Raw genomic sequence first — 115,343 nt, forward strand, 5'->3', positions numbered from 1 at the left:
CCAGCGTTCGTCCTGAGCCAGGATCAAACTCTCCATAATAGAAAGATGACTTGCTCATTTGAAGCTAGCGAGATTTTGCAATCTCATTTATAGTCAATTACTCGACTGTGCTTACTCACTCGTTGTTCAGTTTTCAAAGATCAATTATTTCCTTTTTAATCCTTCGCCCCTCAAAGGCGACTTGATTAATATACCACATTGGCCTACTCAATTGCAAGAACTTTTTTTTAATTTCTTTCGTTCTTTTGTTCGGCCGCCGAAGTGACAAGGAGTAATATAACAAATCCCATATAGGATTGCAAGCTTTATTTTCAAATACGTTAAATAAATAAAAAAAGCCTCACTCTGCGCGAGTAAGGTTTCAATTCCCTTATTAAATATGGCCGATCACATCTTGAATAAATAGATTTCTTTCAACAGTTAGATTAATAATCGTACCATTCACATTAACCCATGGTCTTGTTGGATGGGAGCGATCCGAGAACACGATCTCACCTACACGATTGTCACTCAGCTTCACTAGTGTTCCATTACTAATTTGCGTGGATTTGTTCATGAAGATTTGGACAAATGTAGGATCTACTTTTCCGAAGGACTCAGTTAGTAGCTGTTCTAGTGCAACGTAAGGCGATAAAGCAGCCTTGTAATAGCGATCATTTGTCATAGAGTTAAATATATCGGCAATGGCTACGATTTTGGCATAGATATGTATCTTATCGGACTTCAAACCTAACGGATAGCCTGAGCCGTCCTCCCTTTCATGATGTTGAAGGGCTGTTAGTTTAACACCTTCGTTGATTCCAGATATATTCTTAAGGATCTGGTAACCTATCAACGTATGTTGCTTAATCTCATCCATTTCAGCTGCTGTTAATTTATTCTTTTTCTCCAGCAGTGTACTATCCACCTTACTGTTACCAATGTCGTGCAGTAAACCTGCCAAAGCGATTTGAAACAAATCCTTTTGTGGGAGGCCTACCCATTTCGCCAGTGAGTACGATGTTAAACTGACTAGTATACTTTTATGATAGATATACTCATGAAGATTCCGGTTTTTGGGAGCAAAGGTGAGCACCTTATAGGCATCAATATGACGAATAAGCGATTCGAGACCTGTACGAATTTCTAAAATGGGAAGCTGTTGTCCACCATTAGCTAGAAGGAAAACTCTTTTGAGCAGTTTCACCATATTATGATATTCCACATAAAACGGATGGACTGTCTCCACTTCTTTCACCTTAGTATCTTCAGCAACTTGCTCCACTTCATTACTGTTCTTTGCCTCAATATAAACAGAAGGAATGAGAAATGCTTTTAGAATTTCGAGTTCTCTTTCCTGAATGACTTTTCCTTTGAGAAAAAGTGTATTACCCATTTTGGTTATTACGTTATCGCCTAATCTTTCACCATATTTTAGTTGCGAAACGGCTACTGTCGGCACTGTCATTCACTCACCTTACTATTTCGTATACTCCATATTGTAAAGTAAAAGGGATGGGTTTGTAAGCCCCCATCCCTACTTTTTATCATATAATAATTTATAAGCTTTTGGTTATTAGGAAGAACAATTTCTTACTCTTCCGTCTCAGTTGCCTCAGATGTTTCTTCCCAGTCGCCGTCTTCATCAGACTCGTTCTGTTCTTCATTCTTCTGAACACGAGCTAATGTTCCAACTTCATCATCTTCACGTATGTTAATCAGACGAACACCCTGTGTATTACGTCCCATAACAGAAATGCCGTCCATACTTGTACGAATAACAGTACCCGATGCAGAAATAATCATCAGATCCTCGTCCTCTTGCACGACTTTAAGACCAACGATCGGGCCATTTTTCTCGGTGACATTCAACGTTTTGATACCTTTACCACCACGTGTTTGAATCCGATACTCAGAGACAGGCGTCCGTTTACCGAAGCCTTTGGAGGTTACGATGAGTACACTATTATCTTCGTGGACAACGTCCATATCGATGACAGCATCTTCATCATCCAAATGTATGCCTTTTACTCCCGTAGCCGATCTACCCATTGAACGAACATCGCTCTCAGGGAAGTGAATGGACATCCCAAGCTTGGTCCCCATAATAATACCTTGGTTACCGTCGGTTAGCTTAACCCCAATGAGATCATCATCTTCTCGTAAATTAATGGCGATTAAACCACCTTTACGAATGTTCGAGTAATCATCAATTGGCGTTTTCTTTACAACCCCTTGTTTCGTTGCAAAGAAGAGATACTGTTCTGTTTCAAAACTTTCCACAGGAATTACCGCATTGACGGTTTCCCCTTGTTCGATTTGAATCAGGTTAATGATCGGTGTCCCACGAGCTGTACGGCTCAAATCTGGAATCTCATAGGCTTTCAAGCGATAGACTTTACCCTTGTTAGTAAAGAACATCAGATAATGATGCGTATTCGTCACGAACAAATGTTCGACGAAGTCATTATCTTTCGTATCCATACCGACTACACCGCGGCCTCCACGCTTCTGGTTACGATACGTCGTAACTGGTAGGCGCTTAATGTAACCCGTGTGCGTAATGGTAATAACGACATCTTCACGTGGAATTAAGTCTTCGTCTTCAATGCTTTCTTCACCAACTGTAATCTCGGAACGTCGCTCATCGCCGAATTTTTCTTTAATTTCATTCAGCTCTTCGCTAATAATAGCTAGAATAAGCTTCTCATCAGCTAGAATCGCTTTAAGTTCAGCAATTCGCTTCATAAGTTCAGCATACTCAGCTTCAATCTTCTCACGTTCCAATCCAGTTAAACGTTGTAAACGCATATCGAGAATGGCTTGTGCTTGATCTAGACTCAGACTGAATGTTGACATGAGTCCTTCTCTCGCCTCATCCGTTGTACGAGAAGAACGAATTAATGCAATGACTTGATCAAGGTGATCAAGTGCAATACGTAAACCTTCTAAGATATGCGCTCTAGCTTCCGCTTTACGCAGATCATATTCGGTTCTACGGCGAATGACCTCTTGTTGATGCTTGAGGTAGTAATGAATCATCTCACGAAGATTCAAAACTCTTGGTTCTCCGTTAACAAGAGCGAGCATAATAATACCGAAATTCGATTGCATCGCTGTTTGTTTGAATAAGTTATTCAACACAACATTCGGGTTCACATCGCGTCTAAGTTCGATCACCACGCGCATACCATTACGATCGGATTCATCTCGCAAATCGGTAATACCATCAATCTTTTTCTCACGTACAAGTTCAGCGATTTTCTCTACTAATCTTGCTTTATTTACTTGATATGGCAGCTCATTGACGATGATTCTAGCTTTATTGTTGTTCTCTTCAATGACGGTTCTTGCACGCATCGTAACGGAGCCTCTCCCAGTGGAGTAGGCTTGTCTGATTCCTTCACGGCCAAGAATAAAGCCAGCCGTCGGGAAATCTGGACCTTTAATCGCTTGCATTAAGTCCATTGGGGTGACATCCGGATTTTCAATCATCATCTGGATACCCTCTATAACCTCTCTTAGGTTATGTGGGGGAATATTCGTCGCCATACCAACGGCAATCCCTGAACTACCGTTAACGAGCAAGTTAGGAAAACGAGAAGGGAGAACAACAGGTTCTTGTTCTTCCCCATCGTAGTTTGGCGCATAGTCGATCGTTTCTTTGTTAATATCACGAAGGAGCTCCATCGCGATCTTGGACAAACGTGCTTCCGTATAACGCATCGCCGCTGCCATATCACCATCGATGGATCCGAAGTTACCATGTCCATCAACAAGCATATAACGAAGCGAGAAATCCTGTGCCATCCGAACCATGGTTTCGTATACGGCCGTATCACCATGTGGATGATACTTACCGATAACTTCACCAACGATTCTCGCTGATTTCTTATGCGGCTTATCTGGAGACATGCCTAGTTCAGACATCGCAAACAAGATACGACGATGAACCGGCTTCAGACCGTCTCTAACATCTGGCAGTGCGCGACTGACAATGATACTCATCGCATAGTCTAAGAAGGATGTACGCATTTCGGTCGAAATGTCAATTTCTTTGACTTGCGAATGTAATTCTTCGCTCATGAATGTTCCTCCTGAAAGCTTACATCGTTTGCAACGTCTCGGACGACGTTAGATATCTAAATTTTTCACGTATTTCGCATGTTCCTCGATAAAATCACGTCTAGGCTCTACATTATCGCCCATCAATGAATCAAAGAGTGTATCTGCTTCTATCGCATCTTCGATTGTCACCTGCAGAAGTGTACGGCTTTCTGGATCCATGGTTGTTTCCCAAAGCTGCCCCGGATTCATCTCGCCAAGTCCTTTGTAACGTTGGACATTGACTTTCACGCCTTCACCAAACTCTTGCATAATGATTTCACGTTGTTTCTCGTTATACGCATATCGTATTGTTTTATTCCGCTCAAGCTTAAAGAGTGGTGGTTGTGCAATATACACATAGCCAGTCTCAATTAGTTTTTTCATGTAGCGGTATAAGAAGGTAAGCAGCAAGGTACGAATATGCGCACCATCCACGTCGGCATCCGTCATGAGGATAATTTTGTGATAACGGGCTTTAGTAATATCAAAATCATCGCTGATTCCTGTACCGAAAGCTGTAATCATGGCACGAATCTCCGTATTGGATAAAATACGATCCAAACGAGCTTTCTCAACATTCAAAATTTTACCGCGCAGAGGCAGAATGGCTTGGAAGTGACGATCACGTCCTTGCTTAGCTGAACCACCTGCAGAGTCACCTTCTACAATGTAAATCTCACTGATGGAAGCGTCTTTGGAAGAACAGTCTGCTAGTTTACCTGGCAGGGCACTAACTTCAAGAGCACTTTTGCGGCGAGTTAACTCTCTGGCTTTACGCGCAGCTTCCCTCGCTCTAGCAGCTTGAATCCCTTTCTCAAGGATCTTGCGGGCTACAGCTGGGTTTTCCTCAAGGAACTCTTGCAGCTTCTCTGCGAAAAGAGATTCCACAATACCACGAACTTCGCTGTTGCCAAGCTTTGTCTTGGTTTGACCTTCGAACTGTGGCTCTGGAATTTTTACAGAAATAATCGCAGCAAGACCCTCACGCACGTCATCCCCAGAAAGATTGGAGTCGCTTTCTTTGATGGAGTTATTCTTACGGGCATAGTCATTCAGAATACGCGTTAATGCGCTCTTAAATCCGGACTCATGCGTTCCACCTTCATGTGTATTGATATTATTGGCAAAAGAGTAAATGTTCTCGGTATAGCTATCGTTATACTGAAGAGCAATCTCAATCGAAATGTTATCCTTTGCACCTTCTACATAGATCGGGACTTCATTGACGACTTCACGGTTGCGATTCAAATGTTGCACAAAGGACACAATACCGCCCTCGTACATATGTGTTGCTACTGTATCTGTACGCTCATCAATCAAGTTAATCTCGATGCCTTTATTCAAGAAAGCAAGCTCTCGAATTCTGGATTGCAGTGTATCAAAGTCGTATTCAACCGTTTCTTTGAAAATCTCCGGATCTGGCTGGAACGTAACCGTAGTGCCCGTTTCTTCGGTTTCACCAACGACTTTCACATCATATTGCGGCGTTCCGCGGCGGTATTCTTGTTGATGAATTTGGCCTTTATTCTTTACTTGCACAGTTAAGTGCTCAGACAGGGCATTAACAACCGAAATACCTACCCCGTGTAGACCGCCTGATACTTTGTAACCGGAATCCTCACCACCGAATTTACCACCTGCGTGAAGCACGGTAAGTACAACTTCAAGTGTTGGTCTTTTCAGCTTGGCATTTTCTCCAACTGGAATTCCGCGTCCATTATCAACAACAGTAACACTGTTATTTTTATGGACGATTACATCAATTTTTGTACAAAATCCGGCCAAAGCCTCGTCAATACTATTATCTACAACTTCCCAAACGAGATGATGAAGTCCTCGGGCACTGGTTGAACCAATATACATACCCGGTCTTTTGCGAACGGCTTCTAAACCTTCCAGAACCTGAATCTGACTGTCATCGTACGCATTTTGATTCACAGACATGCTACTCTTCACCTGCTTTTTTATATTAAAAGAAGTTAATTCGTCAATAACTGGTTGGCTCTTTTCTTGAGCGTTGTTGATGAGATGGGGGAATAGTACACTTTGCTTTTGGTCACGACGAGTGACTTGCAATCTTCCTCGCCAATTTGCTCGGTTCGTTTATCTTTTAATGCTTGTTGGATGAATTGCTTCGAGATCTTGGATGATTTCTCAATCGAAATATCAAATATAGCAATTAATTCAGACGCTCTAATGATTTTCTCTCCACCCAAATGAATAAACATGCTCCTCAGCTCCTGCCGCTTACATTTCCTTTCAAAACATGAAACACGGAAGCATGATCCAGTTGGTCCAAATGAACACTCTCTAGACCCGTTGTCGTAATAAATGTTTGGACTTTCTGCTGAAACGTGCGAATTAACTGTGTCTGTCTATATTCATCCAACTCCGATAGGACATCATCAAGCAAAAGCAACGGGTATTCGCCCACTTCTTCATGAATGAGCTCAATTTCTGCTAGCTTGAGTGATAGCGCGGTTGTACGCTGCTGACCTTGGGAGCCGTACGTTTGGACTTCTTTGTCGTTTATGTAAAAGAGAAGATCGTCACGATGAGGGCCAACTAACGTAACGCCTCTTCGGAATTCCTGATCTTTCACCAAAGATAACTTTATCATAAATTGGTTTAATAAAACAGATTCATCTTCAAATGGCTCCATGTCAAAAGAAGGGGAGTAACGAATAACTAACGATTCACTATCGTTCGTTATCCCTCTGTGGATGTTCTCCGCCCATTTTTGAAGCTTCTTTATGAAGTTTTGACGCTTTTTCATAATTTTAACACCATACTGTGCTAATTGTTCGTTCCAGATGTCCAACATGGCATCAGGTGAGCTTTTCCCCGGGTAATTTTGCTTTAAATAGTTGTTCCGCTGCACCAAAATTTTCTGATACTGGGATAGGTCATGAATATATGAGGGTTGTACCTGGCCAATCTCCATATCCAAAAAGCGACGCCTGATGCCAGGTGTTCCTTTGACGATCTCTAAATCTTCTGGCGCAAACATGACAACGTTCAGTGCACCAATAAAATTACTGAGCTTTTTTTGCTCAAGGCCATTAATCTTCGCCTTTTTCCCCTTAGACGAGATGGAGAGATCCAACTTGCAGTTCCCATACAATTTCTGAATCTCTGCATGCAGCAATGTCTGCTCACCATTCCAGCCAATTAATTCTTTATCTTGATGTGTGCGGTGTGACTTGGTCATGGCCATCACATAAATGGATTCCAGCAAATTGGTTTTGCCTTGCGCATTAGGGCCAAGGAATATATTCACGTTATTCGATGTTGATAATTCAACATGATCGTAATTTCTATAATGACTGAGTACGAGTTTGTTCAGAAACATGGCCGATCATCCTCCTGGTTCATTCCATCAGGAGCTTATGACCTCGAATTGTCCAAAACCTTCTACCTTAACGATATCCTGCGGCACAAGTTTTCGACCTCTTCGATTTTCAGCTTGCCCGTTTACTTCAATTTTGGTTTCCACAACGAAAAATTTAGCTTGTCCACCTGTGGATATACAGTCCGATAATTTTAAAAACTGCCCAAGTGTAATGTATGCAGTGTTGATAACTACTTGTTTCATGGGAGCGCTCCTTAATTCGTTGTTCGATATGGCAGAATTAATTGCAAGATGTTCGTGGAATCCTGCGGTTTCATGATGATCGGCTGCATAGCTCCTGTAAATCCAATTTGGATAAACTCGGAGTCGAGCACTTTAAGTGCATCCAACATATATTTGGAGTTAAACGAAATCTTAAGTAAGTCGCCAACGATATGCTGAAGAGCAATTTGCTCCGTCACTTTCCCTAGCTCAGAGGAGCTGGAAGAGATTTCGATTGTTTTGTCTTCAAGCATCATCATTTTAACAATATTCGTTTTATCTTCTTTGGATAGAAGGTAAGCACGATCGATTGCTTCCGCCAATTCCTTCGTTGGTACAACCATTTCCGTTTGAAAAGATTGAGGAATAAGCTTAGATGTATCCGGGTAAGTCCCATCTAAAATACGCGAATAAAATAAAATGGATTGAATTTTGAATAAAACTTGGTTGTCCGAAATAACTATATCTATAAGGGTGTTTTGATCAGGTAAAATCTTGCTTAATTCATTCAGGGTTCGGCCTGAAATAACGATATTGGGTAGATTTTGCGCGTGCTCATTATCAACTGTTACTTCTCTACTTGCCAAACGATGACGATCGCAGGCAATAAATTTCAATTTATCTCCGGTAATGTTCCACAGAACCCCTGTAAGAATAGGCGTCGATTCATTGGTGGATACCGCATAAGATGTTTGTTTAATCATTGTTTTGAGCAAATCACTTGGTAGGCGAAGCATTTTACTTTCTTCAATTTCAGGAAGTAGCGGATATTCATCTGGATCTAGACCCATAATCTGAATTTCGGAAGATCCGGAACGAATAATCGTTTGGAAATTAGCTTTGACTTCAATTTCAATTAATTGAGCTGGCAGCTTACGAATGATTTCAACGAAAAATTTAGCGGGAAGTACAACACTCCCAGCTTGAATAAGTTCAATAATTTTAATTGTGCTGTTTTCACTGGCTGTAAAGCTTTGAATGGAGATGTCGGTATCACTAGCTGTTAGTGTTACACCGCTTAAGGTTGCATCTATTTTGATCCCTGTAAGAATGGGTATCGTAGTTCGAGAGGATATGGCTTTGGAAACGTGACCAATGGATTCGATTAAATGGTCTTTTAGGATAGTTAATTTCATGACTTCACTCCTGCAGTTCTTTTTTTACGGTGCGTTAGCATAATCATTATATAATAACATTTTTTATTAGTAATAGCAGTAGGGGCTCTGGATATGTGGATATGTGGATGAACCTGAGATAGAGCAAGCCTATCCACATGTGAATAGATTGTGCATAGGCTTATGAAAAATGTGATGTTATTAAGAGGGGTTTTTTATACGTTCCGTTAGGTTATGGACAATCTTATATAATTCTTGATCGACTTTTAGCTGCTGCACGATTTTCTCATGCGCATGTATGACCGTTGTATGATCGCGACCCCCAAAATTATCTCCGATTTTCGGCAATGAGAAGTCTGTGAGCTCCCGTGCAAGGTACATCGCTACCTGTCTTGGGAACGCCACGGCTTTTGTTCGTTTACGCGCTTTGAAATCCTCGAGCTTTAAACCATAGAATTCTCCAACTCGCTGTTGAATATCCTGTATCGTAATGACCCTTGGCCGGTTCGATGGGATGATATCTTTCAACGCTTCTGCTGTTAAATGTACGCTGATATCTTGATTAATAAGTGATGAATACGCCACTACACGTATTAAAGCACCTTCCAGCTCTCGAATATTCGTATCAATTTGGTTAGCGATATAGATCATAGCTTCATTTGGAATCTCTAGATTTTCGGCTTTTGCTTTTTTGCGCAAAATAGCGATACGTGTTTCTAAATCTGGTGGCTGAATATCCGTAATAAGTCCCCATTCAAATCGTGAACGCAACCGATCCTCTAAGGTAGGAATCTCTTTGGGCGGTCGGTCACTTGAAATAATAATCTGCTTTCCTTCTTCATGAAGCGCATTAAATGTGTGGAAAAACTCTTCTTGCGTTCCTTCTTTTCCAGCAAGGAATTGAATATCATCGATGAGTAGGACATCAATTGTACGGTACTTATTGCGAAATCCTTCTCCGCGGTTATCACGAACGGCGTTAATGAATTCATTCGTAAATTTTTCGGAGGATATATATAGAACCCGAGAACCAGGGTTATGTTCAAGTACATAGTGTCCGATAGCATGCATGAGATGAGTCTTACCTAATCCAACTCCCCCGTATAAAAAGAGCGGATTATACGCTTTTGCCGGTGCTTCAGCTACTGCAAGGGAAGCTGCGTGAGCAAAACGGTTACCAGATCCGATAACGAAGGTATCAAAGGTGTACCTGGCATTCATCATACTTGTGAAATTTTCTTCTCCAGCTACAATAGCTGGACCTTTAGGGGGAATGACAACTGGTTGAATGGATGTCAGCGATTGAGTCTTTTGCTCTTCGGTTTCAATGACGAACTTTACGGATACATGCTTACCCGTATAATCGTAGATCGTACCTTCGATTAGCTTTGTGTATCTGCTTTCAAGCCATTCTTGCGCAAAATTATTCGGCGCGCAAATGATGACTGTGGAATCGTTGAATACGGTTGCCTTAGTCGACTTGAGCCAGGTGTCAAAACTGGGTTTGCTGAGCTTTGTTTGAATAATCGTTAAAATTTGTTGCCAAAGGTCCGTAGAATGGCCTTCCACAGTACTTCACTCCTTTTGAATCAAACATGTGGCATAGGCCAGGTGAAACATGGTTATGATTTATGGATAAAACGTGAAACGAATAACTCACGTTGGAATCGTATAGTTTAGTTAGTTAGTATATAGTGTGCCCAAATTTCTACTAAAAGAATCTTATGTCTGGTGGGGTCAAAAAAGGATGACTTTTGTCGGTTTTATCCACATTGTTAAGGATCCGCAGAAATGACTTATTCTTATAGAGGATAGTTTGTGCACATTGTTATCCACAGGATGTTGATAACTCGGAGGTTTAGTGGTGTATATCCACAGCAGAAACATTACTATCTTAACAAAAGATACCCTGTTAATCAACGGATTGTTTCGCATTATCCACAATAACAACAAGTTGTGGGTAGAAATTGTTCACAACACAAGATATTGTTGATATTCTGTTGATTTTCGACAAAGTTTGTTCTTTCTCGTCAAAAGTTTATTCACAGCTTATTCTTTTGATCATCGTCCCGACATTCTGTCATTACCCTGTCACCTAAAAACTGCACACTTGGGTAGGTTGACTTTCTTCTGTGAAAATGATTTAATGAGTAGTAGAAATTTTGTAGGATGGATATCCTCAGTCAGGTAGGGAGGTGCTATAGATGGGTCCAACATTTAACCCGAATACGAGAAAGCGTAAGAAGAACCATGGTTTCCGTAAAAGAATGAGCACGAAGAACGGTCGTAAAGTTCTACAAGCTCGTCGTCTTAAAGGAAGAAAAGTTCTTAGCGCGTAAGAAGAGGCTCCGAAAGGGGCTTTTTTTTTTGCATTTTGTTGTATGGTTTACATCGAGCTGGTTTTGTTAAAACTAGATAAGATATGTAGTGTTCTTTCAATATAATGATTGTGATCTGTCTGGAGTGTACATGGCTGTGGAGAAACAGTATCGGTTAGCGAAAAGAGAAGATTTTAGCAAGGTGTATCGCTATGGTAAATCTATGGCCAATCAGCAATTCGTGCTCTATTATTTGCCGCAGCCCAAAGCAGAAGAATTTCGTTTTGGTGTGTCTGTTTCCAAGAAAATTGGCAATGCAGTTGTACGTAATCGTTTAAGACGAATGATGAAAGAAATTATTCGGTTAAAAAAAGAAAAAATGACGCCTCAATATGACTACATCCTGCTGGCCAGAAAACCGGTTGTTGATATGGCTTACGCGGACATGGAGAAGAGCATCTGGCATGTCATTCGTAAAGCTTCTTTATATAAAAAAAATGACACCACAAAAAAGTGAAGCAATATTTCCTTGCGGACTGAAGATGTGTTATAGTTTATCTTGGAAAAGACATTTAGGAGGATCTCATTTTGACTCGTCGAATTTATATGCTAGTAGCACTGTCTTCGGTGATTTTACTTTTGTCCGGATGTAGCCCGTCAAATGCAGCATCTGCGCCAATCGACCTGAACACGGCTAATTTCTTTACTAAGTACTTTACGTACCCGCTTTCACAAACGCTTGACTGGTTCGCCGATCATCTTTGGGGTCAATATGGATTATCCATCTTGGTTGTTACCTTGATTATTCGATTGATTATTTTGCCGCTTACGCTTAAGCAATACAAAAGCTCTAAACGGATGCAGGATCTGCAGCCTGAAATGAAGAAGCTTAAAGAGAAATATAAAGATGATGCGAAAAAGCAACAAGAAGAGACGATGAAACTATTTCAACAAAATGGTGTTAATCCGTTAGCCGGTTGTTTTCCTATCATCGTGCAAATGCCAATTCTAATTGCACTATACCAAGCGATCATGCGTAATCAAGAGATCCATGAGCACACGTTCCTGTGGTTGAACCTTGGTAAACCAGATCACTTGTACATTCTACCGTTGATTGCTGCGGCTACGACGTTCATTCAACAAATGTTCATGTCTTCCCAAATGAATCAACAAATGAAAAGCTTAATGTACATTTTCCCGGTCATGATTTTCGTTATGTCCATGAATTTTGCATCAGCGCTTCCGCTATACTGGATTTACGGTAACATTTTCACAATTGTTCAGTCTTATTTCATCTATGGTGCTCCTGGTTCACAAAAAAAGCCTGGATCTCAAAATAATAAGGGTGGCCTGTCGAAATGAAGAAAATCGTGGTGACTGGAAAGACAATTGAACTAGCCGTTAAATCTGGTCTAGATCAATGGCAAGTTTCGGAGGATCGTGTACATATTCATATTTTGGAACAGCCCTCACGAGGGTTGTTCGGGTTTATTGGATCCAGAGTTGCGAAGGTAGAGCTCGAATTGATACCCGATCCACTTGAGGAAGCGATAGCTTTCTTACAAGATATGTTCGAAGCGATGCAAATTTCCATCACCATAGATACGCATAAAGATCGTGAAGGCTATATCTTAAACATGAGTGGTTCGGAATTAGGTATTTTGATCGGTAAAAGAGGACAAACACTCGATGCCCTCCAATATTTAGTCAATATTGTTGGTAATCGGTATGCGAATTCTCATTTCCGCATTATTTTAGATGCTGAGAATTTCCGTGATCGCCGGAAGAAAACGCTGGAAGAGCTTGCGCTAAGATTGGCGAACCGCGTCATTAAGTCCAAAAAAGAAGTGATTCTGGAGCCTATGAATTCGCAGGAACGCAAAATTATTCATGCTGAATTGCAGGGGCATCCTGTTATCAAAACGTACAGTAAAGGCGAAGAACCGAATCGTCGGGTTGTCATCGCTGTTAAATAATTCAGATCGCAATGACTTGGTTCATATGTCATTGCTTTTTCTTTAAGATGAGGTAAATTCGAGGTGCAAATACTATGTTAAATGATACGATTGCTGCTATTTCTACTCCGCTCGGTGAGGGTGGGATAGCGGTTATTCGTGTGAGCGGCGAGGATTCTGTCACATACGTTGAACGTATTTTCCGCTCAAAAACGAAATTATCTGTTGCTGACACGCATACGGTACATTATGGATTCATTATAGAACCTGCTTCTGCCGAAAAGGTAGAGGAGGTTCTAGTTACGTTAATGAAAGCTCCGCGTTCTTTTACGATGGAGGATGTTGTTGAAATTAGCTGCCATGGCGGGATTGTATCGGTTAAGAAGGTGCTTGATTTACTCTTATTACAGGGTGTTCGATTAGCAGAGCCAGGTGAATTTACGAAACGTGCTTTCTTGAATGGCCGTATAGACTTAACGCAAGCAGAAGCAGTTATTGACCTGATTCGTGCCAAATCGGATAGTGCATTCAAGGTTGCGTTGAAGCAAGTTGAGGGTAATTTATCTAAGCAAATTAAACATTTGCGTTATATTCTTGTTGAGTTGATGGCGCATGTTGAGGTTAATATTGATTATCCGGAACATGATGTGGAGGAAATGACGAACACGTTCATCAAGACGAAGTGTGAGACGGTCATGTTTGATATTGATCGTTTATTGGTGACCGCGGAACAAGGTAAAATACTGCGTGAAGGCATTGAGACTGCGATTGTCGGCAAACCTAATGTTGGGAAGTCTTCTTTGTTAAATGAGTTAGCGCAAGAAAATCGAGCTATCGTTACTGATATTCCAGGAACTACGCGGGATGTCATTGAAGAGTTTGTTAATATTGGTGGTATTCCGTTGAAGCTGCTAGATACAGCGGGGATTCGAGAAACATCAGATATTGTCGAGCGAATTGGCGTGGAGCGTTCGAAGACAGCGTTAGCTGAGGCGGTTCTTATTTTACTGGTATTGAATAGTAATGATGAGCTCCAGCTTGATGAGATTGCACTTATGAAGCAGTTAGCTGATAAACAAACGATCGTTATTCTGAATAAGATTGATTTGGATCGCAAGCTAGATGTGGAACAAGTTCTTAGTTATTTCCCTAAAGAACGTATCGTAGAGCTATCTCTGATTGAGAATAAAGGTATTGAGGATTTGGAAAAAGCAATCGCTGCGATATTCTTCGAAGGTAAGTTAGAATCGAGTGATCTAACGTATGTGAGCAATGTTCGTCATATTTCATTGTTGAAGCAGGCTAAGCGTTCTCTGCAGGATGCACTGGATGCGAATGAACAATATGTTCCGATTGATATGATACAAATTGACATCCGAGCTGCATGGGAGCAGCTTGGCGAAATTATAGGAGATTCGGTAGGCGAGTCCCTGATAGATCAAATTTTTACACAATTCTGCTTAGGAAAATGAAAATCGACAGCATTTGCGTTTTCATAAAAGAGGGAGGGACGTTTCTATGGGATATCATGCAGGAGATTATGATGTTATTGTTATCGGTGCCGGTCATGCTGGTTGTGAAGCCGCGTTAGCTTCAGCTCGTATGGGGTGTAACACTTTGCTATTAACGATCAATTTAGACATGGTCGCTTTTATGCCTTGTAACCCATCTATCGGTGGACCAGCGAAGGGACACGTTGTTCGTGAGATCGACGCTCTTGGTGGCGAGATGGGTCGCAACATAGATAAGACATATATTCAACTACGTATGTTGAATACAGGCAAGGGGCCAGCGGTTCACGCACTTCGTGCTCAAGCTGACAAATTTTCGTATCAGCACAAAATGAAAGAAACAATTGAAGCCACACCTAACCTAACTTTACGTCAAGGAATGGCGGAGGAACTTATTGTTGAAGACGGCATTTGTAAAGGTCTGATCACGAAGACCGGCGCTGAATATTACGCGAAATCTGTCGTTTTGACCACTGGGACATATTTGCGCGGTAAAGTGATAATGGGCGAACTGATGTACGAGAGTGGTCCTAATAATCAGCAGCCATCTGTTAAATTATCCGAGTCCTTGCGCAAGCTTGGTTTCGATCTAGTTCGTTTCAAAACCGGTACGCCTCCGCGCGTTCATGGTGATACGATTGATTTTAGTAAAACAGAAATTCAGCCAGGTGATGAGCAACCGAAGTTTTTCTCTTTCGAAACGAAGTATGGCTCTAATCATAATCAACAACTGCCTTGCTGGTTAACGTACACGTCAGCCACGACGCATCAAATTATTAATGATAATTTGCATCGCGCTCCGATGTTCTCTGGTGCTATTGAAGGGACGGGACCGAGGTATTGTCCTTCTATTGAAGATAAAATTGTTCGTTTCGCGGATAAAGCCAAACATCAGATCTTCCTAGAACCAGAAGGTCACAGTACGTCTGAATACTACGTGCAAGGTTTGTCGACAAGTATGCCAGAAGACGTACAGCTGGGTATTCTACGTTCCATACCTGGTCTAGAAAAAGTAGAAATGATGCGTACTGGTTACGCGATTGAATATGATGCGGTTGTGCCTACGCAACTTAAACCTTCATTAGAGACTAAGTTGGTTAGTGGCCTGTTCACGGCTGGACAAATCAACGGAACGTCTGGCTATGAAGAGGCAGCTGGTCAAGGTGTAATGGCTGGTATTAATGCAGCGCGTAAAGTGCAAAACAAAGAAGCGATTGTTTTGGATCGTTCGGAAGGATATATCGGGGTTCTGATCGATGATCTGGTTACGAAAGGAACAAGTGAACCGTATCGTTTGCTTACTTCACGTGCTGAGTACCGTTTGCTACTTCGCCATGACAATGCAGACCTACGCTTGACGCCAATAGGTCATGAGATTGGGTTAATTTCGGAAGAGCGCTATGCGAAGTTTTTGAATAAGAAAACGTTAGTCGAGCAAGAAATTGAACGATTATCTGAGGTGAAGGTAAAACCAGAGCCTCACGTTCAAGAATTGCTTCGCAGCTTAGAAAGTGTTGAATTAACGAATTCGGTTCCAGCGATTTCATTACTGCGTCGTCCGGAAATTGAATATATGCATATAGAACAAATGACGATGTCTCCTTTTGACTTAGATGAAGATATGAAGGAGCAAGTAGGCATTCAAGTGAAGTATGCAGGGTATATTGAAAAACAAAGCAATCAAGTTGATCGTCTACGTAAAATGGAAAAGAAAAAGATTCCAGATGATATTGAGTACAGCGAAATTCATGGTATTGCCACGGAAGCTAAGCAGAAACTCGCGAAAATCCGCCCAATTTCAATCGGTCAAGCATCGCGGATTAGTGGCGTTACGCCATCGGATATTTCGATCTTGCTCGTATATCTCGAACATTACAATAGAGTCATAGCGGCTAGAGGTTAAGATATGGATGCTATACAGCAACAATTCACAGATTTATTAGCAAAAGAAAATATTACACTTTCTACACAACAGCTTGTTCAGTTCGAACAGTATTACAAGACACTTGTAGAGTGGAACGAAAAAATGAATTTGACTGGCATTACGGAGAGAGATCAAGTTTATCTCAAACATTTCTATGATTCTCTTTCCGTGGCTTTTAACTATGATATGGCGCAGGTTAAGTCTCTTGCTGATATCGGTTCAGGTGCTGGATTTCCAAGCATACCGCTTAAGATTGCCTTTCCTCATCTTCAAGTTACGATTGTTGATTCCTTGAATAAGCGGATTTTATTTCTTAAGGAAATCGTGGCTCAATTAGGTCTAACGAATATGGATTGCGTACACGGTAGGGCAGAGGATATTGCAAGATTACCTCGTTATCGAGATCACTTCGATCTCGTAACTGCTAGAGCAGTTGCAAAGATGCAGGTGCTGAATGAGTTCTGTTTACCGTTTGTTAAGAATGGTGGCACTTTCATTGCAATGAAAGGTTCTGAAATAGAGGAGGAGATTAAAGATTCTTCCTTTAGTTTAGTTGAGTTACGAGGCAAAGTTATCAAAACTCATCGAATGATTTTACCTGTTGAAGAATCTGTGAGACACTTTGTTGAAATTCGGAAGACGGCTGCGACTCCTGCTAAATACCCGCGTAAGGCAGGACTTCCGCTAAAGGAGCCACTTGCCAAATAATGAAATGTTTCACGTGAAACATTTCATAGCAATCTTGTTAAATAGAAGGATTATTGCCTTCAATGGAGAATACTTATATAAGGTGAAAGTCTGTCTCGTACTGGCTTCGCCTTAGATTTTATTTGTGCTGTTGTAGTTGGATATTCGCAATTGATAGATTAAATTTACTAGAATCAGACAGCATGAATGACATCGTCTCGGAACGGCGAATAGATCGTTTCACCTTGTACAGAACGGACAGAACCCTTTGATTATTAGCGGACGATGTAGCCGTTTATTGCAACTGTACTGATCGCTTAAACTACGGGAAGAGTTGGTGGTAAGTTTTCCTATGAAAGAACAAATATCGAAGCTATTTGGCCTTGCAGATCGTTCAACGACAGATGAGGTCAAAAACATACCCGTAAATAGTATTATTCCTAGTCCCTATCAGCCGAGAACATTATTCGATGATGATCGTATTGACGAACTGTGCCAAACCATTCGTACACATGGTATTATTCAACCCATTGTTGTTCGAGTCAAAAATAGTACTTTTGAATTGATTGCTGGCGAACGGCGTTTGCGAGCTGTGAAAAAGTTAGGGCTCGATACGATTCCAGCTATCGTTCGAGATTTTAATGATTCACAAGCAGCATCGATTGCGCTTATTGAGAATCTGCAGCGTGAAGGACTTACTGCGATAGAAGAGGCTGCTGCTTATCATCAATTGATCGAAATGCATGATCTTACGCAGGAGAGTCTCGCTCAAAGGCTTGGCAAAAGTCAATCAACGATTGCGAATAAGATTCGCCTTTTACAATTGAGTGAACCGGTTAAGATGGCTTTGATGGAACGTAAAATTACGGAACGCCATGCACGAGCTTTATTAGCTTTGGATGAAGAAGAGCAACAGGTTAAGTTGCTAGAAGAAATTATCACCAAAGAATTAAATGTGAAACAAACAGAAATCAAAATTAGCTTTCTAAAGGAAGCGGCGAAGATTAAGAAGTCGCGTCGTGTATCCTTTACAAAAGATGTTCGTCTTGCCCTCAATACGATTCGACAATCCGTTGAAATGGTTTCGAGTTCGGGCTTACATATTAATACATCAGAACAAGATCATGAAGATCATTACGAAATTATAATTAAGATTCCTAAGCGATAATTTAGGCATTCCTGCTACCTAAAACGGCGCAAGCCGTTTTTTTTGCATCTAATGGCACGCATCTATTAAATATTCATAAGGTAACTGAGAGTTAGATATGGTAAGATAGTACTACTGCTTGTTAAATAGCATTATGGAACATAAGCGATAGAGGTGAAATGGTTTTGTCTAAAATTATTGCAATAACGAATCAGAAGGGTGGCGTCGGCAAGACGACGACTTCTGTGAATCTAGGCGCTTCATTAGCTTCGCTTGGTAAACGCGTTCTTTTGGTCGATATTGACCCACAAGGGAACACAACAAGTGGTATTGGTATTAATAAAGCTGATGTTACAAATTGCATCTATGATGTTTTGATTAATGATGTGCATCCGAAAGATGCGACGTTTGATACGAATGTACCGAATCTTAAAATTGTTCCAGCTACAATTCAATTGGCTGGCGCAGAGATTGAATTAGTACCAACCATTTCAAGAGAAGTTCGATTAAAGAAGTCACTTCAACTTGTCAAACACTTATATGATTATATTTTGATAGATTGCCCTCCATCACTTGGCCTTTTAACGATCAACTCTTTAACTGCCGCGGATTCCGTAATCATCCCTATTCAATGTGAATACTACGCATTAGAAGGTTTAAGTCAACTTCTGAACACCGTGCGTTTGGTGCAAAAGCATTTAAATACAGGTCTTCAAATTGAAGGCGTGCTATTGACGATGTTTGATGCAAGAACAAACCTAGGTATCCAAGTTATTGAAGAAGTTAAAAAGTATTTTCAAACAAAGGTATATCAGACGATTATCCCTCGTAATGTACGCTTGAGTGAAGCGCCGAGTCATGGGCAATCCATTATTACGTACGATCCTAGATCAAAGGGCGCGGAAGTTTATTTAGAACTTGCTAAGGAAGTGATCTCAGTATGACCAAAGGCCTCTCTAAAGGTTTAGGTAAAGGATTAGACGCACTAATTACGTCCTTGCATATTGATGAGAGCGATAAAGTCATTCAAATTCCATTGGCTCAGCTAAGAGCTAACCCGTATCAACCAAGGAAACATTTCAATGAAGATAGCATCAAAGAGCTTTCTGAATCGATTAAAGAGCATGGCGTTATTCAGCCAATCATTGTTCGGAAAGTACTTAAAGGTTACGAAATCATTGCAGGTGAGCGTCGTTTCCGTGCATCACAAGTTGCAGGAACGCCAACGATTCCAGCTGTTGAACGCATTCTATCAGATCAACAGGTCATGGAAATTGCTTTGATTGAGAACGTTCAACGTGAGGATCTCAATGCACTGGAGATTGCTTTTGCTTACCAAGGTATCATTGATCAGTTCTCGTTAACGCAAGAAGAACTTTCAGCGAAGGTTGGGAAAAGTAGATCACACATTGCAAACTTTCTTCGTTTGCTTTCTCTACCGGAAGCGATTAAACAATATGTTTCACGTGGAACATTATCAATGGGACATGCGAGAGCTATTGTCGGTGTGAAGGACGATAAGATTAAGAAAGAACTTGCCGAGTCAACGATCTCTAAACAATGGAGTGTTAGGGAGCTTGAAGAAGCAATTAAAATGCTAGAAGAACAACCTGGTCCTGAAAAGGAAAAAACAAAACAAAAAGAAAAAAATAGAGATCCGTATATTAATCAAGCAGAAGAGCAATTGCGAGACATTTATCGGACATCCGTTAAAATTAAAACTCAGCAGGATAAAGGGAAGATCGAGCTGCTCTATTACTCAAAAGATGATCTCAACCGACTGCTAGAATTATTGCAAGGTAAAATCTCTTAAAAAATTGCTAGCGTACCTATGGAGGCTGTCAGTTCATTAACTGTGAACGGACTGTCTCCTATGTTTTTCTTTCGAGAAGAAGGAACAAACTAAGGTATGCTATATTTTTGACCACACATATATAGAATTGGTAATTAAAGAGCTCAAACGTGTACTTTCTATTGGCGATAGAACCTACTTTCCAATACAGACGTCTCCTTTTTATGGGCGAGTGTTGATGATGCAGGTAGAAATTTCTCAAAGGAGTTGGGAACATGAAGGGCGTTATGTATTTCGATCAAGCAGCATCCTCGTGGCCAAAGCCGCCTGCAGTGATGGATGCGATGATACAATGCATGCAAGAGTATGCAGCTAATCCAGGTAGGGGCAGCCACCAAATGGCGGTGAGGGCAAGTCGCGCGTTATTTGAGACTAGAAAGAATCTAGCAAAGTTGTTCGGTGTTAGAAACCCCAATGATATTTCGTTTGCATTAAATACAACACATGCTTTAAACCAGGCAATCAAAGGTTTCGTTAAGTCTGGCGATCATGTCATTTGTTCTAATGTTGAACACAATTCGGTGAGAAGACCGCTTGAATATTTGAAGGCAGCTGCAGGGGTTGAGCTTACCTATTTGCATCATGATGAACAAGGAAATATGGATTTAAATGAGCTGAAAGAAGCTCTTCGACCAAATACAACATTGGTTGTGGTGAATCATAGTTCTAACCTGCTTGGCACAATTATGCCGATTACCGAGATCGGCGAGATATGCAAAAGCCATGGTGCGAAGCTGCTTGTAGACGCGGCTCAGAGCGCCGGTGTACTGCCCATTCATGTCGCAGATATGAATATCGACATGCTTGCCTTCCCAGGCCACAAGGGGCTTCTGGGGCCTCAGGGGACGGGTGGGTTATATATCCATCCGGACATGCATTTGGAACCGTTACTACACGGTGGAACGGGCAGTCAATCTGAAGCGATCCATCAACCTACGGTGCGTCCTGATCGGTATGAAGCAGGGACACAGAACACACCTGGCATCGCAGGTTTAAATGAAGGTGTAAAGTTCGTCCTTAGTGAAACCGTGGACAAGATTCATGCGAGAGAGTGGGCACACTCGCAGCACTTAATGGAGGGGCTACTGGGAATTGAAGGAGTGACGATTCTAGGGCCGAAGCTTGGACAAAATAAAACAGGAATCGTTTCCTTTAACATTCAAGATGTGGATTCATCGGAAGTGGCTTTCATTCTCGATCAGTCATTCCAAATAGCCGTACGAGCTGGTTATCATTGTACACCACTTGCCCATGAAGTTGCGGGGACCCTAGCAAAGGGTGCAGTGCGTGCGAGTATCGGTTATTTTACAACGGATGAAGAAGTAGCTGCACTTATTGAAGCTGTCAAAGAGATTCAAACGCAATATGCGAAGTAGAAAGAGGGATTGGGCATGGGGGAACTGTTTGGCTTAAATGCAGAATACGTAATGTTAGTTTGTTTCGCATGTATTCTGGTGTTATTTATTACGATTATTATTATGTCATTTCGTTTGTCATCTTTGCGGAAACGTTATACGCGGATGATTAATGGTTCTAGTGCTGAGAATATGGAGCAGGTATTACTCGATATGCAGACCGCGTTGAATGAGCAAAAGGCCGAATCCCAAGAGGCTTCGACCCAAATTTCTAATATTCATCAAGCCATGAAGAAGATGACATCAAGCATAAAAATTCGTCGCTACAATGCTTTCAATGAAGGTGGTAGTGATCTCAGCTTTTCGTTGGCCATGCTGAATGAAGAACAAGATGGTGTGATTGTTACAGGAATACATAGTCGAGAGCAAATGTATGTATATGCAAAGCCAATCACCAAGGGGCAATCCAGTTACACATTAAGTCCAGAAGAGAAAGAAACCCTTACTCAAACTTTAAAGCAGTCGTAGCACTTGGGGCAAAAGATTGGGTACGTCTGATTGCAGCGTAAAGGGCATCGCCGATGACCGTCGCCATATTCATAACAAGGCTAAGCCGTGTATTTTGCAAAACGAAGTATTCCATGAATCCACCTACGTTCACGATCCCCGTGACATGAATGTCACCAACGGGAGGTAGATCTTTATTGACGCCGGCACCTGGCTTAAGCGGTCCATAAGCTACCTGAATACAGCCGACACTAGCAACTTGCCCTAAACAGGCATCAACCGCTACGATGAATGGATTTTGGAATTGCTTGTGAATGGTTTCAACCGTTTCGGCTAAATTCATCGCATGAACAGGCTCATCTAATGTGCCGAATAAATGAAGATTGCGGAGAGTCGTTGTACGATTTAGATGTGAGCCAACCAATGGACCGAGAGCATCCCCTGTAGAACGATCTGTCCCTACACAGATAACAACAATAGGTTGATAGGTTGGTAGTTTACTAAAAATGGCTTGCAAATGCTTTGCGAGAAGATAAGGTGTATTGGAATCGGTATGCTGAATTTTCAATGGTTCTTGCACTGGGGTTTTATCGCCGTCGAATCCAAAATGGAATTTCATGATATCCCTCCAAAGTAGGTAGTAATCTTTTTTTACTAGTATATGGAGAGAGAGGCACATTTATACGTAGAGAGGAGAGCTTTCTCTGGAATATTCGATTATGTTGATAGCTTTCGATTCTACCCAACAAGCATTAAGAGCAGAGATGCTGCTAGAGTATGCGGATATCGAGATCGATATCAGGCCCACACCGAAAGAGATTACAGCGGGATGTGCGCTATCTATTGAATTTCCAGGAGCGGATCTTGTGCAAGTTCAAGAAATCATAGAGAGCGAGAACGTTGAGATTCGGGGAATCTATTTTAAAAAAGAAGATGGATATGGTACCATAGTAGAAAAATAAGGAGGCTTACTAGTGTCTTTTGAAACACAATTTTTTGAAAATCTGATGCATTGGATTCGGGAGCATATTAGTAAACCTGAAATCATTGCCTCGATATTCTGGATTACGATTAAAATTGTACTTATCTATGTTATTGCTAGAATCATCATCAAAATTGCTGACAAAACAATCGCTCATATGGTCATTGCGAGAGAGAAGTCACCTCTCAAAATCGATAGACGCAGATCCAATACCATTTCAATTCTTGTACATAATCTTATCGCGTATACAGTAAATCTAGTTGCTATCATGTTAATTCTCGGTCAGGTAGGTTTGAACTTAGGTCCCTTACTTGCAGGTGCAGGTGTTCTCGGATTGGCAATAGGTTTCGGAGCACAGAGTTTGGTGAAGGATGTTATTACAGGATTCTTTATTATTTTCGAGGATCAGTTCGGAGTTGGCGATGTTATTCAAATTGATCAATTCAAAGGGACCGTTGAGGAAATTGGCATTCGTGTGACGCGTATCAAAAGCTGGACCGGTGAGGTTCACATTATCCCTAACGGAAATATTAAGCAGGTGACGAACTTCTCCACTTATAATTCAATTGCAATCGTTGATGTATCCATTGCGTATGACGCTGACATTGATCGTGCGATGGTCTTATTAAATGAAGTTGTCGTTGAAGTGCATGAGCGCACAGAAAGTATCGTTAAAGCGCCACAAGTACTCGGTGTGCAAATGATCGGGAATACGGACTTGAAGATCCGAGTGATTGCGGAATGCAAACCGAACAAACAAGGGGAAGTCAGCCGAATTTTAAATGCAGAGATTAAGAAGTATTTAGATACCCATGGCATTAAACAAGAAAAGGTGGAGGGGAACTAAGATGGAGAAGAAAGAATACCAACTTGGCGATGTTGTGCAGATGAAAAAGCCCCATCCATGCGGTACAAATGAAATGGAAATTATTCGAATGGGCATGGATATTCGGATTAAATGTGTAGGCTGCAAGCACAGTGTCCTAGTGCCAAGAACGAAGTTCGAAAGCAAGCTCAAAAAAATATTGCGCAGCAATGCCGCGACAGAAGAAGAGCCGAGCTAAACTTTTCACAAAAAATAGTAAAACACTTGCGAGAGACAGACTTTTTTGATACAATAAGTCCTGTTCTCATTTTCTTGGAAAGGTACCCAAGTGGTCCAAGGGGGCTGACTCGAAATCAGTTAGGCGTCGCGAGGCGTGCGTGGGTTCGACTCCCACTCTTTCCGTACTAGAACACACAAGATAAAACCGTTTATATCCTTCAAGGGTATAGGCGGTTTTTTTTCCTGTTTAGATATCGTGATAGTGGTTTATATGAAAGATAAGGGATAAAACCTAAGAACACGTAGCAAAATAAAAGTTAGGTTATGGAAAATAGCTTATAGGAGGACGATATACATGAAAAGATGGATGATAGCACTTGCGGTGGTTGCTGTAATGGCCTCAGGCTGCGCTAAGAAGGAAGATGCGACAACAGCTAGTCCAACACCGGGTGTGACGGTTCAGCCTTCAGTTGGGGCTTCAGCGACGCCTAGCGGGACGCCGAGTGGTGGGGCTGGAACAGCGTCTCCTACACCGAAAGCTACGACAGGCGGTGGAGCGGCAGAGTCACCTTCTCCGATAACCAAAGAACAAGTAGAGAAGATCACGATGACGAGCACATACGATGATATGGTGAAACAAACGGGATCGAAAGGTAAGTTAGTGAAAGAAGAGAATGGCAAACGCACGTATGAGTTTGTTATTACGAATCAACCAGGATACTACGCTCAAATTGTCTACTTTGCCGATGGGAAGATTTCGGAGAAGCGTGTTCTTCAGAAGTAATGAAATGGTAGAATAACGAACACCCCTCATTTATTATTAAGGTGAGGGGTGTTTGTTCATCGTATGAAGTTACATCCGCTTGCCGCCTTTTTTATGCCATTTGCGATTATGATTGCTTGTTGCTGGGAAGGTATCGCCTTTTCTCAAAGTAACTGTCTTGGGATTGTTAATCCCCATATGGAAGGCATTCTCGCCAACTTCCATATAATCACCATCGTTAGGAACATGATCGCCTTCATTAAAATGTGTCCATTCACCCACGATTGAATCACCTCTTTATCAGAATAACAATCATAGTTAGATTGCCCCAAGAGGGCGGAAGCATGTAGCGTATTACTTACCAGCTTCCACCTGTGCGAATCGTGGGATAAAAACTTGTAATTTGCCGCGTGATTTGCTATAGTATTCAGGTGCGAGTTTTGAATAAGAATCCTCGCTCCTTGCTCCATCGCTTGCCTAGCAAGTTTGAATAGGAGCCGCTTAGTCCAAAAGGAGGTGAAATACATGCGCAAATATGAAATGATGTACATCATTCGTACTGACGTTGAGCAAGAAGTTGTTCAATCTACGGTAGAAAAATTTCAAGGCATCATCACGAACGGTGGGGGAGAAATCTCCAAACATGACCTGATGGGTAAACGCCGTCTTGCGTATGAGATCAAGAAGTTCCGTGACGGGCACTACGTGCTTGTACACTTCAACGCAGAACCTGCTGTTGTAACTGAACTTGATCGCGTACTTAAGATTTCGGACGAAGTTATTCGTCACTTAATCGTAAACGACGTAGCTTAATCAATGCCAGTATTTTCGTCAGGAGGGTTATTCCATGTTGAACCGTGTCATTCTTATCGGTCGATTGACCAGAGATCCAGAACTTCGTTATACACCAGCTGGGGTAGCAGTTACCCAATTCACACTTGCTGTAGATCGTCCTTTCACGAGCGGTGGCTCGAAAGAACGTGAAGCGGACTTTATCAATATCGTCACGTGGAGGCAGCTTGCCGAAACATGCGCGAATTACTTGCGTAAAGGTCGTTTAACAGCAGTTGAAGGACGCATTCAAGTGCGTAACTACGACAACAATGAAGGAAAACGTGTTTACGTGACCGAAATTATTGCCGACAATGTTCGTTTCCTTGAATCTAGCGGCGGGAATCGCGAAGAGGGCGGATCCTCTAATGTAAACGCAGGCGGCGGCTATAGCGGCGGCGGAAGCAGCAATCGTGGCGGTGGATCGCGCGAGCAGCAGGATCCTTTCATAGATGACGGAAAACCGATCGATATTTCCGATGATGATTTGCCATTTTAAACGTAGAAAGGACTGAAGAGACACAATGGCTTTCCAAAAAAGAGACAACAATGGTGATGATCGTGCTGATCGCAAATTTGCTCCTCGTGGCAAAGGCGGTAAAGGCAAACGCCGTAAAGTTTGTTACTTCACAGTAAACAAAATCAAGCATATTGATTATAAAGATATCGAGACTCTTAAAAAGTTCATCAGTGAGCGCGGGAAGATTCTTCCTAGACGTGTAACTGGTACTTCCGCTAAGTACCAACGTGCTTTGACGATTGCGATCAAACGCTCCCGTACAATCGCGTTGCTTCCTTACACAACGGAATAGGTTTAATCATCAAAGGCAGCTGGTCAGACGGCTGTCTTTTTTGTTTTTGTCCAGAAAGAGAATGAATACTCGGGCAGAGGCTTTCTTTTCTAGTGCCTATTTGTGGTATAATTGATCAATATCGTTTCTGCTGAGATGAGGAGTGATGACGGTTGCTGAATAGGGAAAAAGAAGTTGACCTAGCCAGACGGGCCAAAGTCATTGAGTGGCTCAAAACAGAAGTCGTAGATCATGTAGCTCACCTGCTTAAAGGCATGTGGGAAGGCAGTCATGCAAAGATGATGGACGGATTGGCCAGTCTGATTTCGAGTGGCTATATTTTAGGCCGAAGACTGGGGATTTCTTATCACAGTTTGGACGAAGCTATTATTGAGAAAATGAAGAAGCACCGCCAAGAGGGCCATCAACTTGAGGACTGGTACGGCGACATTTCATCGCTCGAAGAACATTTACGTAAGAGGTGAGCCCGGTTGGGGAATCGAAGTTGGCAAAGTGTCATCTGGAGCGTAGTTATGATTATTTCATTGCTATCGTTGATGACGCCATTTATTATTTTCACATGTAGTTTTCTATTGGTTCCGGTTCTAATGTTATATGTCAAAACAAGTACAAAGCGTTTCGTCGTAAGTTATGTACTTAGCCTGCTCGTTATTTACATACTTACCCAGTGGATTGGCCTCTATTTAATAACAATTGCGTTGTTCATATTGCCACCTGTGTTAGTGATGGGGAATCTGTACAAACGTAAAGCGGCTGCAAGATCTGTGTTAACTGCAGGTATCGTTACCATTTTGGCTGAGTCATTAATAAGCTTGCTTCTAGGATTTGCATTAGGTCTTAATCCGGTTGCGAAATTCAAACAATTTATGATAGATAGTATTGCAACCATGCCGCAAAGCATTCAGGATATTTTACCGAAGGATCAAGACTGGTACGTTGGCTTCATTGTGCAAGTCATTCCGTTGTATTTGATCTTTGTGGCGTTGTTCATAACTTTTGTGACGCATGGCGTAACGCGATGGTTTTTGAACAAATCGGGTGAAAGTATCCCAGGTTTGCGACCAATGAGAGAGTGGAAGCTGCAGAGATCGCTAGTCTGGATTTATTTAGTGGCATTTGTCTTAGATTTATTCTCAAAACCCGATTCGAGCTCACTTATTTCGACGTTGCTGATGAATGCCATGCCGCTATTGATGCTTGCATTCGCTGTTCAAGCGATAGGCTTTCTGTTCTATGTGGCACATGCGAATAAATGGAAACCCATCCTGCCGATTGTGGCGATCATCGTATTGGTGTTCATGCCGCCACTATTTATTGTGTATAGCTTATTAGGGGTATTTGATGTTGCGTTTCCAATCCGTGAACGGTTCAAGAAAAATTTATAGGATTAGGAGCTAGTTCGAATGCCGAAGTTCCTTTTGAAGCGGTGGCACGGTCAGCATATTGTGTGGATGTTTGTTCTGCTCATCGCCTTGACGGCCATTATTTATATGTTCAAATGGTGGCTGGGCCTAACGGCTTTCTTACTCTGCGGGGCAATGGCGTATTTTACGCTGCAAGCGGAGACAGCTTTTCGTCGAGAATTGAATACGTACGTCGGAACGATAACTCATCGCGTGAAGAAAGCCGGCAATGAAGTGATGAGCGGGCTGCCCATCGGCATTATTTTATATAATGAAGAGAAACGTATCGAGTGGCACAACCCTTTTGTAGCGAAAATGCTAGGACAGGATTCCGTGATTGGTGAATCACTCTTTGATTATTTCCCAGATCTCAAAAACAAGAAAGACAAAAGTGATAAAATCGAGCTGACGGTTGGTCAATTTATTTATCAAGTGTGGACCAAACCGGAGGAGAGACTCCTGTATCTACGTGAAATTACGGAGCATGCTGTACTAGCGAAGAAGTACGAAGATAGTAAGACGGCGATTGGTATCGTGATGATGGATAATTTGGAAGAGGCTACCCAGGGACTGGATGATCAGGCGCGCAGCATTATGCTGGCCAAGGTGACCGGTGAGATTACGGAATGGGCTCAGAAGAATCAACTTTATCTACGTCGGACGTCCTCAGATCGCTTCTTGATTTTGATGGATCAGAAAGCATTGCGTCAATTAGAGCAAACCCGCTTTGAATTATTGGATGATGTTCGCGATCTGACGATTGAGAATAAGCTTCCTTTAACGCTTAGTATCGGGATCGCCGCTGGCTCGGAATCCTTAACAGAGCTAGGTCAGATGGCACAAATGGGACTGGACATGTCACTCGGCCGCGGCGGCGATCAAGTGACAGTGAAGGTCGGGCAGCGTCTGTCCTTTTACGGCGGAAGAACGAATGCGGTCGAGAAACGTACGCGGGTAAGAGCGCGAGTGATTTCTCATGCACTGCGTGATCTAATGAAGGACAGTGACAAGGTCATCATCATGGGGCATCGTTTTGCGGACATGGATTCGATTGGCGCGGCGATTGGTGTGCTCAAGGCGGTTCAAGTTGTCGGCAAAGAAGGCTACATCGTGCTGGAGGGTGTGAATCCTGCGATTCAGAAGGTGATGGAGACGATTTCGGCTGATGAGCGGCTGCATCGTTGGTTCATTACACCTGAGCAGGGGATGCAAATTACAACACAGCGTTCACTTGCAGTTGTCGTAGATACGCATAAAGCTTCTATGGTCGCCGAGCCCAAGCTCCTGCAGCTGACACACAGGGTCGTAGTGGTCGATCACCACCGTAGGAGTGAGGAGTTCATCCATGATGCTACGCTTGTCTATATGGAGCCTTACGCGTCCTCTACGTGTGAGTTAGTGACCGAGCTCTTGCAATATATCAATGAGAAGCTAAACATGGAAGTTTTGGAAGCTACGATGCTCCTAGCGGGTATTGTTGTGGATACGAAGAGCTTCAGTCTTCGGACAGGTGCGAGAACCTTTGAGGCAGCGTCCTACTTGCGTCGCAATGGAGCAGATTCTGCACTCATTCAGAAGCTTTTGAAGGAAGATTTGGATTCTTATATTGAGCGTTCTGAGGTTATTAAGCACACAGAAACGATCTATGATCATATTGCATTGGCAGTTGCTGAGCCGTCTCGCAAATATTCTCAGTTGATGATTGCGCAAGTAGCTGATACATTGTTAAATATGACGAATATTATGGCTTCCTTTGTAATTGCCGAACGACCGGACGGATTGATTGGGATTAGCGCGAGATCGCTAGGTCAAATGAACGTTCAAGTGGTCATGGAGCGTCTTGGCGGTGGTGGGCATCTAACCAATGCAGCCACACAGACGGACTGCACATTAGAGGAAGCAACGAATCGATTAAAACAAGTACTAGCCGATATACAGGAAGAGGAGGGACTTTTCGAATGAAAGTTATTCTACTGAAAGACGTAAAAGGCCAAGGTAAAAAGGGCGAAGTAAAAGAAGTATCCGAGGGATACGCGCAAAATTTCCTAATCGCACAAGGACTTGCTGCTCCAGCTACACAGGGCACGGTAAAAGTGTTGGATAATCAAAAGAAAGCCGAACAACGCCGTAAGGATCAGGAGAAGGCGGATGCGCAGGCACTTGGCGAGAAGCTTAGTGAAATGACGGTACAAATTAAGGCGAAATCTGGCGAGGGTGGACGTCTGTTCGGAGCTATTCCAAGTAAGCAAATCGCAGAAGTGTTGGAAAAACAATATAAAATCGTTATTGATAAGCGTAAAATCGTGCTGGAAGAGCCAATTCGTACACTAGGTGTAACGAAGGTTCCCGTTAAGCTGCATGCAGAAGTAACATCTAGCTTGAACGTTCAAGTTACGGAAGAGAAGTAAGCTTCTAGAGCATCGGATATGAAGATTCGCATAGAAAGAAGAGAACGAGAGTCCCAGTCTGGGGCTCTTCTCTCTTGTAGACATAAAACTAGTAAACTATTAAATAGTGAAAATGAAAGGCGGGCACAGTAGCATGAGCAATGGAGATAATATGTTTGTGGATCGTGTTCCGCCTCAAAATATAGAAGCAGAGCAGGCCGTCCTAGGGGCGATCCTGATTCATGGTGATGCGTTAATTACCGCGATGGAGCGGATCACGAGCGATGATTTCTATCGCGGCTCTCACCAACGCATCTTTGAGGCGATTGTTGAGCTCGCCGAAGCGCAAGAGCCGATCGATCTCATTACGCTAACGGCGCTCCTACAAAACAAGCAACAGTTGGAAGAGATCGGCGGTGTCACGTACTTATCCGATTTGGCGAACGCGGTACCAACCGCTGCCAACATTGACTATTACGCGGCAATTGTCGAGGAGAAATCGATGCTTCGCCGTTTGATCCGTACCGCGACACAGATCGTGTCCGATGGCTACGCCAATGAGGACAATGTCGGGATGATGCTCAGCGACGCGGAGAAGAAGATCCTCGAGATCTCGCAGCGCCGCAGTTCCACCGGATTCGTCGTCATTCGCGACGTGCTCATGGAAGTGTTCGAGAAGGTTGAAAGTCTCTACTCGAACAAAGGCGGATCAACGGGAATCCCATCGGGATTCATAGATTTGGACAAGATGACGTCAGGCTTCCAGCGCTCAGACTTAATCATTCTCGCGGCGCGTCCTTCCGTAGGAAAGACCGCCTTCGCGCTGAACGTAGCGCAGAATGTCGGCGTCCGCGCCAAAGAGACCGTCGCGATCTTCTCGCTCGAGATGGGCGCCGCACAGCTCGTACAACGTATGGTCTGCGCTGAGGCGAACGTCGATGCGAATCGGATGCGTACGGGTAATCTAGAAGGAGACGACTGGGAGAAGCTGACGATGGCGATCGGTGCTTTGTCCGAGGCGAATGTGTTCATCGACGATACGCCGACGATTACGGTTGCGGATATCCGCGCGAAGTGCCGCCGATTGCAGCAGGAGAAAGGGCTCGGTATGATCCTCATCGACTACTTGCAGCTCATTGCTGGGCGTGGCGGAAAAGGCGGCGACAATCGTCAGCAGGAGGTCTCCGAGATCTCTCGTACGCTGAAGCAAATTGCCCGTGAGCTGAATGTACCGGTCATCGCGCTCTCGCAGCTGAGCCGGGGCGTTGAGCAGCGGCAGGACAAGCGTCCGATGATGTCTGACCTTCGGGAATCCGGTTCCATTGAGCAAGATGCCGACATCGTAGCGTTCCTATACCGGGATGATTACTACGATAAGGAATCGGAGAAGAAGAACATTATCGAGATTATTATTGCTAAACAGCGGAATGGTCCCGTAGGAACCGTTGAGCTGGCTTTCCTTAAACAATTCAATAAGTTCGTGAATATGGATCGCAGTCATCAAGAAGCAGCAGCCGGGCAGTATTGACGGCTGCTTTTTTTCGAGTCGGGAGGGGTCGAGGCTGTGCCGAGCCAGCAATATTTGCCGTCTCGGAAGGAAAGTGATGTCGCTGAGTTGCTGAGCCTGCATTTTTCGACGTCTCAGGTGAAGCCTAGGTCAAGTAAGAATGTTGGACCGAGTATGTATGACTTTTTCCATGCAACAGACATAAAAATAGCCCCGAAGAGGAATCTTAGGGGTAACATAATCCATGCGAAAATGGCAAAGCTAGAGGTTTCCTTTCTTTAAGCGACAGCAACGAAAAAGTATGCGTAATTTCCGAACAATTATACATACACCCCTATAATCGTTCGTTTTTCATTGACTTTGACATGGGGGACTGCTAAACTAAAGACGGTGAAAAAACCTTGATCGATAAGCCGGCTTCAAGCAGGTAACTCGAAATAAGGTCGTTTTTTCATGCCGAAGGGTAGGTTTCCTTCCTGCAGATCACTGCCGAAAGAGACCAGATATTCCTTTGCGGTGAGTAAGTGAGAGTTAGCTCTCTTGTCTGTTGCCGCGCGTAGCAGTGAATAGAGGTAGTTGCATCACCAGAATCGCCAGAGGGAAAGTGCAATGGACGCTGAACGCTTTAGCGCTTTAATGAAGTCCAACTTTCATCTGTGGTCTTACAGCCATAACAGGCTCATTATGGGTGACTTGTCACCGTACGGAGGTAAGTGCATATGTCAACGGTTGTTGTTGTCGGTACGCAATGGGGAGATGAAGGGAAAGGTAAAATCACGGATTTCTTAGCGGAATCTGCTGAGGTTGTTGCGCGTTATCAAGGTGGTAACAATGCAGGCCACACGATCATTATTAGCGGGAAAAAGTACAAGCTAACGATGATTCCTTCCGGTATTTTTTACAAAGATAAAGCTTGTGTGATCGGGAATGGGATGGTTATTAATCCGGCTGCACTCATTGAAGAAATTAATTACATTCATGATAATGGTTTTACAACAACGAATTTGAACATCAGTGATCGCGCGCATGTCATTATGCCGTATCACTTGGTACTTGACGGTCTGGAAGAAGATCGTAAAGGCGATAGCAAAATTGGTACGACTCGCAAAGGGATCGGCCCTGCTTACATGGACAAAGCTGCTCGTAACGGTATTCGTATCGCGGATCTGATGGATGCGGAAGAGTTCGAATTGAAGCTTCGTCGTATTGTTGCTGAGAAAAATGTTTTGATCGAGCAAGTCTACGGTTCGACAGGTCTTGATGTGGAGCCAATTCTTAAAGAGTACCTCGCATACGCTGAAATCATTCGTCCATACGTGAAGGATACTTCGGTTATCCTGAATGAATATATTGACCAAGGCCGCAGAGTGTTGTTCGAAGGCGCGCAAGGCGTTATGTTGGATATCGACCAAGGCACATACCCGTATGTTACTTCTTCCAACCCAACAGCTGGTGGTGTGTGTATCGGTTCTGGTGTAGGTCCAACGAAGATTCACAACATCATCGGTGTGGCAAAAGCTTATACAACACGTGTCGGCGACGGCCCTTTCCCAACGGAATTGGACAATGAAATTGGCGCATGGATTCGTGAAAAAGGTTTCGAGTACGGTACGGTAACAGGTCGTCCTCGTCGTGTAGGCTGGTTCGACAGTGTAGTCGTACGTCACGCAAGACGTGTTAGCGGCATCACAGGCTTGTCCTTGAACTCCATCGACGTTCTGACAGGTCTAGAAACCGTCAAAATCTGCACAGGCTACATGTACCGCGGTGAGTTGATTGAGCACTACCCAGCGAGCTTGAAAGCCATCTCCGAGTGTGAAGCGGTGTATGAAGAGCTTCCAGGTTGGACAGAAGATGTTTCTGAGGCACGTACACTCAGCGATCTTCCTGAGAACGCAAGACACTATGTTGAGCGTGTTTCCCAGCTGACAGGTATCCCAATCGCGATCTTCTCCGTAGGTCGTAACCGTGAGCAAACAAATCTAGTTCGTCCTATCTACGCTTAAATCATAGATAACCTAAACAATCCTCTAGGCTGCTTTCGTAGCTTAGGGGATTTTTCTTTTGCCTATAGGGATATAATGGCAGGGTTTTCGTCCATACTGGGAAGAGAAGCTTATCTCTGTGTGAGCAATGTTAGGAGTGATATAAAGCATATGAAACTATTAACTTGGTTAAGTAAAATTGTCATAAGTACCGTCCTTATTACATCAATTACGATGTTTACAACGTGGTATGTAGTAAACATGTACGTGGAGGATATATTTCGACAGTATCAGCTACCCGCGATGGGTAAAAAGATTCAATTTGGTGAATTTGCGTCAAGATTGGCGGAAGAGCTGAATATAGTTAAGGGGAAAGACGAGGGGAAGAAGGCAGCAATAGGGGTAACTCCTACAACGAAGCCATCGCCTTCTCCTAATCCCAACCCGTCAGGGGCGTTTCCAAGCCCGAGTTCAAGTCCAAATCCGAATGATCAACAACCTGTCGGCGGTATTAGTTCGTCAAGCGGTGTAGACGCATCTACAACGAATCAGGACGATGCGATAGCCGTAATGGGAAGCGCTCGAACGGAGGAGAGCGAGAAGAAGGAGCTTGTCATGTCCACAGAGGATTTCGCGAAGAAGAAGGAAGCCCTCTCCAGTGATGATAAAATGAAAATATTTTCTCTTGTTGTCGCTAAGCTTCCACAGGCAGAGGTGCAGACTCTCTCCGGGATCCTGGAAAATGGGATTACAACGCAAGAGCTTGATGAAGTAAATGCGACACTTAAAAAATATTTGAACGATAAAGAGCTGGCGCAGTTAACTGACATTTTAAACAAATATTAGGTTTAGGTTAGGGGAGTTGCTGACCCATGGATCTCATCCGTAGCTTCCCTGCTAAGTTTCATGCCTTTTCGTCAATTGTTGTGAAATAAAGGCAAATGAAATTGGGAATTCGAACAAAAAACCAGACTTTTAGCGACTTCTTTTGGTGGTGGACACGAATCTATCACATGGTTATCGAGTATTTTGTTGAAATAGGCACAGAAAGTGTGTTAAATTTAACAAAAGAAAGATAGTCATAATGGATATTATGTCTAATCAAGGTTTATTTATGTATCCACAGAGTAACGATGTTACAGCACGGATGCAAAACCGTTCAAAGGGAGAAGATCATGACAGGTTTCAGGGGAATGCGTTTTGTCATGGATCTCATGAAGAGATTCACGCCTAAGCGAGAAAGCTTGACCGGAAATGAATCATTATCAGACAAGCAGCTAGAGACAGTTCAACCAGACGAAGTAACGACATCCAAGACACTAACGGTGATCAAACGACATAAATGGGCACTTTCATTAGGCGTAGGTGCTATAGCACTTACGGGAGCGATTACGTTCGCCGGACATCAATATGTAGAAGCGGGCATGGACAATGTGTATCATGTGATGCTTAACAACCAAGAAATAGGTATCGTAAGCGACAATACCATAATTGATGAATATAAAACGAACAAACCGTTAGATGTACAGAAGAATTTCCCAAGTGTTCATGTGGTGCTTAAAACAGATGGAATCACCTACACGTCTGAAAGGGCTTACAATAAGAAAACAGACGATTCTGCTGTTATTTCCACGTTGGATCAATTGCTCGTACCGCAACCAGTGGGTGTAGCCATGAAAGTGGATGGTAAGACGGTCGCGATTGTGAAAGATAAGGCTACTGCCGATCAAATTCTCAATCAAGTGAGTGAACCATTCACACCTAAAGGGAAAAATAACGAAAAAGTAGCTGCCTTATCTACCGGTCTAGGTGAGGATATATCTACTGCGCCATCCGAGCTTGAAAAGGTGGAATTCGTGCAAAAGGTCGATACAGCGGAAGTTCCCATCGATCCAACGGAGCTAGCAAAGCCTGAAGATGTCGTGAAGACATTGCAGACTGGCAATGTTGCACCAGCAAAGTATACCGTTGTTGAAGGGGATTGCGTTTCCTGTATTGCGAAGAAATTAGGGATTACCAAGCAATTCATTTATGATAATAATCCAGGTCTTCAAGATGATAAGCTTAAGCTGGGCAGTCAGTTAGACGTAACGGTACTGAAGCCAACTCTTTCTGTGAAAACGACGGAGAAAATCGTAAAGAATCAAGAGATTCAGTACGATACCGAGTATGTGAAGGATGATTCGATGCGCTTAGGTGTCGTCCAACCGATCTCCGCAGGTAAGAATGGACTGAAGAAAGTAACGATTCAAGTGACGAAAGTCGATGGTTTGTTGACTGAAGAGCAGGTTGTGAATGAGGACATCATTGATGAGCCTGTCACGGCCAAGGTGAAAAAAGGAACGAAAGTCATTAAAGGTGAAGGTACCGGGAAGTTCGCATGGCCTGTTATTTCACCAAGTATCTCAAGTACATTCGGTTATCGTTGGGGCAAGCTGCATAAAGGCGTCGACATCACAGGTAACAGAAATATTATGGCAGCAGATAATGGTAAAGTCGTTGAAACGGGCTATAAGTCAGATTACGGCAATTATATTATTATTAACCATCTGAATGGTTATGAAACACTTTATGGACATTTAAGCCAAATTACTACGAAGTCAGGCAGCATCGTCGAAAAGGGCGAAAAAATTGGCATTATGGGAAGCACAGGCGACTCTACTGGCGTGCATTTGCATTTTGAAGTTCACAGCAGTGGTAACTTGGAAAATCCTTTAAAATATTTAAATCGCTAAATAAAAATAGAGGCAAGGTCGAACCGGACAACTCGGGGGCCTTGTCTCTTTTTAGTTAAATGTATGTTAAAATAAAGAAGAGTATGTAGGAAATTACTGGCTGGAACAAGGGTCTAACTCTGACAGCTGTGCGCGCAATGAGGTGTGGCAGTGTCAGTTACTTTATAGTAGGCGGTGGTCACATGTTTGGAAAAATTCTCGTGGTGGATGACGAACAACCAATTGCAGATATTTTGAAATTCAACCTGGAGAAAGAGGGCTATCAGGTCATCTGTGCGTACGATGGTGGAAGCGCTGTAGAGCTGGCGTTCTCCGAACAGCCGGATCTCATTCTCCTTGACCTTATGCTGCCTGTAAAAGATGGCATGGATGTATGCCGTGAGGTGCGCTCTAAGCTCAATACACCGATTATTATGCTGACAGCGAAGGATACGGAGCTGGACAAGGTGTTGGGCTTAGAGATGGGCGCAGACGACTATGTGACGAAGCCTTTCGGCACGAGAGAGCTGCTAGCCCGTGTAAAGGCGCATCTGCGCAGACAGACGAAGGTGCAATCGACTACGAACGAGCCGGAAGCACAGCGGAACGGGATGCGCATTCATGCGTTGTTCATCGATAATGATATGTACATGGTCTACAAAGATGGAACCCCGCTGGATCTGACGCATCGGGAGTTCGAGCTTATTCAATATTTGGCCAAAAACTCAGGCAAAGTGATGACCCGTGAGCACCTGTTGCAAGCGGTGTGGGGTTTTGAATATTTCGGCGACGTACGGACTGTCGATGTGACAATTCGTCGTCTGCGCGAGAAGCTGGAGACAGATCCTAGCCGTCCGGAATACATTATGACGCGTAGGGGTCTCGGTTATTTGATGCGCAGTCCGAAAGCCGGAGGCTTCTAAACATGAAGGGCATCCGCTTCTTTCAATCGATTCAAGCGAAGCTAATTATTATTTATGTATTACTGATTCTGATCGCGATGCAGCTAATTGGCGTGTATTTCTATAAGACGGTAGAGACATATTTCAAAAATGACTTCTTAGCTTCCCGCAATAGTCAGGTTACGCTGCTTGCTGGCTTCGTTGAATCGTATTTGACGGGGGATCAGGAGAGCAAGAATGCGACAGAAGGTAAGAAGACGTATGCGGATTTAAATGAATTCGTTAGCAATCTATTCTCTATTAATAATGCAGAAATCCAAATCATTGATGCGAATGGGAACGTGATTAGCACGTCGGTTGCGAGCCATTTGAAGCAAAAAAATACACAGCCGGAAGTTATTCGGGCGTTGCAAGGGATTAAAGATAATCAGCGAATTTTCACGGATGAGGATGGCTATCGGAAGGTGATTATTGCCAAGCCGGTCGGCAGCGGGGTACGTGTCCTAGGAGCTGTGTACATTATCGCCTCGATGGAAGATGTGTACAAGACGATTCGCTCGATTAACCGGATCCTCATTTCTGGTACTTTGATTGCGTTGGGGCTGACAGCGATTCTGGGTGTCATTTTAACGAGTACCATTACCAATCCTATTAAAGAGATTACGAAGCAAGCAACGGCTGTAGCCGAGGGTAATTTTGATCAACAAGTCGTCATTCAAGGGACGGATGAGATCGGACAGCTGGGGCAAACCTTTAATTTTATGATGAATCGGTTGAAGGAAGCACTCTCGCTGAATGAAGAGGAGAAGGAGAAGCTCGCCTCGATTCTCACGAATATGAACGATGGCGTCATTGCTACAGACGATAGAGGACAAGTGATCGTGTTGAATCGTCGCGCGAAGCAGATCCTGCAAGTCGAAGAGGAAACAACGTTAGGTCGGGATATTGCTGAGGTTATCAGCATTCCAATCGATACGATTCGCGCTTTAGTTACTGGGCAAGTGAATACGACGCTGCTGGATATTCAGCTGCCAGACGACGAGGATGAGCAATTGTCGGTTCGGATTACGTTCACACCGATTCATAAACGTGGCGAAGGTCAGCACGGGATCATTGCGGTGCTGCAGGACGTAACGGATCAAGAGAAGCTGGAGCAAGCCAGACGAGAGTTCGTAGCGAACGTCTCTCACGAGCTGCGAACGCCGCTGACGACGATCAAGAGCTATCTCGAAGCGCTTGATGACGGTGCGATCGAGGAGCCGCAGCTCGCGTCACGGTTCATCAGCGTAACGCGCAGTGAAACGGAGCGGATGATCCGCTTAGTGACGGATTTGCTGCATTTATCACGACTGGATTCGAAGCAGTCGATGATGAGTAAGTCCTCAACACTTGTCAGCGAGATGCTGGAGGAGGTTGCGGACCGGTTTTCTTTTCAGCTGCAGCAACGAAAAATTCAAATAATGTTACACGTGGAACATGGCGTAACAAGCCTATTGCTTGATCGCGATAAAATTGATCAGGTCCTCGATAATTTGGTATCCAATGCGATTAAATATACAGGCGATGAAGGAACCATTCGGTTGGAAGCACGCAAAGTAGACAAAGACATGCTAGAAATATCGGTACAAGATAATGGCATGGGAATTCCGAAGAAGGATCTATCGCGTATCTTCGACCGATTCTATCGGGTAGATAAAGCACGCTCTCGCAACATGGGAGGCACAGGACTAGGTCTGTCCATTGCCCGGGAAATAGTGAAAGCCCACGGTGGAACGATTGCTTTGGAGTCCGAGCTTGGTCAAGGAACACGCGTCCTATTTACATTGCCAATTCGGCAAGAAGAGGAGGGGGAAGTATGATAGAGAGCTTGAAAACGATCTTTCTTGTGCTGTTGATCGGGACAAGCTTGTATCAGAGCTTTATCCTTGCTTCCTACAGCCCTCCGAAGATAGAACCGATTCAGCAAAGTAATTATGTTCAGACTGAGACTTTGGGCAAGCAATCAGAGCTGTCGGATATGCTATTTCCAGATCAGCTTATTATCCACTTAGGTAATCAGCAGCATTCTGTGCTATACCCGAACAACTATTACTACACCAGATTGCTAGATAATATTAAGCAGCGTAGCTTCAAAGGCTTTCGCAAAACGTCAATGTACCTCGTGAATGTGAACTGGGAAGATGTTCGAACGAAGCAGCTTGGCGTAGAGATTCGGTTCCGGGAAGGAATTCCCTTCACGATCCTGCAACAGCTATTCCGTATTGAAGGCGAAATTCCAGTTGAGAATGATAAAATTACAAAAATTTGGATTTACTCCAAGGGAACGAATGATGAGGTTCGTGCGTTCTTTTTCACAGATTCGCCGGGTGTTGGCTATGAGGTCATTGGGGCGGATTTCACGAGCAAGGACGTTGAGAATTTCGTTGCTTATGGCGAGCCAACGAACCTATACAAGACAACCAATAGCGGTGATTACTATTTGCCGTTGAAACCGCTGCACTTACCTAGCTTTACGTTCACATATACGCAGCTTACAGCGGAGCAGCTGAAGCAGAGCTTATTCGTGGACCCTGGGATTACGCGTTATTTGAAAGAGCGAGACGGGTCGGAGATATACACCGATAGCAAGCGAGGATTCCAGCTTAATCGAGATCAACGATGGATTACGTATTTCGATCCGGTAGCACCTGCGGCTAGTAAAACAGAGGTGTTGGAAGATTTGATGGCAGGTATCAAATTCATCAATCAGCACATTGGTTGGGATGGCAGATACATGGTCGCCCGTACGCCAGAGAAACAGTTGGATAACCAGACCTTCAGGTTCCGCCAGTACTATGAATCACTTCCGATCATAACCGCGCAGCCGGATGGCTTTGGTACGATGAGAATGGACGTGCAGAAGGGTGTCATTTCCGGATTCGAGCGATCCATGGTGATTCCTGACCTGAAGTCGGGGCAGCGGCGAGAGAATGAGTTGATGTCAGGCGAGGCTGTAGAGCAACGATTACAATACTACCAGCGTCGATCCAGTATCGTTTCTATTTTTCCAGCCTATCGTCCCGTCATTTCGGATAAGACATTAACCTTAACGAGTGCATGGGCACTGGAGCTGCGGGATGGCACGTATGATTTTATTGAATAGACAGAATTACAGGGGTGGGTTGGTGAGAGTATGAATTGGAGTAGGGCCAAGACAATTTTGATTGCTTCATTTTTACTGTTGAATATGATTCTCGGCTTCCAGCTGTGGTCCACCAATCGCTCCAATCAGGGGACTTCCTTAGACCCATCCAGTACGGTAGAGGATTTGAATCGTGCGCTCCGCAACAAAAATATTCGTCTGACAGACGAGCTGCCGACAGATTCGCCTAAGCTAAAGGTCATAACCGTGAAATATGATGACAGCATCAAGCTGGGTGAGGTGAAAAAGCTCAAATCTCCCATTTACATGAGCACGCTGCTCGGAAAAGGGGCAAGTAAAGAAGCGCAATCACTTTCGGAGATTCCGAACTTCGCTATGTATCAACTAGATTCTGTTATGAGTCAAAATGGGATCTATGTATTCTCCCAATTGTATGGCAAGGTTCCACTCTTTGATGTTACGGTCGAACTCAAAGAGAATAATGGAGAAATTACCAGTTACCGTCAAGCTTTTGTTGAAGTAGAATCAGAAGTAGAACAGACGGAGCAGAAGTTAATTTCGGCCCAATTAGCGGTCCGCAGTTTAGTGGACAATTACTTAAGCGATGGCTCGATTATTACAGAGGTTCGCTTAGGGTATCATGGACAACCTTATAATTCGCAAACACAACCGATGTTCCCACAGTGGCGGATTACGATTGATAATGGATATGTGTATTATGTGCAAGCATTCAATGGAGCAGTAGAGTCACTGCAAAAGGGCTCTGAGCCCGTACCATTTGAATCAGAAGGTGGAGTAGCTTCTCCATCTCCAGGCGATAAGAGTACGCCTAAGAAGTAGCAAGGATTAACGAATAGGCACACAGGTAGGCATAGAGGAGTAGGGAAGATGGGAATTCGATTTACGGTATTATCAAGTGGTTCTACGGGGAATGCAACGGTAGTCGATAACGGTGAGGTTAAGCTGTTGATCGACGTAGGATTCAGTGCGAAGAAAATGGAGCTGCTCATGAAAGAGCGGGAGCTCGCGGCGAGCAGTATTGATGGTATTTTGGTCACACACGAGCATTCTGATCATATTAAAGGGTTGGGTGCATTTGCTCGTAAGTATGATGTGCCGATTTATGCGAATGAGAAGACGTGGGTAGAGCTAGATCGCCAAATTGGCGTCATTGCTGAAGGGAACAAGCGCGTGATGGACACGGGCGGCGTAGAGGAGTTTGGAACGCTCAAAGTGGAATCCTTCGGGATTTCACATGATGCGGCGGAGCCGGTTGGTTACGTCTTTTATGAAGGAGAACAGAAGTTAAGTGTAGTGACGGACCTCGGCTATATGAGCGAAAAGGTGAAGGAAAAGATTTCAGATTCCGATGCCTTGGTCCTGGAAACCAATCATGATGTCGACATGCTGCGCGTGGGTCATTATCCATGGAGCATTAAACGACGCATTCTCGGAGACAAGGGACATTTATCCAACGAAGCCGCAGGGGAAGCACTCTGTGATATCATGACGAATAAGACGAAATCTGTCTATATGGCGCACCTTAGCCGAGATCATAACTTAATGGATTTGGCCAGGCTAACCGTGAATAATATAGTACAAGAGCGGGCGCCAGAGGCGAAACAGCTGCGGCTGATGGATACGTATTTTGACCGTTCTACGAAATGGGATGTATTGGATTCGGAGTAAGCGCTGCGTCAAGCTCCTGGGATTTGAGCTGAAGCTCTTGTGCGGTAATGAGACCTTTATCAATCAATACTTGAATGAGAGATGATAGAACGAGGGACTGGTGATAGTGGCTTTCCTTGAGGTCAGCTAGCTTACCGATCATGTTAATTTCTTCAAAATGAGAAGGAATACGGTTCATTTTGGCATTCTCCTTTAAATAAGGTCTAGTGAAATTTTTTTACACTCTAGTAATTCGGTAAGAGATTTGGTTTACTATTATTGTAGGCAAGAAGCGAGCGAAACATTCCTATTTTTTGCAAAAAAACAATCACAGGATGTCTTGAACGCGTCCACCGATTGAAATAAAGCAACGCGAGTGTTAAGTTGGCCCCGTCAGCGAGGAGGGATCCGAAATGAGTTTGTTTGATGATGATTTTTATTCGACCAAAAGATCCAGAAGGCGCGAGCCGGTTTGGCGTCCCAAAGGGACAGGGAATTTATCCAGTTTCACGAGTTTTGCTGGTCGAAGACGGTATGTTGCCCTCATCGCAGGGTTCATCGGGGCACTAGGCATGCTGATAGTTGTAGGGATCGTTCAAGCTATTGGGGGAAGTAGTTCGTCAGAGAACGCGCTTGCGATTCCTGTGGTAGCCAAAGCGGATGTCCATCCAATGAATAGCAATGACTCGGTTGTTGCGGCAACGGACAAAATAAAACCAGCCGTGGTCAGCGTCATCTCCTCGAAGAAAGATGAAGCGGGGCAAGAGTCGGGCATCGGCATTGGATCAGGGGTTATGTTTGCACGGAACGGGGATAAAGTTCGCATTGTGACGAATAGTCATGTCGTGGAGAACGGGAACCAGTTCGAAATCGTGAACTTCGAAGGTGAGCATCGCAAAGCTACGTTGGTTGGCCGCGATCGCATTACGGATCTTGCTGTGTTAGAGGCAGATGGCAAAGACATTAAAATTCTTGCTGAGTTCGGAGACTCTGACACGCTGCGTGCGGGTGAGATGGCGATTGCCGTGGGCAATCCGCTAGGACTGGGCTTCTCACCAACGGTGACGCAAGGCATCGTTTCATCGCCGAAACGGACGATACCTGTCTCATTGTCCCGGGAAGGCACCGATTATGACTGGGAAATGGATGTCATCCAAACGGATGCCGCGATTAACCAAGGCAACAGCGGGGGACCGCTGGTCAATATCGAGGGCAAGGTTATCGGCATCAATTCCATGAAGATATCGGATACGGGCGTGGAAGGCTTAGGTTTTGCAATTCCGATTAATAGTGTCAAACCGATTATTGATAGTCTTATCAAGGATCACAAGGTGAAACGGCCATTGATTGGGGTGTCGACACAGGAGTTGCAAGCTTTTAAGGGCACGGATGTATTAAAGCTGCCTGCAGATGTCAAAACTGGAGTTATCGTCTTCGACGTGTCAGGGCCTGCGAAGGAAGCGGGACTGAAAGCGCAAGACGTGATCGTACAGTTAGATGATCGCAAGATTGAGAGCACAATTGGGTTGAGAAAATACCTGTATAATGAAAAGAAAATCGGCGACAAGATCAACGTGGTGTACTATCGCGGCGGGAAGAAGCTGTCGACGGTGCTGACGCTGGTTGAGGCGACGGATAAGTAGTATAGGTTAAAAGATTAAAGAAATCTACAGAACCGCTATCGGATGAGAGGTACTAAACATGCATGTCGTTTGTAAAGATCATGTGGAAATAGCCATAGATGAATTTGTTGATGAGTACGAGGAAGCTCCAGACGTTGTGGATTTGCAGAAAACCCACTTTGCCCACTGGGCACCGCCTGAGCACTGCGAGCATTGCCAGTCATTATCACGTTTTCTAATCGTATGAGGGAGGCCTGAGGGCCTCTTTTTTCTTTGTATAAACAGGAATATGTTTGGGATTTGAGCTTTCTCACTCGAATTGATATCTTGAAATTAAATGGGGAGGAGAAAATATTATTGGGTTTCTTGCAGAAGCTCGATAAAATGCTGGGCTGCTTTGGATACATGGCGATCCTTCAACCATATTAATCCGGTTGCTAATTTGAGCTGACTGTCTGCGATTTCATTAGCTTGGAACGCATATTCCTTATGCCATTTAACAATGGACTCTGGCACAATCGTTGTTGCATCCCCAGAAGATACCCACCCCAATAATGTGACCATATCGGAACATTCCCCGATTACGTTAGGCTGCAAGCCGCGTACCGTGAATTGATCGATGATACTATGATACAACCCAAGACCCTCTGTACTAGGCAAAATGAGCGGATAACGTTGAATATCAGCGAAAGAGAATGCCTGTGATTCCGAAGCGAAAGACTTCGCTGTAACGAAATAAAAAGGTTCAGATTGCAGTTGGATGACTTCAAAATCACTTAGTTCCATGGGAAGTCGGATGATAGCAAGCTCGATGGCATGTTCCCGAATAAGGCGGAGCAACTGCGCGGATTCATTCTGTTGTATTTTATACGTAACCTCTGGATAGCGAGTTTTGAAAATACGCAGCAGTTGCGGCAGCTGAGCCGAGGACAGGGTGTTAACGCCTATTCGTAACTTGCCGCGCGTTCCCTTGCCAATCTCTTTGACATCATTCTCCGCTTCCTCCATAAGCTTCGTTAAGTGTAGGGCGTGCTTATATAAGGCCTGTCCGGCTTCGGTCAGTTCGATGACTTTACCTGTCCGTAGAATAAGGTCGACGCCGAGCTCTTGCTCGATGAGCTTCAATTGTTGTCCTAAAGGGGGTTGAGTCATGTGCAATCTTTGGGCGGCAGCTGTAATTTGCTTCTCTTCAGCGATTGCGATGAAATAGCGAAGTTGACGGATATCCATCGTAGTGAGGTTCCTTTCCAAACGATAAAAGTATGAAAACCAAAGGATATAGATATTATTCGTATGCTTATCGATATGATACCATAGAAGCCGATAGAAAAGGGGGAGCCTTTATGCTTCGAAAGTATCATTCCAATTCGTATTTACATGTTCTACAATGGTTTATTTTTATGATCGCTAGTTCCGTGGCACTTCCTATCGTAATTGGCGGTCTGTTTCATTTGTCTCAGGATGAGATTGCCTCGTTGATGCAGCGTACATTTTTCGTAGTGGGACTCAGTTCCATGCTGCAAGCAGTACTTGGGCATCGGTTTCCGATCGTGGATGGTCCAGCGGGTTCATGGGTAAGCGTGTTTGTCATGATGGCCGGTATTTCCGCAAACCAAGGTCACACTGCCAAAGAAGTGCTGCAGGTTCTAGAAGGCGGGCTGCTAATGGCCGGTGTGCTGTTGTTGTTACTGGGCATTACAGGTCTTTTTTATAAACTCCTCAACTTATTTACACCGCTTGTTACGAATTTATTCTTGTTCATCTTGTCTTTGCAGCTAAGTGGTGTATTTCTGAAAGGCATGTTCGGCTTGAAAGCAGGGCAAGGTGCCATAGATTATGGAACGATTCTGATCTCATTCGTGGTATTCAGTGGCGTAGTGTTCCTGAATGTAAAAGGGAAGGGATGGACGCGTAACTATGCCGTACTACTGGGAATTACCGGGGGTTGGGTGCTTCAAGCATTAGTCGTCGGAGGAGGCTCTAGTGCAGGTTCAGCCTCTGGTGCATGGATCAAACTTCCCGATATATGGGCATGGGGATTACCTCAGTTGAATCCAGGCATGGCTTTAACGGCTGCGCTATTTACGCTGATCCTTGTTTCAAATCTTGTTGCCGCTATTACAGCGGGCCAACAGGCCGTCCCGCGGAAGGAACTCCCTGGCAAGGATGTCTACAACCGGGGGAGCCTAATTGCAGGCGTATCTCATGGGCTTTCGGCTATATTTTCCGCTGTAGGTGTCGTTTCGCTTCCCGTTACGGCGAGTTTTATCAAAATGACGGGGCAAACGAGAAGAATGCCGTTCGTCATCGCCTGCTTGGCGCTCTCGGCAATTGCTCTTGTTCCTTCGATCGTTCATTTCCTTGCGCAGTTGCCTACGTCCGTAGCTAGTGCAGTCTCGTTAGCAACCTTCGTGCAGATGACCAGTAACTCATTCTCCTCCTTATCGCGCGTCGTTCAGACACAGCGCCAGCTGACGATTCTGGGAATGGGAATTCTCGTCGGTGCCGGCTTCACCATTATTGCGGCATCACCTATGCCTGAACTTCCTGTAGTGATGCAGTATGCGTTTGGTAACGGGCTATTAATTGCCACTGTCGTGGTCATGGCCCTTGAGCGGTTCTGGAAAACGGACCCGAAATTAATCGTTTCGAATTAAATGAGAATGAGTAGGGAGCCTGGGCCTGGAGTTGGTATAACTCTGGGCTTTTTTGGCGTTAACAGGTGCTATTGGTGCGTATATACTTCGAATGGTATGATGGGAGGAAATGAATAAAAAAAAAGAATGAACGATTATCTGAGAAAGAATGAATCGATAAATAAGAAAGAATGAATGGATAAAAGATTGAGATAAAAAAGGGGAACGAAACGTTATGCAGATACAGATACTGACCGTTGGTAAATTAAAAGAGCGCTATCTCGTGGACGGGATCGCGGAGTACGTAAAGCGTCTTGGCCCGTATGCCAAGATCAGCATTGTGGAGGTGCCGGATGAGAAGGCACCGGAGAACATGAGCCCTGCTGAGGAGCAGCAGGTTCGGGATCGTGAGGGCGCGCGGCTGCTGGCTGCGCTGCGCCAAGATGTGTACGTCGTGGCGCTGGCCATCGACGGCGAGATGTGGTCGAGCGAGCAGCTGGCGGGCTCGCTCGATAAGTTGGCCACCTACGGGCGGAGCCAGGTGGCTTTTGTTATAGGCGGCTCGCTGGGGCTGTCCAGCGAGCTGCTGCGCCGTGCGGATATGCGGCTGAGCTTCGGCCGCATGACGCTGCCGCACCAGCTGATGCGGCTGGTGCTAGTGGAGCAGATTTATCGCGCGATGCGGATAAATCGGGGGGAACCGTATCACAAATAAGGGCAAGTTAAAATTCCTGTAAAGCTAAAGCTCTACTGCTGGCTTGTTTTAGAGCATTCATTAACTGCAAGTATGGATGCGGACCATAGCTGATGCGAGCAACACCTAATGCGGCCAATCTTTGAAGAGATGGCGACTCCGGGGAGATCATCACGTTAACGGGAATTGGAGATTGTTGGCACAAGTGCTCGATGAGCTTTTCGTTGCACAGACCTGGGACAAAGAACCCGTGGGCGCCAGCTTCCGCATAGACGAGTGCCCTTTGGAGGGCAGCTTCTATATGTGCTTCATTGTGTTCACTTGCAGAGGTTTGGAAGAATATATCGGTGCGAGCGTTGATGAAAAGAGGAATCGACGTATGTTGGACGGCATCTCGCACAGCTGCGATACGCAAGGCGTGCTCTTCTGCGGAATAAAGTTGAGATCCATCAATCCACTGATCTTCGATATTGATACCTACTGCTCCGCACTCGATAATCTTTAACACGTTCTCCTTGACGATTTGTGGAGACCGACCATAACCGCCTTCTATATCAATCGTAATGGGCAGATCCACGTTATTATAAATCCGCTGAAGATTCGATAGAACAAGGTCGAAAGGGAGCGCCTCGCCGTCGTCGTACCCATGCGCAGCCGCTACTGACCAGCTACCGGTAGCAATGGCCTGAGCACCGGCTTGTTGAACGGTTCGTGCGCTTCCGGCATCCCATGCGTTGACGAGAATGAGCGGGCTGCCGCTTCTATGCAATTCGTGAAATTCTTTTGCTTGCTCAAGTTGATTTTTCATTTGTTCGAAACCCCTCTTTTCTCATGATTTAGAAACCATTCTTTGCGTGCGCTGCCTCCTCCATATCCACCGAGCGCACCGCTGGAGTTGATCACACGGTGACAGGGAATGACGATCGCCAATTGATTGGCGCCGTTCGCTTGCGCTACCGCGCGATAAGCAGTCGGTTTGCCAAGTGCCAGCGCGATGTCAGCGTAGGAACGTGTTTCCCCTGGCGGGATTTGTCTTAATTGATCCCACACGCTTTGCTGAAAAGGTGATCCTATCGGATGTAGTGGAGTCTTCCATTCGGTTAACGTACCTTCGAAATATTGAGTGAGTTCTCGTTCTATCGATTGAATAGCTACTGTCTGTCCGGGAATAATTGCCGCTTTCATTCTTTTCCTTAGCCGCGCAACTTCGCTTTCTAATCCTCTGCGGTCTACGAACTCCAAGAGATACAGCTCGCTTTCGTCCGCTATGGCTACCATAGGGCCAAGCATCGTGTCTAGCCACGCTGCTTTGAGAATTCGGCTATCGTCCAGACGTGTAGGAGGCGCGCCCATGATGCGAGAAAATGCGTCTCTGAATCCACTGCTGGAATCGTAACCTGAAGCTAATTGCGTGTTAATAATTTTTTCCCCCGATCGGATACTCTTCAAGGCTAGTCCCATTCGACGGGATCTGGCGTATTCAACGAATGTCATACCAAAGCGCTTCTTGAACTGACGGCGTGCAGTAGATTCGTCGATAGACAAAGCCCTGAAATCATGCCCCTTCCAGCGCTTCTCTGGGTTCTGCTCAACCGCCTCGACGAGGAATCGGACGATATCCGAGACTTGATTCGGATGTGACAAGGGGCGGCAACGCTGACAGGGACGGAAGGAAGCTAGAAGTGCCTGCTGTGCTGTCTCGTAGAATTCGCAGTTAGTGTACTTTGGTTTTCTAGCCGGACAAGTCGGTCGACAAAACACACCGGTGGACGTGACGCCTACATAGAAGACGCCTTCGTATTCAGATTTTTTCTCAACAAGTGCTTTATAATATTCCGCTTTACGTTCCTGGTTATCGATCATATTGACACCTACAAATTAAGAATAAGTTTATTATACCCTGCGCTTACGACTTCTGTAGCCGAAAATCAGGCATCTATTTTAGAGAAACGTGACAATATTCAAGGCTCGTAGGTATGCATCTTTAAAGAAAGGGCCCTCCACAATGATGTGAAGGGCTTTACTAAATAACGGGAAAGTCAATGCTTTTAAGAAGAAAGTCGGAATGTATAAAAACTTGCCGTTACAGTCAACGCGGTGAACCCTACCATAAATAACAGCGATTTTATAAATGAGCGCGAGGAACCCTAGACAGAAAATGATTTTTACCAATACCGTGGGTATCCCTATTCTGTAATTAGGTGTTCTACAGCGAAAAGTCGCGGTGCCTTTATGCCGTGCCTGCGAGCTTCCGATATAACTTCCTGTACGGCGTAACCAACCTTAAAGTGGTTATGCGCCAGAAGTGCATAAGGCATGCTTTTAGGTGAAAATATAACGCTCAAAAGAAATCCAACAACTCTCGGTGGTAGGGAGCCTACCACTCTTGTCATAACATCATGCTTGGAGCCTTTTGCCTTCAAAACAGGGATCATTTCTTTCATATTACGAGCAATTCCAATGAGTGCTTCGGGTGAAGAAACTACGTTTTTAAAACTTCCGCTTTTCAAAACTTCGACTTCCATTGCAACGTTGAATGCGAAGTGGTTCCAGAACCAGCTTCGAGGATCCTTTTGAACCATTATCTTGAAGCCTGTTTCAGCAAAAAGCTGGCGAACCTCTAAATCTCTTTGGCTAGGCTTAGATTCAAATGTTCCAAATTGAACTGTCTTGTAAACACCGCCGTAGAGATTGTTTCCTTCAAATCCACCGCCACCGCCGGGGAAGCCGAAAACAACTTGACTGAGCGGAATCGGATGAACAGCTGATTGAGGATCTTGCCAAAAGTTATTGAAAAACAGAACAGTTGCCTGTCCAACTCTTGGCGCAAGGTACGTTACCGCACTGGATACTTGCTCGGGGTTAACACTCAAGAAAATGAGGTCATATTCGTGATCTTCCTTTATTTCCTCGTGTGTTACAATAGGCCATTTTTCTTTGACTAGCCGTTCTTTTTTGCTCCGCCTTGCATCCCATAATTCTAAGTTTACATGTGAGCCATAGTGCGCCTTCCTACCTTCACGAACATAAAACTCAACGGTATGGCCAGCTTTTTCAAACGCCCAAGCGTATTGTGTTCCAACAGCACCACGACCGAAAAAGAGTATTTTCATAAATCTTCCTCCTTACTAAACGAATGTTGAATTTTCAACAAATGTTTGATACTTTTAGCGTATTGATTTGTGGAGGCAGTTGCAATAGTTACATTTGCTTCGACTGTTGAGAACTCAACACATTGCGCTAATTTGTTGAATAGCTGGAGGGGAATTCAGTGGATAGAAGAATACAAAAAACAAGACACTCAATTATGAATACTTTTATCGACCTATTGGCTGAAAAAGGATTTGAGAAAATAACGATCAACGACATTGCCGAACGTGCAAACATAAACCGAGGGACGGTTTATCTACATTACGTAGATAAATTCGACTTACTTGATAAGTGTATTGAAACATATGTGGAGTTGCTGTTACATCACTGTGCCAATAGTGCTGATACCATTCTAAGCGTAAGCGCATTTCAAAGCGTATTTGAATATTTGGAGAAAAATTTTACCATTTACAAGTTACTTCTTAGCTATGAGGGAGTTGGATTTTTTCGCAACCGCTTATATGCCATCATTGCGCAAACAGTAACCGAGGTTGTCGGCATAAAGTCAGGAAACAGCGCACTTTCAAATGATGTGACCACTCATTTTTTGACTTCCGGGTTTATTGGCGTATTGGAGTGGTGGATCCATAACTCGATGCCTTGCAGTGTGCAGGAAGCTGTTGAGCAACTTCTGTATGTACTAGAACCGTACACCAAGCACCTTGTATCACACCAATCGTAAGCGTTAATGCCGCAACTTAATCAAACAATGAACTTTGTCTTCTAAAATAGACAGAGGCCATCCTCAATAGGATGGCCTCAAAACTTGCCGCGCATAGCAATATGTGTCAGTTTAATACCGGCTAGGTTACATTACAACGGAACAGCGTAGGCAACAACGGGTTGATCAATACCCTTCAGGTTATAAGTATGGGGTTCCAAATGTGGATAATCGGCTTTGATGCAGTGATAGGCATCGTCTGATATTAAGATTTCCCCGTTTTGGGCTGCGCCTTGAATTCGGGAAGCTTTATTGACAACAGACCCAATAATCGTGAAATCCTTATAAGCTGTGCCAAATTCGCCTATTGAGGCCGTACCTGTATGAATGCCAATCCCGATCTTCACCGGGGCATCCACGCCTGATATAGCTGAAAATTCGGACTGCATATCTCTACATTTCCTTTGGATCTCTATGGCGGCCATGACAGCCTGATGGACGTGATCGTGCCGCTCCAAGGGGAAATTAAATATAGAAAGCACCGCGTCACCGATCATTTTATTAATAATACCATCTCTCTTCCAAATCGCCGGCGCGCATTCATCATAAAATTTCTCTAACAACCGTGCAATATCAGCTGGATCGGCATGTTCCGATAGACGGGTATAGCCCCTTAAGTCGGCAAACATGACGGTGGCCTGGATTTCGATCTGTTTGTTTTTCTTAACCCTTGTAAACATAGATTCACAAATCGTGCATAGATTTGGATGCATTCGGCTAGGTTTTATTCCCATAATGCGAAAAGGAATAGATATCGGGCTGCGAATAAAGATCGGCACCTTCATTTGTTGCCAGCATCCTTGGCAGTACACGCTCTTGAAATCACCCATATGTGCAACCTCTTCCAAAGAAGCGTTCAAGCTTCTTAAGATATTTACTTAAATATACAATATTTTCTACTTAGGCGCGATGGGTATGAAGCATCTTGATGGGCGCTTGACACCGAATTTTCACCTGTCTGTCATGCAGGTTATCCCACACCATCACTTTCTAACAAAGAGTAAAAATGATCACGGTCTTCATTATCGAATTTGCCAAGCGCCCGTACCCTAACAAATTCATGCCCGCCAAACATATCGATTTCCTCGCCGGAACTATTGTAGAGCGAGATCATATGGCCATCCCGATTCAGCTCCATATACCCGTAACAAGTAGCCTCAGGCGCTTTGCCATAAAGGAGCAAAAACTTAATTTTTTCCACGCTGTTCATGCAGATCTCCCTTCCTTATTCCTCATCGGTCTGAAGAATATTTTACGTGACACCGGATGAATTGGAAAAAGCGATAACACCCCGCATACCTGCAATATCATTCTTATTTAGAAAGCATAAGGGGGATCTCCCGCAATGTCGCACATTCGCACATTATCTCTTGACGAGACGCGATTTGGGGATTATGATAACGTGCCGGTTTATTGAACAATAGAAACAAGCTTACTAAACATCAAAACTTGCCGTTCATACGGAGATAAGCGGGTGGTTATCATGCCAATCCAAAAGTACGGAAGTGACAGAGAACCTATTTTAATCGAATTAATGAATATGATGGTGCCAGTAAAGGAAGGAACCGTTGAATTACGCGATTATGTTAATACGGATAAATGGGTAAGTTCTGATTACAAGTTATCGAATCCTGGAGGCCATAAAAAGGTTATTACAAGAACGGAGACGATTGAACTTTTCTATGTAATGAAGTATCCAGTAACACAGCAGTTGTATCATTTTGTAATGAACGAAGAAGAAATAGAATTAATTTCGAATAATCTACCAATTACCGGCGTTTCGTGGCTGGATGCGATTGTTTTTTGTAATGAATTGTCTAGAATGCTTGGGAAGACTGAATGCTACACCATCGCAAGTGAAAGTGTGAACACGATATATAACAAGTCAGCGAATGGCTTTCGATTACTATCAGATGCTGAATGGCAATATGCGTGCAAAGCGGGTACCGCGGGACATCGGTATGCAGGAATTGATCAAATTGCATGGTATCAAGGAAACGCTAATGGATCAGCTCAACAAGTGGGACAATTACTTCCTAATCCATGGGGGCTTTTCGATATGATTGGGAACGTCTGGGAGTGGTGCTGGGACCTATATGATACGCAACGATATGGGAACTATAGAGTCTTCCGCGGTGGCAGTTGGGCTGAGATCGAGAACAATTGTGGTTCTACGAGTAGAAGGAAAAGCATGCCCGATTTTAAAATAGATGATCTTGGTTTTAGAATAGCTCTTTCAACGAGATCATTCGGCCCTATTTGAAAAAAGTAGCATGGAAATTTGACCCCATTGAAGTTGGTTATAAACAGTGTTACTCTTACAACGGTATACTCAAAAACTATATGCTGAAATACATCTAAATAATAGTCACCATTTTAGTTAAAAAGAAAGGTAATACGATGATAAAAGTTGATAACTTATCCTTCTCATTTCCGCAAAAAGAATTATATACAAACGTTTCATTTACGCTTGAAGAGGCACAACATTGCGCTTTTATAGGTACAAGTGGCAGTGGGAAAAGTACATTAATTGATATACTGATGGATCCAGAAAGATATTTGTTCGAGGGCAAATTAGAAATAGACCCGACTTGTAATATTAGGCATGTTAGTCAATTTCCACAATTCGACAAAACGAAAGAAATAACTGTTTTTGAATATTTAGGGGAAGAATTTATTAAAATACAAGATGAAATAACAGCTATCTGTACGGAGATGGAAACATCATCGGATATGGATGCGTTATTAGAAAAGTATCAGTTGGCTTTAGACACATTTGATACCATCGGCGGGGCTGATTTTGAAAGTAACATTAATAAGAAACTAAATCTAGCCCACCTCATGAAGCTCAAAGATCTTAGGGTATCCGACCTGAGTGGCGGGGAAGTCAAACTGATTCAAGTGATGAAGGAAATGCTTAGTAGTCCTGACGTATTGATAATGGACGAACCCGATGTATTTTTAGACTTTGAAAATTTAAATGCACTTAAGAATCTGATTAATTCTCACAAAGGCATACTGCTAGTTGTTACGCACAACCGATATCTATTGAATCACTGTTTCAACAAAATTCTACACCTTGAAAATAAGGAAATCCAAGAGTTTGATGGGCGATATATCGAATACAACTTCTCATTACTTCAGACAAAAATTGAGCTGCAAGAAATCGCAGTCGCTGAACAAGAAGAAATTGAGAGATACGATAACATTATTGATAATCTTAGAGCTATCGCAACTTATAATTCAGAAGCCTCTAGAGGTAGAGCGTTAAAAGCTAGAGTTAGGTTTCAAGAGAGATTGGAAGCGCGTAGAATTAAAGCGCCTTTTGTTGATATTAAGCAACCCCAAATTAGCTTTGACATTGAAAATGAACTGGAAGACACCATCGTTGTAACTGTCAATAATTACAGTGTTACGTTTGATGAGTTGCTTTTAGACAAGGTTAACTTTGAAATAAAATCCACAGATAAAGTAGCCATTATAGGTCCAAATGGTACCGGAAAAACGACTTTACTCCGAGATATTTTTAATAATAACCATGCTTCAATTGAAATAAACGCTGATGTTAAAGTGGCTTATTTATCTCAGAATCAAGGTGAAGTACTCAAAGATTCGAATACAATCCTAGAAGAATTCATCGATGCCGGGTTTCAAACGTATGATGAGGTAAGATCGTATCTTTTAAACTATGGCTTTGAAGGAGAAATCGTTGATCAAAAGATAGCATCTTTATCTGGTGGAGAAAAAAATATACTTCAATTGGCTAAAGTTTCTGCTAGTAAAGCAAATCTGCTGCTACTTGATGAACCGACAAGCCATTTAGATACTTACACACAAGTAGCTCTGGAGAAAGCCATTACGGACTATAAAGGTGCGATTCTCATGATTTCTCATGATTTCTATTCTGTCGTTAATGGGATGGATTATGTGTTAATCATTGATGATAAGACGATTAGAAAGATGAGTATGCGCAAATTTAGACAGATGATTTATGCGAGCCATTTTGATAGAGACTATCTAGAAAAAGAACAAAATAAAAAAGCAGTTGAAATGAAAATCGAACTGGCTTTAAAAGATACTAATTTTGAACTGGCAAAAGTATTGGTGGAAGAGTTAGAAGAGCTGATTAAATTGCTGTAGTTATGACGGAAGGGGCGTCCAATAGGGCGCCCTTTTGCGTTTAATTTTGCTTCACAGCAAGCTTGGACAGCTTAGCCCCATGCAGCATGCCTACTCCCTGAGGGATTAAGAAAAATGCAGCAATAATAATCGAATCGTTACGAACATTTTGAAATAGTGGTAAAGCGGAGAGTGGGGATAACAGTTGTTAAATAAATCTGTACACTGAGTTAATAATCTCTTGTTTGATCATCTCCATGCAATATTATAATGTTTGTGATATTGGAATGGCTGTGCCTACCACGAATTCTTCTTGGAAGAAGAATTTGAAGAGATTTATGATGACCTATCTTAGATAACGAAGAGGTGTATGTTTTGTTACGCTGGTTCAAACGAAAAAGTCTCCTGTTCAGCAGCTCACTGATTCTGTCTCTCGTTTTTTTACTTATCATCGGGATCATGGCTTTTCTCCTCTACAACACGCAGAAGAACGCCGCGTATGACGAGTTTATCGACCTCGGAAGCAAGCTCAGCGCTCAAGCACAAGCTAATCTTAACCATATTGGACTGCTCACACAAGCTGTCAATACCAAGGGGCCCACGCCGGATAACGATGTGCAAACCTTACAGTTCATGCTCGATAGCATGACGGATAAGGATATCATGACCAATGCTTATTTATTATCAACCGTCTCCATAGCTAAAGCTGACGGCACTTACGTGCCCAACGTGCTGGCCAGTAAGGAGCTCGCCGTCGCAGGCGTAAACATCGGCAGTGAAGTTCGCCCTCCAGACGTGTTGCTGGATGCGATCAAACAAGCGGTTAAAGGACAAGCTTCCCTTTCGGCTACGTACAAAGATGCATATGGCACCTGGATTTCTTACGTGTCGCCGATCGTCGACGCGAAAGGCGAAACAATCGCCGTGATCGGGCTGGACTACGATTATGGGAAAGTGCAGAATCGAATACATCTCATTCTGGCCAAAGCCATTGGTATCGGCTTGCTCGTCACTCTGCTAGCTATTGCGCTTGTTCTGGTGCTCGTCCGCCTTGTCGTCCGGCCGCTCCGCTTGCTCGCGCAAACGGCTGCAATTGCCGCTCAAGGCAACCTAACTGTCACGGTGCCCGCATTCGGAGAGAATGAAATCGGTCAGGCGGCAAGCTCATTCAACGAAATGATCGGCAGCCTGCGCACCTTGACGGTCCATATTAAACAAACCGCCGGCGAAGTCGCCTCTTCTTCCGGCAATCTGAAAGAAACCGCTGGCCAAACGGCTATGGCCACCAACGAAATCACGCTGGCTATCCAACAGGTGGCGGAAGGCGCTTCCACGCAGTTGGTAAGCATGGACGAATGCCTGCGGGCAATGACTGAGATGGCCGTCGGCATTCAACGCATCGCGGAATCATCGTCGTCGGTCTCGGACTTGGCTATGGAGACGACGGAGCAAGCCGTAAATGGCGAACAGGTTATCAACCGCACCGTGGATCAGATGCAGACGATCGAGGATCAAGTCGTTCAAGCGGCGGCAACAATGGAGGAGCTCAATGCGTCCAACAGTAAAATCGGCGACATTCTTAATCACATTGCCGATGTCGCCAACCAGACGAATCTGCTTGCCTTGAACGCTTCCATTGAAGCGGCCAGAGCCGGCGAGCATGGTAAAGGCTTCGCTGTCGTCGCTCAAGAAATTCGCAAGCTGGCCGAGCGCTCCAAAGAGTCCTCGGAGGAAATCGCCGCTATTCTGCATGCCATTAGCTCCCAGGCCGGCGAAGTCAGCGAGGCCTTGTCCACATCCGCCAGACAGGCGCGCATCGGCACGGAGCTTGCCGGAACATCCGGTAAATCGTTCCGCGCCATTCTGGAATCGGTGAAGCAAGTATCGGAGCAGGTGCAGGAAGTATCCGCCGCTTCCGAGCAAATGTCCGCTTGCAGCGAGCAGATTGCCGCTTCACTTGAGGAATCAGGACGCAACGCTGAAGCAGCTTCCAGCCACTCACAGCAAGTGGCCGCGGCGTCAGAGGAGCAGCTTGCCTCCGTCGAAGAAGTCGCCAGAGCCGCTCGTCAGCTCCGTTCACTCGCTGGCGAGCTAGATGATGGCGTGAGCCGGTTTCAGGTGTAGTACAATATGTACGCCTATGTTCATTGCTTGGAGCTTGAGTAAAACAGGAAAAGAACCAGCGATGGCTTCGGTTCCTTTCCTGTGTAACTATGAGGGCACCTGGATTTGTTGAATGATGGCGAATTTGAAATTTATTTGTCTACAAATGGAAAACAATGGTACAAAAGATCTAGTTCCATGGTATTATGAAAAGGAAGGATATCCTAAATTTTGAAGGGTTGTGTTGTCATGTCCACGGATGCATTGAGAGTGAAGATTATTCAGAAAGCTTGGGAAGACGCCGATTTCAAGGCGCGCTTGTTGGCAGATCCACGTAGTGCGTTGAAGCAGGACTTCGGCATTGAAGTTCCTGAAGATATTGAGCTAAGTGTACTGGCAGAAACACCTGCTCATTATGCGTTGGTCATTCCCCCGCAACCAGAGGAAATGGATCAATTGAAATCTACTGGGGCAGAAGTGAAGTTTTCTTGGAACTAGGGTTGGAAACGAGAGGGAATCGGACGATGGCTTCGGTTCCTTTTCCTTTTTCACTGTAGAATTCTAAGGTGCCCTCCATGACTTCGATGATACGAAAGGTAACCATCAGGCCAAGGCCGGTTCCTTTGGATTTCGTTGAGAAGTAAGGTTCTCCTAGTTTCGCGATCTGCTCCGGCTCCATGCCTTCGCCATTGTCTACAATGCGGATGACTGCGATTCCCTCCTCGGCCCAAGCGTTGATGGTAATGTGGCCATTTTCTTGAATGGCCTCGATACTATTCTTGATGATGTTGATCAATGCTTGTTTGAACTTGGAGGAGTTGCCCAGAATGATTTGAGGTTCGGGCACGTGGACCTCCATCTCACCATTGTTCAGCAAGATCAGCGGCGTCATCATGGTTTCGATCTGTGCGAGTTCATGCTGCAAATTCAGCTCTACCAGGGTATCCAGCTCCGGTTTCGCAAAGGTCAGGAAGTCCGTTATGATGCTTGACGCTCGATCCAGCTCCTGAATGGCTAAGCTAAAGTAGGACTTGTCGTGATCCACTGATTTTCCAGAGAGTAGCTGTAAAAAGCCTCTTGTGACCTGAAGCGGGTTGCGCACCTCATGAGCAATGGATGCGGCCAGTTCGCTGATGATCTCCATTTTCTCCGTCCGTTGCAGTTGGTGGTTGTAAAGCTCTAGCTCCTTGGAGTAGGATAGGAGCCGGGCATAGTCAGATGCAATGCGGCGGTTCAGGATTATCACCAGGGAACCGATCAGAATGATGATGCCAAGCTTCCAAAAACTGAATATACGAAGTGTATCTATCGCGTACATCAGCGAGAGATCTGCCACACTACAAAGGGTAAAGCTCAGAATACCCAGGGAGAGGATCCGGGAAAGCGGATTCCGCATGGCGTTCCGAAAGGCGAGGACGCTGACGAGAATTAATTGTCCGATAATGAGCGGTGCACCCAGCCAGAAGGTCAGAAACCCGTAAAGAGAATACAAGGGAGTTCCGATGATTTTGTACAATACCATTATGCAGAAGCTAATCAAATAATAAACGACGAGCCAGCGGAACACCCGCTTAAACCATGGGTACCGACCTTCAAATATATGGATGACGAAGTACAGCAGAGCAGGAAACAAAATATAAATAGACGTATCAAATAGAAATACGAAAACGTGTCCAAGCTCAGGAAAATAGTAGTAAGGCATAGCCGAGTAGGTCATGATTAGGATGCCGCTGCACATGACGAATAGGGTCAACGCCAAGGCGGTGCTGCGTTGGGACCGGTTTAGGTACCAGGAGCAGAGAAGCATCAAGAATGACAGGAAAACGAATCCTCCCCCCAGCAACAAGTTAGGCAGTTCCTTGCGGACAGCTTGCCGGGAGTTTTCGGGAAGCTCACCAAGCTGGACAGCACTGCTGATGCCTGCCCGTTCCTTTGCCGTGAGCCGTAGATAGAGATCGCTAGTTATCTCAGTATGATCAAGCGGCAGTTGGAGAAGGGTGCGCTCGAAGTCAAAGTTGTGATTGACCTGATAGACGGGCCTGCCTTTCTCATAAACCATTACGTTCATGGCGTATAGACGTTCAATATACAACCCGGGTTTGGAAAGGTTGGACGTCGGGGGAACCGTCAGGTGAATCCATGCCCCGACATTCCCTTCGGGAATGGCATCGAACGGGTGCTCAGCCGTGGCAGACAGCCACTCTCCGCCTATGTCAGGTAGGGCCTCTTCTGGAGCTCCCACAGGAATCCATTGCACTTCCCAGGTGCTTATTGGAGTATTGGTGGAATTCTCCGATGAGCTTAAATTGGGATACAAGAGCAATGCCAAGAAGGCAGCTCCGCCTAATGTGAGTAGTAATAAGATTAATTGAAAACGCTTCATATGCGCACCTCTTGGGGGAATAACCCAAAATTTTCATGTATACCTATAGATTCGACAAAATTATGCATACATCCTTTCGTTGCCGACAAATTTTTACAAATCCCTTTATGCGCCAAAAGACCCACTTCATAACCGTATACGAACGGATAGAAGAGGGTCTGCATTTAGATTATGGCATTTTTACGTATTCCCCAAAAGAACCAATCTTTCCCGTAAACCTTCCATAATCTCTTTAGGCATTTCCCTAATCGTGATATCTTCACCTAAGAAAAGCAGCCAATTTGTGATATCGGCCAATTCATCGGAGTGATGAACATGGATGAAAGTTTTTATAATACCCGTAGACTGATAAGGATTCGTGTATGCAATTGACATGTTTAACGGATGGTATTTTTTGAACTGAGCAATCGCATTTGGACCAAGTTCAAGGATGAGGTTGAAGACTTTTTCCTGTTTGCTCAGTTGTTCTAGAATTTTCTTCTTGGTTATTCTCTTTTTCCCAGTGTAAGGTGTAACATCGGTGAGATTGTCGACTGGAATAACCCGCCGCTTCTCTTCCTCTAGGTCAAAGCCTTCAATTTGCCAAGAACTTTTTTCACGATATAAGTGCAAGAGATAAATGGGATAAGTCTTTATTTCATTTGCTATTTCGACGGAAACTATGAAGTAGCTTTCCATAATAATGATTTGGATAAGCTGTTCTAGCATAGGATGGGGCAGATCTGACAGATCAAGCAGGTCGGGATTGTGAGGGTTGGTTCCCTCAAATAGCAAGATTTGATTTAACAGAACAAGATCATCTTGCTGGTTTTCGGAGATGAGTCCGAGTAATTTTTCGGCTAAAGAGTGGCGACTCTTGAGATAGGGGAGTTGTTGATTTCTAGTGGCCATGAAGGCAATAAACAAGGCTTTTATCTCATTATCGGTGAAACGGACAGTTGGTAGGACGGAATTTTTCATGACAAAATAACCCCCGTCTCTCCCGACTTCAGCGACAAGCGGCATTCCCATCGACTCAATTTCTCTGATGTCTCTAATGGCTGTTGAACGAGAGATAAGAAATTCCTGCATAATCTCAGAGATGGTAAAGTGGGCTCGGTTGTTGATATACCGCATGATGATGTTAATTCGCTCTACTTTTTTCATCGGGTCCTCTAAACAGTATCATATTTTGACATGGTTTATCGTTATTATAAACCTATCAAGTAGAAAAACAAATCATCCATTTGAAAAGAGGAGAGTTCATTATGACAATGTATACCCTTGAGGAAAAAGACAGCTTTATCGTTCTAGGTATTGGTACGGAGCTGAAGAGCAATTACACAGATTATGTTGGTATCAACAAGGAGAAAGAGAACTTTTGGCGGGCCGTAGAGCAAGACGGAAGGCTTAACACTTTAAAATCGATTGCTACAAACGACTACATTTTTGCAGTAAATGAAGCGGTAAATCACAAGATGATGTATTATGCCGGGGTCATGACAGGAGCAACGGTTCCAGAAGAACACAGGATGATTCAATTCCCTAGGGGACAATACCTCGTTGTTAAAGGCGAAGGAAAGACAGCGGAAGAGTTGAGTAATAGACTTACTGGTATTGCCTTTGGTCAAGTTTTGCCAGAAGCCCAAGATTTCGCCTATGTTGGCGGGCCCAATGCAACGGTTGAGATGGGTCAGCAAGACGGACTCGTCTATGGTGAAGTTTGGGTTCCTGTTGTTGGTAAATAAGCGAGGTCATGGGAGGGATGAACATGTCACAGATCGTTGATTTTAAAAATGTGTCTACAGTTGGTTTAGAGTCATCACCTGTAGTTGAAGCGCTTGCTGGTTTACGCGCGAATGAAGCCCGTTATTTTATGAACAAATATAAGCATGAATTTACAGTTGTACCGGCTAGGGAGAGTCAGGAGGCTCTGGAGTATGCAAACCGAATTCTGAAAGAAGAACGTGGCATTGAGTTTGCGGCCAAGCCGTTAGAAACGTCTCGTTTTCAAGTGGAAAACATCCAATTTACGTATGTCTTTTATGAGGATGGTCTGGGGATCAATGTCATGTATACGGTTGATGACCCTAAGAAGCGGGCTGTTGGTTTTAAGCTTTCTGAGGGGATGGAAGTACCTAAGGAATTGGAAGAGAAGAAGTTTAAATTTGCTAGACAAAAGTCCAAACTTGCGGGGACGATTCGAGGTTCATTCTTCGTGATTAAAGGACAATATTAAGGTTTCAAGTGTGATAAGATATGGGGACGACAAATTGTGGTTTTGAATAAATATTACCGTGTAAAGGACTGCCGAGAGCAGTCCTTTTGTACTTTTATTGGAACTATCACATGTTTGGGAACTAATCCGCAAGTAATTTGTTATAAATAATTTCCGCAATCATGCATATGTATAAAGTAAATTCCCCTAATATGAGGGGAAATATTATTTGGGTATATAGATTTCTTCTTATGTTAAGACTAATAATACTTTTTATATAGAGGTGTTAATGATGAAGGTTGTATGTCCATCGTGCAAGAGAGATGTGAAAGTTAAGATGAATGGGAATGGACGTTGTATTTGTGGTGCAAATATAAAAGTATTGGATTAATTGTATCTAATAAGTAGAATCTAAGTGTAAAAATATAAATAATTTTATACATAGAACTAGACAACACCGATTTAGTGTGTAAAAATTACTTGTAAATAGTAAATCGGCGGTGAATAGATGAGACATATACATAAGATCTTCCATGAAACTAGCGCTAGTGGATTTAATAAAATTTATGAGGAGAGATTTAACTATCATTCTAACGTGAGGTTTGGAATGCATATCAAACCTATGGATCAGTCTACTTTTTTATGAATTATATTATGTACCGACAAACAAAATGATTAGGATGATTAGTGACCTTTGCATAATTTCGAGAGAGTTTAACAATACCTTTGGAAATCTGCCGAAAGTAGCACAGAAACAATTTATTATCGAGTGTATCTCGGAGGAATTGTATAATACAAACCAGTTAGAGGGAATAAGAAGTAGTAGAGAACAAATTGTTAGAAGCACTAAGGACGTAATGTTTAATAAAAAGTCAAAGAAGAGATTCGAGAGTATGATAAAATCATACTTCCGTCTGCTCGATGATTTTGAGTTTCCTCAAACCTCAAAAGATATTAGAAAAATATATGATGATATTACACAAGGTGAAATTGACTCGCAGGAACTTCCTGATGGGGAGATTTTTAGAAAAGAAACTACTTATATTTTTATGAAAAAATCAGGTAGTGGTAAGGTTGTTCATCAAGGGATTACACCAGAATCAGAAATAATTAGTCTTACCGAGAGATTACTAAACTTCATAAATAATGATTCTGACATACCTAATTTAATAAAAGTGGCAGTTAGCCATTATTATTTTGGTTACATACATCCTTTTTATGACGGAAACGGAAGAACTTCTAGATTTATTAGTAGTATGTACTTGTCAAAGGATCTAGGAAATATCTCTACATTATCTTTATCTAGAGGATGTAATAAGTATAAAACTAAATACCTTGAGGCTTTTGAAATTTCCAATAGTATTAGAAGCAGAGGGGAAATGAATAGTTTTATTGAAACGTTTCTAGAAATCATTATTGAAGCACTTAAGCAGATGAATACAGAATTGAAAGAAAAAAGTCTGTTGCTAAATATGGCATTGAAGAAGTTAGACGATGAGCCAAAGTTGCAGGGTTTAACGAAAAATCATAAAGATATTATGTTTGTTTTGGCCCAAAATCATTTCTTTGATTCTAGTAGTGGCCTGACTGTGAGTGACTTAGCTGAAATGTTTGAAAAGTCGGCAGTAACAATAAGGAAAATAGTTAAAGAGTTACTCGACTTCTCACTAGTGGAACAAGAAGGAGAAAGGCCGGCATATTTCTGTATTAGACATAAATACTTTGAGGAATGAACAGCTGCTTACTGAATGCAGGGCTATCAAATGGCGTACGATCTCAGAAACGAGATTGTACGCCATTTTCTTTTTACTGCTTCGCAGCAACCTTGGAAGCATTAAAAATAGGGAAGGAACGATCATGATGACCATGAGGATGCTCGCTGTTAAGAAACCGGCTTGATAGGCAGATGCCAAATGGGAAACATCCGGAGTCGTAACTTTCAACTGATTGACTATCATCCAATAACTCGTATGTTGATCAAACCAAGTAAAAGGAATTGTCCCGACTAAAGAAATTACGATCGAGATGATGACAACAATTTTGGCACCGATACGGTCAATCATTTTCCCGATTAGGGGCCTTACAAGCAACATGCCAACCCCCTGAGGGATTAAAGATAAGGAAGCGACGATGATGGAATCATTGCGCACAGAAGGATGCGCTAAAGCTTCTAAACTTAAATAAGTTTAAGGGCATGAAGACTGTTTTCTCATTCCGAAGTGGTTTTGGTATTGGTAAAACCCGTCATCTCCGCAGGCGCAGTGATACCGTAGATAAAAATGCTTCACACTTTTATCGATTATGACGAATTGTTTGGCTGGATTAAGATTTCATCATCATCCCAAAACGAAGTCATTTTGAAGTAAGCCTCTACCCGATAAGATGAGAATAACGGCGGTGGAGGGAGGGAAGTGGAACGGCTGACGACCAAGTTCAGCGCGTAACGGGTATAACTAGCGCAGGTGTAACGGAGCAAGTGATTTGCCAATAGGAGAGGAGACGATTGACAATGAGAAACCCTTTTTCATTCCGAATGTCCAAGCTTACAGCCACGATGATGACAGCTATTCTGCTTTCCGCCTGCTTCAATTTTTCTTCGTCCGTACAGGCAACCTCCACCTACGACACGGCTGTACTAGCTGACAACCCCGTTGGATATTGGCCTTTATCCACCACGGTAACGACCGATCAATCCGGTAACGGTATGAACGGCACCTTTACCGGAAGCCCAACGAACACGACGATGCCGAATGGGGACGCAGCACCGGTATTCAACGGGACGAATCAATATTTTACAATTCCGGATAACGACTATCTGGAGGTTACGCGCACAGGCATCTTGACCGTAGAAGCTTGGATGCGGCCGGATACGCTGCAATTTACGAATTATGAGAGCAGCGGCTATGTGCATTGGATGGGGAAAGGGACGTCTGGACAGCATTCTTGGGTGGCTAGAATGTACAATCAGACAAACACCGAAAACCGTCCAAACCGCATCAGCGGGTATTCATTTAATTTGAGCGGGGGCCTAGGCGCAGGCTCCTACTTCCAGGATACGGTGACCACCGGTCAATGGATTCACTACACTTTGGTGATAAATACCGTAAATACCAACTCCACGTACACAACAGGCTATACCAAAGTGTTCAAAAATGGCGTCCTGCGCGACCAAGATAAGCTGTCGGATTACAGCATCGTGCCTGGAAACGGCACAGCTCCAATGCGAATCGCCACGCGAGATCTCGCGTCGTACTTCCAAGGCGCAATCGGCAAAGTCGCCGTGTACGATTATGAGCTAACGCCGACCAAGCTGGCTGCGCATTACAGCGCGATGACGAACTAAGCTGCATCGCAGCTTAGGTAGAGAAAAGGACGATCCGCCGAAGCGATTCGGTGGGGATCGTCCTTTTTCATTGAAATCGAGCTCGCCTGAACTCGCTCGGTGTAATGCCTGTATGCTTTTTAAACATGCGGTTAAAGGAAGCAATTGTGTAATAGCCGACAAGCGTGGAGACGTCTTGGATCTTGAGGTCGGTCTTCTCCAGCAGCTCCATCGCTTTATTCATACGAACCGTATTCACATAATCGCTAAAGTTAGTGTCTGTTTTTTCTTTGAAATAGGTGGATAAGTAAGCCCCTGTAATGTTCAACTTATCAGCTAGTAAGTCCAGCGATAGATCGCTGCCGAAATGCTCATTAACGTAATTCGTTACAAAACTGGTAATGTGGTCGGTCGCTTCTTTCTTCTGACGAATATCCGAGGCGGACTGCGTTAGGATTTCTTTGAAAAATTGCTGAAATTGCTCAAGTGTGCGGCAATTCTTGAGAATATCCGCCGGACTCCGCTTGTCATCGAGCAAGGAGATCGGATTATGGCTGGAATAGAGCGTTTTAATAATTAAGTTGACGATTTCCTTGGCAAGGTCATGGATTTGCGCGTAGGAAGCGCCTCGTTTGACGGCGAGCTCTAACGTTTTTGAAACGATAGGAATCGTGATGGATGGGTTACCCGAAGTCAAATTCGCGGTAAATTCTTTCATATTAGCCGTTGTGAACCAGAGATCCGGAGGCAGTGTTTCCTTTTCCCGAATGATTTGGACACCTTCCCCAAGCTTCCGTTGTTTGGCTAACAGCAGCGTGTTTTCGAAAGCTTCGTTGAAAATAAAAGCATTGTCATGGACAGGGCTCACGGCAATGGTGACGGAACAATAGGAAGCATCTAGCTCAAATATTTTTTTGATATCAATTAATAGATTATCTAATACGGAAAGCTCGGAATCGTTGGTAAAAATAATCGTCAGAATTTGATCTTTCTCAATTTGGAAGGTCAAGGCGTCTTTATAGGCCTGAATAAACTGCGATTGAACGAATTCCTTAATGTAATACGAAGCACGATTAGGATCCATGTCCATGGCGGCTAGCTGGTTGTCGATGTACATCAGCTGGTAGAGAACGATGACGTAGGGCTTATCGGAGTCAATGGATATTTTTGCGTCCTCAATATCGGTGTGAATCATTTTCACCTTATTTAAGTAGGCGTAATGCTTGAGCAAGGAATTTTTACTTAGTAAGTCGCGGTTAATCGTTTCATTGGTTAGAAACAAATCATGCAGCTTCTGGCTAATGACATTGAACTCGCGAATTGGACTGACAAAGGGAGCACTTTGGTGACGATCCATTTGTTGAATGGAACTGATGATGGTGGTGAGCGGGTTGTTAAACCGCTTGGCAAAGAGAATGGACATGCCGACTCCGATGATAATGGAAAGGAATATCAGTCCAACCATAAACACATTTAGCTTAAAGAACTGTTCGGAAATCGTAGCGAAAGGCACGATCAACACATAGGTGTTCCCGGTCACTGACCCCTGCTTGTAGAAATAATAATTGGTGCCTTCCAAATAATAACCGGAACTACCGGTATGCGGCTTTAAATGCAGTGGATCCTTGCGACTGGATACAGCATACGTTGTGCCTCCAGCGTCATCTAAAATGTAGAAGTCGGAATCGGCTTGAAAATGGCTGAAGGCCTCAAACATTTGATCGCTGTCTAGCAAGGCTATGATGGATAAGTTGTCTGTTGCGGCGCTTTTGAAAAGAACGGGATTAAAACTCCCAAAACTTCTCGTAGAGAAGCTTGTACGTTCTTGGAATTCCGCAGAAGGGTACACCCGGAAGGAGAGCGAGGATTTGCCGGTTTCCGTTGCCCAGAACTGCTCAGGATAAGTGGGGGACGTATAGAATTTGCTGAACATCATTTGCGCATCACGGGATCCATCTTTATCAATAACGAAGTCACGGTTCGGAAAGTAGTAAATGATGTTATACAAAGAAAGCTGATTGTTCGCTAACACATTTTGCAGCTCGCGTTGCACCTGACTTGAAATAATAAAGTCGAGCTTCTCGGGGTTATTTTTGAGCGCTTCGGTATGGGTGTTGAAGTATAGGCTGACTAGAAGGCTTTTAATTAACGAAATGTTTTTCTCATAGCTGGCTACAGTCGTATCGAGATTCAGAGAGCTGTTCTTAATGATTTCTTCCCGAATGCTGCTTCGGAAGAAGGTAAAGGAGGCTACATTAAAGGATACGAGCAGCAAAATGATGATAATGAAACTGATCAATAGTCGGTAGAACAAGGACGTGCTGTATCTTTTTCTAGGGACATAGGCGGTTTGCATAGTCGTCTCCTTTCGCTAGCCAGTAGTATGTGGAAATTATAGCATGGTGAAATTTCTGGTGTGAGAAAATATTTACAATTCCTTATATGAATTTTTACGATTCTTATTATTATTCTCGATTTTGAGAAATTTGCGAATGAGTCGATAAGGAAGTGGATAGTCGGCACGGCATTTTTCCGATACGATGGGCTTGTCGATACAGAGCCTCAATAACCAGAGGGCGCAACCCACATGGAGAAAAAGGAGAGATGACTATTGCGTACGAACCCATCGGCCGCCACGACACAGAAGACTGTTTCGCAAGCGAATCTCCGGTCGAAAAGAAGTACCTATCTGAAGCAGTGGAAACGAGGGAAATATTTATTTCTTCTCTTTCTGCCTACCTTGCTGTTTTATTTACTTTTCAAGTACGTTCCTATGTTCGGCTTGGTCATTTCTTTTAAAAATTACAATTTGTTTAAAGGTGTCTGGGCAAGTGAATGGGTCGGATTGAAGTATTATAAGCTGTTTTGGGAGAATCCCGACTTTTTTAAGCTTATTTACAACACGTTCATGCTCGGGGTCTACCGGCTAATCTTCGGTTTTCTTGCACCGATTCTATTGGCGCTCCTGCTAAATGAAGCAAGGCACGCGTTCTTCAAACGATTCGTACAAACGGTCAGTTATTTGCCTCATTTTATATCCAATGTGGTGGCGGCGAGCATGGTACTTATGTTCCTTTCGCCTTCCAGCGGTATCGTTAACCACCTGATTCAAGTCTTTGGCTTTGAACCGATTAACTTCATGGTAATGCCAGATATGTTCCGCTCGGTCTATGTCATTTCGGAAATCTGGCAGCATGTCGGCTGGGAGACCATCATTTATCTAGCGGCCTTGACGTCAATTGATCCACAGCTGTATGAAGCGGCGGAAATGGATGGCGCAAACAGATGGAAGAAGATAACGAGTGTCACGCTCCCCGGAATTACGCCGGCTATTGTGATTGTCTTTATTCTGAATGTGGGGCACGTCCTCGATATCGGGTTTGAAAAAGTGTTTCTGCTCTATAATCCTGCCATCTATGAAACGGCTGATATTATTAGCACCTATGTGTACCGGACAGGGATTGGTCAGGGCAACTACAGCTATGCGACGGCCATTGATTTGTTTACAGGGATCGTCAGTTTAGTGTTCATATACTCCGCCAACTGGATCAGTCGAAAAACGGGCGAAACTAGCTTGTGGTAGAAGGGAGGTACGCTTATGAAAACGAAATTTGGTGTGACAGATATGCTGATCATCCTGGTGCTGCTTGGGGTGGTCGCCGCAACGCTGTACCCCTTTGTGTATATGTTGGCCGTCTCGTTTAGCGATAGTGCTTCTATTCTAAAAGGTGAGGTTACGCTTTGGCCTAAAGGATTCAACGTGGAGATGTACAAAATCGTCTTACACGATCCGCGTATTTCCTCCGCTTATATTAATACCATTCAATATGTGCTAGTCGGCACCTTGGTATCACTCATTATGACAGCCATGGGCGCGTTCGCGATTTCTAAAAAGGAGTTGCCGCATCACAAGCTGTTTACTCTGCTTATTGTGTTTACGATGTTTTTCAGCGGAGGCATGATTCCTACCTTTCTCGTGGTCAAAAGCTACGGATTAGTAGATAGCTTATGGTCCATGGTGCTGCCTACGGCCGTCAGTACATGGAATCTCATCGTGATGCGAACTTTTTTCTCTGCAATGCCCAAAGAGTTGGAAGAATCGGGTAAAATGGACGGATTAACCGATCTCGGTATTTTCTTTCGGCTCGTGCTGCCGCTTTCCAAAGCGGTGCTTGCGACCATCGGACTTTTCTATGCCGTCGGTATCTGGAATAACTTTTATTCTGCCTTACTCTACCTGCGGAATCAGGATATGTTCCCACTCCAAGTTGTTCTACGCAATATCGTCTTGCAGGGGCAAATCAACTCAGCTAACGTATCCAGCGTAGGCGGCGATAATTTGGTCGTTGATGATGCCTTGAAATTTACAACGATCCTTGTTTCCACCGTACCAATCCTCCTTGTGTATCCGTTTCTGCAAAAATACTTCGTCAAGGGGGTGATGATTGGTTCGGTGAAAGGTTAGTTCATATTCAGTGATAAAAAGGCAGTGGGTCTAAACAAATGAAAAGGGAGATGGGTTCTATGAATAAAACAATAAAAGGGATTTCTATTTGTTTAGCTTTGGGACTATCTATGACGGCAATCGCCGGTTGTTCGACGAGTACGAACGAGACTTCGACGGCAGCGCCTGCTGCTAGTGCGGGTTCAACGGCTGCAGCTCCTGCGCAAGTGGTTAAACAAACCTTTACTGCGCTCAATTATTCAAATCCAAGCTGGCCTTACAATAAAGATAATATTGCCTGGAAATTAATCGAAGAGAGAACGGGCGTTTCCCTAAATGTGCAGCTGCCGTCCGGGAAGCTGGATGACGCGCTTAGCGTAACCATTGCTTCGGGTAATTTGCCCGATTTGATGATGACGCAGGACAAAAAGCTAGCGGATAAGTACGGACAGCAAGGTGCGCTGGTTAATATTTTGGATTATGTAAATGACATGCCGAATTTAAAGAAATGGATGGAAAAGTATCCGGTGGATACGCAAAACACGATTTCGTCGGATGGCAAAATGTATATGTTCCCGAATGCAGGAATCGGGGAAACGAATCGCATGATTTGGATGTATCGCGATGATATATTTAAGAAGCTGGGGCTCTCTGAGCCGAAAACGTGGGATGAACTATACACAGCACTTAAAAAAATAAAAGAAGCTTATCCGAAGAGCTATCCGCTTTCTTTCCGGAACGGCTTGCAGCGTCTCTTGAATTTTGCTCCAGCCTTTGGCACAGGTTCGGATGTGTACTATGATTTTGATAAAAAAGAATGGCGCTATGGTCCGTTAGAAGATAATTACAAGCAGATGATTGTGTATTTGAATAAATTTTATAAAGAAGGACTTATTCCTCCTGATTTCTTATCAGCAGATACGAAGCTTTGGCAGGACCTGATGTCGACAGAGCGAGGATTTGTCACAGTCGATTACATTGGACGAATTGATTTCTTCAATTCAGCTTTGCGCAAGGATAAAGCGGACTTTAATCTGGCTTTCATGGGAGCGCCGACCGGATTTGCAGGTGCCCCTGCCAAAAATGCGTACACGCAATATTTAGACGAAGGCTTCATGATCGCGACATCTTCCAAAAAAATCAAAGAGATTATGAAGTTCATGGATTTCTTCTATAGTGAAGAAGGTAAAACCTTGGCTAGCTGGGGGAAAGAAGGCGTCACGTATAAAACGGAAAATGGCAAGAAGCAGTTCATTGAGAAATTCACAGATGTAGCGGATATGAGAAAGAAAACCGGTATTTCTACGGATGGTACTTATGCGTGGATCGATTATGATGCTCATCTGTCTCTCTCATCGCCTGAACTGCAGAAGGCATATCAGGAAGCGCCAAAATATGATAGTCAGCAGCAGCCTCGTCCCGCGTTCACAAGCGCTGAGATGGAAACCCTCTCTCTAAGCGGGGATACGATTATGAAGAAGCGCGATGAGAACATTTCCAAATTTATCGTTGGCGAGCGTAGTCTTGATGATTGGTCGAAATATGTGAGTGACATGAAGGCGTTAGGCGTTGATAAAATTGTGGACATTTACAAAAAAGCGTATGATCGGGCTTTGAAAAAATAAGTCGGAAGCTCCCCCAAATAGAATAAACGCAAAGAAACGCCGTTTCGTAAAAAGAACGGCGTTTCTTTGTGGACTTTGTAAGTGACTCTCACTCTTGTTTGTGGGGCTTCTGCACGAGGGGCAGGAAGATTTTATCAACGATCTCGATAACGGCATCGTCCGTCAGTGGCACATGAGTCGTGAGCAACTCGAATCGCACGAGGTCAACGGGAAGAGTGATCATGCGTTCGGGGAGTTCATCGAGTATCACCTCGCCTCGTTGCTGAGCGCTGCGCAGTATGTTCGTCATGGCAATGGCAAGCGGATCTTCCGATCTCGGAGGCAACGTCAACTTGGAATGAAGCTCGTCCCCGTGGAATTCGACCATCAGGCCGTGAATCGTCTCAGCCCCAATCATTTGCAGCGGTTTGATGATTCGCTCTAGTAGGGTAAGCACATCTTCTCTCAGATTTCCCGTATCGGGAGCTTCGAGAGAAGGCGTGGGTGTATGTTTTATAAGAGCGGCGACGATTAATTTCGCCTTGTTCGGCCACCTTCTATAGACGGCGGTCTTATTTGTCTGCGCTCGAACGGCGACAGCTTCCATTGTTAGTCGGGAATAGCCGGTCTCCGCCAATTCCTCCCACGCGGCGGTTAGGATGGCATTCTCCAGAACGTCTCCACGCCTCCGCGATCCCGCTGTTTGTTGCTCCTCACTAGTCTTCTTGCGATTATGCGATTGTTCCGCCATATCGGATTCCTTCTCCCGCGATGTAGTTCGTTCGATGATTCTAGGCTCTTATAAATAGTATATTGCATTTTCACGAGAAAGGTAATATGATTGTACTTAAATACGGTACGGTACGTACCGTACCTTAAATGAATGAGAGGTGGACAACAATGGCTAAAAGCCAAGCGGAGGCAATCAAGCGTCCTAAAGAAAAAATCGATCCTACTATTTTGAAAGTTGCACTTATTCTTGTTTTCGGAGCTATCGCTTCTCAGTTGGATTCAACAATGGTCAATGTGGCCATCAACACGCTCGCGTCAGATTTACACAGCACGGTGTCGGCGATTCAGTGGGTGATCACGGGTTATGTACTGACGATGGGGCTGGCGGTTCCTGTCTCGGGTTGGGCCATTCAGAGGTTCGGGGGGAAGAACGTGTATATGTTCTCCTTATGGGTGTTTCTCATCTCTTCAATTCTATGTTCCCTGGCGTGGAACACTGGCAGCCTGATCGGCTTTCGGTTAATACAGGGGATAGGAGCGGGACTGCTTATCCCGACAATGCAGAATGTACTTATTCAATCTGCGGGAGGCCGCAGCCTTGGCAGGCTGATTGCGATCATTAGTATTCCCGCGCTGCTCGGTCCGATTCTCGGTCCAGTCATCGGGGGACTGATTATGGATAACATGAGCTGGCGCTGGATCTTCTACGTGAACATTCCGATCATGTTGGTCGCACTTTGGCTGTCTTGGAGGCATATCCCGAAAGAGGAGCTTTCTAACAACAAGCAGAGACTTGACGTAACAGGGCTCCTTCTATTGTCTCCAGCATTTGCGGTTCTAATTTATGGCATCTCGAAGATTAGCTCACAAGGGGGACTAACCTCGGCGGGCGTGTTCGTTCCTCTGGCAGCAGGAGTTGTCCTACTGGCCGCGTATATCGTCTATGCCTTACGTTCGAGCCGAACCCCATTGGTCGATTTGCATTTATTCCGCTCACGGCATTTCTTGGCGTCGAACGTCACTTTGTTCCTCTCCGGCATGGTGATGAACGGAGCGCTTCTGTTGCTCCCGCTTTATTACGAGCAGGTACGGGGCGAAAGTGTGCTGATGACGGGGCTTCTTTTAATTCCCCAAGGGATAGGAATGCTGCTCACACGAAGCTGGATCGGAGGACTGGCGGATCGGGTTGGTTCGCGCAATATCGTGCTCGTCAGCCTTGCAGTGACGTTGGCGGCTAGTATACCATTCGCTTTCGCAGGAACGGATATGAGTCATTACCTGCTGGGTGCAGCGCAGCTTGTGCGGGGTGCGGCGTTGAATGGGATCCTGATTCCGATTATGGTTTCTGCGTATGAAGGGTTGCAGAAGGAACAAATTCCGCATGCAAGTATCTCAACACGGATCTTTCAGACAATCGGGGGTGCGTTCGGCGCAGCTATCTTAGCGACCGTTATCAGCCAACAGGCGACGAATGTAACGGGATCGAGCCTTACCTCACTAGCCCATGCGTATCAAGTAGCTTTCTGGTGGTCAGCCGGGTTTGCGGCGGTTTCCTTTATTCCCGCGATGTTCATGTCTAATCGAAAAAACAAATGATGTACAGAGATCTTTTCAGGAAAGAGACTGCAGACATAATACGTCTGCAGTCTCTTTAATTTGAGTAATGCCATTGCACTGACTTACTGCGCTAATTGTTCCAAATCCGGCTGTAATTTGTTCCGCAGCACATACAGCATAATGGCGCCAACAAGGAACGCGACGGCATCCGCAATGACAAGCGACCAGACAACCCCATGAAAGCCGCTTATACGATTGGCGATATACAACACAGGAATCAGAGTAATTCCTTGAATCACTGACATAACAAGCGCGGCGGTTCCTTGTGCGGTAGCTTGGAAAATCCCCGTAAACAATGCGGTTATTCCTGTAATAAACAAGGATAAGAACGTAACATGAAGAATATAGCTGCCCATTTCAATTAATTGCGGGTCGTTCGTAAATAAACCAATCAAGTGGTCAGAAATCAGATAAACGATGACGCCGAACACCGCGGCTAACGCCACAATGACTTTAATCGTAAATCCAATGGTTTGCTTCATGCGTAATTTATTCGCTGTAAAAGAGAAGGCAATCAGAGGCACGACGCCCTCACATAAGCCCATTAGAATAAATTCGGGAAATTGCAATAATCGTGATGAAATGCCAAAAGCCGCTGTAGCTTGATCCCCATATTCGATCAGAAAATGGTTTAAAATGAGTGACATTGCACCCAAGAAGATGCTCATAATAAACACGGGAACCCCGATTTTGAAAACATTGCTGAGAATATCCTTGGAAACCTTGAACCATTTTAGAGAGATGGATAAGAATTGGCTCTTATATCCCATATGAAGGGCGTAGAATATACTCGCAGCCAAGTTAGCTATGACGGTAGCGGAGGCAACGCCGATGATGCCCCAATGGAAGACAAAGATGACTAGCGCATCAAGAATAATGTTTACAACAACACTGAGAATCATGCCGATCATCGACGTAATTGCTGCGCCTTCCGAGCGTACAATATTCTCCAACGTGAAGAATAAGACGACAAAGGGTGAACCGATAAGCATAATCGTGACATAGTCCTTCGTAAAGCCGAAGGAATCAGGCGTTGCCCCCAGGCCATGGACGATTGAATTAATGAAGGGGAGGCTGACGGCCATCAAGATAAGTCCGAGTAAGAGACTGCCGAAAAATGCGAATGAAGACACATGCTTTACGTCATCATATTTTTTTTCTCCCAATAAACGAGAAATGAATGTACCGCTACCGATGCCAATCAAGTTACCAAGCGCCATTATGACCGCGAACAACGGCAAGGTTAGTGCGAGTGCGGTAAGCATGGAAGTGTTGTCGAGTGAGCCAAGGAAATAGGCATTCAAGATCGCATAGATGACGCTCATTGATGTGCCAAGCATCATGGGTATAGCGAAGTGAGCTACGGCTTTAGCGATCGGTGCTTTTTCAAAGTAATGGAGGTTTTCTGCATCCATGTAAGTCACCACTTTCTTCATATATTTTGTCTCTTATCTAACAGTGTTAGGTTGAACCTTACAGTGTTAGATGATATCATGAACGTACGAACCTGTAAAGCACAAACTTACACTGTTAGATAAATAATAAAGGATGGATACCGATGAAAAGGCAGCAACCGCAAATTTCGGAGGATAAGATTTTGGAGGCTTCGTGGGAGCTTCTGGGGGAGGAGGGCATCGAAAAATTCAGCATGAGACGATTAGCTGACCGGTTAGGAATTCAGGCTCCATCGCTGTATTGGTACTTCAAGAGTAAGCAAGATCTTTACCAGCGTCTGGCCAACCACGTATCGAAAATTATTCTGCAGGAGTTCCACTCCGAGGGGGACTGGAAAGAGCAGTTGGCAGGGCTCGCGGTAACGATTCGGAGTGTGCTTAGCCGATATCCTTGCTCCACGCAGCTCATGATGATGACGCTGCCCCACGAACCAGACATCATTCGATTCACCAACCGTATGCTGCTCTGCGTAGAATCGACGCCGCTTGAGCAAGAGCAGAAAATGCAAGTCGTTATCACGCTTGTTAACTACGTCTACTACTTCGTTCTGGATGCGTATCAGCATGAGCGGAATGTCTCTGCAATCATCAAAGACCAGGGAGCACCTCCGGGTGATGGGATGATCCGTCTTTTGGACGCCATGAGCGAGAAGGAAGCGGGACTGTTCCGAAGAATGTTCACGAACGGGCTGTTTAACATAATGGGGACGGACGTCGCGTTTGAGTTCGGCTTGAAGCTGATTTTGTTGGGGATTGAAGAGGTGATCAAGGAGCAGGAGAAGTAACCTCGTTCGCAAAATAGCATTGTGAAAACATCTTATTTATTAGATTAGAAGAGAATACGGGAGAATAACGCTATAAAATAGCGTTATTTCACCATAAATGGATAAATTTCACGCCATTTGGTCGAAATAGCGCTATTCCGTAATGCTATTATTCCGCAGAACATGTCTATCTATCAAATAGCGTTATGGCACACCCTTATTTGAACTCGCTTGTGACCGTACCTTTGCTAGGGGTAGACAACCTCCTCTGAAACCGACCTAGCTGACGCTAACCTAGCATTTTTAAAATACCAAATCAGCAAATTATGGTAAGATAGCAAAAGAAGTACCATTTCTATTTTAAATAATGGAGGCGCTTACTTTATGGAGCAACAATTGCAGCAAGAAGGATACTTTGGAGAGTTTGGCGGTAGCTTCGTCCCACCGGAATTGCAGGAAGTGTTGCGTTATTTGAGTGAGCAATTTGACAAGTTTAAAGATGACCCGGAGTTTAAGGAAGAGCTCAGCTATTATTTGCGCGAATATGTCGGTCGCGAGAATCCGCTGACGTATGCAGAGCGTCTAACCAAAGCTTGGGGAGGACCGAAGATATACTTAAAGCGTGAGGATCTGAATCATACTGGAGCGCATAAGATCAACAACGCAATCGGCCAAATTCTGCTCGCTAAGCGAATGGGCGCCAAGCGGATCATCGCGGAGACCGGAGCTGGACAGCATGGTGTTGCTACGGCAACGGCCTGCGCTATGTTTAATATGGACTGCGTCATCTACATGGGAGCTGAAGATACGCGTCGACAGTCGCTGAATGTGTTCCGAATGGAGCTGCTGGGCGCGACGGTTGTGCCGGTTCATAAAGGACAAGGACGATTGAAGGACGCAGTAGATGAGGCACTTGACGATTTAGTTCGCAATTATAAACATACATTTTATTTGCTCGGTTCCGCAGTGGGTCCGCATCCTTTTCCGACCATGGTTAAGCATTTTCAAGCCATTATTAGCGAAGAATCGAAGCGACAGATTGTGGAAAAAGAAGGGCGCTTGCCAGATGCGGTAGTGGCTTGCACAGGGGGCGGCAGTAATGCGATTGGTGCATTCGCTCACTATATCGATGAGCCGACTGTTCGCTTGATTGGCGTCGAACCCGATCAAGCGCCGTCCCTAACGCAGGGGGTTCCAAGCATCATTCACGGTTTTAAGTGCTTAGTTCTGCTGGATGAGGATGGGCAGCCGAAGAAGACCTATTCCATCGCCGCGGGACTTGATTATCCAGGCATTGGGCCGGAGCATAGCCATCTGAAAGTGACGGGCCGGGCAGAATATGCAACGGTCACTAATGAGGAAGTGCTGGCATCCTTCCAAGAACTGTCTCGCACGGAAGGCATTATTCCTGCGCTAGAAAGCGCGCATGCACTTGCATACGCGAAGAAACTGGCGCCAACAATGGGGCAGGATCACATTATTATTGTCAATTTGTCTGGTCGTGGAGATAAAGACGTCGAACAAGTGTATCAGATGCTCAAATAGCGTAACGGGCTGCGATTTTCGAATCGCGGCCCTTTTTTTGCGACAACACGCGTCCATATCTTTATTTAAAATAGGGCTCCAGAGCCTCCAGCCTTGGGAGTGATACGCCGAGTTTACGGGCGTCAGTCAGTACATCGACTGGAAAGTGGGCAAAGGATTCCCGCGAAATGTAAGCTGTGCGTTCCATTCTCTCCATGATGGCAGCAGGCACAGAGTTACCCCTCAAAACTTTGAACGCTGCATAGCCTAGGCCTAGCAGTCCAGCTGGCATTCGCATTGCAAGTGAAGTGCCGAAGCTGAGCTTGCCTCCCTTGGCGGCGATTAATGGAAGCATTTCACGCACCATGCCGGCATTCATTATGAAGTGGAACCAGTACCAGACACGTATATCTTTTTGCCAGGAAAAAGAAAATCCCGCTTGTCGAAAAAGCTCAGCGATGCGTTGATGTCTCATTGTAGAACCTGCAGACGTTTCGGTTTGCAAAAAACTCTCAGTTCAAACTCCGTACAAATTCCTCTGCTATAATGAGCCCATGAGAAGCATAATAGAACAAAGGATGCGGGACAATTGACGACAATTATGGTTGTTGACGATGAGAAACATATACGCGAACTGATTCGTTTGTATCTGGAAGACGAGGGTATGGAAGTCGTGGAGATGTCAAACGGCGCGGAAGCTTGGCTATATTACGTAGCATCCGGTCGATTTAATCGTACTTGATGTTATGATGCCCAAGATGGACGGGTGGGAGCTATGTCGCCGTCTGCGCGAAGCGGGAGACAGGCCTGTTCTTATGATTACCGCCAAAGGCGAGCCGCTCGACAGGATCAAAGGCTTCGAGCTCGGCACCGACGACTACATGGTCAAGCCATTCGAGCCGCTAGAGCTGGTCATGCGGGTGAAGGCGCTGCTCAAGCGGTATCGGATTTCGATCTCACAGACGGTTAAACTAGGCCGTGTACTGCTTGACAAGACGAGCTACGCAGTGCGCTATCGAGATACCAACGAGCAGGATACGATTCCGCTCAAGGAATTTGAACTGCTTTACGCGCTGGGCAGCCAGCCTGGCAAGTTGTTCACCAGAGATACGCTTATCGAGCAAATATGGGGATATGAGTACGAGGGCGATGAGCGGACGGTCGATACGCACATTAAGCGGTTGCGCGAGCGGTTTCAGGCCTACGAACAAGATTTTCGTATCGTGACGCTGCGGGGACTAGGTTACCGACTGGAGGTGTACCGTGATTAAATCGCTTTATGTACGCGTCGTCCTAACTTTTTTAGGAGCGGTTATTGTCAGCATGATGCTCGGCTTTTATTTGAACGACACCGATCAGATTCGTACTTACGCAGATGATAACATGACACAGACAGGCAAAAAGATCATCCAAGCCTATGTAGAGGCGTATCCCGAGAATACGGATACGATGCTGCATGGGCTTTCGGCATTTCCGCTCTATTCAATTCGATTGTTTGGCGTCGATGGCGGGTTGCGCTATGAGACAACTCTTGCATCGGGACAACCGCCAGAAATCCGCGCGGAAGACATCAAGCAAGTACTGCAAGGCGGCGTATTTAATCGTGATGAAGGAAGCGATGTGGGTAATCCTATGATTGGACTGCCTTTCATTGTCGACAACCAGCATTACGCGTTATTCGTCGCGATGAATTTTGAGGAGCTCGGAGTAATCTTTGGCCAAGTGCTTCGCAACGAGCTGTACATCATTCTCCTAATTGGCAGTGTGCTCATTGCGATCGCGGCTCGATATGTCGTTCGACCTCTGCAGCGGTTAACCCGCGCGACCAGCCTGATGGCGAAGGGTGATTTTAATGTGCAGCTGCATTCGAAGCGCAAAGACGAGATCGGTCAGCTGACGGATAGTTTCAACCGAATGGCTCGGGAGCTCGGTGCGTTCGAGAGTACTCGTAGACAATTTGTCTCCGATGTGTCGCACGAAATCCAGTCTCCGCTTACCTCGATCAAAGGCTTTACTCAAGCGCTTATACATAAAAAGATGGACGAGCCCAGCTGCCTGCGTCTGCTCGGCATTATCGCGGAGGAGAGCAATCGGCTGTCGCGGCTCAGCGAGGATTTGTTGCAGCTCTCTTCGCTTGAATACGAGCATTTGAAGCTGAATGTAACTAACTACCGGCTGGATGAGCAACTACGTGGCGTGATTATTACTCTTGAGCCGCAGTGGTCGATCAAGTCGCTCGATGTTTCGCTTGAAGCGGAGGGACTATGGCTGTCGGCAGACAAGGATAAGCTGAACCAGCTCTGGATTAACCTACTTGGCAATGCCATGAAGTTCACGGAAGCAGGTGGACGCGTATCGGTTAAGGTACGTGACCTCGGCGAATTCGTGCTGACCACGATTGCGGATAGCGGGCAGGGAATCCCGGAAGGGGAACTCGACCATATTTTTAAACCTTTTTATAAGGTGGACAAATCTAGAGACCGTGAGATTCAGGGCAACGGTGTCGGTCTGTCGATCGTGAAGCGAATTATCGATCTTCATAACGGGGAGATTGGCGTCGCTAGCCACGTCGGAGAAGGCACGACGATTACCGTGCGACTGCCGAAGCAACCGTAGATCTACCTTTTTTCTCCCGTACACAGTCCGTACGAATTCGTGCGATATACTCCAATCAGATCAAGGAGAGGAGAATCGCAAGTGAATGGATTAACGAGATTAAGTTTAAAAAACGGTGTCGCTGTCGTCATTTTATGTTTGCTCGTGCTCGGGTATGGTGTGTACGCGACGACCCAAATCAAGCAGCAGACGTTCCCGAATATCGAGCTTCCGGCTGTATTTGTCCAAGCGATCCAGCCAGGTGCCTCGACAGAGGAGATTGAGTCGGGCATTACATCCCAATTAGAGGATAGTCTGAAAAGCATACAAGGCTACGATTCGCTCACAAGTACATCGACGGAGAACGCCGCGAATATTATCATCCAGTTCCCGTTCGGCTCAGATATGAAGAAGAAGACGACCGACGTTGAAGCAGCCGTAAACAAGGTGAAATTGCCAGATCGTGAGGAGCATAACGTTCAGCGCCTGTCCCTCGACGGTGATCCGAACTTTAAAGCAGCGGTATTTTCGAAGGGCGAGAATGCGGCAGCCATGCAGAAAAAGTTGGAGATGGAAATCGTACCGAAGCTGAAACGGTTGGCAGGGGTCAGTTCTGTTGAACTGACGGGGACGAGTACCGAGACGCTTAGCATCGTTGTTGACAAAAGTAAGGCAGCTGAGCGCGGCATATCCCTAGGTGCCATTCAGTCAGAGCTAGAAGAACAGAACTATGCGCTCTCTCTTGGCTCCGTGACGCAGGATAAGACGACGATTCCGATTCGGTTGACGGGTCAAGTTACTGCGCGCAAACAATTGGAGAATCTGCGTATCCATCCTGCACAAGATGGACCCGGTTCTGGATCTGGGCCTAAATCTGAACCTGAAGCGAATGCCCCGGTAACATTGCTGTCGGATATCGCGACCATTACGTCGGAGACGAAGCATGATCAGATCGCGCGATTTGATGGCGAACCTAGCTTAATTTTGGGTGTTTTTAATACGCAGGACGCGAATACGGCTGAAGTATCGGATGCCGTTAAAGAGACATTAGCTAACTATAAGTCGCAAGGTATTGACTTCCATGTTATCTCGGACCAAGGTGAGGAAATTAAGGAGTCGGTCTCAGGGCTCGTTCGCGAAGGCCTGTACGGTACGCTGTTCTGCGTACTAATCATATTCTTGTTCTTACGTAATGTGCGGGCAACGATTATCTCTATCGTATCGCTCCCGATTTCAATTTTCGCAACAATTGCCATTATGAATCAAATGGGGTACACGCTTAACATCATGACATTAGGCGGTATCGCCGTCTCGATTGGACGAATCGTGGACGACAGCATTGTCGTCATCGAGAATATGTATAGATGGAAGAAAGAGAATGGCGACCAACTGAAGGGCAAGGAGCTGGCTTACAAAGCTACTCATGAAGTCATCAGTGCGGTTGGCTCATCCACCGTCGAAGCGTCCAAAACACGCCTTCGTCCGATTCTGATGACGGCGTTCGCGACGATGCTGGCACTTTTACCACTCGCACTTTCGGACTCAACAACAAGCTTGATCTCTGGCGGTTTAGCGATTACCGTCATCGGCGGCTTGTTCACGTCGACGCTGCTTACGCTGGTTGTCTTGCCTGTTATCTATGAACTAGCCTGGAAAAAGCGGAAAGTAAAGCTGGAAGAGACATTTTAAAGTTATTTTTCTTATTAAGTAGAAGGTCTTCCTAAGTAGGAAGGCCTTTTTCTTTTCTTAAGTAAATAGAGAAATATGTTAAAGATGAAGGAAATCGGTCGAAAAATAGCGAAAGTTAATATTTGGTAGGTTTAGGAATTGTTGAAGTTTACAACGTTATGACAATCACACAGGGGGAACAAGTCAATGGTAATCGGAAAAAGGTTTTTAAAAGTGCTGCTTGGTCTTTTTATAGCAGTTTCAGGGCTCTTGATAGCTCAGCCACAAGCTGAGGCGGCATCCTATTCTTCGTATTGGTATCCACAAGGAAAAGTGGGATTAATGAAACCAACGATTGTGCTTGAAATTATGAAAACCGATATCACACCTGAATTCAAAAGTTTTACAATGAAAATCGATCAAGTAAAAGTGGATGCGCACTGGGATATGGGTAGAATGATCATGTCGTATACGCCATCCACTGATTTAAAAGTGGGAGAGCATACAGTTAATATTGTCATGGAGCTCAAAGATGATAGCTATTTACCACTTGAGAGAAGTTGGACATTTAGTGTTGACGAAAAAGCAATTGCTGATCTGCCTTCCACGCCTACGGCCCAGCAATTAGAAGGCATTAAGGCGATAAACGATTATAGAGTCATTCATGGTTTGAATCCACTTACCTTTAACAAGAATCTTACCTATGCGGCAAAGCTGCATGCGCAATATTTGGAAACGAACAAGGTCGTCGAAACAGGGGTATCGATGCACGAAGAAAATAGTAAACCCCCGGGTTACATCGGCAGTAAACTATACGAGCGCGGTCTATACGCAGGTTACGCGGGTTACTTTTCAGAAGACGTATCTTACAATGGAAGCTCGAAAGTAGCGATCACACAAGCGATAGATGGTCTTTTCGATGCTCCTTATCACCGGACTCCGTTCTTAACGCTGGATGCCGTAGAGATTGGTCTCGACAAACAAGGTGATTATACTGTTATTGAATTTGGACTTACGAATGAATGGAATTCACGATTAGTCGTTTCTCCGGCTCCTGGTGATCCTTATGTTCCAATTAATTTTGATGGTCATGAGACGCCTGACCCGATACGCAACCATTCCGGTACGAAGTATCCTGTCGGTTATCCGATCATGGCACAGCTATCAGGTAGATTTGTAAGAGATGTCAAATTAGTAGAATCCAAACTGACCAATAGTACAGGCAAGAGCGTGGAGCTATTGCTGAATACGCCGGTTGATGATGATCATCTGCAGACCGAGGTTATGTTGATTCCGACCAAGCCGCTCTCACCGGATACCGTTTACACGGCATACGTCAGATTATCCGTTATTGAAGATAATAAACCCAAAATCTATGAAAAGAAGTGGGAATTTCGTACGGAGCCTATTGCGTATTTAGGGAAAAATAAATTACATGGTGATTCTTTACAGTATTTTAAGAAAATGAGCGAACCTAGCAAGTTACAGCATGTGGTTTCTTTTGGACTAACCGATAATAAATTCATCTTGGATGATGTTAAAGTACCAATGAAGCAAAAGCCTATCATTAAAGAGGGAAGCTCTTACCTTTGGATTAGAGATTTAGCAGGGGCACTCGGCGCATCGGTAGAATGGGATGATACTCAGAAAGCCGCCATATACACAAAACAAGGCAGAACCATCACACTTTTTACAGCTAAAAGTGCTTATATGCTAAATGGTGTAGAAGTGACAACGGACTCCCCGGCTATTTTGGACAACGATTCTACGATTATTCCAGTGAGACTGTTATCTGAGGTGCTTGGCGCTAAGGTAGAATTTGATGAACATACACGGACAGTAAAAATTAGCTACTAACTTAATTTGTGGTATCGTAAATAACGCAAGTCATTTTATGATCGTCATATTTTGGTATACTAGTAGTAGATAAGAAATATGGTGAGAAAACGAGGGATGGAAATGTCGTATATCGTTGATTTTAAAAATGTGTCCACGGTTGGTCTTGAATCTTCGCCTGTAGCTGAAGCACTTGCTGGTTTACGAGCGAATGAAGCCCGTTATTTTATGAACAAGTATAAGCATGAATTTACAGTTGTACCTGCTAGTGAGAGTCAGGAGAGCCTTGACTATGCCAACCAAATTTTGAAAGAACGTGATATTCAGTTTGCGGCCAAACCGTTAGAAACGTCTCGTTTTCAAGTGGAAAACATTCAATTTACCTACGTATTTTACGAGGATGGTCTTTCCATTAATGTGATGTACACGGTGGATGACCCGAAGAAGCGGGCTGTTGGTTTCAAGCTCTCTGAGGGGATGGAGATACCGAAAGAGTTAGAAACGAAGTTTAAGTTTGCTAGGCAGAAGTCTAAACTCGCTGGCACCATTCGGGGCTCATTTTTCGTCATTAAGGGTCAATATGAGTAAGCTTTCGTAATATGTTAGCGTACAAGATACAAGCCTCTATTCCGAGTTACGGAGTGGAGGCATCCTTTATTTGTAAATTAGTGCTATACTAAGAGATATTTCAAATAAGGAGCTCACAATGACCATAAAAACAATCATTCAGGCATTCCTATTCTCTCTATTGTTGCATCTCTGCTATATGGCTTTTCAAATTATCAGCGGTATCCTAATAACGACTCGTTATAAGCCTAACATTACAGCCCATTTAACTTCTACGTACCCGGAAAGTACGATAGCCTTTGGAGTCAAGAACACCACCAGCCCCTTAACGATCGTAGTAACGATGGTGTTAGGTATGGTTCTATTCGCTGCTGCAAAGTATGTCCTAGTAAAGGTTAGGAAGGCCTAAATTTTAAAATAAACGCATACGAAAGAGACCGTTGATTGTGGACGGTCTCTTTTCTATTAGTAGCTTCATACGACAAAAAAGGCAGATAAAATCAACTCTTTAACCATCGCATGAGGGACCACAGACATAGATAAAGCTTGGCTAATGGAAGTGGTTAATTAGAAATGGTAGGATAACGGGCTCAACATACGGAGCGCCAATAGATGATATCGGCCTATTTTATAAGAGAGGTAATACCGAAATGTACAGTAGTTTTTAATAAAAAAATAGAAAAATATGGGTCAAGTGTCATGCTTTTTAGTAATTATGTCTTTTTTATACGACATGCAGTGGCAGCAAATACCCCCTAGGTCTTTTGAAACTGGTTAAACGCTTATGAACTGGCTAAGATTGGAAACTATAATCCTATTACAGAATGCGAGGAAAATCGACATGGTCATTACGCAACAATCCGTATGGGGAAAGTTGGGGTTAAGCTCCCGCTCATTTAAGCTTGCACTTCTACTTGGGTTCATGCTAGTAGTGCTGGCTTGCACATTTGCCTTCTCGAGTAAAGCTTCTGCTCATGGCTACATCGAATCGCCAGCTAGTCGTACGCTACTATGCCAGCAAGGGACGAACAAGTCTTGTGGTGCTATTCAGTACGAACCGCAAAGTGCGGAAGGCAAAGGAGGATTCCCAGCATCGGGGCCGGTAGACGGTCAGATTGCGGGAGCGGGCAAATATACAGAGTTGGATGCACAGACAGCTGATCGTTGGAAGAAAGTCGAAATGAAAGGTGGCCAAAATTCGTTTACCTGGAAATTCACAGCGAATCACCTGACGAAGGAATGGAAATATTACATAACCAAAATTGGCTGGGACCCGAATAAGCCGCTTACGCGCGACCAATTGGAATCAAAACCTTTCTGCACGGTGGATGGCTATAATATGAAGCCTGACATGACAGTAACGCATAAATGTAACGTGCCGACAGACCGAACTGGTTATTATATCATTTTAGGCGTATGGGAGATTGGTGATACGGGCAATGCCTTCTATCAGGCAGTTGACGTCAATTTGACTCAAGGCGGCAGCACGACGCCACCAGATCCAGAGCCGCCATTTGTGCTGCCGAACTTCCCAGCGAGTGCTTGGTGTTCTACGCATACAGAGAGCACCATAACGATGGAGTGGACAGCTTCAACGGCTTCAGCAGGGATTAAGCAATATGAAATCAGTCGGAATGGCAGCGTAGTAGGTACAACGACGAAAACCGCATATACCGATACCGGGCTGCCAGCAAATTCGACATTTGCTTATACGTTGGTAGCGGTGGATAACGCGGGTAACCGTTCGGCTTCTAGCCCAGCTGTAACGGCAAGCACGCTGCCTGCGGTGGTAATCCCGACGCCAGATAAGGAGGCACCATCGCGGCCTACGGGTGTAGCCGCCAGTAACGTAACAGAATCGGCAGCTACACTAAGTTGGTCAGCTGCTGTGGACAATGTCGGCGTAACGAAGTACGAGGTATATCGTGACGGCAAGTTAATCAGCACAACGGCTTCAAGGTCGTATGCAGACAGCGGCCTAAACGCATCAACCGCATACGCGTATACGGTAATTGCTTTGGATGCGGCCAACAATCGTTCCACGGCAAGCGCTTCACTGACCGTTACAACGAAGTCAGCAACAGTTACGCCACCAGTTCAGGGAACGACATGGGACAGCGCCAAGATTTATTTGGCGGGTGACAAAGTCACTTTCAACGGCATTGAATATGCAGCCGGATGGTGGACCAAAGGTGAACAACCAGATACATCAGATGTTTGGAAGGCTGTTGCCAAAGACGCCGTTCTGACTTGGAACAATGTGAAAGCCTACAATGGCGGCGATAAAGTCGTATATGCAGGGCACACGTATCAAGCGAAATGGTGGACCAAAGGTGAGATCCCAGGTAAAGCTGGGGTATGGTCACTGATCAACGAATAGAAGCCAACCCTCTATCCACATGTGGATAGAGGGTTTTTGCTAGTTATACACAGTTTGAGCACAAACATTGTGCGCAAGCAAGCAACTGTCAGCAACAACAACGCCCTTGAGCACAATTTTTCAGCAGTGACGCTGCATTCTCCGCCCGCAATCCGATGTCTGTACCCTTTTAAAACCGACCAATAGCAACTAGTAAAGCTAACGCGAAGAAGATAACGTTCACGCCTATGTCTCGATACTCTTTACGAGCAATATGGAAGAGAGCGCCGAGCAGAACGACAGCGGCAAGTGCAGTTGCAGCAATCGGTGTCCAAACGGGTGCGATATTCGTCGCTTGCGGCAGAATGAGTCCAACTGCCCCGATCAATTCAGCTAGCCCGATAAAGACGACGAATGCTTTTGGAACGTCTTTTACCCATCCCCAAGATGCGCTGGCTTTGTCATACTGAAACGCCTTCAACCAGCCAGAATAAACAAACCCAAACGCTGCTAGTCCTTGAATGATCCATATGGTGATATGCATGCTAGGTTTCAACCTCCTGACTATGTATGGGCTATCTACTAATGGTATAGTAGACCCTAGGAATCCATTCAAGCAAGTAGGCACTTTATCTAGACTGAGTAACGAAAAAGTTACCTAACCATGCAACGGGAAGTGGGAGGAGTTCAATGAAAGAGTATTGTAAATTTGAATCAGCGCTAAGTATCCTGGTAGGAAAATGGAAGCCTGTCATATTACTTCAGCTTATTTCAAACGGCACAATGAGATTCAGCGAGCTTCAAAAGTCGATACCAGACATCAACAAGAAGATGCTTACCCAACAACTCAGAGAGCTCGAATATAACGATATCGTGCATCGTGAGGTTTACAATCAAGTCCCTCCCAAAGTAGAGTATTCCATTTCCGAATATGGCAAAGGTTTAAGCGCGGTGTTACAGCCATTGAACGATTGGGGCGCTACCCATATTGCGCATATGAATGCGTTATACGGAGAAGATCGTGCAGGGAATGAATCGAAGTAAATGATGCGCTAAGGACGGATAATCATGACATTGCAGCAGTTAAAATATATACTGACCATTGTGAATTGTGGTTCTATCAGTGAGGCTGCCAAGCAGCTTTTCATCTCTCAGCCAAGTCTGTCTAGTGCGGTAAAAGAAATCGAGCAGGAAATCGGCGTTGATATTTTTCTGCGTTCATCCAAGGGAATTGCCCTGTCGAATGAAGGGGCAGAATTTCTATCCTATGCTCGGCAGGTCGTAGAGCAAGCAGAGCTCCTTGAGCAAAGGTATATGAATAAAAAACCTTCCAAAAAGTTATGCTCAATCTCTACACAGCATTATGCTTTCTCGGTTCAAGCGTTTGTCAGTTTACTGAAAGGCTTGAACACGAATGAGTACGAATGTACGTTGCGCGAAACAAGAACGCATGAAATTATTGAAGATGTGCGCAATATGCGCAGCGAGCTTGGCATTCTCTATCTCAATGATTTTAACCAGAAAGTTATTCAGAAGATGTTGAAAGAAAATGGCTTACAATTCCACCCGCTTTTCGTGGCGGAACCTCATGTGTTCATTAGCTCGGAGCATCCACTTGCGGCGAAGTCGATACTGGAAATCGAAGATTTGGATGAGTTTCCGTGTTTAGCTTTTGAACAAGGGGAATTTAATTCCTTCTACTTCTCAGAGGAAATCTTAAGCACCAGGACGCATAAGAAGAAAATCTTAGTTAGTGATCGTGCGACGTTATTCAATCTCCTCATTGGGTTAAATGGCTATACAATCAGCTCTGGCGTACTGAATTCAGACTTGAATGGCGAGCAGATTAAATCAGTGCGCTTGCGTACGGATGAGCATATGCAGATTGGATACATCACGAATAAAAAGGTCACGCTGAGCCTGCTGGCCGATGATTATGTTCGGAAGCTGAAAAGTGTCATTTCAGATTTTGGCTATACGATTATAAGCCAAGAGGATGAACTCGGCTGAGTTCATCCTCTCTAGGTACTATAGCGTCGCTCTTACTTCCTTCGCTGCTTGAACCAATTGTTCCAAGCTAGCCCAAGTCTCTTTGTCGCCGCGCGTTTTAAGTCCGCAATCGGGATTGACCCACAACTTCGCGATATCAATTTTCTCCAACATGCGATTCAGTCCCAGCTTGATCTCTTCTACACTTGGAATACGTGGAGAGTGAATATCGTACACCCCTGGACCGACCTCTGTTTGGAACCCGCATTCATTAATGACGTCGATAATTGCAAGGTCTGATCTGGACGCTTCGAATGTAATGACATCTGCATCCATGGCATCAATATCGCGAATAATATCGCTGAATTGGCTATAACACATGTGGGTATGAATTTGCGTTTCGGCTTGAACACCACTGTGCACCAAACGGAATGCAGGGATTGCCCAGCTCAGATATTCACTCTGCCAATCAGACTTTCTTAGTGGCAATTTTTCTCGTAAGGCTGCCTCATCAATTTGAATAATTTCAATTTGGTTCGCTTCTAGGTCTAGTACCTCATCACGAATTGCCAGCGCAATCTGGAAGGCACTATCCTTGAGGCTGATATCCTCACGAGGGAAGGACCAGTTTAGAATCGTTACAGGGCCTGTTAACATCCCTTTAAGTGGCTTGTTAGTCAAGCTTTTGGCATAAGCTGAATATTCAACGGTCATCGGTTTGGAACGAGAAATATCTCCCCATACAATCGGCGGCTTTACACATCTTGTGCCATAGGATTGCACCCATGCCTTCTCAGTGAACATGAATCCATCCAAGCTCTCGCCAAAATATTCAACCATATCATTGCGTTCAAATTCACCATGAACGAGAACATCAAGCCCAATTTCCTCTTGGCGTGCGATGCATGCTGCAATTTTTTCAAAATTAAACTGCTTATACTGCTCCTCGCTAATTTCGCCTTTCTTAAAAGCAAAGCGATTCGCCCGAACCTCGGCCGTCTGCGGGAAGGAGCCGATCGTTGTAGTCGGCAGCAACGGCAAATTGAATCTCGCTTTCTGAATCGTTTCTCGCTCACTAAAGGCAGGCAGCCTAGTAAAGTCGGCTTCCGTTAAAGCGGCTGCTTTCGCCTGTACAGCTTCATTATTCGTAAATCGAGCGCTGCTGAATAATTCCTCATTTTGCAAATAGCGTATAGCGGCATAAGGATCTGCTTGAGCGCCAATTACTTTCAGATGTGCGAATTCTTGCAGTTTTTCCTCTGCGAATGCCAGGTAACGTTTGGACGCATCCGACAATTTCGTTTCATGCTGCAAGGTGTATGGAACATGCAGAAGCGAGCAGGAGGAGCTAAGCACGATATGCTTCACATGTGCGCTTAATTCTTGAAGAACCCCGAGCGTTCGTTTGTATTGATTTTTCCAAATGTTTTTACCATTTACTAGGCCAGCAAACAGCACCTTATCGTCTGAAAACCCATATTGCTTCACAAGCTCCAGCGATTGTTTACCCTCAATAAAATCGATGCCAATCCCGTCGAATGGGAGTGCTTGAAGCGTTGGATAGCAGTCGCGAATATCGCCAAAGTAGGTTTGAACGAGCACCTTAACGTTTCCTTTGGCAGATAAAATACGGTCATATAGCTGCGTGAACAGCGCGATATCCTCTGGGGATAGATCAGTGACTAATGCTGGCTCCTCAAGTTGAACCCACGCTGCGCCAAGCTCATTCAACTGCTCCAATGTAGCGGCATAGGCCTCTGCGGCGTCATGGACAAAGTCATTGGCTTGTTTGACACCTGTGTACTTAGCTAGCTTAAGCAGGGTAAAGGGACCAATAACAACGGGTTTCGTCACAATATCTTGCTGCTTTGCTTCTAATAACTCATCGAACAGCTTCGTTCCAGCTAAGCGAATGCTAGTAGAATCCGTTATTTCAGGAACCATATAGTGATAGTTGGTATTAAACCATTTTTTCATCGCTAATGCTTTTACATCGCCTTGTGCGCCTTGATACCCTCTAGCCATAGCAAAATAGGTCTCTAACGAGCTAAGACCAAGCGCTTGATAGCGCCCTGGAATGATATTGAATAAGCAAGCTGTATCGAGTAAACCGTCATAGAAGGAGAAATCATTGGAGGGAATGTAATCAATGCCATTCTCTTGTTGGATTTTCCAGTGTGCTGCTCGCAGGTTGGCGCCTGTCTGGTGGAGTTCATCAATCGAAATCTCCCCTTTAAAGTAGTTCTCGGATGCAAATTTAAGCTCTCGCAAGGCCCCGACTCTCGGATAGCCAATAATGGATGTTTGCAATGGTAACAGCTCCCTACGCTTCATTTTGATCTAAGTATAGGGTGAAAAGTTAGCTATAGAGAAATACATAAATACTATGCTAAGGTATAGTTTTTTTATATGGGAAGCTATAAACCTATCAATTATAGAACCGAAAAAAAATGAATGTAATATTTTAACTCTATGCTAACATGGAAATAATAGGTTTATAAGAAGAGAGAGGACGTACTTATGCAAATTAAACAATTAATTTCAAACAATATTCATCTATTAGATGCGGCCCTACCGGTTGATAAATCTTTAGGAATTGCGGGGTTATCCGGATCCGGTAAAACAACTTTTTGTCAGACGATAGGCGAAGAATCCAAGAAACGTCTCGTTTCATTATTGCCTAAGGCGGAGTATCAGTATTTATTTCCCGATATTATGGAGACCAATTTTAGTGCCATCAAGATGGAAGACATGCCATTAGTTCTTTTTCTCGGAAAATCATCCATTTCATCCAACCCGCGTTCAACCATTGGTACGCATACCGGCGTGTTTAAAGAAATTCGCGAGCGTATCGCTGAAAAGTTTGATCTTTCTCCAGAAGTGTTTTCCTTTAATAATCCCCTAGGCTGGTGTCCCGATTGTAAAGGGCGCAGCACGACCCAGAATGTCGAATGTCCCAAGTGTCAAGGGAATCGCTACAACCCAGAAGTTGAACAATATAAGCTGGAATTATTGAATAAACCGCATAGCATATCTGATATCAACCGTCTAAGTATTGAAACCATTCTTTCTCTATCCGAGGAACTACGCATCAGTGAAGGCAAGCAGCATATTCTCCAAAATATCATCCATATGAATATTGGTTATTTATCCTTGAATCGTATCATGGGTACATTGTCAGGTGGGGAGATCACACGGCTTTACTTGGCAGAATTCATGGCAACCAGTGAAAATACGGTTATTATCATTGATGAAATCTCGGTGGGTCTCGATCACGAAACGCTATTGAAAATCTTAGAACAGATTAAACAACTAGGGATGAAGAATCAGATTTGGCTAATCGATCATTCGGATACGGTGCTAGACACGACAGATGATCAATTGTTCTTCGGTCCTGGCAGCGGCAAATACGGTGGGAAAATCGTGGAGGAATCACCTCGTCCGGCACCAATCATTTCAGAGCGAAATGAAGCCGTACCAACAGAATATTACCAATTCCAAGATCTGTACTGTCGTAATATTCAAATGGCGAACATTGAGATTCCCAAGAATAGACTTGTGACTTTTACAGGTGAGTCGGGATGTGGGAAATCTACGCTTGTTAATGAGTGTATCGTGAAAGATTTTCAGAAGCGTTATCCCAAAGATAAGCTGGTCGTGGTGGGGCAGGATCGCAACCAATCCATTTCTAGTCGTTCAACCGTTGCAACCTTTCTGGATATTAAAAAGAAACTGACGAAATATAGCGAGGAAATTGATGATATTTTCCAACGCTCCATCGAAGATATTATTGAAGAATTGCCGAACGAAGACATCGCGCATAAGCGGTTAAGCCTATTGATTAAGCTTGGACTTGGTTATTTGACATTAGAAAGAAAAACACAGTCCTTGTCGACGGGTGAATTTCAGTGTGTCCATTTAGTTTCAGAGCTGTTTGCCAATACAAGGAACCCGCATATGCTGTTTATTTTCGACGAGCCTTCCAAAGGTTTATCCCAAAATATTCTCAACCAGTTCATTGATAGTGTTAGGGACATTCTGGAGGATGAATCGGTCTCGATCCTAATGATTGAACATAATGCTTATATGCTAGAGAGCTCTGATTTTATTGTTGATTTTGGAAAAAGACATCTTGAACCCGTACAACATTTGGATGTTGTCCCTCATGAGGACTATTATCGTCGTAAAAGTACGGAAGTGCATACGACGCCAGCGCCTATTTCTTCCACACTTCAGCCACAAGCAGGTATTCAATATGTGCAGGAAGATCAGATCGCGTATTTCAAAAAGTCGGAAAATATCTATAAAGGTGGCATTTTAAAAAGTTTATCGCCAATCGCCCGTGTGATCTATGGGGAATATGAATCCGAGAAAATTGCCCCTGTTATCGCGATTGATCTTGAACGACATCTCTATAGTCAGTACAGTTTTCTCTACGAAATCGGTGGACTGATCAACCATATTGTGGCTGCTCACCCGACGAATAAAGATACAAGCAGCTTTGATTTCTATTATCAAGATAATCATTGTCCGAGCTGTTCGGGGCGTCGTGTGATTGAACGATTCGATATGGGTGTACTTATTCAAGACACAACAGTCCCATTCTGGGATGGGATGCTGCTTCCGGAAGTGATGGATGTCCTAAAATACTACCAGCATGCCAAATTGCACTTCCTTTTCGAAGAAATTAAGAATGAGCTTGGCCATGATATGAGTAAAAGCTATAACGAGATGTCGGAAGCCGAGAAGCATACGTTCCTATATGGCTATTGGGAAAAGTCATTCTATGATAAAGCCGGGAAGGCTTCGAGATCCTGGGAAGGATTTAACCTCATCCTTGGACGGTACATGGTGATTTCGAAGAATCTGCCACTGAAAGAGGTTATGAAAGCCTCCAAAGAAGTGATTAGCTGCCCCGTGTGCCATGGAACTGTGCTAAAACATCATAAGAAGCTTAAGTTTGGTGGTACGGATATTCGCGAGATTATTCAGATGCCGATTGATCAGGTCATACAAACCGTAGGGAAGCTGCCAGTGTTAGAAAAGTTAAAGTCGATTGTTGGCGGCGAGCTTGCACTTTCAGAAGAAGTCTCCTTACTACCAAGGGAAACACAGGTTGCCTTAAAAATGTTTGAACTGGAGCAAGCAAGCTTCGTGGGTTATGAAGTGGTGTTACAAAATGCTGTACCTTTTTGGGCGAAGATTAAAGGTAATCTCGAGGCGATCAGCAGGAAAAATGTGATCAGCATCTGTGATTTTGCCAATATTGATGAAACAAGAGAGAGCATTATTGATAAATATTTCACCAATGGGAAATATAAAAAGCTAACTTATGTCTACGAAGCGTTCGGTTACAGTAAAATTGTTACGCAAATCAATAAAATCAAGGCAAGCCATCCATGCCCATTCTGTGGCGGTAAGCGAGTCATTTCGGAAGATGGACTCCATGATGGCGTTCAGAAATTGGCGGTGCCTTGTGTAAGTTGTTATGTAAGTGGCATCAATGATGAGGGACGTAAGGAAATTGTCGAGGGTATCGATGTACAAACTTGGCTAACAGGTAAAGTCAGAGATGTTGTCGCGGCGAGCGCACGGACAGAAGAAGTGGCGGATATTCCGATTTTCAATCGTATCCGTGAGTTGAATAAACAAGATATGATGGCCGTTTATCATAGTTTGAAGTGATGTAAGCGAAATGTAATCATAGAGCACTGACCTTAGGGTTAGTGCTTTTTTGCTGCATCTAAAGTTTAAAGTTCAAACGTTAACTCACTAAACTTTACCTTTTAAACTCTAAACTTTAAACGTTAAACTTCACTTCCTTCTCCAAATCAGAAATGTTAAAAATTCCTAATAACCCTCTTAAAACCTTGCCACAGTGCGAATCTATTATACTATCTCAATAAGGTTGGGAGAGGAAATAGACATGGCTAAACACGATATTCTTACTACAACCATTCACTTATCCATCGATAACGGCAGCAGTCATATCAAAGGCATATTTGACGATTTGAGCAACAGCTTTATTTTCCCTAATGTGGTCGCACAACCGTTTGGGGAGCGATTTTTATTGATGGAACAAGGAGATCCTTTGGATTTCTTAGATGTGCAGATTACATCGCCGGCGATCGATACCGAGCAATACCGTCATGTCTACGTTGGGAATTTGGCCATTGGCGACGAAGGGATTGTTCATGAAATTGTAGGTGATAAAGCTGTACAGAAGAAGGCCCAGCGGCCAGAAACAATGGTTACGCTCCTGACGGCTGCAGCCTATGCCATCGCTACGAAACATGTGGATGCTATTAAACGCGGTAAGAATCGCATCAAAGCGGCGGTACGACTAGGAACGGGGTTACCCATCCGAGAGATTACGAAATTCAGTGAAGAGTTTGCACATAAAATAACAGGAGGCATCCATTCCATCACATTTGTTACGACCCCTGTTTTTAAAGGAGTAACGGTGGAAATGGAGTTCACACTACCCTCGGATATTAGTATTGATGATGTGTCAGGTGTTTATGATATGGAGGCAACCTCCAAATCGCAGTTGTCACACAAAGGTTTTGGAATAGCGGATGTTGGCGGTGTTGATATGGATATCGCGTTTTTTAGACCGGGGTTAGATCTGGATCAACGTCATTCTACGGGGGCTAAAATCTACCTAAACGATGCTTTGGAAAGCATCCGTAATGAAATCAATGCCCAAGGTGAGGAGTTAATCTCCAGCACTGCGGAACTGACAATCATGCTCATTAACAAGGAATACGAAATTTACGCTGAGGGTAAAGTTGCTTTCGACATGACCAACCTCGTAAATCGTCATATGCGTATTCTTGCTGAAAAGGTGTTGAAATACGCCCGTAACGCATGGAAACATGCTCGGTATGCCAATGAGTTTTGGTTTATCGGTGGGGGAGCGATTGTCCTTCAACCATGGATCGAGAGATTAAATGCCGAGTTAGGCTTGCCGCTCCGTTTTGATCCTTCCGAGTTTAGTCAATTCCGCAATGCTCGCGGGACCTTCTTCCTGCTAGAACATGCCTTGAAGCACAGCGCTGACGCTGAAGCAGCGGCAAGCCTGGAAGCGAAGGAAGGATCTGATGGTGGGAGCGGGAGCGGATCGGCTTGAAGAAACGGAGATCGACTGTACTGGTCTGCCCTGGCAAGGATGTGACGCTCTATATCCCATCGGATACACCGCCAGAGGTTATTACTTATTTGAACCAGTTGAAAGCGGAAGGTATGTTTAGTCATGGCATTATGGAAATTCTGACCAAGCATATTCTGCAAGAGCGATCGACGACGATGTGGGAGATTGAAGATGCTCCTAATCACCTCAGAGCTACATTTGAAGACGAGGAGCATGTACCAGCGCTGGAAGACCAGGAACCAAGTGAGCTCCCCGATTTTAACAGCAAGAAGAATTTCAGTTTGGAAGATATATTTCGGCAGGCTAGCCGCAATGCGGGTAAGCTAATGTAAGTTTATAATTGGGTGGGGTGAACTCCGATCATAATGTGAAAAGGAGGACATCAAAATGTCTAACGGAGAAACAAACGAAGGTACACGGAGTTTTGCGCTGTCGGATGATATTTTTCGTCAACCAGGGTTAGATCTGTACTCTCAAATGGTCTATATTATTCTGAAAAGTTGCGGCTCAGAGTCCAATTTTCCTGAGTTGCCCGTGATTTCGAAGCTTGCCCGAATGACGGACAAGCAGACGATGAAGGCGTTGCAAGATCTTGTTGAACTGAAAATCCTGCCACATAAATTATATCGCCGCATGGTTGGTGATTTCCAAGATGACCGCCTCTCATGGGCGGCGAAGGGCTTGCTCCTATTCTGCAAAGAGAATCCGCATATTCACTTAGATGACTTGTTGGAGTTAACGTGCCAATCTAGTGAGGACGAACATAGCATACGAAATTCGTTAAAAGAGTTGAGCCAGTACGGGTATCTGGATGATTATCCGGAGTGGAGACAGATTGCGAACTGAACTGAGCCAGAATGGTTTAGGATAGTGACAGAATGAGGAATAATGGATTAAGTAACGAATTCGTAGAAAGCGCAACCTTTCAGGTTGCGCTTTTATTCTTGTAACAGGCAGCCTAAATAAGAGTCTGAATGTGAATCCCCTACTTAGGGGATTTTTTTCATAGCGTGTTATCAGTCTTCTTTTCTGAAAGATGCACCTTCAAAAGCTTGTTGGGCACTATCGATTGTGAGCTCTGAAAATATATGATTTTTTAAAGACGGATCATATAGCTCTATCGGTGGTTTTAAGGTTACATACAATCCAACTCCAGAAAGAATAAGTAGGCAGACGATAAACATCAGGGTACCTCCTGCTCGGTAGAGTGTAATTACGTATAATCCACGTTTATTACCTGACAAATGACTTGAATCGTTATTTATACTGCATGTATATGTCACGTGTACAAGAAAGCTCTAGGGGATAGCCCTATTTCTTCTATTTGGCAGTTATAATTCTCAAAATGTGCTTTTTCACTAGAACAGGCTATTTTTTAGGTTCATACACTGATATTGCAAATACCCAACTAGATAAATGTTCCCTAGTAACAAATGTCTAGATTTTTGAGAGGAGGGTAACGTTATTATGAATCGAGCAAAAGTATTTTTTAATCCTAGCGCAATTGGTATGAAAACTTTTCCCGTAGAAAAAGTTATTGCTAAGATTATTTCGCACAAAGTTAAAGAAAAAACAATCGTCCCATCGTTACAGGTAAATGGCATTGAGGATATTTGTCTCGTATGTAAAAGAAAAGAGCCATGTAAATGTCCGAAGCATAAGAAAAAGAAGAAAAAATTAGTCTGTAGAAAAATCAAAAAAAGAAATAGATGTAAAAAACATCATTGTAAGGTATGCGAAAGAGGGCCAGCAGGGCCAGCGGGACCAGCAGGACCAGCAGGGCCGGCAGGACCAGCAGGACCAGCGGGACCAGCAGGACCAGCGGGACCAGCAGGACCAGCGGGACCAGCAGGACCAGCGGGACCAGCAGGGCCACCAGGACCACCAGGACCAAAAGGGCCAGAAGGACCAAAAGGGCCAAAAGGGCCAGAAGGACCAAGAGGACCAGAAGGGCCAGAAGGACCAAAAGGACCGGAAGGACCAGCAGGGCCACCTGGGCCACCTAAACCGCCAGGACCACCGAAGCCACCTGGACCGCCAAAACCGCCGGGGCCGCCAAAACAGGAGGAGAGGTCCAGTAAAGAGGACTGTAAATGCTGTCACAAGGGGAATGACAGCATGCAAAATCTCATAAGTCAGCTTAAGAATATTAAGCTGAAAGAGCTGCACACCTTAGACTACTCCACTAGTAAATATTCAAATGTGGAAATAATTTCTGCCGAAAACGGCATATTAAATTTTACAAGCAATGGCGTTGAGCACTTCGTCCCAATGCATCTTATTGCAGGCGTAGAGGTCTGGTCAGGAGATTATGATAGCAAAATACTAACTGAAACAGATAATTCCGATAGCGGTGAGAGCTCGGGTATGGTGGGCTTGTTCAATTCATTAGTCGGCAAAGCCAAGATTGACTTTAGTACGTTGGCTGAACAGTTGAACGATATCTCCAATGCGGCAGTTATCGGACTAAACGAAGAGATTGTTGTATTATCCACGCGGGATACCGTGTATGCTGTTGCATTGAGATGTATTTCCGAAGTATCGAATGTGAAGAAAACGTAACGTCTGTAATTGTGCAGATCCCTTACAGCCTATTAAGTGGAGGGGATCTGTGTTTATATCCACGTACAAATACCCTCTAGTGATATTCGTGGAGTTTTTAAGAGACGGGGCATTCGTTGAGTACAAACCTTTGCCATGTGAGTATATATAGATCATGCAACAACAACTAACCACCACCTGAAGGGGGAAATGATTATCATGGCATTCGATTATTCTTTGCTAATGGGTAAACAAGTAAGATTGGATCGTGGGGGTCCTGAGTCTCGACAAGGCGAGATCCTTGCGGTGGGAATCGATTATGTGGGGATTTACAATGAGAAGGATGGAGTTATTTACTACAATACAAATCATTTGAAAAGTCTCACACTGAATACGAAGGACTCTGCAGAGTCCTTGCTAACACAGGGGAATGTAGCTCCATTGAAAATTATGGAAGCTGACAATTTTGTTGGTCTATTGAAAGGTATGAAAAACCTTTGGTGCCAAGTTAACCGTGGTGGTCATGAAAGTATTCAAGGCGTTTTAGCCGATGCTAATGATGATTATATTACGATGGTTGTTAACCATGAACTAGTCACTATTTTTAACTTTCATGTTAAAAGCATGTCTTACGGGGTTAAAAAGGAAAACCAAGAGGAAAAGAAGGAACAAAAGCAAGATAGTAGTAACGAGAAAAAATAATCTATCTCTGAATCTTAATTGTAGGTGGGAGGAGGGGGAAAATGCTGATCATTGTACTCCTAACTGGATCGACATTATTAAAAATTCTCACCCTCCCTATCGATTTACTAAAACTTGAATTATCATCTTCCAGCCCTTGTGAGGTGCAAGATCATGTTTGATATAACAACTGCGGTAATCTCTATTGTTTTTGTTACCGTTACGTTGTTGATAATTTGGAGGCCATTCGGTATTAATGAATCTATTCCAACAACCCTAGGTGCTGTAATTTTCTTGGCACTAGGAATTGTGCCCCTTGCAGGTGTGTACCATATAGCCTCCATTGTTAGTGGGGCAAGCATAACCATTATATCAACAATTGTAATGTCTATTGTATTAGAGAGTATTGGGGTGTTTAGGTGGGCAGCTATTAATTTGGCTGTTCGGGCAAAGGGGTCCGGTCGAGCACTCTTCTGGTACATTAATATTTTATGCTTTTTAATGACGATGTTTTTTAATAATGACGGAAGCATCCTAATTACAACCCCCATCATTATCCAAACCCTTTCTATTCTGAACTTAAAAACGAGGCAAAAAATCCCCTATCTTATCTCTGGTGCTCTAGTCGCAACTGGAGCAAGCGCACCTATCGGTGTCAGTAACCTAGCCAATCTGATCGCGTTAAAAACCGTCGGTTTAGATCTTAACACATATACATCTATGATGTTTGTACCTGCCATGATGGGAATTATTGCGATTACGTTTTTGCTTTTTGTTTATTTTAAACGCGAGATTCCAGAGAAAATTATGTCCTTGCAGTCCTCTTCTATAAACACTATTGTGCAGGATAATTCCTCAACTTTTCACCCTCTTAAGGTCGATCCGAAGGACAAGGGGTATATAGATTGGGGACTGTTTCGAATTTGCATTCTGGTCGTTATTTTAATACGTTGCAGCTTTTTCTTACTAACCCCTCTTGGGGTAGCTACGGAATGGCCAGCAATCATTGGAGCTCTTGTTCTTATTATAATTAGGTGGATGCGTAAAGGCATTGGGCCAAAGGATATTCTAGTCAAAACGCCGTGGCATATTCTCATTTTCGCTTTCAGTATCTACGTCATTATTTACGGGCTTCATAATTCAGGACTGACTGACTTTCTCGTACAATGGCTTGGTGGAGCGGTTGCCGAAAATCACTTTAATGCCATCTTTCTAATGGGGATGTTACTTACGGCGATGTCCAATTTGTTTAATAACTTACCGTCAATAATGATTGGTACCTTATCTTTGCAAAATATGGGTTTAGACTCTTTTACTATGCATACGGCATATTTGGCAACTGTGCTTGGTGCAGATATCGGCTCTTTATTGTTACCAATGGGGACGCTTGCCTCATTGATCTGGATGCATATTTTAAGAAGACATCGTATAAGACTTACCTGGAGCCAATATATTAAAGTGACGATTATGATCGTTCCTATCGGTCTTTTTATAAGTCTCCTTAGTTTATACGTATGGACGGGCTGGTTATTTAAGTGAAAGGAGGTGACATTGATGGACCTTTTTCAGAAGAAGCTAGGAGCGGTTATTGATGTTGAATTGCTCGGTGATAAATGGCACACGGGTGTTTTGGTAGATGCAGGGCAAGATATCCTAGTTATATATAACGGCGAGAGATACGTCTATATTCCTTCTTTCCATATTCTGACCGTCAATATGAATAACAAAAAAAGTTCAACGGACTTCTCTGCTCTTACTGAAAAGCCGATCAATGGTGATAAAATTTCATATAGAAAAATATTAATGAATTCCAAAGGGGTCTTCTCAGAAATATTTGTTTCAGGGTTTCAGCCTATACATGGCTATATCACCCACATCATGACGAATTACTTCGAATTTTATTCCCCTGTTTATAAAACGATGTTTATACCGTTAAACCACTTGAAGTGGTTAATTCCATATACGGATTACAATACACCTTACCTTCTGGATAAAAAGTTTTTCCCTGTAAATCCTTCCGATTTACCCTTATCTCGCTCATTTGAGGAGCAACTGAAAAAGCTGGAGGGTAAAATAGTTGTTTTTGACTTGGGGAGAAGCCCTAGTAAGATAGGATTACTCAAAGAAATTGAAAATAATATTGTCCACATGATTACAGCGGAAGGCAGGACCTTTTATACGAATATTCAGCATATAAAAAGCGTCCATTCGCCAACGATGTAACTATATAATTAGGAGGTAATGCGTATGCCTGGAGGTAAAGGTCCTGGTAAACACGGCCATGAACATGGTGAAAAAAAGAATGAGAACGGCAGTAAAGAACAAGAAGTGAAAGAAACAAAAGGAACAGAACAGAAAGAAGAAAAAGGTAAAGACGCAGCAAAAGGACAAGAGCATAAAGAGGAAAAAGGTAAAGGTAAAGAAGGTAAAGAAGGCAAAGGTAAAGAGGAAAAGGGTAAGGAAGATAAAGAAGGCAAGGGTAAAGAGGAAAAGGGTAAGGAAGATAAAGAAGGCAAGGGTAAAGGGGAAAAGGGTAAAGAAGATAAAGAAGGCAAGGGTAAAGAGGAAAAAGGTAAGGAAGATAAAGAAGGCAAGGATAAAGGGGAAAAAGGCAAAGAAGGCAAAGAAGGCAAAGAAGGCAAAGGTAAAAAGTAAGATGGCTGAGATTATTTGAAGAAAACCACTTCAATTAGAGGTGGTTTTTACTTATTTTCTCATAGGTGAAAATGCATCACATCGTATTAAATTCAGCTAAATGCTCATAATAAACTCGCACTATCTAAACCGGTATTCAAGGAGTGTGAACAACATGTCAGGCCATAAGCAACAAGGACAATCCAGAAAAAATACAACCACGCGGACACAGGACCAGAGCAGCAATAAGGGTGGCAAATAGCGCGTGTAGAGTTGAAAAAGCGGTGACTCTCATGCAGCGTAACTAAACATGCACAAAGTAAAGAGCGCTCACCTCTGCGGGGAGCGCTCTTACTTATTTACTTAACCCTTCGTCATGCGACTAAGATCGGAAGTGAGCTTATCGAGCTGAAGGAAGCTCTCTTGGATGTCGCTGATGCGGCTGTCCTGTGTTGTCATACTTGCAGACATTTCTTGGATGGATGCCATGTTTTCCTCGGTGATACCAGCAATGGTAACGATCTGATCCGTAATGCGAGTGTACTGTTGGTGAAGACTCTCGGCAGATTGTTCCACGTGAGCGGACTGGCTCTCCAAGTGACCTGCATCGGTTGCCAGCGCATGCATGACCTGTACGACTTTCTGCGCCGCATCACTGCCATTCGCTACAGATTGCTGCCCCTGTAATACTTGCGCCGCGGCTTGTGTTGTCTTCAAGCGGATTTCTTCGAGAATACCCTCGATCTGCTCGGTAGATTGCTGCGAAGTTTCAGCCAATTTACGAATCTCATGCGAAACCACGCCGAATCCTCTACCGTGCTCACCCGCACGTGCAGCTTCAATGGCGGCATTCAACGCGAGTAAATTCGTTTGCGTCGAAATATGCTTAATCGTTGCAACGATATCGCTAATATGCGAGTTCTGGCTGTCGAGTTCGTTCATTAACTGAACCGATGAATCCATTGTTTCGTGGGCACTCTTCATTTGAACCTCGAGGGACACGGCTTCTTCACTACCCACTTGGGTTAGTTGTGCAGAGCGGACAGAAAGATCTCTCATTTCCGTTGAGCGGTCCGCCAGCGAAGTGACCGATTGTTCGATATGGCGAATAGATTCGCTGATATCACTGATGCTGGATGTCTGCGTCTCAGTGCTTGCCGTAATTTCCCCGAAGGCTAAGGTAACTTCTCTAGAAATAGAGCCCGTAGCTGTCGCATTTTGCTTCAGATTTGAGCTGAATTGTGTAAGTGAAACTAGAGATGCAGAGACGAGATTAACTAAATCGACGGATTTGTTCTTTTCTAGAACAGCTTGTTCCTGCTCAGAGAAAATTGCCTTTTGCAATTTCTCACTGAATTTCGTCGATACGAATAAAGGCACAGCGATTAAAGCAAGGTACATGAACATATTAACGATATCGTTATCGCCGAAAATTTCTGTTTTATAAGGGCTAATGAAAAAGTAGGCGGTTAATACAACACCCAAGAAGCTGGAGAAAGCAATCGCGCGTGAGCTGCCATATAACGTCATAATGGCTATATTCACGTAGACAAGAAGATAGGTTGTGAAGATGGGACCCGTCAAAATCAACAACCAAGTCAGTAGTGTGATGATGGCGGATATGATATACATGATGTAGGTGGTTAGCCAACGTTTGTAGGTAAAAATAGTTGCCAATCCGCTAGTCAATGTGCCGACGACGAGAAGCACGATGATCGAATCCATGCCTGCAGCAGTCAGGAAATCGACAGCTATGCCTAGGACGAGCATTCCCCAAATAATATTGACAAGCAATTTGTTACGGCGGTGCAGTGTTTCCATATAATTCATCATCCGTCCACCTTTTCCATATATTGTTACGTTAAGATGATAACATAAAACGACAAAATTTTACATGGAAACTGTATCGCAAGTCTCAACCAATAAGGAGAATTCAACCCATCATGTCCAGCAGGAAACCTTTGGATTACTTGAAACAAATTGAACAGATTGAAACGGAGCTCACTCAACTTAATGCAAGTAGATCATTGACAGCGGTGCCAAGAAATCTCGAAGTCACGCAACGAGGTAATTGTACGCTGCTAAAGGATATATCGGGCCAATCATCCGCTTACTATAACCGGATCAAGGGTTTCGGTCCCGAGGATGTGCCTCATTTGCATAGCCTTATGAGCCAATATAAGCCTATTGTACCCTCCATTGATATGACACCGAATCACATGACCGAAGAGGTGACAAGTGCGCTAATCACCCAAGGAATGTTCCCCGTGGAACAACTGGTCTTTATGGTAATTCATCCTGTTAAAGCCGATTTAGCGAAAAATAGGACTTCACACCTCATTAAGCGGGTAACGGAGGCTAATGCTGAGCAGATGATCGAGTGGATTCAGTTATCTCACAAGAATATGACCGTGACTGGAGAGATGATTACACGCGCGAAGCCGTATTTCTACAGCCCTAATTTCATTAACTACCTGATGACCATGGAAGGGAAGCCTTGCGGCAATGGGATCTCTCTTTCGGAGTGGGGAGGCGGGATATATCGCGAACGATTTCACATTCCCCGCTTTCCGAGGCAGAGGCTGCCAATCAGCGCTGCTGAAGCAAAGGTTAGCAGATGCTGAGCAATTGGGCTTGAAAACGGTGTTCACAGACGTTGAATTTGGCTCCATAAGCCATGCGAACATGGAAAAGGTAGGGTTCAAAACGGTATATATGAATACATTGTGGGTCAAGAAATAAAAATGTAAGATACACATTTACAGGAGTAGTCCGGGTTCTTCGACTGCGTTCAGTACCTTACTCAAGTGCGGCTCTCCATTGATTCAGCAGCTTTTCATGTTGCTGCGCAGCTAAATCAAAGCGGTACGTGGCAAGGAGATTCTCCAGCTTCACTGGTGCAAGGAGCGGATTCACAGGAATATTGGGCACTACAGGGAAGGAAAAAGCTGTATTCATATAATCGGTTTGAACCTCTTTGGAGAGCATGAAATCAACAAGCTGTTTGGCTGCGACAGGATTGTTGCCTCCCTTTAGGATGGAAACAGCACCAATCTCCCAACCTGCTTGTGGTGGAATAAATGAAGAGATGTTATAACCCGAGTTTTTGAAACGCAGCTGGTCGCTTAAAAAGGAGACAGCAGCTGCGACTTCGCCCTCGGCTAAATGCTGCGCGCTCGTATTGCCGGCGAACGTCATAGAGGCGCTTTGTTTCTTCAAAGCTTGCATGAGATCCATCGCTGCGCTATCCCCGCGCTGCTGGGCAACCGATGCGAGCAATGTGTAGCCTGTCCCCGACGTCTCTGGGTCAGGAATCTCGATCTTGCCCTTGAGTTCAGGGCGCAGCAGGTCCTCATACCGCTGTGGCAGCGGAAGAGCCGCCAGCTGAGGATCCCGCTGCCAGACAGTCTGGTTCACGCCAATGGCTAGTGCACCCATGTACATACCGGTCCAATACCCATCCGTATCTTTGTACTTTGGCAAGATGCTACCAGCGGATGAAGATGAGTAGCGGAGCGATTTACTCTTATTTTTGAGCTGCTCGTGTAGATCCGCAGGGCCGCCGAGCACAACATCAATACCCGTTTTACCGAGCGTCAGCAGGTGGTAGCTTGCTTCACCACTGGACATCCGGATGATATCATAGGGTTGAGCCGTTTTTTCCTTGAACGTCTCGAGCAGAATTTTCCCTGCATCCTCCTGGAAGATGACGTATACCTTAAGAGGCTGGTTACTTTTCTTCTCCCCGAAGACAAGATATCCAAGATACACACCAATACCGATGATGAGCACGAGTAAACCTTTTTTCCACATGGCGAAACTCCCTCCCGAACAGTCAAAAAAGGAAACCAAAGTTTCCCTTTTTTAACTTGCTGCTATTTGATATGTCCAACTAACTTATTTTAATTAAATGAATTTTATCATCAGTTGCACTAATCGTGACATTCCCCTGATATCTTGTCAAACCGATATCATACGCATCGACAATCCATTCTTTCATATCATCATCTAGAATGAAATATCGTTCTTTTTCGCCGAGGAACATGGAAGATTTCACGAAGCCGCTCACTATAAATTCACCGGCATTCGTTGCATTAATACGCATGGACTCAGGTCGAATACTGAGCAGCACTTGCTCACCTGCTGTCACAGCTTCATCAATCGTCACGCTTGCCGTACGTTTACTCGTACCGTATTCCACAATGGCTTTACCATGGGCAGATTCACGTACAACGGCATCAACGAAATTCGTTGTCCCGATAAAGTCGGCGACGTAAGGCGTGCGAGGCTTGTAATAAATATCATGCGGCGTGCCATACTGATCAATCGCTCCCTTATTGAAGACAACAATATGATCGGACATCGATAAAGCTTCCAGTTGGTCATGGGTGACATAAATGACGGTTAAACCAAGCTCTTGTTGGATGGTGCGCAGCTCCACACGTACTTCTTCACGCAGCTTCGCGTCCAAATTACTTAGCGGCTCGTCGAGCAGGATGATCGGCGAGTTCATGACAAGAGCACGAGCCATAGCTACCCGCTGTTGTTGCCCTCCGGACATCTCGTGCGGATAACGCTCCTCAAGTCCGGTCAATTTCACTTTCGCCATCGCGGACTTCACGCGATCCTGTATTTCCGCTTCAGGGCGCTTTTGAATATCTAGCCCGTAAGCAACATTATCGAATACCGTCATGTGCGGGAACAGTGCATATTCCTGGAAGACCATCGGTGTTCCGCGTTTATAGGGGGGCAGATCGTTGACGAGCTGATCATCAATCCGAATTTCACCCTCATCAACCGAATAAAAGCCTGCAATCGAGCGCAACAGCGTCGTTTTCCCACATCCACTAGGACCGAGAAATGTAATGAACTTCCCGCGTTCAATCTGCAAATTGATCTGTTTGAGAACGTGGTTACTGCCAAACACCTTACTCACATTTTTTAAATCTAACAATATGTGTGAACTCATGATTCTCACTCCTTAGGACGTCGTTACGTAGTTACGTATAGTTAGAAATCGAATATTTTGACTTTCGAACGGAAAATGAGCTTCATCACGCCAAGCGTAGCCAGTGTTGTTCCCATTAAACCGACGGCAACGGCTGCTGCCCAGTAATAGGTTCCGGTTTCCGCATAATTGAAGATGGATACGGCGGCGACCACCCATTTGGGCGTAATAAGAAAGACAATGGTGCTTAAGGTGTTCATATTTTTCATGAATGCATAGACGAAGTTCGCGACGATGGTCTTTTGCAGCATAGGAAATACGATAGTTGTTAATGTGCGGCGACTGTCCGCGCCAAGATTCGTGGCAGCTTCCTCAATCGATTTATCAACCTGCTTAAAGGAAGCGGTGAGCCCGCGATAGCCGACTGGCATCTGCTTCAGCAGCATGGCGACGATAATGAGAATGGCTGAACCTTGCAGCATAATCGGTCCATTGCTGAAAGCGACGATTAAGGCAAGACCAACGAACGTTCCAGGCAAAGCAATAGGCAATACGGCTGTGAAATCCAGCAATTTTTTGCCGGGAAACGGCTTGCGTACAACCACATAGGCCAACACAAGGGCGAAGCCAACAGCCAGAAGGGAACTAATAAGCGACAAGACTAAGCTGTTCATGACAGCAGGGCTGGAGGGGTTGAAGACAATTTTGAACATATGATCCAGTGTAAAAGTATTGTCACGCCCGAAGTTCTTCGTAAACGCGAACAGGATGGTAATGGCGAACATAGATAGAATGAAGAGTGCCATGATGCTGTTGAATATGAAAAGCAAGATATCCGTCTTGCGGGAAGTTTTCACCCGGTTAAGTCCAGAAACAGGCTTTCCAGTGATGGTAGAGTAAGAGCCTTTGGCCAGCAGCCTGCCTTGAATCACGAAGACCAAGAGGGCAGGAATGACGAGAATGAGACCCATGACAGATGCGAGCCCAGGCTCGTTATTAATGATTTCTCCGTAAATTTCAACAGCCAAGAGAGAGTAATTGCCCCCAATCAGCTTCGGATTTCCAAAGTCTGCGAAACAGTTGATTGCGACGAGTAGAAAAGCGTTAATGACGCCGGGAAGTGCTAATTTAAATGTAATGGTACGAAAAAGCTTGAAGCCGCGTGCACCGAGGTTCTGGGCAGCAATTTCTAGATTTGGCGAAATGGAGCGAAGAACGCCTGTTATGGTCATATAGGCAAGTGGGAAATATGAGATCGTTTGTACGATCCAGAGGCCAGGCAGTCCGTATAAGTCCAGTTCGACGTTAAACCAGGCTTTCATGGTTTGTGAGACCATTCCTCCTCTGCCGAATAAAAGCAGGAAGGCTAGGCCGGTCATGACAGATGGCGCAAGAATGGGAAGAAAGGCGATGAAGCGGAAAAACTTTTTCCCCACGATGTTACTGTAATGAATCGAATACGCATAAATAAAGCCGCAGACGGTTGCAGTTAGAGCGGATAGGGAGGAGCTGACAACGGTATTAAGCAGAGCCTTCGCATATCGGCTTTTGCTGAAAAAAGTTGTCCAATCCGTTGCTCCTGGCAGCGCAATCACATAAATAAGCGGATAAATGACGAAGAGACAGAGAACAGCGAAACTGATGAGGACAAGGATCAGCGATGATGGATCTTTCATCAGTCTGCCGATCGACGAACCCATACCCTTTTTTTCTATGATCATAAGGGGTTCACGACCACCTTCCAAATTCATTGTGTAGGGGGGCATTGATCAGCTTAAGAAGCATTGCCGCAATGCCCTGTACATAGGCTTTTTTACTTGAGATCTTTTAGTGCATCTTGCAGCTCTTTACGCTGTTCAGCAGCTTTCCATAAGCTGTAGGTGGTGTTATATTTCGTTGCTTTGATATCGATACCGCCTTTAGGAATCGGCACAGTAGGTTTCACGGAACTTGCAAAAGCAGACTCCGTATAAAGAAGTCCAGGTTCATTGGTTAGCATATAATCCATTAGTTTCTTAGCGCCTGCCGTGTTAGCGCCGCCTTTCACGATAGCCAATCCACCAACCTCATAGCCTGCGGATTCAGGAACGATACTAACAATCGGGTTGCCTTGATTCTTCATCTTTAACTGGTCACCAAGGAAAGTAATACCGATCGTGTACTCGCCTTTGGCTGCTTTTTGAATCGGCTCAATGCCGGATTTCGGTCTTTCCTTGAGGTTTGGAAGCAGCTTCGACACATAGTCGAGCATTTTCTCTTTTCCCCATACTTGCGCAAGAGATGCAACAGCCGTGTAGGCTGTACCTGAGGTTGCTGGATCGGACATACCGATCTCGCCTTTGAATTTCGGGTCAAGCAGTTCTGCGAAGGTCTGCGGGTAAGGAGCTGCTGCATATTTCTCTTTCCAACGCTGCTCGTTGATACCAATGGCGATAGGATTTAGATAAAATCCGGTCCAGAAGCCTTCTTTGTCCTTCATATTGTCTGGAATATCTTTGGCATTGGTTGAAATGTAAGCTTCAAGCGCACCGGCTTTTTTCAGTACCTCATGTGAATCAGCGGGCCCGCCCATCAGGAAGTCGGCCTGTGGTTTGCCCATCTCATTTTGTACACGAGTCACAGCTTCACCGCTTGGCAGACGAAGGACGTCGTAGTCGATGCCCGTTTCTGCTTTGAATTTATCTAGGATTTTACGTGCTTCTTCTTCTTGGAAAATGGAGTACACCGTAATCTTACCTTTCGATGTCCCGCCAAAAACACCGGATTTGTACAGGAAGAATCCTGCTATGAGTACGACAACAATGACCGACACGATCATAATGGAACTATTACTTTTCTTTCTAGCCATTTCATCAACCATCCCCTCAATATGTTAGGAGGCATCACTTAACTTGAAATAGGCTTTATGGTTGGTTTCATCTAACAAATCGAACACAATAAAGTAAGCGTTATCATACCGGTCGAGATGCAGCCAATGCTTTCCGTTCACAGCTTCATCGGTTAATTGTACGACATAGTGGCTGCTAGGCTGTTCAGCCATGAAGTCGAAATGACTGAAATCGATCAACCTCGCTGCAGAACGCATCTGTGTCGTTAGTGCAGCCCGTTCCCCTTCGGAAATCGTTGTAAGGAGCCCATCCTGCAAACGGAAGACGTGATGATCTCGATTAGCAATAACACCGCTTACCGTATCTGCTGTGAGCGTCTTGTCGATGAGCATATTCTGCAACTTCCGAATTTCAGCGCTAATTTCCAGTGAATTGACGGAGTCTGATCCGAAGCGAAAGCCGCTGGTGCCGATTTGGAAGGGGATATCCTCCTGATCCAGATAGGCAATGGAGCCCGTTAACAGTAAACGTGAAGCGTTTGCACGCGTCTGCGGCTTACCTCCGTTGAGTATGCGAGTAAATGATGCTTTCCACGCAATCAGTTCTTTCGGATCATCAATGGAAATCGTGCCAATACCAGGATACGTCACGTTCATGCGCATGGGGACACCGTCGAACATGTCACGGCTGTTGGCTTCCTTAGGGACGATACGCACTTCATCGACGCCGATACGAAACACATAGGCAAAAATGCCGATCAACGTACAACCAATCACGATTTGTAGTAAGATGAGACGCAACCATGAAAGCCCTTTCTTCTCCTCTTGCATGTAGATTACTCTCCTTTTATCTCAGAAAAATCATCGATTTGTATCAATTTTGTAACAAGCCTTGGGTGAGGGGAGGTTCGGTTTGGAACATTAAAATGACTTCAGTACCCATTTTCTCGCGGCTATGCACGGTGATGTTACCGCCTTGCAGCTCCATTAATTGCTTGCAGAGCAGTAGACCAAGCCCATGGGAATGCGTCGAAACAGGACGCTTCTGATTGTGCTCGGAAGAAAATAGTGCAGCTGCATCTTGCCCACTTAAGCCTTTGCCGTTATCCGAGATGCGTACATGGCAATGATACTCCAACTGCTCTAATCGAATATAGAGATGTGTGCATTCACTATGTTTAATCGCATTTTCAATGACGTTGAACAGTACCTGCTGCGTGCGCTTGGGATCAACGTAGACCTCGCACGGCTCGACCTGCAGCGTTGTCGTAATGGATGATTTATGCAACGTAGGTTCAAGAATACGCAGACTATCCGTTAGAATTGCCGCCAGATCTGCGCGCTCAAGCTGTACACGCCAAGCTTCATCACCTTTCAGCGAAGTTTGCAAAAGTTCTTCAACCATTTGTAACAGACGTGTACTTTCCTTGCGGATGTAGACATTGCAGGTTCGAATATCGTCGACACGCTCCATTTTGTCAATCAGATCAGAAAAGCCAATGATTGAGGTTAGCGGCGTTTTGAGCTCATGCGTCACATTATCATAAAATTTCTTCTGTTTGCTTTGTTCATACTGGAGGAGTTCGATATGCTCTTGGAGTGCTTCTGACATTTGATTGAAGTCATCGGCGAGTTCTCGCACTTCGTCTTGACTGGTGACAACGATCTTTCGGCTGAAATCACCAACAGTCACTTGCTTTAGCGCCTGTTGGAGCGCGTGCAGCGGCTTCATGATAAAGAAGGAGAAGGAGTAGCTCGCCAGCAGCGCGATGAGTAAGCAACCGAGTGCAACACCAATAAACCAAGAGCGCATCTCCGAAAGCGTCTCCTCGTGCTTATTTAAATCAAGGAGGTAGCGGAACCCACCTACAATCTTGCCCTCATAGGTGAAAGGAGAGGCATAAATAAGAATTTTGTTGTTTTCACCCTCTGTAATGACGGTTGCGGATTGCCCAGCTAGTGCAGCATCAATGTCGCTTCGTTTCATCAAATCTTCTTTGTTGCCGCTATCCCCGATAATAGTACCCTCCGGATCAAATAGCTGTACTTGGAAGTTGCTGTTAGCTGCAAGGTGGGAGGCAATCAGCGGGGCATAGGTCCCGGAAAACAACTGTTCAATACTAATTTTTTTATCGTTAACAATTTTTAAAGCTTCAATGCGGTGTAGACCGTAATATTGATCTAAGGTTTGCGTATCTCTCTCGATCATGCTTTTACTCAGGGTATAATTCACAACAACATACATCGAGGCAAGCAGCATGATGATCGTTATCGAGTGTTGGATGAACAGTTTATTGCGAAGCTTCATGGCTTAAACCTCCAGTTTATAGCCCGTACCATGAACTGTGGCGAGCACGTGATCGTAGGGTTTGATTTTCTCCCGCAGACGATTCACCATCATATCGACAGACCGCGTCTGCCCGTAATACTCGAAGCCCCATACCTGGTCCAAGATGTGTTCGCGGGTAAAAACTTTCTTAGGATTTCTGCACAGCAGCCAGAGGAAGTCGAACTCTTTGCTTGTCGTTTTAATCGGTTTACCAGCCAGTTTGAAGGATCGCTCATTTCTATCAATTTCGATTATGCCAACTTGAAGGACGTCTGCAGCTTGTGCGGTTGTATCCGATGTTACACGGCGCATAACAGCGCGAATACGCATAATAAGTTCTCGTGTCTCAAATGGTTTGGTTAAATAATCGTCGGCTCCGAGCTGGAAGCCAAGTATTTTATCATTCATTTCATTTTTGGCCGTGAGTACAATCACGGGTATTTCTTTATGGATTTGCTGGAGTGTCTTCAGGAGCTCAAAGCCTGACTGATCAGGCAACATTAGATCTAGCAAGATGAAATCGATAGGCTCTGAGGCGAGTACCTCAAGACTAGAAGCGACAGTTCCAGCTACAACAGGATGAAATCCCTCTACTTCCAGACTTAATTTGAGCAGCATTTGAATGCTCGAATCGTCTTCAATAATTAATATATTCATAGGAAAAGTTCCTTTCCGATCGCATTTTGCCTACCTCATTCAACACGTATGAAGTGTATTCCTTGTGTATCCATTCTACACAAGGAATACGACATGTAAATACGTGAATGAAATGGGGCCCTCTGAAAAGGGGTGGAACGCACATCATCATGGGAGGATGGGGCTGGAGGCAGGTTTAGTCCGAATTAGCCCAACTAATCTCGCTGAGAGTACTGGGAATTCTTATTTAGTCCGAAATAACCCAACTAAAACGGCCCAAATGAACCTCACGGGAGGAAATTCGATAAATAGTTCGGCAAAACCTGACTAATTGTCCTTTTTAACGGGGAAACCTTGTTTTAATTTGGAAATATCGGACTATTGGGGGCTTCCAGGTAGATTGCAAACGAAAGGAGGGATGCGCAAAGCAAGCAAAAGAGCTAAACGGATCAAGGATCAAGGCCGCTTAGCTCCTAGCAACTCACTTATCTAATTGTCGAGTATGAACGATATCCACAGTGCTAGGAAGGGAGCTGCACATAAAACGACGTCAGCTCGTGCTGCACACTTTTAGCATATATTTTCCCCTTATGCTGCTCCACGATCGACTTCGCTATGGCTAATCCAAGCCCGTAGCCGCCGTGCTTGCGAGAACGCGAGAGATCGGCGCGATAGAAGCGATCGAAAATCCGCTCCACATGCTCGGGCGGGATACCCTCCCCTGTATTCGTTACGGTGAGCAGCGTATCGTTATGATGATTCTTGAAGGTGAGTGTGATAGCGCCTTTTGGTGGTGTGTACTTGATCGCATTATCCAGCAGTATCATGACAACCTGTTTGATTTGCTCGCTATTGCCGTGCGAGATCAGGTCAGGCTCAATCTCATAGTCTAGCGAGAGATCTTTCTCGAACACGACAGCTTCCATGGTCAGAAGGACACTTTCAACCGATTCGCTCACATTGAAATTACTGTACAGCATATTTGCCCTGGCATCATCCATTTCAGTGAGGTAGAGGAGATCGTTCGTGAGCGTCTTCATCCGTTCTGTCTCCGATTTGATGCGATGCAGCCATTTGGATTGACTTTCGATGGTATCTTCGTTATTCGCTAAGAGAACATCCGCATTGGTATTGATGACGGCTAACGGTGTTTTCAACTCGTGGGAAGCATCCGCGATGAATTGTTTCTGCTTCTGGAAGGCTTCGCGGACTGGCGCGATGGAGCGGTTAGCGAAATACCGGCTCGTAAAGAAGATAACAATCAACATCACCAAGCCGACGATCGTGAATGTATAGACGAGATTCGTAAGAATGTTTTGCTGAGCCGTAACGTCGAGATAGACGATACCATAACCTGCGTTATTTTTCTGCACCATATAAGCCCAGCGGTTGCCATCGAGTGTGAACTGGCCGATATCCGATTTGCTGGCGGAGGCTTCCTTAATGGCTGTTTCATAGAATTCCGTGTCCATGTCAAAACGGGAATTGGTTCCCACGAGCTCCCACTTCGCATTTGTCTGCAGCTGAAAAGAAACGGACCGCTCTGGCGGCGGGTTCGTATACCCTTGAGATTCCTGCGGAGGATGGCCTCCTCCAGGTCCAAGCTGTGGATTCCCCTTTTTTCCATCAGGCTTCAAAAAAAATTCAGAAACGCGATGCAGTTCCATATCGATGTCGGTTCGCACGTTCTGATAAGTAATAAAATAAATCGTAGCGAAGGATAAGAGCATGATGCAGGAAATAATAACGAGATTTACAATCAGGAATCGGTTGCGAAGCTTACTGAACATTAGGATGTCACCTCCTCAAGCACATATCCGACGCCTCTAAGCGTGGTGATGCGGACCGCCGCGTGTAAGAAGGTTAGTTTTTTGCGTAAAAAAGAAATATAAACCTCCACATTGTTATGCTCCACCTCAGAATCGAAGCCCCATAGCTTCTCAATGATCTGTTCCTTCGATGTTACGGCCTGTTTCCTCGTTATTAGCAACTCCAGAAGCTCGCTTTCTTTTAAAATTAACTTCAATTCCTTCCCCTTGCAGGTCAGTTTCAGATTTCCGGTATGCAATTCGATGTCCCCGAACTTCAAAGCATCTTCCGGTACGACCTCGCCTTTGCGTCGTAACGCTGCGCGTATCCGAGCTAATAGCTCCTCCGTTGAAAACGGTTTGGCCACATAATCGTCGGCACCGTAATCCAACCCTGCAATTTTATCCGAAATTTCTCCTTTAGCCGTAAGCAGAATTACAGGTGTCGAAATTCCCTTGGCGCGCAGCGACTTGAGGATCATGATCCCGTCCATCTCAGGCAGCATGATGTCGAGCAATAGAAGATCATATATACCGCTTAACGCGTTATCCAGCCCTGATTGGCCGTCATGAACGGCATCAACGGAATAATGGTGTTTTTTTAAAATCTGAGTTAAAGCTTCTGCTAAATGTACTTCATCTTCCACGATTAGAATTCTCATGGTCGTTTCCCCCTCAGTGCCTCAAGGTGCTTGCAAATGGCATGGCTTCATTATAGGCGTGTGAACCTTTAACCAACCTTAATAGTAGCACTACCGATGTGGATTTACGAAAAAAACATAAACCCTCTCCCATTTAAGTTTCACTAAAGGTTCGGGGGCTAAGATACAGACATGAACAAGAAGGAGGCGCATCACAATGGCGATTGAAGTATTTAATCGGTATGAAAACAAGTATCTGATGGATACGAAAGCCTTTTACACCATTTATAATCGACTGCTCGAATATATGGAAATGGACGCTTACAACAAGAATGAACAATTCTATTCGATCAGTAATATCTATTTTGACACGGAACATGATTCATTAATTCGAAATTCACTGGCGAAGCCGAAGTACCGTGAAAAGCTGCGAATAAGGGCGTATGGCGTTCCAGCTGGGGATGCAAAAGTATATTTGGAGCTGAAGAAGAAAGTGTTCGGTCTTGTGAATAAAAGAAGAACAGCGCTGAAGCTGAATGAGTCGTATGATTTTGTACGAACGAAGCTAGAGCCTGACTTCAAGGACTATATGAATAAGCAGGTGATTCAGGAAATTAAGTATTTCTTACAGCGGTATGATCTGGAGCCGAAGGTATATCTGGCGTATGACCGGATTGCGATGTTTTGCAAAAATAATCGAGATTTGCGGATCACATTCGACACGAATATCCGTTCCAGACGGAATGATCTCAAGCTGGAAAACGGCGATCATGGGGAGCAGTTGATGGGTCGCGGGCAATGGCTCATGGAAGTGAAGGCGGAAAAAACGATTCC

Annotated in this window: 108 protein-coding genes, 1 tRNA gene and 1 pseudogene (1 of these 110 running past the window's edge); 72 read left to right on the top strand and 38 right to left on the bottom strand. The window is 44.4% G+C overall.

Going from position 1 to position 115,343, the window contains the following annotated elements:
- Nucleotides 1–373: 373 nt before the first annotated feature.
- The 8 genes from J2736_RS17370 to dnaA form a co-directional block, all read right to left on the bottom strand.
- A complete protein-coding gene (locus J2736_RS17370; protein ID WP_310500096.1) occupies nt 374–1,441 on the bottom strand; it encodes an HD-GYP domain-containing protein in 1,068 nt (355 codons plus the stop codon).
- 131 nt (nt 1,442–1,572) lie between these two features.
- Nucleotides 1,573–4,065 (bottom strand): DNA gyrase subunit A, encoded by a 2,493-nt coding sequence (gene gyrA / locus J2736_RS17375; protein ID WP_310499864.1) that lies wholly within the window; start codon nt 4,063–4,065, stop codon nt 1,573–1,575.
- Nucleotides 4,066–4,113: 48 nt separating this feature from the next.
- On the bottom strand, nt 4,114–6,030 hold the full coding sequence (gene gyrB, locus J2736_RS17380; protein ID WP_310499865.1) for a DNA topoisomerase (ATP-hydrolyzing) subunit B: 1,917 nt from the start codon (nt 6,028–6,030) through the stop codon (nt 4,114–4,116).
- 35 nt (nt 6,031–6,065) lie between these two features.
- Nucleotides 6,066–6,314: an extracellular matrix regulator RemB gene (remB, locus tag J2736_RS17385; protein WP_173117070.1), complete on the bottom strand. Its 249-nt coding sequence runs from the start codon at nt 6,312–6,314 to the stop codon at nt 6,066–6,068.
- A gap of 5 nt (nt 6,315–6,319) precedes the next feature.
- The gene (recF, locus tag J2736_RS17390; protein ID WP_310499866.1) at nt 6,320–7,438 is read right to left on the bottom strand and encodes a DNA replication/repair protein RecF; all 1,119 of its coding nucleotides are present in this window, start codon (nt 7,436–7,438) and stop codon (nt 6,320–6,322) included.
- Nucleotides 7,439–7,465: 27 nt separating this feature from the next.
- Complete coding sequence (yaaA, locus tag J2736_RS17395) at nt 7,466–7,681, bottom strand: S4 domain-containing protein YaaA (protein WP_310499867.1); 216 nt, start codon at nt 7,679–7,681, stop codon at nt 7,466–7,468.
- An 11-nt stretch (nt 7,682–7,692) separates the two neighbouring features.
- Nucleotides 7,693–8,835, bottom strand: a complete 1,143-nt coding sequence (gene dnaN, locus J2736_RS17400; protein ID WP_310499868.1) for a DNA polymerase III subunit beta — start codon at nt 8,833–8,835, stop codon at nt 7,693–7,695.
- 180 nt (nt 8,836–9,015) lie between these two features.
- Complete coding sequence (gene dnaA / locus J2736_RS17405) at nt 9,016–10,383, bottom strand: chromosomal replication initiator protein DnaA (RefSeq protein WP_310499869.1); 1,368 nt, start codon at nt 10,381–10,383, stop codon at nt 9,016–9,018.
- A gap of 635 nt (nt 10,384–11,018) precedes the next feature.
- On the opposite strand from dnaA, the gene rpmH reads away from it, so the two are divergent.
- The 12 genes from rpmH (at nt 11,019) to J2736_RS17465 (ending at nt 22,091) form a co-directional block, all read left to right on the top strand.
- The gene (gene rpmH / locus J2736_RS17410) at nt 11,019–11,153 is read left to right on the top strand and encodes a 50S ribosomal protein L34 (RefSeq protein WP_028557239.1); all 135 of its coding nucleotides are present in this window, start codon (nt 11,019–11,021) and stop codon (nt 11,151–11,153) included.
- Nucleotides 11,154–11,289: 136 nt separating this feature from the next.
- Nucleotides 11,290–11,649, top strand: coding sequence for a ribonuclease P protein component (gene rnpA, locus J2736_RS17415; protein ID WP_310500097.1), 360 nt, complete (start codon nt 11,290–11,292; stop codon nt 11,647–11,649).
- Nucleotides 11,650–11,720: 71 nt separating this feature from the next.
- Nucleotides 11,721–12,494, top strand: a complete 774-nt coding sequence (gene yidC / locus J2736_RS17420; protein WP_068667027.1) for a membrane protein insertase YidC — start codon at nt 11,721–11,723, stop codon at nt 12,492–12,494.
- On the top strand, nt 12,491–13,108 hold the full coding sequence (gene jag, locus J2736_RS17425) for an RNA-binding cell elongation regulator Jag/EloR (protein WP_057314190.1): 618 nt from the start codon (nt 12,491–12,493) through the stop codon (nt 13,106–13,108). The genes yidC and jag overlap by 4 nt, the downstream gene beginning before the upstream one ends.
- A gap of 74 nt (nt 13,109–13,182) precedes the next feature.
- The gene (gene mnmE, locus J2736_RS17430) at nt 13,183–14,559 is read left to right on the top strand and encodes a tRNA uridine-5-carboxymethylaminomethyl(34) synthesis GTPase MnmE (RefSeq protein WP_310499870.1); all 1,377 of its coding nucleotides are present in this window, start codon (nt 13,183–13,185) and stop codon (nt 14,557–14,559) included.
- 46 nt (nt 14,560–14,605) lie between these two features.
- A complete protein-coding gene (gene mnmG / locus J2736_RS17435) occupies nt 14,606–16,501 on the top strand; it encodes a tRNA uridine-5-carboxymethylaminomethyl(34) synthesis enzyme MnmG (RefSeq protein WP_310499871.1) in 1,896 nt (631 codons plus the stop codon).
- 3 nt (nt 16,502–16,504) lie between these two features.
- The gene (rsmG, locus tag J2736_RS17440; RefSeq protein WP_310499872.1) at nt 16,505–17,230 is read left to right on the top strand and encodes a 16S rRNA (guanine(527)-N(7))-methyltransferase RsmG; all 726 of its coding nucleotides are present in this window, start codon (nt 16,505–16,507) and stop codon (nt 17,228–17,230) included.
- 331 nt (nt 17,231–17,561) lie between these two features.
- Nucleotides 17,562–18,377, top strand: coding sequence for a nucleoid occlusion protein (gene noc, locus J2736_RS17445; protein WP_310499873.1), 816 nt, complete (start codon nt 17,562–17,564; stop codon nt 18,375–18,377).
- A 164-nt stretch (nt 18,378–18,541) separates the two neighbouring features.
- The gene (locus J2736_RS17450) at nt 18,542–19,300 is read left to right on the top strand and encodes a ParA family protein (protein WP_068667017.1); all 759 of its coding nucleotides are present in this window, start codon (nt 18,542–18,544) and stop codon (nt 19,298–19,300) included.
- Nucleotides 19,297–20,169, top strand: a complete 873-nt coding sequence (locus tag J2736_RS17455) for a ParB/RepB/Spo0J family partition protein (RefSeq protein ID WP_310499874.1) — start codon at nt 19,297–19,299, stop codon at nt 20,167–20,169. The genes J2736_RS17450 and J2736_RS17455 overlap by 4 nt, the downstream gene beginning before the upstream one ends.
- Nucleotides 20,170–20,423: 254 nt before the next feature.
- Complete coding sequence (locus J2736_RS17460; protein ID WP_310499875.1) at nt 20,424–21,584, top strand: aminotransferase class V-fold PLP-dependent enzyme; 1,161 nt, start codon at nt 20,424–20,426, stop codon at nt 21,582–21,584.
- Between the two features lie 15 nt (nt 21,585–21,599).
- Nucleotides 21,600–22,091 (top strand): DUF4446 family protein, encoded by a 492-nt coding sequence (locus J2736_RS17465; protein WP_310499876.1) that lies wholly within the window; start codon nt 21,600–21,602, stop codon nt 22,089–22,091.
- Here J2736_RS17465 and yyaC read toward each other — a convergent pair.
- The gene (gene yyaC / locus J2736_RS17470) at nt 22,066–22,689 is read right to left on the bottom strand and encodes a spore protease YyaC (RefSeq protein WP_310499877.1); all 624 of its coding nucleotides are present in this window, start codon (nt 22,687–22,689) and stop codon (nt 22,066–22,068) included. The genes J2736_RS17465 and yyaC overlap by 26 nt on opposite strands.
- A 100-nt stretch (nt 22,690–22,789) precedes the next feature.
- Between yyaC and J2736_RS17475 the strand changes: the two genes are divergently transcribed.
- The 5 genes from J2736_RS17475 (at nt 22,790) to J2736_RS17495 (ending at nt 24,881) form a co-directional block, all read left to right on the top strand.
- Nucleotides 22,790–23,032, top strand: a complete 243-nt coding sequence (locus J2736_RS17475) for a putative Se/S carrier protein (RefSeq protein WP_310499878.1) — start codon at nt 22,790–22,792, stop codon at nt 23,030–23,032.
- Nucleotides 23,033–23,044: 12 nt separating this feature from the next.
- Nucleotides 23,045–23,899, top strand: coding sequence for a mechanosensitive ion channel family protein (locus J2736_RS17480; RefSeq protein WP_310499879.1), 855 nt, complete (start codon nt 23,045–23,047; stop codon nt 23,897–23,899).
- A gap of 1 nt (nt 23,900) precedes the next feature.
- Nucleotides 23,901–24,116 carry a DUF951 domain-containing protein gene (locus tag J2736_RS17485; RefSeq protein WP_310499880.1) on the top strand — a complete coding sequence of 72 codons (216 nt, stop codon included), beginning with the start codon at nt 23,901–23,903 and terminating at the stop codon, nt 24,114–24,116.
- Nucleotides 24,117–24,192: 76 nt separating this feature from the next.
- Nucleotides 24,193–24,280: transfer RNA gene (locus J2736_RS17490), tRNA-Ser, on the top strand.
- 172 nt (nt 24,281–24,452) lie between these two features.
- Nucleotides 24,453–24,881 carry a hypothetical protein gene (locus tag J2736_RS17495; protein ID WP_310499881.1) on the top strand — a complete coding sequence of 143 codons (429 nt, stop codon included), beginning with the start codon at nt 24,453–24,455 and terminating at the stop codon, nt 24,879–24,881.
- A 69-nt stretch (nt 24,882–24,950) separates the two neighbouring features.
- On the opposite strand, the gene J2736_RS17500 is transcribed toward J2736_RS17495, so the two are convergent.
- Nucleotides 24,951–25,142, bottom strand: coding sequence for a YjzC family protein (locus tag J2736_RS17500; protein ID WP_310499882.1), 192 nt, complete (start codon nt 25,140–25,142; stop codon nt 24,951–24,953).
- 243 nt (nt 25,143–25,385) lie between these two features.
- On the opposite strand from J2736_RS17500, the gene rpsF reads away from it, so the two are divergent.
- From rpsF to J2736_RS17580, 16 genes are all read left to right on the top strand, one after another.
- Entirely contained in the window at nt 25,386–25,673 is a 288-nt protein-coding gene (rpsF, locus tag J2736_RS17505; protein WP_310499883.1) for a 30S ribosomal protein S6, read from the top strand.
- Nucleotides 25,674–25,707: 34 nt separating this feature from the next.
- A complete protein-coding gene (ssb, locus tag J2736_RS17510; RefSeq protein WP_310499884.1) occupies nt 25,708–26,190 on the top strand; it encodes a single-stranded DNA-binding protein in 483 nt (160 codons plus the stop codon).
- 25 nt (nt 26,191–26,215) lie between these two features.
- The gene (rpsR, locus tag J2736_RS17515; RefSeq protein ID WP_028557221.1) at nt 26,216–26,503 is read left to right on the top strand and encodes a 30S ribosomal protein S18; all 288 of its coding nucleotides are present in this window, start codon (nt 26,216–26,218) and stop codon (nt 26,501–26,503) included.
- A gap of 152 nt (nt 26,504–26,655) precedes the next feature.
- Nucleotides 26,656–26,967 carry a MazG-like family protein gene (locus tag J2736_RS17520; RefSeq protein ID WP_310499885.1) on the top strand — a complete coding sequence of 104 codons (312 nt, stop codon included), beginning with the start codon at nt 26,656–26,658 and terminating at the stop codon, nt 26,965–26,967.
- Between the two features lie 6 nt (nt 26,968–26,973).
- On the top strand, nt 26,974–27,888 hold the full coding sequence (locus J2736_RS17525) for a DUF2232 domain-containing protein (RefSeq protein ID WP_310499886.1): 915 nt from the start codon (nt 26,974–26,976) through the stop codon (nt 27,886–27,888).
- 18 nt (nt 27,889–27,906) lie between these two features.
- Nucleotides 27,907–29,868 (top strand): DHH family phosphoesterase, encoded by a 1,962-nt coding sequence (locus J2736_RS17530; protein ID WP_310499887.1) that lies wholly within the window; start codon nt 27,907–27,909, stop codon nt 29,866–29,868.
- Complete coding sequence (gene rplI / locus J2736_RS17535) at nt 29,865–30,314, top strand: 50S ribosomal protein L9 (protein ID WP_057314898.1); 450 nt, start codon at nt 29,865–29,867, stop codon at nt 30,312–30,314. The genes J2736_RS17530 and rplI overlap by 4 nt, the downstream gene beginning before the upstream one ends.
- A gap of 133 nt (nt 30,315–30,447) precedes the next feature.
- Entirely contained in the window at nt 30,448–31,821 is a 1,374-nt protein-coding gene (gene dnaB / locus J2736_RS17540) for a replicative DNA helicase (RefSeq protein WP_310499888.1), read from the top strand.
- A 698-nt stretch (nt 31,822–32,519) separates the two neighbouring features.
- Nucleotides 32,520–33,806 (top strand): adenylosuccinate synthase, encoded by a 1,287-nt coding sequence (locus tag J2736_RS17545; RefSeq protein ID WP_310499889.1) that lies wholly within the window; start codon nt 32,520–32,522, stop codon nt 33,804–33,806.
- A 150-nt stretch (nt 33,807–33,956) separates the two neighbouring features.
- Nucleotides 33,957–34,631: a hypothetical protein gene (locus J2736_RS17550; protein ID WP_310499890.1), complete on the top strand. Its 675-nt coding sequence runs from the start codon at nt 33,957–33,959 to the stop codon at nt 34,629–34,631.
- Nucleotides 34,632–34,978: 347 nt separating this feature from the next.
- On the top strand, nt 34,979–36,520 hold the full coding sequence (locus J2736_RS17555) for a M23 family metallopeptidase (RefSeq protein WP_310499891.1): 1,542 nt from the start codon (nt 34,979–34,981) through the stop codon (nt 36,518–36,520).
- A gap of 182 nt (nt 36,521–36,702) precedes the next feature.
- Nucleotides 36,703–37,422 (top strand): response regulator YycF, encoded by a 720-nt coding sequence (yycF, locus tag J2736_RS17560; protein ID WP_310499892.1) that lies wholly within the window; start codon nt 36,703–36,705, stop codon nt 37,420–37,422.
- A 2-nt stretch (nt 37,423–37,424) separates the two neighbouring features.
- Nucleotides 37,425–39,260, top strand: a complete 1,836-nt coding sequence (gene walK, locus J2736_RS17565; protein WP_310499893.1) for a cell wall metabolism sensor histidine kinase WalK — start codon at nt 37,425–37,427, stop codon at nt 39,258–39,260.
- Nucleotides 39,257–40,543, top strand: a complete 1,287-nt coding sequence (locus J2736_RS17570) for a YycH family regulatory protein (protein ID WP_310499894.1) — start codon at nt 39,257–39,259, stop codon at nt 40,541–40,543. The genes walK and J2736_RS17570 overlap by 4 nt, the downstream gene beginning before the upstream one ends.
- Before the next feature lie 30 nt (nt 40,544–40,573).
- Nucleotides 40,574–41,383, top strand: a complete 810-nt coding sequence (gene yycI, locus J2736_RS17575; protein ID WP_310499895.1) for a two-component system regulatory protein YycI — start codon at nt 40,574–40,576, stop codon at nt 41,381–41,383.
- Nucleotides 41,384–41,431: 48 nt separating this feature from the next.
- Nucleotides 41,432–42,232 (top strand): MBL fold metallo-hydrolase, encoded by an 801-nt coding sequence (locus tag J2736_RS17580; protein WP_310499896.1) that lies wholly within the window; start codon nt 41,432–41,434, stop codon nt 42,230–42,232.
- On the opposite strand, the gene J2736_RS17585 is transcribed toward J2736_RS17580, so the two are convergent.
- Complete coding sequence (locus J2736_RS17585) at nt 42,201–42,410, bottom strand: hypothetical protein (RefSeq protein ID WP_310499897.1); 210 nt, start codon at nt 42,408–42,410, stop codon at nt 42,201–42,203. The genes J2736_RS17580 and J2736_RS17585 overlap by 32 nt on opposite strands.
- 214 nt (nt 42,411–42,624) lie before the next feature.
- On the opposite strand from J2736_RS17585, the gene J2736_RS17590 reads away from it, so the two are divergent.
- Both J2736_RS17590 and J2736_RS17595 read left to right on the top strand, forming a co-directional pair.
- Nucleotides 42,625–43,854: a S1C family serine protease gene (locus J2736_RS17590; protein WP_310499898.1), complete on the top strand. Its 1,230-nt coding sequence runs from the start codon at nt 42,625–42,627 to the stop codon at nt 43,852–43,854.
- Between the two features lie 58 nt (nt 43,855–43,912).
- Entirely contained in the window at nt 43,913–44,080 is a 168-nt protein-coding gene (locus J2736_RS17595) for a CxxH/CxxC protein (RefSeq protein WP_063795715.1), read from the top strand.
- Between the two features lie 107 nt (nt 44,081–44,187).
- Here J2736_RS17595 and J2736_RS17600 read toward each other — a convergent pair whose 3' ends face one another.
- A complete protein-coding gene (locus J2736_RS17600; protein WP_310499899.1) occupies nt 44,188–45,063 on the bottom strand; it encodes a LysR family transcriptional regulator in 876 nt (291 codons plus the stop codon).
- A 113-nt stretch (nt 45,064–45,176) separates the two neighbouring features.
- On the opposite strand from J2736_RS17600, the gene J2736_RS17605 reads away from it, so the two are divergent.
- Together J2736_RS17605 and rlmH are read left to right on the top strand one after the other, a co-directional pair.
- Nucleotides 45,177–46,490 carry a purine/pyrimidine permease gene (locus J2736_RS17605; protein WP_310499900.1) on the top strand — a complete coding sequence of 438 codons (1,314 nt, stop codon included), beginning with the start codon at nt 45,177–45,179 and terminating at the stop codon, nt 46,488–46,490.
- Between the two features lie 214 nt (nt 46,491–46,704).
- Nucleotides 46,705–47,184, top strand: coding sequence for a 23S rRNA (pseudouridine(1915)-N(3))-methyltransferase RlmH (gene rlmH, locus J2736_RS17610; RefSeq protein WP_310499901.1), 480 nt, complete (start codon nt 46,705–46,707; stop codon nt 47,182–47,184).
- 7 nt (nt 47,185–47,191) lie between these two features.
- Here the strand turns inward: rlmH and J2736_RS17615 are convergent, their stop codons facing one another.
- The 3 genes from J2736_RS17615 to J2736_RS17625 form a co-directional block, all read right to left on the bottom strand.
- A complete protein-coding gene (locus tag J2736_RS17615; RefSeq protein WP_310499902.1) occupies nt 47,192–47,932 on the bottom strand; it encodes an isocitrate lyase/PEP mutase family protein in 741 nt (246 codons plus the stop codon).
- Nucleotides 47,933–47,967: 35 nt separating this feature from the next.
- A complete protein-coding gene (locus J2736_RS17620) occupies nt 47,968–49,026 on the bottom strand; it encodes a bifunctional transcriptional activator/DNA repair enzyme AdaA (RefSeq protein WP_310499903.1) in 1,059 nt (352 codons plus the stop codon).
- A gap of 323 nt (nt 49,027–49,349) precedes the next feature.
- Nucleotides 49,350–50,276, bottom strand: a complete 927-nt coding sequence (locus J2736_RS17625; protein ID WP_310499904.1) for a ketopantoate reductase family protein — start codon at nt 50,274–50,276, stop codon at nt 49,350–49,352.
- Between the two features lie 158 nt (nt 50,277–50,434).
- On the opposite strand from J2736_RS17625, the gene J2736_RS17630 reads away from it, so the two are divergent.
- Nucleotides 50,435–50,995, top strand: a complete 561-nt coding sequence (locus tag J2736_RS17630) for a TetR/AcrR family transcriptional regulator (protein ID WP_310499905.1) — start codon at nt 50,435–50,437, stop codon at nt 50,993–50,995.
- A gap of 131 nt (nt 50,996–51,126) precedes the next feature.
- Here the strand turns inward: J2736_RS17630 and J2736_RS17635 are convergent, their stop codons facing one another.
- Together J2736_RS17635 and J2736_RS17640 are read right to left on the bottom strand one after the other, a co-directional pair.
- The gene (locus tag J2736_RS17635) at nt 51,127–51,864 is read right to left on the bottom strand and encodes an adenylate/guanylate cyclase domain-containing protein (RefSeq protein WP_310499906.1); all 738 of its coding nucleotides are present in this window, start codon (nt 51,862–51,864) and stop codon (nt 51,127–51,129) included.
- Nucleotides 51,865–52,004: 140 nt separating this feature from the next.
- On the bottom strand, nt 52,005–52,244 hold the full coding sequence (locus J2736_RS17640; RefSeq protein WP_310499907.1) for a hypothetical protein: 240 nt from the start codon (nt 52,242–52,244) through the stop codon (nt 52,005–52,007).
- A 273-nt stretch (nt 52,245–52,517) separates the two neighbouring features.
- Between J2736_RS17640 and J2736_RS17645 the strand changes: the two genes are divergently transcribed.
- The 4 genes from J2736_RS17645 (at nt 52,518) to J2736_RS17660 (ending at nt 57,754) form a co-directional block, all read left to right on the top strand.
- Complete coding sequence (locus tag J2736_RS17645) at nt 52,518–53,297, top strand: formylglycine-generating enzyme family protein (RefSeq protein WP_310499908.1); 780 nt, start codon at nt 52,518–52,520, stop codon at nt 53,295–53,297.
- Nucleotides 53,298–53,434: 137 nt separating this feature from the next.
- Nucleotides 53,435–55,174 (top strand): ABC-F family ATP-binding cassette domain-containing protein, encoded by a 1,740-nt coding sequence (locus tag J2736_RS17650; RefSeq protein ID WP_310499909.1) that lies wholly within the window; start codon nt 53,435–53,437, stop codon nt 55,172–55,174.
- A 354-nt stretch (nt 55,175–55,528) separates the two neighbouring features.
- The gene (locus J2736_RS17655; RefSeq protein ID WP_310499910.1) at nt 55,529–57,277 is read left to right on the top strand and encodes a methyl-accepting chemotaxis protein; all 1,749 of its coding nucleotides are present in this window, start codon (nt 55,529–55,531) and stop codon (nt 57,275–57,277) included.
- A gap of 228 nt (nt 57,278–57,505) precedes the next feature.
- Nucleotides 57,506–57,754 (top strand): NHLP leader peptide family RiPP precursor, encoded by a 249-nt coding sequence (locus J2736_RS17660; RefSeq protein ID WP_310499911.1) that lies wholly within the window; start codon nt 57,506–57,508, stop codon nt 57,752–57,754.
- Here the strand turns inward: J2736_RS17660 and J2736_RS17665 are convergent.
- Complete coding sequence (locus J2736_RS17665) at nt 57,720–59,639, bottom strand: ATP-binding protein (protein WP_310499912.1); 1,920 nt, start codon at nt 59,637–59,639, stop codon at nt 57,720–57,722. The two genes, J2736_RS17660 and J2736_RS17665, sit on opposite strands and share 35 nt — an antisense overlap.
- Before the next feature lie 180 nt (nt 59,640–59,819).
- A complete protein-coding gene (locus J2736_RS17670; RefSeq protein WP_310499913.1) occupies nt 59,820–60,785 on the bottom strand; it encodes a helix-turn-helix transcriptional regulator in 966 nt (321 codons plus the stop codon).
- Nucleotides 60,786–60,886: 101 nt separating this feature from the next.
- On the opposite strand from J2736_RS17670, the gene J2736_RS17675 reads away from it, so the two are divergent.
- The 3 genes from J2736_RS17675 to J2736_RS17685 all read left to right on the top strand — a co-directional run bounded on the left by J2736_RS17675 (nt 60,887) and on the right by J2736_RS17685 (nt 63,569).
- Nucleotides 60,887–61,366, top strand: a complete 480-nt coding sequence (locus J2736_RS17675) for a GyrI-like domain-containing protein (RefSeq protein WP_310499914.1) — start codon at nt 60,887–60,889, stop codon at nt 61,364–61,366.
- A 23-nt stretch (nt 61,367–61,389) separates the two neighbouring features.
- Nucleotides 61,390–61,857 carry a phage tail protein gene (locus J2736_RS17680; RefSeq protein WP_310499915.1) on the top strand — a complete coding sequence of 156 codons (468 nt, stop codon included), beginning with the start codon at nt 61,390–61,392 and terminating at the stop codon, nt 61,855–61,857.
- Between the two features lie 872 nt (nt 61,858–62,729).
- Nucleotides 62,730–63,569 carry a Fic family protein gene (locus J2736_RS17685; protein ID WP_310499916.1) on the top strand — a complete coding sequence of 280 codons (840 nt, stop codon included), beginning with the start codon at nt 62,730–62,732 and terminating at the stop codon, nt 63,567–63,569.
- Here the strand turns inward: J2736_RS17685 and J2736_RS17690 are convergent.
- Nucleotides 63,504–63,929 carry a hypothetical protein gene (locus tag J2736_RS17690; protein WP_310499917.1) on the bottom strand — a complete coding sequence of 142 codons (426 nt, stop codon included), beginning with the start codon at nt 63,927–63,929 and terminating at the stop codon, nt 63,504–63,506. The genes J2736_RS17685 and J2736_RS17690 overlap by 66 nt on opposite strands.
- Before the next feature lie 416 nt (nt 63,930–64,345).
- Between J2736_RS17690 and J2736_RS17695 the strand changes: the two genes are divergently transcribed.
- Nucleotides 64,346–65,179, top strand: coding sequence for a LamG-like jellyroll fold domain-containing protein (locus J2736_RS17695; RefSeq protein WP_310499918.1), 834 nt, complete (start codon nt 64,346–64,348; stop codon nt 65,177–65,179).
- A gap of 67 nt (nt 65,180–65,246) precedes the next feature.
- Here J2736_RS17695 and J2736_RS17700 read toward each other — a convergent pair whose 3' ends face one another.
- Entirely contained in the window at nt 65,247–67,514 is a 2,268-nt protein-coding gene (locus tag J2736_RS17700) for a helix-turn-helix domain-containing protein (RefSeq protein ID WP_310499919.1), read from the bottom strand.
- Nucleotides 67,515–67,847: 333 nt separating this feature from the next.
- Here J2736_RS17700 and J2736_RS17705 point away from each other — a divergent pair, with 333 nt between their 5' ends.
- Genes J2736_RS17705 through J2736_RS17715 form a run of 3 tightly spaced genes read left to right on the top strand, consistent with a single transcriptional unit; the run spans nt 67,848 to nt 71,227 of the window.
- Entirely contained in the window at nt 67,848–68,741 is an 894-nt protein-coding gene (locus J2736_RS17705) for an ABC transporter permease (RefSeq protein ID WP_310500098.1), read from the top strand.
- Nucleotides 68,742–68,756: 15 nt separating this feature from the next.
- A complete protein-coding gene (locus J2736_RS17710; protein ID WP_310499920.1) occupies nt 68,757–69,623 on the top strand; it encodes a carbohydrate ABC transporter permease in 867 nt (288 codons plus the stop codon).
- A 59-nt stretch (nt 69,624–69,682) separates the two neighbouring features.
- The gene (locus tag J2736_RS17715) at nt 69,683–71,227 is read left to right on the top strand and encodes an extracellular solute-binding protein (RefSeq protein ID WP_310499921.1); all 1,545 of its coding nucleotides are present in this window, start codon (nt 69,683–69,685) and stop codon (nt 71,225–71,227) included.
- 88 nt (nt 71,228–71,315) lie between these two features.
- Here the strand turns inward: J2736_RS17715 and J2736_RS17720 are convergent, their stop codons facing one another.
- A complete protein-coding gene (locus tag J2736_RS17720) occupies nt 71,316–71,957 on the bottom strand; it encodes a TetR/AcrR family transcriptional regulator (protein WP_310499922.1) in 642 nt (213 codons plus the stop codon).
- Nucleotides 71,958–72,106: 149 nt separating this feature from the next.
- Here J2736_RS17720 and J2736_RS17725 point away from each other — a divergent pair, with 149 nt between their 5' ends.
- Complete coding sequence (locus tag J2736_RS17725) at nt 72,107–73,534, top strand: MDR family MFS transporter (protein ID WP_310499923.1); 1,428 nt, start codon at nt 72,107–72,109, stop codon at nt 73,532–73,534.
- A gap of 83 nt (nt 73,535–73,617) precedes the next feature.
- On the opposite strand, the gene J2736_RS17730 is transcribed toward J2736_RS17725, so the two are convergent.
- Entirely contained in the window at nt 73,618–74,970 is a 1,353-nt protein-coding gene (locus tag J2736_RS17730; RefSeq protein WP_310500099.1) for an MATE family efflux transporter, read from the bottom strand.
- Between the two features lie 143 nt (nt 74,971–75,113).
- Here J2736_RS17730 and J2736_RS17735 point away from each other — a divergent pair, with 143 nt between their 5' ends.
- Nucleotides 75,114–75,794, top strand: a complete 681-nt coding sequence (locus J2736_RS17735; protein WP_310499924.1) for a TetR/AcrR family transcriptional regulator — start codon at nt 75,114–75,116, stop codon at nt 75,792–75,794.
- A gap of 363 nt (nt 75,795–76,157) precedes the next feature.
- Complete coding sequence (gene trpB, locus J2736_RS17740) at nt 76,158–77,318, top strand: tryptophan synthase subunit beta (RefSeq protein WP_310499925.1); 1,161 nt, start codon at nt 76,158–76,160, stop codon at nt 77,316–77,318.
- A 61-nt stretch (nt 77,319–77,379) separates the two neighbouring features.
- On the opposite strand, the gene J2736_RS17745 is transcribed toward trpB, so the two are convergent.
- Complete coding sequence (locus tag J2736_RS17745; protein ID WP_310499926.1) at nt 77,380–77,802, bottom strand: hypothetical protein; 423 nt, start codon at nt 77,800–77,802, stop codon at nt 77,380–77,382.
- An 84-nt stretch (nt 77,803–77,886) separates the two neighbouring features.
- Between J2736_RS17745 and J2736_RS17750 the strand changes: the two are divergent.
- From J2736_RS17750 to J2736_RS17780, 7 genes and pseudogenes are all read left to right on the top strand, one after another.
- Nucleotides 77,887–78,568 (top strand): annotated as a pseudogene (locus tag J2736_RS17750) (response regulator transcription factor).
- A complete protein-coding gene (locus J2736_RS17755; RefSeq protein ID WP_310499927.1) occupies nt 78,561–79,913 on the top strand; it encodes a sensor histidine kinase in 1,353 nt (450 codons plus the stop codon). Before J2736_RS17750 ends, J2736_RS17755 begins: the two are co-directional and overlap by 8 nt.
- A gap of 81 nt (nt 79,914–79,994) precedes the next feature.
- Nucleotides 79,995–81,581 (top strand): efflux RND transporter permease subunit, encoded by a 1,587-nt coding sequence (locus tag J2736_RS17760; RefSeq protein ID WP_310499928.1) that lies wholly within the window; start codon nt 79,995–79,997, stop codon nt 81,579–81,581.
- A gap of 186 nt (nt 81,582–81,767) precedes the next feature.
- Entirely contained in the window at nt 81,768–83,417 is a 1,650-nt protein-coding gene (locus tag J2736_RS17765; RefSeq protein WP_310499929.1) for a stalk domain-containing protein, read from the top strand.
- Nucleotides 83,418–83,519: 102 nt separating this feature from the next.
- Entirely contained in the window at nt 83,520–83,984 is a 465-nt protein-coding gene (locus J2736_RS17770; protein ID WP_310500100.1) for a phage tail protein, read from the top strand.
- Nucleotides 83,985–84,102: 118 nt separating this feature from the next.
- Nucleotides 84,103–84,372 (top strand): hypothetical protein, encoded by a 270-nt coding sequence (locus J2736_RS17775; protein ID WP_310499930.1) that lies wholly within the window; start codon nt 84,103–84,105, stop codon nt 84,370–84,372.
- Nucleotides 84,373–84,804: 432 nt separating this feature from the next.
- Entirely contained in the window at nt 84,805–86,343 is a 1,539-nt protein-coding gene (locus J2736_RS17780; RefSeq protein WP_310499931.1) for a lytic polysaccharide monooxygenase, read from the top strand.
- A 169-nt stretch (nt 86,344–86,512) separates the two neighbouring features.
- On the opposite strand, the gene J2736_RS17785 is transcribed toward J2736_RS17780, so the two are convergent.
- Nucleotides 86,513–86,866, bottom strand: coding sequence for a DoxX family protein (locus J2736_RS17785; RefSeq protein WP_310499932.1), 354 nt, complete (start codon nt 86,864–86,866; stop codon nt 86,513–86,515).
- A gap of 146 nt (nt 86,867–87,012) precedes the next feature.
- Here J2736_RS17785 and J2736_RS17790 point away from each other — a divergent pair, with 146 nt between their 5' ends.
- The gene (locus J2736_RS17790; protein WP_310499933.1) at nt 87,013–87,366 is read left to right on the top strand and encodes a winged helix-turn-helix transcriptional regulator; all 354 of its coding nucleotides are present in this window, start codon (nt 87,013–87,015) and stop codon (nt 87,364–87,366) included.
- 24 nt (nt 87,367–87,390) lie between these two features.
- Nucleotides 87,391–88,332 carry a LysR family transcriptional regulator gene (locus tag J2736_RS17795; RefSeq protein ID WP_310499934.1) on the top strand — a complete coding sequence of 314 codons (942 nt, stop codon included), beginning with the start codon at nt 87,391–87,393 and terminating at the stop codon, nt 88,330–88,332.
- An 18-nt stretch (nt 88,333–88,350) separates the two neighbouring features.
- On the opposite strand, the gene metE is transcribed toward J2736_RS17795, so the two are convergent.
- Entirely contained in the window at nt 88,351–90,621 is a 2,271-nt protein-coding gene (gene metE, locus J2736_RS17800) for a 5-methyltetrahydropteroyltriglutamate--homocysteine S-methyltransferase (protein ID WP_310499935.1), read from the bottom strand.
- Between the two features lie 210 nt (nt 90,622–90,831).
- Between metE and J2736_RS17805 the strand changes: the two genes are divergently transcribed.
- From J2736_RS17805 to J2736_RS17820, 4 genes are all read left to right on the top strand, one after another.
- Nucleotides 90,832–93,996 (top strand): ATP-binding cassette domain-containing protein, encoded by a 3,165-nt coding sequence (locus tag J2736_RS17805; protein ID WP_310499936.1) that lies wholly within the window; start codon nt 90,832–90,834, stop codon nt 93,994–93,996.
- A 241-nt stretch (nt 93,997–94,237) separates the two neighbouring features.
- Entirely contained in the window at nt 94,238–95,443 is a 1,206-nt protein-coding gene (locus J2736_RS17810) for a ParM/StbA family protein (protein WP_310499937.1), read from the top strand.
- Nucleotides 95,440–95,796, top strand: a complete 357-nt coding sequence (locus J2736_RS17815; RefSeq protein ID WP_310499938.1) for a hypothetical protein — start codon at nt 95,440–95,442, stop codon at nt 95,794–95,796. Before J2736_RS17810 ends, J2736_RS17815 begins: the two co-directional genes overlap by 4 nt.
- Nucleotides 95,797–95,851: 55 nt before the next feature.
- Nucleotides 95,852–96,310 (top strand): hypothetical protein, encoded by a 459-nt coding sequence (locus tag J2736_RS17820; RefSeq protein ID WP_310499939.1) that lies wholly within the window; start codon nt 95,852–95,854, stop codon nt 96,308–96,310.
- A 170-nt stretch (nt 96,311–96,480) separates the two neighbouring features.
- On the opposite strand, the gene J2736_RS17825 is transcribed toward J2736_RS17820, so the two are convergent.
- A complete protein-coding gene (locus J2736_RS17825; RefSeq protein WP_310499940.1) occupies nt 96,481–96,648 on the bottom strand; it encodes a hypothetical protein in 168 nt (55 codons plus the stop codon).
- A 509-nt stretch (nt 96,649–97,157) separates the two neighbouring features.
- Nucleotides 97,158–97,457, bottom strand: a complete 300-nt coding sequence (locus J2736_RS17830) for a hypothetical protein (RefSeq protein WP_310499941.1) — start codon at nt 97,455–97,457, stop codon at nt 97,158–97,160.
- A 125-nt stretch (nt 97,458–97,582) separates the two neighbouring features.
- Here J2736_RS17830 and J2736_RS17835 point away from each other — a divergent pair, with 125 nt between their 5' ends.
- The 5 genes from J2736_RS17835 to J2736_RS17855 all read left to right on the top strand — a co-directional run bounded on the left by J2736_RS17835 (nt 97,583) and on the right by J2736_RS17855 (nt 101,341).
- On the top strand, nt 97,583–98,026 hold the full coding sequence (locus J2736_RS17835; RefSeq protein WP_310499942.1) for a hypothetical protein: 444 nt from the start codon (nt 97,583–97,585) through the stop codon (nt 98,024–98,026).
- Between the two features lie 198 nt (nt 98,027–98,224).
- A complete protein-coding gene (locus J2736_RS17840; protein WP_310499943.1) occupies nt 98,225–98,707 on the top strand; it encodes a hypothetical protein in 483 nt (160 codons plus the stop codon).
- Nucleotides 98,708–98,860: 153 nt separating this feature from the next.
- Nucleotides 98,861–100,225, top strand: a complete 1,365-nt coding sequence (locus tag J2736_RS17845; RefSeq protein WP_310499944.1) for an arsenic transporter — start codon at nt 98,861–98,863, stop codon at nt 100,223–100,225.
- 15 nt (nt 100,226–100,240) lie between these two features.
- Nucleotides 100,241–100,909: a DUF2642 domain-containing protein gene (locus J2736_RS17850; protein ID WP_310499945.1), complete on the top strand. Its 669-nt coding sequence runs from the start codon at nt 100,241–100,243 to the stop codon at nt 100,907–100,909.
- A 24-nt stretch (nt 100,910–100,933) separates the two neighbouring features.
- Entirely contained in the window at nt 100,934–101,341 is a 408-nt protein-coding gene (locus J2736_RS17855; protein WP_310499946.1) for a hypothetical protein, read from the top strand.
- Between the two features lie 342 nt (nt 101,342–101,683).
- On the opposite strand, the gene J2736_RS17860 is transcribed toward J2736_RS17855, so the two are convergent.
- Nucleotides 101,684–103,153, bottom strand: a complete 1,470-nt coding sequence (locus J2736_RS17860; protein ID WP_310499947.1) for a methyl-accepting chemotaxis protein — start codon at nt 103,151–103,153, stop codon at nt 101,684–101,686.
- 110 nt (nt 103,154–103,263) lie between these two features.
- On the opposite strand from J2736_RS17860, the gene J2736_RS17865 reads away from it, so the two are divergent.
- Nucleotides 103,264–103,944: a hypothetical protein gene (locus J2736_RS17865; RefSeq protein WP_310499948.1), complete on the top strand. Its 681-nt coding sequence runs from the start codon at nt 103,264–103,266 to the stop codon at nt 103,942–103,944.
- 175 nt (nt 103,945–104,119) lie between these two features.
- Here the strand turns inward: J2736_RS17865 and J2736_RS17870 are convergent, their stop codons facing one another.
- The 9 genes from J2736_RS17870 to J2736_RS17910 all read right to left on the bottom strand — a co-directional run bounded on the left by J2736_RS17870 (nt 104,120) and on the right by J2736_RS17910 (nt 114,530).
- Nucleotides 104,120–105,133 (bottom strand): extracellular solute-binding protein, encoded by a 1,014-nt coding sequence (locus J2736_RS17870; RefSeq protein WP_310499949.1) that lies wholly within the window; start codon nt 105,131–105,133, stop codon nt 104,120–104,122.
- A 79-nt stretch (nt 105,134–105,212) separates the two neighbouring features.
- Nucleotides 105,213–106,289 carry an ABC transporter ATP-binding protein gene (locus J2736_RS17875; protein WP_310499950.1) on the bottom strand — a complete coding sequence of 359 codons (1,077 nt, stop codon included), beginning with the start codon at nt 106,287–106,289 and terminating at the stop codon, nt 105,213–105,215.
- Nucleotides 106,290–106,330: 41 nt separating this feature from the next.
- A complete protein-coding gene (locus J2736_RS17880; protein WP_310499951.1) occupies nt 106,331–107,989 on the bottom strand; it encodes an ABC transporter permease in 1,659 nt (552 codons plus the stop codon).
- A 92-nt stretch (nt 107,990–108,081) separates the two neighbouring features.
- On the bottom strand, nt 108,082–109,116 hold the full coding sequence (locus tag J2736_RS17885) for an ABC transporter substrate-binding protein (RefSeq protein ID WP_310499952.1): 1,035 nt from the start codon (nt 109,114–109,116) through the stop codon (nt 108,082–108,084).
- A 24-nt stretch (nt 109,117–109,140) separates the two neighbouring features.
- The gene (locus J2736_RS17890) at nt 109,141–109,926 is read right to left on the bottom strand and encodes a DUF3919 family protein (RefSeq protein WP_310499953.1); all 786 of its coding nucleotides are present in this window, start codon (nt 109,924–109,926) and stop codon (nt 109,141–109,143) included.
- Nucleotides 109,927–109,969: 43 nt separating this feature from the next.
- A complete protein-coding gene (locus tag J2736_RS17895; protein ID WP_310499954.1) occupies nt 109,970–111,403 on the bottom strand; it encodes a sensor histidine kinase in 1,434 nt (477 codons plus the stop codon).
- A gap of 3 nt (nt 111,404–111,406) precedes the next feature.
- Nucleotides 111,407–112,081: a response regulator transcription factor gene (locus J2736_RS17900; RefSeq protein WP_310499955.1), complete on the bottom strand. Its 675-nt coding sequence runs from the start codon at nt 112,079–112,081 to the stop codon at nt 111,407–111,409.
- A gap of 500 nt (nt 112,082–112,581) precedes the next feature.
- Nucleotides 112,582–113,850: a sensor histidine kinase gene (locus J2736_RS17905; RefSeq protein WP_310499956.1), complete on the bottom strand. Its 1,269-nt coding sequence runs from the start codon at nt 113,848–113,850 to the stop codon at nt 112,582–112,584.
- Nucleotides 113,850–114,530 (bottom strand): response regulator transcription factor, encoded by a 681-nt coding sequence (locus J2736_RS17910; RefSeq protein WP_310499957.1) that lies wholly within the window; start codon nt 114,528–114,530, stop codon nt 113,850–113,852. The genes J2736_RS17905 and J2736_RS17910 overlap by 1 nt, the downstream gene beginning before the upstream one ends.
- A gap of 196 nt (nt 114,531–114,726) precedes the next feature.
- On the opposite strand from J2736_RS17910, the gene J2736_RS17915 reads away from it, so the two are divergent.
- Nucleotides 114,727–115,343 carry the 5' portion of a polyphosphate polymerase domain-containing protein gene (locus tag J2736_RS17915; RefSeq protein ID WP_310499958.1) on the top strand. It continues 121 nt past the right edge of the window, so 617 of the gene's 738 nt are visible here — the first part of the coding sequence; it begins with the start codon at nt 114,727–114,729; the stop codon falls past the right edge of the window.

It is taken from the genome of Paenibacillus qinlingensis (assembly GCF_031455095.1).
GTDB lineage: Bacteria > Bacillota > Bacilli > Paenibacillales > NBRC-103111 > Paenibacillus_E > Paenibacillus_E qinlingensis_A.

Excerpts from the sequence above, each read along its gene's own strand:
- J2736_RS17695 (WP_310499918.1), top strand. The coding sequence starts at position 64,346 with ATGAGAAACCCTTTTTCATTCCGAATGTCCAAGCTTACAGCCACGATG.
- J2736_RS17585 (WP_310499897.1), bottom strand. The coding sequence starts at position 42,410 with ATGAACCGTATTCCTTCTCATTTTGAAGAAATTAACATGATCGGTAAG.
- J2736_RS17460 (WP_310499875.1), top strand. The coding sequence starts at position 20,424 with ATGAAGGGCGTTATGTATTTCGATCAAGCAGCATCCTCGTGGCCAAAG.
- noc (WP_310499873.1), top strand. The coding sequence starts at position 17,562 with ATGAAAGAACAAATATCGAAGCTATTTGGCCTTGCAGATCGTTCAACG.
- mnmG (WP_310499871.1), top strand. The coding sequence starts at position 14,606 with ATGGGATATCATGCAGGAGATTATGATGTTATTGTTATCGGTGCCGGT.
- J2736_RS17825 (WP_310499940.1), bottom strand. The coding sequence starts at position 96,648 with ATGTTTATCGTCTGCCTACTTATTCTTTCTGGAGTTGGATTGTATGTA.
- J2736_RS17545 (WP_310499889.1), top strand. The coding sequence starts at position 32,520 with ATGTCAACGGTTGTTGTTGTCGGTACGCAATGGGGAGATGAAGGGAAA.
- J2736_RS17730 (WP_310500099.1), bottom strand. The coding sequence starts at position 74,970 with ATGGATGCAGAAAACCTCCATTACTTTGAAAAAGCACCGATCGCTAAA.
- J2736_RS17860 (WP_310499947.1), bottom strand. The coding sequence starts at position 103,153 with ATGATGAATTATATGGAAACACTGCACCGCCGTAACAAATTGCTTGTC.
- J2736_RS17685 (WP_310499916.1), top strand. The coding sequence starts at position 62,730 with ATGATAAAATCATACTTCCGTCTGCTCGATGATTTTGAGTTTCCTCAA.
- J2736_RS17775 (WP_310499930.1), top strand. The coding sequence starts at position 84,103 with ATGACCATAAAAACAATCATTCAGGCATTCCTATTCTCTCTATTGTTG.
- J2736_RS17620 (WP_310499903.1), bottom strand. The coding sequence starts at position 49,026 with ATGATCGATAACCAGGAACGTAAAGCGGAATATTATAAAGCACTTGTT.
- J2736_RS17865 (WP_310499948.1), top strand. The coding sequence starts at position 103,264 with ATGTCCAGCAGGAAACCTTTGGATTACTTGAAACAAATTGAACAGATT.
- J2736_RS17670 (WP_310499913.1), bottom strand. The coding sequence starts at position 60,785 with ATGAAAAAAGTAGAGCGAATTAACATCATCATGCGGTATATCAACAAC.
- remB (WP_173117070.1), bottom strand. The coding sequence starts at position 6,314 with ATGTTTATTCATTTGGGTGGAGAGAAAATCATTAGAGCGTCTGAATTA.
- yyaC (WP_310499877.1), bottom strand. The coding sequence starts at position 22,689 with ATGAAATTCCATTTTGGATTCGACGGCGATAAAACCCCAGTGCAAGAA.
- J2736_RS17725 (WP_310499923.1), top strand. The coding sequence starts at position 72,107 with ATGGCTAAAAGCCAAGCGGAGGCAATCAAGCGTCCTAAAGAAAAAATC.
- J2736_RS17590 (WP_310499898.1), top strand. The coding sequence starts at position 42,625 with ATGAGTTTGTTTGATGATGATTTTTATTCGACCAAAAGATCCAGAAGG.
- J2736_RS17840 (WP_310499943.1), top strand. The coding sequence starts at position 98,225 with ATGGCATTCGATTATTCTTTGCTAATGGGTAAACAAGTAAGATTGGAT.
- J2736_RS17820 (WP_310499939.1), top strand. The coding sequence starts at position 95,852 with ATGTCTAACGGAGAAACAAACGAAGGTACACGGAGTTTTGCGCTGTCG.
- J2736_RS17810 (WP_310499937.1), top strand. The coding sequence starts at position 94,238 with ATGGCTAAACACGATATTCTTACTACAACCATTCACTTATCCATCGAT.
- J2736_RS17900 (WP_310499955.1), bottom strand. The coding sequence starts at position 112,081 with ATGAATATATTAATTATTGAAGACGATTCGAGCATTCAAATGCTGCTC.
- J2736_RS17795 (WP_310499934.1), top strand. The coding sequence starts at position 87,391 with ATGACATTGCAGCAGTTAAAATATATACTGACCATTGTGAATTGTGGT.
- J2736_RS17875 (WP_310499950.1), bottom strand. The coding sequence starts at position 106,289 with ATGAGTTCACACATATTGTTAGATTTAAAAAATGTGAGTAAGGTGTTT.
- trpB (WP_310499925.1), top strand. The coding sequence starts at position 76,158 with ATGGAGCAACAATTGCAGCAAGAAGGATACTTTGGAGAGTTTGGCGGT.
- J2736_RS17680 (WP_310499915.1), top strand. The coding sequence starts at position 61,390 with ATGTCACAGATCGTTGATTTTAAAAATGTGTCTACAGTTGGTTTAGAG.
- J2736_RS17530 (WP_310499887.1), top strand. The coding sequence starts at position 27,907 with ATGCCGAAGTTCCTTTTGAAGCGGTGGCACGGTCAGCATATTGTGTGG.
- J2736_RS17600 (WP_310499899.1), bottom strand. The coding sequence starts at position 45,063 with ATGGATATCCGTCAACTTCGCTATTTCATCGCAATCGCTGAAGAGAAG.
- J2736_RS17555 (WP_310499891.1), top strand. The coding sequence starts at position 34,979 with ATGCGTTTTGTCATGGATCTCATGAAGAGATTCACGCCTAAGCGAGAA.
- J2736_RS17910 (WP_310499957.1), bottom strand. The coding sequence starts at position 114,530 with ATGAGAATTCTAATCGTGGAAGATGAAGTACATTTAGCAGAAGCTTTA.
- J2736_RS17895 (WP_310499954.1), bottom strand. The coding sequence starts at position 111,403 with ATGAAGCTTCGCAATAAACTGTTCATCCAACACTCGATAACGATCATC.
- ssb (WP_310499884.1), top strand. The coding sequence starts at position 25,708 with ATGTTGAACCGTGTCATTCTTATCGGTCGATTGACCAGAGATCCAGAA.
- rpsF (WP_310499883.1), top strand. The coding sequence starts at position 25,386 with ATGCGCAAATATGAAATGATGTACATCATTCGTACTGACGTTGAGCAA.
- J2736_RS17495 (WP_310499881.1), top strand. The coding sequence starts at position 24,453 with ATGAAAAGATGGATGATAGCACTTGCGGTGGTTGCTGTAATGGCCTCA.
- J2736_RS17715 (WP_310499921.1), top strand. The coding sequence starts at position 69,683 with ATGAATAAAACAATAAAAGGGATTTCTATTTGTTTAGCTTTGGGACTA.
- J2736_RS17660 (WP_310499911.1), top strand. The coding sequence starts at position 57,506 with ATGTCCACGGATGCATTGAGAGTGAAGATTATTCAGAAAGCTTGGGAA.
- J2736_RS17665 (WP_310499912.1), bottom strand. The coding sequence starts at position 59,639 with ATGAAGCGTTTTCAATTAATCTTATTACTACTCACATTAGGCGGAGCT.
- yycF (WP_310499892.1), top strand. The coding sequence starts at position 36,703 with ATGTTTGGAAAAATTCTCGTGGTGGATGACGAACAACCAATTGCAGAT.
- J2736_RS17625 (WP_310499904.1), bottom strand. The coding sequence starts at position 50,276 with ATGAAAATACTCTTTTTCGGTCGTGGTGCTGTTGGAACACAATACGCT.
- recF (WP_310499866.1), bottom strand. The coding sequence starts at position 7,438 with ATGTTTCTGAACAAACTCGTACTCAGTCATTATAGAAATTACGATCAT.
- J2736_RS17805 (WP_310499936.1), top strand. The coding sequence starts at position 90,832 with ATGCAAATTAAACAATTAATTTCAAACAATATTCATCTATTAGATGCG.
- rsmG (WP_310499872.1), top strand. The coding sequence starts at position 16,505 with ATGGATGCTATACAGCAACAATTCACAGATTTATTAGCAAAAGAAAAT.
- gyrB (WP_310499865.1), bottom strand. The coding sequence starts at position 6,030 with ATGTCTGTGAATCAAAATGCGTACGATGACAGTCAGATTCAGGTTCTG.
- J2736_RS17720 (WP_310499922.1), bottom strand. The coding sequence starts at position 71,957 with ATGGCGGAACAATCGCATAATCGCAAGAAGACTAGTGAGGAGCAACAA.
- J2736_RS17890 (WP_310499953.1), bottom strand. The coding sequence starts at position 109,926 with ATGCAAGAGGAGAAGAAAGGGCTTTCATGGTTGCGTCTCATCTTACTA.
- J2736_RS17550 (WP_310499890.1), top strand. The coding sequence starts at position 33,957 with ATGAAACTATTAACTTGGTTAAGTAAAATTGTCATAAGTACCGTCCTT.
- J2736_RS17770 (WP_310500100.1), top strand. The coding sequence starts at position 83,520 with ATGTCGTATATCGTTGATTTTAAAAATGTGTCCACGGTTGGTCTTGAA.
- J2736_RS17870 (WP_310499949.1), bottom strand. The coding sequence starts at position 105,133 with ATGTGGAAAAAAGGTTTACTCGTGCTCATCATCGGTATTGGTGTGTAT.
- J2736_RS17485 (WP_310499880.1), top strand. The coding sequence starts at position 23,901 with ATGGAGAAGAAAGAATACCAACTTGGCGATGTTGTGCAGATGAAAAAG.
- J2736_RS17645 (WP_310499908.1), top strand. The coding sequence starts at position 52,518 with ATGCCAATCCAAAAGTACGGAAGTGACAGAGAACCTATTTTAATCGAA.
- mnmE (WP_310499870.1), top strand. The coding sequence starts at position 13,183 with ATGTTAAATGATACGATTGCTGCTATTTCTACTCCGCTCGGTGAGGGT.
- J2736_RS17700 (WP_310499919.1), bottom strand. The coding sequence starts at position 67,514 with ATGCAAACCGCCTATGTCCCTAGAAAAAGATACAGCACGTCCTTGTTC.
- J2736_RS17580 (WP_310499896.1), top strand. The coding sequence starts at position 41,432 with ATGGGAATTCGATTTACGGTATTATCAAGTGGTTCTACGGGGAATGCA.
- J2736_RS17885 (WP_310499952.1), bottom strand. The coding sequence starts at position 109,116 with ATGGCTAGAAAGAAAAGTAATAGTTCCATTATGATCGTGTCGGTCATT.
- walK (WP_310499893.1), top strand. The coding sequence starts at position 37,425 with ATGAAGGGCATCCGCTTCTTTCAATCGATTCAAGCGAAGCTAATTATT.
- rpsR (WP_028557221.1), top strand. The coding sequence starts at position 26,216 with ATGGCTTTCCAAAAAAGAGACAACAATGGTGATGATCGTGCTGATCGC.
- J2736_RS17790 (WP_310499933.1), top strand. The coding sequence starts at position 87,013 with ATGAAAGAGTATTGTAAATTTGAATCAGCGCTAAGTATCCTGGTAGGA.
- J2736_RS17735 (WP_310499924.1), top strand. The coding sequence starts at position 75,114 with ATGAAAAGGCAGCAACCGCAAATTTCGGAGGATAAGATTTTGGAGGCT.
- J2736_RS17850 (WP_310499945.1), top strand. The coding sequence starts at position 100,241 with ATGGACCTTTTTCAGAAGAAGCTAGGAGCGGTTATTGATGTTGAATTG.
- rpmH (WP_028557239.1), top strand. The coding sequence starts at position 11,019 with ATGGGTCCAACATTTAACCCGAATACGAGAAAGCGTAAGAAGAACCAT.
- J2736_RS17675 (WP_310499914.1), top strand. The coding sequence starts at position 60,887 with ATGACAATGTATACCCTTGAGGAAAAAGACAGCTTTATCGTTCTAGGT.
- J2736_RS17640 (WP_310499907.1), bottom strand. The coding sequence starts at position 52,244 with ATGAACAGCGTGGAAAAAATTAAGTTTTTGCTCCTTTATGGCAAAGCG.
- J2736_RS17785 (WP_310499932.1), bottom strand. The coding sequence starts at position 86,866 with ATGCATATCACCATATGGATCATTCAAGGACTAGCAGCGTTTGGGTTT.
- J2736_RS17650 (WP_310499909.1), top strand. The coding sequence starts at position 53,435 with ATGATAAAAGTTGATAACTTATCCTTCTCATTTCCGCAAAAAGAATTA.
- J2736_RS17780 (WP_310499931.1), top strand. The coding sequence starts at position 84,805 with ATGGTCATTACGCAACAATCCGTATGGGGAAAGTTGGGGTTAAGCTCC.
- J2736_RS17635 (WP_310499906.1), bottom strand. The coding sequence starts at position 51,864 with ATGGGTGATTTCAAGAGCGTGTACTGCCAAGGATGCTGGCAACAAATG.
- J2736_RS17465 (WP_310499876.1), top strand. The coding sequence starts at position 21,600 with ATGGGGGAACTGTTTGGCTTAAATGCAGAATACGTAATGTTAGTTTGT.
- J2736_RS17855 (WP_310499946.1), top strand. The coding sequence starts at position 100,934 with ATGCCTGGAGGTAAAGGTCCTGGTAAACACGGCCATGAACATGGTGAA.
- J2736_RS17880 (WP_310499951.1), bottom strand. The coding sequence starts at position 107,989 with ATGATCATAGAAAAAAAGGGTATGGGTTCGTCGATCGGCAGACTGATG.
- J2736_RS17605 (WP_310499900.1), top strand. The coding sequence starts at position 45,177 with ATGCTTCGAAAGTATCATTCCAATTCGTATTTACATGTTCTACAATGG.
- J2736_RS17690 (WP_310499917.1), bottom strand. The coding sequence starts at position 63,929 with ATGTTGCTTGTAAGGCCCCTAATCGGGAAAATGATTGACCGTATCGGT.
- J2736_RS17595 (WP_063795715.1), top strand. The coding sequence starts at position 43,913 with ATGCATGTCGTTTGTAAAGATCATGTGGAAATAGCCATAGATGAATTT.
- J2736_RS17835 (WP_310499942.1), top strand. The coding sequence starts at position 97,583 with ATGCAAAATCTCATAAGTCAGCTTAAGAATATTAAGCTGAAAGAGCTG.
- J2736_RS17475 (WP_310499878.1), top strand. The coding sequence starts at position 22,790 with ATGTTGATAGCTTTCGATTCTACCCAACAAGCATTAAGAGCAGAGATG.
- J2736_RS17845 (WP_310499944.1), top strand. The coding sequence starts at position 98,861 with ATGTTTGATATAACAACTGCGGTAATCTCTATTGTTTTTGTTACCGTT.
- J2736_RS17710 (WP_310499920.1), top strand. The coding sequence starts at position 68,757 with ATGAAAACGAAATTTGGTGTGACAGATATGCTGATCATCCTGGTGCTG.
- yycI (WP_310499895.1), top strand. The coding sequence starts at position 40,574 with ATGAATTGGAGTAGGGCCAAGACAATTTTGATTGCTTCATTTTTACTG.
- J2736_RS17455 (WP_310499874.1), top strand. The coding sequence starts at position 19,297 with ATGACCAAAGGCCTCTCTAAAGGTTTAGGTAAAGGATTAGACGCACTA.
- J2736_RS17570 (WP_310499894.1), top strand. The coding sequence starts at position 39,257 with ATGATAGAGAGCTTGAAAACGATCTTTCTTGTGCTGTTGATCGGGACA.
- J2736_RS17765 (WP_310499929.1), top strand. The coding sequence starts at position 81,768 with ATGGTAATCGGAAAAAGGTTTTTAAAAGTGCTGCTTGGTCTTTTTATA.
- dnaB (WP_310499888.1), top strand. The coding sequence starts at position 30,448 with ATGAGCAATGGAGATAATATGTTTGTGGATCGTGTTCCGCCTCAAAAT.
- rplI (WP_057314898.1), top strand. The coding sequence starts at position 29,865 with ATGAAAGTTATTCTACTGAAAGACGTAAAAGGCCAAGGTAAAAAGGGC.
- gyrA (WP_310499864.1), bottom strand. The coding sequence starts at position 4,065 with ATGAGCGAAGAATTACATTCGCAAGTCAAAGAAATTGACATTTCGACC.
- J2736_RS17905 (WP_310499956.1), bottom strand. The coding sequence starts at position 113,850 with ATGTTCAGTAAGCTTCGCAACCGATTCCTGATTGTAAATCTCGTTATT.
- jag (WP_057314190.1), top strand. The coding sequence starts at position 12,491 with ATGAAGAAAATCGTGGTGACTGGAAAGACAATTGAACTAGCCGTTAAA.
- yaaA (WP_310499867.1), bottom strand. The coding sequence starts at position 7,681 with ATGAAACAAGTAGTTATCAACACTGCATACATTACACTTGGGCAGTTT.
- rlmH (WP_310499901.1), top strand. The coding sequence starts at position 46,705 with ATGCAGATACAGATACTGACCGTTGGTAAATTAAAAGAGCGCTATCTC.
- dnaN (WP_310499868.1), bottom strand. The coding sequence starts at position 8,835 with ATGAAATTAACTATCCTAAAAGACCATTTAATCGAATCCATTGGTCAC.